This window comes from Paenibacillus pabuli NBRC 13638 (assembly GCF_001514495.1).
Lineage (GTDB): Bacteria > Bacillota > Bacilli > Paenibacillales > Paenibacillaceae > Paenibacillus > Paenibacillus pabuli.
Genome location: NZ_BCNM01000003.1, coordinates 230,687 through 346,029 on the forward strand (window position 1 = coordinate 230,687; position 115,343 = coordinate 346,029).

The 115,343-nt window shown below is 45.7% G+C and carries 105 protein-coding genes and 2 pseudogenes (1 of these 107 cut by a window edge); 38 read left to right on the plus strand and 69 right to left on the minus strand.

Features of this window, described 5'->3' with window-relative positions:
- Together PPA03S_RS06445 and PPA03S_RS06450 are read left to right on the plus strand one after the other, a co-directional pair.
- Positions 1–1,155, plus strand: partial view of an arsenic transporter gene (locus PPA03S_RS06445; RefSeq protein ID WP_062321014.1) — the 3' portion only. Its footprint begins 213 nt before the window's first position; the window shows 1,155 of its 1,368 coding nt (coding positions 214–1,368); the start codon falls outside the window, past its left edge; it ends in the stop codon at positions 1,153–1,155.
- 13 nt (positions 1,156–1,168) lie between these two features.
- Positions 1,169–1,837, plus strand: coding sequence for a YwrJ family protein (locus tag PPA03S_RS06450; protein WP_062321016.1), 669 nt, complete (start codon positions 1,169–1,171; stop codon positions 1,835–1,837).
- A gap of 107 nt (positions 1,838–1,944) precedes the next feature.
- Here the strand turns inward: PPA03S_RS06450 and PPA03S_RS06455 are convergent, their stop codons facing one another.
- From PPA03S_RS06455 to PPA03S_RS06465, 3 genes are all read right to left on the minus strand, one after another.
- Positions 1,945–2,811 (minus strand): hypothetical protein, encoded by an 867-nt coding sequence (locus PPA03S_RS06455; protein WP_217998925.1) that lies wholly within the window; start codon positions 2,809–2,811, stop codon positions 1,945–1,947.
- 357 nt (positions 2,812–3,168) lie between these two features.
- On the minus strand, positions 3,169–3,906 hold the full coding sequence (locus PPA03S_RS06460) for a nuclease-related domain-containing protein (RefSeq protein WP_062321020.1): 738 nt from the start codon (positions 3,904–3,906) through the stop codon (positions 3,169–3,171).
- 248 nt (positions 3,907–4,154) lie between these two features.
- Positions 4,155–5,066 carry an NAD(P)-dependent oxidoreductase gene (locus PPA03S_RS06465; protein ID WP_281189021.1) on the minus strand — a complete coding sequence of 304 codons (912 nt, stop codon included), beginning with the start codon at positions 5,064–5,066 and terminating at the stop codon, positions 4,155–4,157.
- 179 nt (positions 5,067–5,245) lie between these two features.
- On the opposite strand from PPA03S_RS06465, the gene PPA03S_RS06470 reads away from it, so the two are divergent.
- Genes PPA03S_RS06470 through PPA03S_RS06480 form a run of 3 tightly spaced genes read left to right on the plus strand, consistent with a single transcriptional unit; the run spans position 5,246 to position 9,004 of the window.
- Complete coding sequence (locus PPA03S_RS06470) at positions 5,246–6,382, plus strand: GerAB/ArcD/ProY family transporter (protein WP_062321024.1); 1,137 nt, start codon at positions 5,246–5,248, stop codon at positions 6,380–6,382.
- Entirely contained in the window at positions 6,339–7,844 is a 1,506-nt protein-coding gene (locus PPA03S_RS06475) for a spore germination protein (RefSeq protein ID WP_062321026.1), read from the plus strand. The genes PPA03S_RS06470 and PPA03S_RS06475 overlap by 44 nt, the downstream gene beginning before the upstream one ends.
- Positions 7,841–9,004, plus strand: coding sequence for a Ger(x)C family spore germination protein (locus PPA03S_RS06480; RefSeq protein WP_062321029.1), 1,164 nt, complete (start codon positions 7,841–7,843; stop codon positions 9,002–9,004). Before PPA03S_RS06475 ends, PPA03S_RS06480 begins: the two co-directional genes overlap by 4 nt.
- A gap of 115 nt (positions 9,005–9,119) precedes the next feature.
- On the opposite strand, the gene PPA03S_RS06485 is transcribed toward PPA03S_RS06480, so the two are convergent.
- The 3 genes from PPA03S_RS06485 to PPA03S_RS06495 all read right to left on the minus strand — a co-directional run bounded on the left by PPA03S_RS06485 (position 9,120) and on the right by PPA03S_RS06495 (position 10,599).
- Positions 9,120–9,686 (minus strand): hypothetical protein, encoded by a 567-nt coding sequence (locus PPA03S_RS06485; protein ID WP_062321030.1) that lies wholly within the window; start codon positions 9,684–9,686, stop codon positions 9,120–9,122.
- Positions 9,687–9,701: 15 nt separating this feature from the next.
- Positions 9,702–10,031: a hypothetical protein gene (locus tag PPA03S_RS06490; RefSeq protein ID WP_062321032.1), complete on the minus strand. Its 330-nt coding sequence runs from the start codon at positions 10,029–10,031 to the stop codon at positions 9,702–9,704.
- A 196-nt stretch (positions 10,032–10,227) separates the two neighbouring features.
- Positions 10,228–10,599, minus strand: coding sequence for a hypothetical protein (locus PPA03S_RS06495; RefSeq protein WP_062321034.1), 372 nt, complete (start codon positions 10,597–10,599; stop codon positions 10,228–10,230).
- A gap of 426 nt (positions 10,600–11,025) precedes the next feature.
- Between PPA03S_RS06495 and PPA03S_RS06500 the strand changes: the two genes are divergently transcribed.
- Positions 11,026–11,370 (plus strand): hypothetical protein, encoded by a 345-nt coding sequence (locus tag PPA03S_RS06500; RefSeq protein ID WP_062321036.1) that lies wholly within the window; start codon positions 11,026–11,028, stop codon positions 11,368–11,370.
- A gap of 196 nt (positions 11,371–11,566) precedes the next feature.
- Complete coding sequence (locus tag PPA03S_RS06505; RefSeq protein ID WP_062321038.1) at positions 11,567–12,100, plus strand: hypothetical protein; 534 nt, start codon at positions 11,567–11,569, stop codon at positions 12,098–12,100.
- 204 nt (positions 12,101–12,304) lie between these two features.
- On the opposite strand, the gene PPA03S_RS06510 is transcribed toward PPA03S_RS06505, so the two are convergent.
- Entirely contained in the window at positions 12,305–12,772 is a 468-nt protein-coding gene (locus tag PPA03S_RS06510) for a hypothetical protein (RefSeq protein ID WP_062321040.1), read from the minus strand.
- 211 nt (positions 12,773–12,983) lie between these two features.
- Between PPA03S_RS06510 and PPA03S_RS06515 the strand changes: the two genes are divergently transcribed.
- On the plus strand, positions 12,984–13,343 hold the full coding sequence (locus tag PPA03S_RS06515) for a hypothetical protein (protein ID WP_157283981.1): 360 nt from the start codon (positions 12,984–12,986) through the stop codon (positions 13,341–13,343).
- A 107-nt stretch (positions 13,344–13,450) separates the two neighbouring features.
- Here the strand turns inward: PPA03S_RS06515 and PPA03S_RS06520 are convergent, their stop codons facing one another.
- The 5 genes from PPA03S_RS06520 to PPA03S_RS06540 all read right to left on the minus strand — a co-directional run bounded on the left by PPA03S_RS06520 (position 13,451) and on the right by PPA03S_RS06540 (position 17,658).
- Positions 13,451–13,702 (minus strand): hypothetical protein, encoded by a 252-nt coding sequence (locus tag PPA03S_RS06520; RefSeq protein ID WP_062321043.1) that lies wholly within the window; start codon positions 13,700–13,702, stop codon positions 13,451–13,453.
- A gap of 398 nt (positions 13,703–14,100) precedes the next feature.
- Complete coding sequence (locus PPA03S_RS06525) at positions 14,101–14,382, minus strand: hypothetical protein (protein WP_062321044.1); 282 nt, start codon at positions 14,380–14,382, stop codon at positions 14,101–14,103.
- A 286-nt stretch (positions 14,383–14,668) separates the two neighbouring features.
- On the minus strand, positions 14,669–15,967 hold the full coding sequence (locus PPA03S_RS06530; RefSeq protein ID WP_062321045.1) for a galactokinase: 1,299 nt from the start codon (positions 15,965–15,967) through the stop codon (positions 14,669–14,671).
- A gap of 204 nt (positions 15,968–16,171) precedes the next feature.
- Positions 16,172–16,990, minus strand: a complete 819-nt coding sequence (locus PPA03S_RS06535) for an NmrA family NAD(P)-binding protein (protein ID WP_062321046.1) — start codon at positions 16,988–16,990, stop codon at positions 16,172–16,174.
- A gap of 176 nt (positions 16,991–17,166) precedes the next feature.
- Positions 17,167–17,658: a MarR family winged helix-turn-helix transcriptional regulator gene (locus PPA03S_RS06540; RefSeq protein WP_062321047.1), complete on the minus strand. Its 492-nt coding sequence runs from the start codon at positions 17,656–17,658 to the stop codon at positions 17,167–17,169.
- A 206-nt stretch (positions 17,659–17,864) separates the two neighbouring features.
- Here PPA03S_RS06540 and PPA03S_RS06545 point away from each other — a divergent pair, with 206 nt between their 5' ends.
- Positions 17,865–19,121 carry an MFS transporter gene (locus tag PPA03S_RS06545; RefSeq protein WP_062321048.1) on the plus strand — a complete coding sequence of 419 codons (1,257 nt, stop codon included), beginning with the start codon at positions 17,865–17,867 and terminating at the stop codon, positions 19,119–19,121.
- Between the two features lie 137 nt (positions 19,122–19,258).
- On the opposite strand, the gene PPA03S_RS06550 is transcribed toward PPA03S_RS06545, so the two are convergent.
- The 4 genes from PPA03S_RS06550 to PPA03S_RS06565 all read right to left on the minus strand — a co-directional run bounded on the left by PPA03S_RS06550 (position 19,259) and on the right by PPA03S_RS06565 (position 21,307).
- A complete protein-coding gene (locus tag PPA03S_RS06550) occupies positions 19,259–19,510 on the minus strand; it encodes a helix-turn-helix domain-containing protein (protein ID WP_062321049.1) in 252 nt (83 codons plus the stop codon).
- The gene (locus PPA03S_RS06555) at positions 19,491–19,670 is read right to left on the minus strand and encodes a YvrJ family protein (RefSeq protein WP_062321050.1); all 180 of its coding nucleotides are present in this window, start codon (positions 19,668–19,670) and stop codon (positions 19,491–19,493) included. Before PPA03S_RS06555 ends, PPA03S_RS06550 begins: the two co-directional genes overlap by 20 nt.
- Positions 19,663–20,295 (minus strand): sigma-70 family RNA polymerase sigma factor, encoded by a 633-nt coding sequence (locus PPA03S_RS06560; RefSeq protein WP_062321051.1) that lies wholly within the window; start codon positions 20,293–20,295, stop codon positions 19,663–19,665. Before PPA03S_RS06560 ends, PPA03S_RS06555 begins: the two co-directional genes overlap by 8 nt.
- 235 nt (positions 20,296–20,530) lie before the next feature.
- Complete coding sequence (locus PPA03S_RS06565; RefSeq protein ID WP_062321052.1) at positions 20,531–21,307, minus strand: hypothetical protein; 777 nt, start codon at positions 21,305–21,307, stop codon at positions 20,531–20,533.
- Between the two features lie 82 nt (positions 21,308–21,389).
- On the opposite strand from PPA03S_RS06565, the gene PPA03S_RS06570 reads away from it, so the two are divergent.
- From PPA03S_RS06570 to PPA03S_RS06580, 3 genes are all read left to right on the plus strand, one after another.
- The gene (locus tag PPA03S_RS06570; protein WP_062321054.1) at positions 21,390–22,109 is read left to right on the plus strand and encodes a hypothetical protein; all 720 of its coding nucleotides are present in this window, start codon (positions 21,390–21,392) and stop codon (positions 22,107–22,109) included.
- A 265-nt stretch (positions 22,110–22,374) separates the two neighbouring features.
- A complete protein-coding gene (locus PPA03S_RS06575; RefSeq protein WP_062321056.1) occupies positions 22,375–23,301 on the plus strand; it encodes a DUF2268 domain-containing putative Zn-dependent protease in 927 nt (308 codons plus the stop codon).
- The gene (locus PPA03S_RS06580; protein ID WP_062321057.1) at positions 23,276–24,034 is read left to right on the plus strand and encodes a MerR family transcriptional regulator; all 759 of its coding nucleotides are present in this window, start codon (positions 23,276–23,278) and stop codon (positions 24,032–24,034) included. Before PPA03S_RS06575 ends, PPA03S_RS06580 begins: the two co-directional genes overlap by 26 nt.
- Before the next feature lie 287 nt (positions 24,035–24,321).
- On the opposite strand, the gene PPA03S_RS06585 is transcribed toward PPA03S_RS06580, so the two are convergent.
- The 4 genes and pseudogenes from PPA03S_RS06585 to PPA03S_RS06600 form a co-directional block, all read right to left on the minus strand.
- On the minus strand, positions 24,322–24,921 hold the full coding sequence (locus PPA03S_RS06585) for a hypothetical protein (RefSeq protein WP_062321059.1): 600 nt from the start codon (positions 24,919–24,921) through the stop codon (positions 24,322–24,324).
- A gap of 451 nt (positions 24,922–25,372) precedes the next feature.
- Positions 25,373–27,840, minus strand: a pseudogene (locus tag PPA03S_RS34490) (DEAD/DEAH box helicase family protein).
- Positions 27,824–28,150, minus strand: coding sequence for a nucleoside triphosphate pyrophosphohydrolase (locus PPA03S_RS06595; protein WP_062321061.1), 327 nt, complete (start codon positions 28,148–28,150; stop codon positions 27,824–27,826). The pseudogene PPA03S_RS34490 and the gene PPA03S_RS06595 overlap by 17 nt, the downstream one beginning before the upstream one ends.
- Positions 28,151–28,665: 515 nt before the next feature.
- Positions 28,666–29,181 (minus strand): HEPN domain-containing protein, encoded by a 516-nt coding sequence (locus PPA03S_RS06600; RefSeq protein ID WP_062321064.1) that lies wholly within the window; start codon positions 29,179–29,181, stop codon positions 28,666–28,668.
- A 141-nt stretch (positions 29,182–29,322) separates the two neighbouring features.
- Here PPA03S_RS06600 and PPA03S_RS06605 point away from each other — a divergent pair, with 141 nt between their 5' ends.
- Complete coding sequence (locus PPA03S_RS06605) at positions 29,323–29,664, plus strand: helix-turn-helix domain-containing protein (RefSeq protein ID WP_036606225.1); 342 nt, start codon at positions 29,323–29,325, stop codon at positions 29,662–29,664.
- 73 nt (positions 29,665–29,737) lie between these two features.
- Here PPA03S_RS06605 and PPA03S_RS06610 read toward each other — a convergent pair whose 3' ends face one another.
- A complete protein-coding gene (locus PPA03S_RS06610) occupies positions 29,738–30,106 on the minus strand; it encodes a DNA/RNA helicase domain-containing protein (RefSeq protein ID WP_062321066.1) in 369 nt (122 codons plus the stop codon).
- 537 nt (positions 30,107–30,643) lie between these two features.
- Between PPA03S_RS06610 and PPA03S_RS06615 the strand changes: the two genes are divergently transcribed.
- Positions 30,644–31,504: a hypothetical protein gene (locus PPA03S_RS06615; RefSeq protein WP_062321068.1), complete on the plus strand. Its 861-nt coding sequence runs from the start codon at positions 30,644–30,646 to the stop codon at positions 31,502–31,504.
- 155 nt (positions 31,505–31,659) lie between these two features.
- Here the strand turns inward: PPA03S_RS06615 and PPA03S_RS06620 are convergent, their stop codons facing one another.
- From PPA03S_RS06620 to PPA03S_RS32200, 6 genes are all read right to left on the minus strand, one after another.
- Complete coding sequence (locus tag PPA03S_RS06620) at positions 31,660–34,797, minus strand: DUF3427 domain-containing protein (RefSeq protein WP_062321069.1); 3,138 nt, start codon at positions 34,795–34,797, stop codon at positions 31,660–31,662.
- Between the two features lie 202 nt (positions 34,798–34,999).
- Entirely contained in the window at positions 35,000–35,563 is a 564-nt protein-coding gene (locus PPA03S_RS06625; protein WP_217998926.1) for a hypothetical protein, read from the minus strand.
- 585 nt (positions 35,564–36,148) lie between these two features.
- Entirely contained in the window at positions 36,149–36,619 is a 471-nt protein-coding gene (locus PPA03S_RS06630; protein ID WP_062321073.1) for a hypothetical protein, read from the minus strand.
- Between the two features lie 389 nt (positions 36,620–37,008).
- Complete coding sequence (locus PPA03S_RS06635) at positions 37,009–37,677, minus strand: hypothetical protein (protein ID WP_062321075.1); 669 nt, start codon at positions 37,675–37,677, stop codon at positions 37,009–37,011.
- Between the two features lie 361 nt (positions 37,678–38,038).
- The gene (locus tag PPA03S_RS06640) at positions 38,039–38,521 is read right to left on the minus strand and encodes a hypothetical protein (RefSeq protein ID WP_062321077.1); all 483 of its coding nucleotides are present in this window, start codon (positions 38,519–38,521) and stop codon (positions 38,039–38,041) included.
- A complete protein-coding gene (locus PPA03S_RS32200; RefSeq protein WP_062321079.1) occupies positions 38,521–39,702 on the minus strand; it encodes a WXG100 family type VII secretion target in 1,182 nt (393 codons plus the stop codon). The genes PPA03S_RS06640 and PPA03S_RS32200 overlap by 1 nt, the downstream gene beginning before the upstream one ends.
- 536 nt (positions 39,703–40,238) lie before the next feature.
- Here PPA03S_RS32200 and PPA03S_RS06650 point away from each other — a divergent pair.
- Positions 40,239–40,649: a hypothetical protein gene (locus PPA03S_RS06650; protein WP_062321080.1), complete on the plus strand. Its 411-nt coding sequence runs from the start codon at positions 40,239–40,241 to the stop codon at positions 40,647–40,649.
- A 150-nt stretch (positions 40,650–40,799) separates the two neighbouring features.
- Here PPA03S_RS06650 and PPA03S_RS06655 read toward each other — a convergent pair whose 3' ends face one another.
- From PPA03S_RS06655 to PPA03S_RS06675, 5 genes are all read right to left on the minus strand, one after another.
- Positions 40,800–41,687, minus strand: coding sequence for a permease prefix domain 1-containing protein (locus PPA03S_RS06655; RefSeq protein WP_062321082.1), 888 nt, complete (start codon positions 41,685–41,687; stop codon positions 40,800–40,802).
- Positions 41,674–42,000 (minus strand): PadR family transcriptional regulator, encoded by a 327-nt coding sequence (locus PPA03S_RS06660; protein WP_068963973.1) that lies wholly within the window; start codon positions 41,998–42,000, stop codon positions 41,674–41,676. Before PPA03S_RS06660 ends, PPA03S_RS06655 begins: the two co-directional genes overlap by 14 nt.
- Before the next feature lie 283 nt (positions 42,001–42,283).
- Entirely contained in the window at positions 42,284–42,568 is a 285-nt protein-coding gene (locus tag PPA03S_RS06665; RefSeq protein WP_062321086.1) for a DUF4183 domain-containing protein, read from the minus strand.
- Positions 42,569–42,650: 82 nt separating this feature from the next.
- Positions 42,651–43,517, minus strand: coding sequence for a DUF4183 domain-containing protein (locus PPA03S_RS06670; protein WP_167665990.1), 867 nt, complete (start codon positions 43,515–43,517; stop codon positions 42,651–42,653).
- A gap of 560 nt (positions 43,518–44,077) precedes the next feature.
- The gene (locus PPA03S_RS06675) at positions 44,078–44,434 is read right to left on the minus strand and encodes a hypothetical protein (RefSeq protein ID WP_157283985.1); all 357 of its coding nucleotides are present in this window, start codon (positions 44,432–44,434) and stop codon (positions 44,078–44,080) included.
- Between the two features lie 108 nt (positions 44,435–44,542).
- Between PPA03S_RS06675 and PPA03S_RS06680 the strand changes: the two genes are divergently transcribed.
- Positions 44,543–44,728 carry a hypothetical protein gene (locus PPA03S_RS06680; protein ID WP_062321091.1) on the plus strand — a complete coding sequence of 62 codons (186 nt, stop codon included), beginning with the start codon at positions 44,543–44,545 and terminating at the stop codon, positions 44,726–44,728.
- A 342-nt stretch (positions 44,729–45,070) separates the two neighbouring features.
- Positions 45,071–46,639 (plus strand): stalk domain-containing protein, encoded by a 1,569-nt coding sequence (locus PPA03S_RS06685; protein WP_062321092.1) that lies wholly within the window; start codon positions 45,071–45,073, stop codon positions 46,637–46,639.
- Between the two features lie 137 nt (positions 46,640–46,776).
- On the opposite strand, the gene PPA03S_RS06690 is transcribed toward PPA03S_RS06685, so the two are convergent.
- Both PPA03S_RS06690 and PPA03S_RS06695 read right to left on the minus strand, forming a co-directional pair.
- The gene (locus PPA03S_RS06690) at positions 46,777–50,286 is read right to left on the minus strand and encodes a glycoside hydrolase family 2 TIM barrel-domain containing protein (RefSeq protein WP_062321094.1); all 3,510 of its coding nucleotides are present in this window, start codon (positions 50,284–50,286) and stop codon (positions 46,777–46,779) included.
- 228 nt (positions 50,287–50,514) lie between these two features.
- Positions 50,515–51,672 (minus strand): epoxide hydrolase family protein, encoded by a 1,158-nt coding sequence (locus PPA03S_RS06695; protein WP_062321096.1) that lies wholly within the window; start codon positions 51,670–51,672, stop codon positions 50,515–50,517.
- 202 nt (positions 51,673–51,874) lie between these two features.
- On the opposite strand from PPA03S_RS06695, the gene PPA03S_RS06700 reads away from it, so the two are divergent.
- Together PPA03S_RS06700 and PPA03S_RS06705 are read left to right on the plus strand one after the other, a co-directional pair.
- Positions 51,875–52,453: a hypothetical protein gene (locus tag PPA03S_RS06700; protein ID WP_062321098.1), complete on the plus strand. Its 579-nt coding sequence runs from the start codon at positions 51,875–51,877 to the stop codon at positions 52,451–52,453.
- Positions 52,454–52,708: 255 nt separating this feature from the next.
- Positions 52,709–54,478: a glycoside hydrolase family 13 protein gene (locus PPA03S_RS06705; protein ID WP_062321100.1), complete on the plus strand. Its 1,770-nt coding sequence runs from the start codon at positions 52,709–52,711 to the stop codon at positions 54,476–54,478.
- Between the two features lie 207 nt (positions 54,479–54,685).
- Here the strand turns inward: PPA03S_RS06705 and PPA03S_RS06710 are convergent, their stop codons facing one another.
- Genes PPA03S_RS06710 through PPA03S_RS06720 form a run of 3 tightly spaced genes read right to left on the minus strand, consistent with a single transcriptional unit; the run spans position 54,686 to position 58,883 of the window.
- The gene (locus tag PPA03S_RS06710; protein WP_062321102.1) at positions 54,686–56,095 is read right to left on the minus strand and encodes an ANL family adenylate-forming protein; all 1,410 of its coding nucleotides are present in this window, start codon (positions 56,093–56,095) and stop codon (positions 54,686–54,688) included.
- Complete coding sequence (locus tag PPA03S_RS06715) at positions 56,092–57,507, minus strand: cysteine peptidase family C39 domain-containing protein (RefSeq protein ID WP_062321104.1); 1,416 nt, start codon at positions 57,505–57,507, stop codon at positions 56,092–56,094. Before PPA03S_RS06715 ends, PPA03S_RS06710 begins: the two co-directional genes overlap by 4 nt.
- 2 nt (positions 57,508–57,509) lie before the next feature.
- The gene (locus PPA03S_RS06720; protein WP_062321106.1) at positions 57,510–58,883 is read right to left on the minus strand and encodes an alpha/beta hydrolase; all 1,374 of its coding nucleotides are present in this window, start codon (positions 58,881–58,883) and stop codon (positions 57,510–57,512) included.
- A 479-nt stretch (positions 58,884–59,362) separates the two neighbouring features.
- Between PPA03S_RS06720 and PPA03S_RS06725 the strand changes: the two genes are divergently transcribed.
- On the plus strand, positions 59,363–61,522 hold the full coding sequence (locus tag PPA03S_RS06725) for an alpha-amylase family glycosyl hydrolase (protein WP_062321108.1): 2,160 nt from the start codon (positions 59,363–59,365) through the stop codon (positions 61,520–61,522).
- Positions 61,523–61,646: 124 nt separating this feature from the next.
- On the opposite strand, the gene PPA03S_RS06730 is transcribed toward PPA03S_RS06725, so the two are convergent.
- The 4 genes from PPA03S_RS06730 to PPA03S_RS06745 form a co-directional block, all read right to left on the minus strand.
- Positions 61,647–62,933, minus strand: a complete 1,287-nt coding sequence (locus PPA03S_RS06730) for an MFS transporter (protein ID WP_082704028.1) — start codon at positions 62,931–62,933, stop codon at positions 61,647–61,649.
- Between the two features lie 159 nt (positions 62,934–63,092).
- Positions 63,093–63,929, minus strand: coding sequence for a sugar ABC transporter permease (locus PPA03S_RS06735; RefSeq protein WP_062321111.1), 837 nt, complete (start codon positions 63,927–63,929; stop codon positions 63,093–63,095).
- The gene (locus PPA03S_RS06740; protein ID WP_062321113.1) at positions 63,926–65,281 is read right to left on the minus strand and encodes a carbohydrate ABC transporter permease; all 1,356 of its coding nucleotides are present in this window, start codon (positions 65,279–65,281) and stop codon (positions 63,926–63,928) included. The genes PPA03S_RS06735 and PPA03S_RS06740 overlap by 4 nt, the downstream gene beginning before the upstream one ends.
- Positions 65,282–65,377: 96 nt before the next feature.
- Positions 65,378–66,667, minus strand: a complete 1,290-nt coding sequence (locus PPA03S_RS06745) for a sugar ABC transporter substrate-binding protein (protein ID WP_062321115.1) — start codon at positions 66,665–66,667, stop codon at positions 65,378–65,380.
- 458 nt (positions 66,668–67,125) lie between these two features.
- Here PPA03S_RS06745 and PPA03S_RS06750 point away from each other — a divergent pair.
- The 4 genes and pseudogenes from PPA03S_RS06750 (at position 67,126) to PPA03S_RS06765 (ending at position 70,295) form a co-directional block, all read left to right on the plus strand.
- Positions 67,126–68,155, plus strand: a pseudogene (locus PPA03S_RS06750) (LacI family DNA-binding transcriptional regulator).
- Between the two features lie 531 nt (positions 68,156–68,686).
- Entirely contained in the window at positions 68,687–68,947 is a 261-nt protein-coding gene (locus tag PPA03S_RS06755) for a hypothetical protein (protein WP_167665991.1), read from the plus strand.
- Between the two features lie 56 nt (positions 68,948–69,003).
- Entirely contained in the window at positions 69,004–69,318 is a 315-nt protein-coding gene (locus PPA03S_RS06760) for a hypothetical protein (protein WP_062321119.1), read from the plus strand.
- A 467-nt stretch (positions 69,319–69,785) separates the two neighbouring features.
- A complete protein-coding gene (locus tag PPA03S_RS06765; protein ID WP_062321121.1) occupies positions 69,786–70,295 on the plus strand; it encodes an SMI1/KNR4 family protein in 510 nt (169 codons plus the stop codon).
- A 323-nt stretch (positions 70,296–70,618) separates the two neighbouring features.
- Here the strand turns inward: PPA03S_RS06765 and PPA03S_RS06770 are convergent, their stop codons facing one another.
- The gene (locus PPA03S_RS06770; RefSeq protein WP_062321277.1) at positions 70,619–71,377 is read right to left on the minus strand and encodes an SDR family oxidoreductase; all 759 of its coding nucleotides are present in this window, start codon (positions 71,375–71,377) and stop codon (positions 70,619–70,621) included.
- 190 nt (positions 71,378–71,567) lie between these two features.
- Here PPA03S_RS06770 and PPA03S_RS06775 point away from each other — a divergent pair, with 190 nt between their 5' ends.
- On the plus strand, positions 71,568–72,170 hold the full coding sequence (locus PPA03S_RS06775) for a TetR/AcrR family transcriptional regulator (RefSeq protein ID WP_062321122.1): 603 nt from the start codon (positions 71,568–71,570) through the stop codon (positions 72,168–72,170).
- 106 nt (positions 72,171–72,276) lie between these two features.
- Here PPA03S_RS06775 and PPA03S_RS06780 read toward each other — a convergent pair whose 3' ends face one another.
- From PPA03S_RS06780 to PPA03S_RS06800, 5 genes are all read right to left on the minus strand, one after another.
- On the minus strand, positions 72,277–73,416 hold the full coding sequence (locus PPA03S_RS06780) for a toxic anion resistance protein (protein WP_062321124.1): 1,140 nt from the start codon (positions 73,414–73,416) through the stop codon (positions 72,277–72,279).
- Positions 73,417–73,492: 76 nt separating this feature from the next.
- Complete coding sequence (locus PPA03S_RS06785; protein WP_062321126.1) at positions 73,493–75,181, minus strand: vWA domain-containing protein; 1,689 nt, start codon at positions 75,179–75,181, stop codon at positions 73,493–73,495.
- A 12-nt stretch (positions 75,182–75,193) separates the two neighbouring features.
- Positions 75,194–75,925: a hypothetical protein gene (locus PPA03S_RS06790; RefSeq protein ID WP_062321279.1), complete on the minus strand. Its 732-nt coding sequence runs from the start codon at positions 75,923–75,925 to the stop codon at positions 75,194–75,196.
- Positions 75,926–76,310: 385 nt separating this feature from the next.
- Entirely contained in the window at positions 76,311–76,883 is a 573-nt protein-coding gene (locus PPA03S_RS06795) for a Uma2 family endonuclease (protein WP_245683532.1), read from the minus strand.
- Between the two features lie 86 nt (positions 76,884–76,969).
- Positions 76,970–79,291, minus strand: coding sequence for a beta-L-arabinofuranosidase domain-containing protein (locus PPA03S_RS06800; RefSeq protein WP_062321128.1), 2,322 nt, complete (start codon positions 79,289–79,291; stop codon positions 76,970–76,972).
- Between the two features lie 194 nt (positions 79,292–79,485).
- Between PPA03S_RS06800 and PPA03S_RS06805 the strand changes: the two genes are divergently transcribed.
- Together PPA03S_RS06805 and PPA03S_RS06810 are read left to right on the plus strand one after the other, a co-directional pair.
- The gene (locus tag PPA03S_RS06805; RefSeq protein WP_157283987.1) at positions 79,486–80,253 is read left to right on the plus strand and encodes an AraC family transcriptional regulator; all 768 of its coding nucleotides are present in this window, start codon (positions 79,486–79,488) and stop codon (positions 80,251–80,253) included.
- Between the two features lie 165 nt (positions 80,254–80,418).
- The gene (locus PPA03S_RS06810) at positions 80,419–80,928 is read left to right on the plus strand and encodes a GNAT family N-acetyltransferase (protein WP_062321131.1); all 510 of its coding nucleotides are present in this window, start codon (positions 80,419–80,421) and stop codon (positions 80,926–80,928) included.
- Between the two features lie 250 nt (positions 80,929–81,178).
- Here PPA03S_RS06810 and PPA03S_RS06815 read toward each other — a convergent pair whose 3' ends face one another.
- Positions 81,179–82,222: a 2,3-butanediol dehydrogenase gene (locus PPA03S_RS06815; RefSeq protein WP_062321133.1), complete on the minus strand. Its 1,044-nt coding sequence runs from the start codon at positions 82,220–82,222 to the stop codon at positions 81,179–81,181.
- Positions 82,223–82,363: 141 nt separating this feature from the next.
- Here PPA03S_RS06815 and PPA03S_RS06820 point away from each other — a divergent pair, with 141 nt between their 5' ends.
- The gene (locus tag PPA03S_RS06820) at positions 82,364–83,269 is read left to right on the plus strand and encodes a LysR family transcriptional regulator (RefSeq protein WP_062321135.1); all 906 of its coding nucleotides are present in this window, start codon (positions 82,364–82,366) and stop codon (positions 83,267–83,269) included.
- A 215-nt stretch (positions 83,270–83,484) separates the two neighbouring features.
- Here the strand turns inward: PPA03S_RS06820 and PPA03S_RS06825 are convergent, their stop codons facing one another.
- The 8 genes from PPA03S_RS06825 to PPA03S_RS06865 form a co-directional block, all read right to left on the minus strand.
- Positions 83,485–84,495, minus strand: a complete 1,011-nt coding sequence (locus PPA03S_RS06825) for an anti sigma factor C-terminal domain-containing protein (RefSeq protein WP_062321137.1) — start codon at positions 84,493–84,495, stop codon at positions 83,485–83,487.
- Entirely contained in the window at positions 84,492–84,983 is a 492-nt protein-coding gene (locus PPA03S_RS06830; RefSeq protein WP_062321139.1) for an RNA polymerase sigma factor, read from the minus strand. Before PPA03S_RS06830 ends, PPA03S_RS06825 begins: the two co-directional genes overlap by 4 nt.
- A 953-nt stretch (positions 84,984–85,936) precedes the next feature.
- Entirely contained in the window at positions 85,937–86,314 is a 378-nt protein-coding gene (gene cdiI / locus PPA03S_RS06840; RefSeq protein WP_245683533.1) for a ribonuclease toxin immunity protein CdiI, read from the minus strand.
- An 11-nt stretch (positions 86,315–86,325) separates the two neighbouring features.
- A complete protein-coding gene (locus PPA03S_RS06845) occupies positions 86,326–86,922 on the minus strand; it encodes a CdiA family toxin C-terminal domain-containing protein (RefSeq protein WP_062321143.1) in 597 nt (198 codons plus the stop codon).
- A 298-nt stretch (positions 86,923–87,220) separates the two neighbouring features.
- Complete coding sequence (locus tag PPA03S_RS06850) at positions 87,221–87,766, minus strand: hypothetical protein (protein ID WP_062321144.1); 546 nt, start codon at positions 87,764–87,766, stop codon at positions 87,221–87,223.
- Complete coding sequence (locus PPA03S_RS33650) at positions 87,763–88,911, minus strand: WXG100 family type VII secretion target (RefSeq protein ID WP_068963975.1); 1,149 nt, start codon at positions 88,909–88,911, stop codon at positions 87,763–87,765. The genes PPA03S_RS06850 and PPA03S_RS33650 overlap by 4 nt, the downstream gene beginning before the upstream one ends.
- Positions 88,912–89,199: 288 nt before the next feature.
- Positions 89,200–90,552: an amino acid permease gene (locus PPA03S_RS06860; protein WP_157283989.1), complete on the minus strand. Its 1,353-nt coding sequence runs from the start codon at positions 90,550–90,552 to the stop codon at positions 89,200–89,202.
- Between the two features lie 358 nt (positions 90,553–90,910).
- On the minus strand, positions 90,911–91,366 hold the full coding sequence (locus PPA03S_RS06865; RefSeq protein ID WP_062321146.1) for a GNAT family N-acetyltransferase: 456 nt from the start codon (positions 91,364–91,366) through the stop codon (positions 90,911–90,913).
- Positions 91,367–91,622: 256 nt separating this feature from the next.
- On the opposite strand from PPA03S_RS06865, the gene PPA03S_RS06870 reads away from it, so the two are divergent.
- Both PPA03S_RS06870 and PPA03S_RS06875 read left to right on the plus strand, forming a co-directional pair.
- On the plus strand, positions 91,623–92,198 hold the full coding sequence (locus PPA03S_RS06870) for a GNAT family N-acetyltransferase (RefSeq protein ID WP_082704030.1): 576 nt from the start codon (positions 91,623–91,625) through the stop codon (positions 92,196–92,198).
- 2 nt (positions 92,199–92,200) lie between these two features.
- Complete coding sequence (locus tag PPA03S_RS06875) at positions 92,201–92,542, plus strand: DUF1801 domain-containing protein (protein ID WP_062321289.1); 342 nt, start codon at positions 92,201–92,203, stop codon at positions 92,540–92,542.
- 206 nt (positions 92,543–92,748) lie between these two features.
- Here the strand turns inward: PPA03S_RS06875 and PPA03S_RS06880 are convergent, their stop codons facing one another.
- The 4 genes from PPA03S_RS06880 to PPA03S_RS06895 all read right to left on the minus strand — a co-directional run bounded on the left by PPA03S_RS06880 (position 92,749) and on the right by PPA03S_RS06895 (position 98,577).
- On the minus strand, positions 92,749–94,053 hold the full coding sequence (locus PPA03S_RS06880) for a hypothetical protein (protein ID WP_062321148.1): 1,305 nt from the start codon (positions 94,051–94,053) through the stop codon (positions 92,749–92,751).
- Positions 94,054–94,130: 77 nt separating this feature from the next.
- Positions 94,131–95,309 carry an alanyl-tRNA editing protein gene (locus PPA03S_RS06885; protein WP_062321150.1) on the minus strand — a complete coding sequence of 393 codons (1,179 nt, stop codon included), beginning with the start codon at positions 95,307–95,309 and terminating at the stop codon, positions 94,131–94,133.
- A 356-nt stretch (positions 95,310–95,665) separates the two neighbouring features.
- Positions 95,666–97,435 carry a dihydroxyacetone kinase subunit DhaK gene (dhaK, locus tag PPA03S_RS32030; protein WP_068963977.1) on the minus strand — a complete coding sequence of 590 codons (1,770 nt, stop codon included), beginning with the start codon at positions 97,433–97,435 and terminating at the stop codon, positions 95,666–95,668.
- On the minus strand, positions 97,432–98,577 hold the full coding sequence (locus PPA03S_RS06895; protein WP_062321151.1) for a glycerol dehydrogenase: 1,146 nt from the start codon (positions 98,575–98,577) through the stop codon (positions 97,432–97,434). The genes dhaK and PPA03S_RS06895 overlap by 4 nt, the downstream gene beginning before the upstream one ends.
- 363 nt (positions 98,578–98,940) lie before the next feature.
- Between PPA03S_RS06895 and PPA03S_RS06900 the strand changes: the two genes are divergently transcribed.
- Both PPA03S_RS06900 and PPA03S_RS06905 read left to right on the plus strand, forming a co-directional pair.
- Positions 98,941–99,972 carry a PocR ligand-binding domain-containing protein gene (locus tag PPA03S_RS06900; protein ID WP_062321154.1) on the plus strand — a complete coding sequence of 344 codons (1,032 nt, stop codon included), beginning with the start codon at positions 98,941–98,943 and terminating at the stop codon, positions 99,970–99,972.
- A 140-nt stretch (positions 99,973–100,112) separates the two neighbouring features.
- The gene (locus PPA03S_RS06905; protein ID WP_062321156.1) at positions 100,113–101,102 is read left to right on the plus strand and encodes an aldo/keto reductase family protein; all 990 of its coding nucleotides are present in this window, start codon (positions 100,113–100,115) and stop codon (positions 101,100–101,102) included.
- 43 nt (positions 101,103–101,145) lie between these two features.
- On the opposite strand, the gene PPA03S_RS06910 is transcribed toward PPA03S_RS06905, so the two are convergent.
- The 5 genes from PPA03S_RS06910 to PPA03S_RS06930 form a co-directional block, all read right to left on the minus strand.
- Complete coding sequence (locus tag PPA03S_RS06910) at positions 101,146–102,048, minus strand: LysR substrate-binding domain-containing protein (protein WP_062321158.1); 903 nt, start codon at positions 102,046–102,048, stop codon at positions 101,146–101,148.
- Positions 102,049–102,080: 32 nt separating this feature from the next.
- On the minus strand, positions 102,081–102,434 hold the full coding sequence (locus PPA03S_RS06915; RefSeq protein WP_082704031.1) for an SMI1/KNR4 family protein: 354 nt from the start codon (positions 102,432–102,434) through the stop codon (positions 102,081–102,083).
- Positions 102,435–102,461: 27 nt separating this feature from the next.
- Positions 102,462–103,145: a hypothetical protein gene (locus tag PPA03S_RS06920; RefSeq protein ID WP_157283991.1), complete on the minus strand. Its 684-nt coding sequence runs from the start codon at positions 103,143–103,145 to the stop codon at positions 102,462–102,464.
- 89 nt (positions 103,146–103,234) lie between these two features.
- Entirely contained in the window at positions 103,235–104,347 is a 1,113-nt protein-coding gene (locus PPA03S_RS06925; RefSeq protein ID WP_062321163.1) for a threonine aldolase family protein, read from the minus strand.
- A gap of 6 nt (positions 104,348–104,353) precedes the next feature.
- Positions 104,354–105,229, minus strand: coding sequence for a LysR family transcriptional regulator (locus PPA03S_RS06930; protein WP_062321165.1), 876 nt, complete (start codon positions 105,227–105,229; stop codon positions 104,354–104,356).
- Between the two features lie 136 nt (positions 105,230–105,365).
- Between PPA03S_RS06930 and PPA03S_RS06935 the strand changes: the two genes are divergently transcribed.
- The 6 genes from PPA03S_RS06935 to PPA03S_RS06960 all read left to right on the plus strand — a co-directional run bounded on the left by PPA03S_RS06935 (position 105,366) and on the right by PPA03S_RS06960 (position 108,787).
- Positions 105,366–106,355 (plus strand): zinc-binding dehydrogenase, encoded by a 990-nt coding sequence (locus PPA03S_RS06935; protein WP_062321166.1) that lies wholly within the window; start codon positions 105,366–105,368, stop codon positions 106,353–106,355.
- A gap of 391 nt (positions 106,356–106,746) precedes the next feature.
- A complete protein-coding gene (locus PPA03S_RS06945; RefSeq protein WP_068963980.1) occupies positions 106,747–106,965 on the plus strand; it encodes a bacteriocin immunity protein in 219 nt (72 codons plus the stop codon).
- A 27-nt stretch (positions 106,966–106,992) separates the two neighbouring features.
- Positions 106,993–107,493: a hypothetical protein gene (locus PPA03S_RS06950; RefSeq protein ID WP_062321173.1), complete on the plus strand. Its 501-nt coding sequence runs from the start codon at positions 106,993–106,995 to the stop codon at positions 107,491–107,493.
- A 14-nt stretch (positions 107,494–107,507) separates the two neighbouring features.
- A complete protein-coding gene (locus PPA03S_RS06955) occupies positions 107,508–107,708 on the plus strand; it encodes a hypothetical protein (protein WP_062321175.1) in 201 nt (66 codons plus the stop codon).
- Between the two features lie 8 nt (positions 107,709–107,716).
- The gene (locus PPA03S_RS33235; RefSeq protein WP_167665992.1) at positions 107,717–107,863 is read left to right on the plus strand and encodes a hypothetical protein; all 147 of its coding nucleotides are present in this window, start codon (positions 107,717–107,719) and stop codon (positions 107,861–107,863) included.
- Between the two features lie 135 nt (positions 107,864–107,998).
- Positions 107,999–108,787, plus strand: a complete 789-nt coding sequence (locus PPA03S_RS06960; protein ID WP_062321177.1) for a formate/nitrite transporter family protein — start codon at positions 107,999–108,001, stop codon at positions 108,785–108,787.
- A 74-nt stretch (positions 108,788–108,861) separates the two neighbouring features.
- On the opposite strand, the gene PPA03S_RS06965 is transcribed toward PPA03S_RS06960, so the two are convergent.
- The 4 genes from PPA03S_RS06965 to PPA03S_RS06980 form a co-directional block, all read right to left on the minus strand.
- Entirely contained in the window at positions 108,862–109,848 is a 987-nt protein-coding gene (locus PPA03S_RS06965; RefSeq protein WP_062321180.1) for a WXG100 family type VII secretion target, read from the minus strand.
- Positions 109,849–109,870: 22 nt separating this feature from the next.
- Positions 109,871–110,359: an acetyltransferase gene (locus PPA03S_RS06970; RefSeq protein ID WP_062321183.1), complete on the minus strand. Its 489-nt coding sequence runs from the start codon at positions 110,357–110,359 to the stop codon at positions 109,871–109,873.
- A gap of 135 nt (positions 110,360–110,494) precedes the next feature.
- Positions 110,495–112,033 carry a glycoside hydrolase family 30 protein gene (locus PPA03S_RS06975; RefSeq protein WP_411835401.1) on the minus strand — a complete coding sequence of 513 codons (1,539 nt, stop codon included), beginning with the start codon at positions 112,031–112,033 and terminating at the stop codon, positions 110,495–110,497.
- A 112-nt stretch (positions 112,034–112,145) separates the two neighbouring features.
- On the minus strand, positions 112,146–114,845 hold the full coding sequence (locus tag PPA03S_RS06980; RefSeq protein ID WP_062321185.1) for a beta-glucosidase: 2,700 nt from the start codon (positions 114,843–114,845) through the stop codon (positions 112,146–112,148).
- Positions 114,846–115,343: the final 498 nt, after the last annotated feature.

The following is a 115,343-nucleotide window of genomic DNA, read 5'->3' on the forward strand; positions in this document are numbered from 1 at the left end:
TCCATTATCCTTGATAGCATCGGTTTTTTTCGCTGGATTGCCCTGAATATGATTGAAAAAGCGAGAGGTTCCGGCTTTCGATTGTATTGGTTAATTCTACTACTTTGTTTTCTCATGACCATCTTCTTCAACAACGACGGCAGCATCCTGATCACAACACCGATTATTATTCGAATCTGTTCCATGCTTCGTCTGAAAATGCATCAGCAGCTGCCCTACCTGATCTCCGGTGCGCTCATTGCTACGGCCTCAAGTGCGCCAATTGGACTTAGTAATCTCGCGAATCTGATTGCCTTGCAGATGGTCGGCTTGAATCTTAACACCTATACCCAGATGATGTTTGTACCTTCCATGTTAGGTATTATCGTGATGACAGTGCTATTATTCTATTATTTCCGTAAAAATATCCCCAGGGTCATTCATTATTTCCCTGTCCCCCTGCAAACCCCATCCGGTTCGAGATATCATCCGCTGTTAGAGGCCGATAGGGAGTCAAGAACAACCGATAGCGATAGAAACGTAGACTGGTGGCTGTTCCGAGTCTGTATTGGGATTGTTGTATTTATTCGTGCAGGATATTTTCTCGCTGAGCAATTCGGTATCCGGATGGAAATTGTCGCGATCACAGGTGTTGTTCTCATGCTCGCTGTGCGTTGGTATCGCACACGGACTGGACTTAAAGATGTGGTAACGCAGACCCCCTGGCATATTCTGATCTTTGCCTTCAGCATTTATATTATTGTGGATAGTCTTCACCGGGCAGGAATGACCTCATGGATCATTCAATGGATGAAACCTATGGTAGAAGGGGGAAACGCTAGCCTAATTGCTATATCGGGGTTAATGCTTACCCTACTATCCAATCTATTCAATAACCTGCCTTCAGTCATGATCGGGACATTTGCTGTAACAGATCTTCAACTAAGTGATTCTCAGCTGCATCTGGCGTATCTTGCCAACATCCTGGGTAGCGACATTGGAGCGTTACTGACACCTATAGGGACACTGGCAACGCTGATCTGGATGTATATATTAAAGACCAACCATATTCGTGTCTCCTGGAAACAGTATATGAAAGTGACCTTCATTGTGATACCAATCAGTCTAATTGTCAGCCTAGTTTCACTATATATTTGGGCTTCTATTCTATACTGAGAGGAGGTATACTGTGAAATTCCCAACAATATGGCTCGGAAAGTCCATTGAATTGGAACTGTCCGGGTGTAAACTACCGATTCAGGGTGAAATTATTGATATGGGTCAGGATTTGATAGTGGTTTACGGAGATCAACGATTCATCTATGTACCCCTTCATCATCTTCAGTCGATGCATATTACCAAAGCGGATGATCCCAATTCCACTTCCAACTTACCTGCGCCTGATCCAGAGTTGGACCATAACAATATATCCTACCGCAAAATCCTAATGAATGCCCGTGGAAGATTCAGTGAAATTTCGATAGGCGGACGAACGTTGCATGGTTATATTACCAACATTATGAACGATTACTTCATATTCTTCTCACCATTTCATCGTTCAGTCTACGTCTCGATCAATCACCTCAAATATATTATTCCTTCTCCCACGAATAGCACGCCGTACTCTCTAAGTCAGCAGCATTTCCCTATGCAACCTGTGTCCATGCCACTATCCCGTACACTTGATCAGCAGCTTCAGAAAATGGTTGGCGAACTCGTCAGCATGAATCTGGGTGATAAGCCTTACCGTGCTGGATTGCTGAAGAGCGTGGACAACAATTTACTTGAACTGGTAGAGGCAGAAGGTAATACCTTAATAATGCATACCGATCATGTTCAAACCATTCATCTTCCTTGAATATTGATAATGAGAATTTACTAGAAAAGGTCCATCTGCTTGTCACAGATGGACCTTTCTTTATGTTGGAAGAATACTTGTGCAAGTCTACTATTGCAACGGTTTCCCTATTTTCCGTATGTCTGCTCCATGCGTTCTTCTTCATTCGTAGACAGCAAAATGTTCAGGAGCCCCATTGCGTTATTTGCGTCTGTTCGAGCCGTCTTGTACATCTCTGCAAATGCCACCTCGTCTTGAGAAGGGTCTATTGCAGCCAGCCTGCCCCACGAATCCCGCGCTTTGTCGTAGAGTTGGCTTAATGTGATGTCATATGGATGCTGCGCCACAGGTGCCATGGATTCAAATTTGGCTGTTACTTCAAAGAAGTTCATGGAATCCTGAAATGATTTACTGCTGTAATCCTTATTATTCATTGCATCTTCGGTGATGAGCAGACCTTCACGAGAGATAAACAACGTTTTGACCATGGCACGCTCCAGATTAGTTGCTTCTTCCCATGGTACATAGGAGACGTCTGGCGCCTGAACAGTTGTGAAAAACGGAAAGGCATCATCGATCAAACGCTGTGAATCAGAGTGAATCGGAATGCCTGTGTTCATACCCACTACCGCATCACTGTAATTGGCAATATTAATATTTTTGGAGCCAGCTTCACTTACCCTGCGCACCGGATGATCATTAAGCGGGACACGGATATATCCAAGCTTGTCTGCATACTTCTGCTTCAATTCCTCCAGTGTAGAATCCAGACCAATCTTGCCTTTTTCACTTGCAGTGTCACTAACTCCCGTTGTCGAGGTCGTTTCCGCGGATCCCTTTTCGCTTGCTTCTGCTACCTTTGTTTCGGTTGCGGATGTGTCCGAAGTGCTGGTCGGTGTGACAGCCTCCTGGGCAGGTTGATTCGTCGTCGTATCCTTGGCACCACCGCCACATGCGGTTAGAACGACAGCCAAGCTGAAAATGGCTGTGATCATCTTGATTCTATGATTCCATCTCATCGTATACATGACCCTCTCTTTCAATCAGTGAATAGCTAATCCAACCATGCCCTTTCGGGTAACATAGATTTATCATGATGAAATCTGGTCTTTATTTTATCATAAGTTAAATACTGGGTGTATACGACAATATGCCTGCATCCGCATGTATTACTGCCTACCCTTTTCTTGCAAAAACAGAAACAAAAACACGGTTATCCATAGAAGGACAACCGTGTTGCTATGCATGCCTGTGCTCTTGATTTCATCCACACATCAGGTGATGGACCGAAATGAAGCGCACAATTTATTCAATTTCAATTCGTAGCACATGGATGATGCAGCAGGTTCTTATTATTTGATGCCTTTAGCCTTCTCCATATGGTCAGCCCGAATCTGGGAATCCGTGGAATTGACTGCGTTCAACAAATTGTAAATGGCCTGAGTATCCTTCTCTTTATACAACGTTTCGGGGACTTCAGCCTCAAGTCTTTCCGTTTTACGCAGAATGGTCTCCACCAATTCATGATCATAAATAATCAGTTCATCCGAATTGACATACCGCACAGCGGGATCAACGCTGATCCGGCAGCGATTGGTGAACGTCACCATGGAGATCAGCCGAACTCGTTTATAATCACCCAGATGGGCCTGAATGGCCTCTACATGCCCTCGGTGCTGCATCAGCGGGTTATACATCTTGATTCGACTGCTGCTGACGGTCCAGTTAGCCTCTCTTCGGCCGCCACGAATCTCACCTGTTGTCAGGTTCCGTGTCTCAATCACGAAGATTCCCCGCGGACCAATGACCACATGATCAATCGATGAATAACCCGAACGGGACTTGGGATTGGCAACAAGCAAATCGTTCAGCACTTTATATTCACCCGGGAGACCATGCAGCTGTTGGGCAATGCTTGGTTCCTCTGGCTGACGGGTCCAGTCTGCATCCGATTTTGATTTGCGCCGACTGCGGACCATGCGTGTGGGAATGGGGGCCGTTGACGATAAAGATGAAGGAGAAGCAGAAGCTGTTATCTGGTTCGCGAGCTCTGGCTGTGACTTGAACAGAGACAGGATTTTTTTGAACATGGGCAAGCTCCGTTCTATTGTAGTGTGGGTTTCGCACATCCATTATGTATACTTCTATTACTTATGTCGGATAAAGAGGGGCAAAAATAAAGGGAGGAGCACCAAAATTCCATGGTTCAACTATAGTATATACGGTTCTTTAACCAATACTGTGACTTTAGACGCATACGAGAGGAAATAATTTAAAAAAAACAGCGTATTCCTTTCTATTGAAGAAAAAGAACACGCTGTTTGCTTAGATGAGATCATTAAGCCTGTAAATAATATGTGTAAAGCACCTGTGTACCCTTTTCATCCAGACCGTTCTTGGATATTTCCTGATACAAGGATTCAGCCAGCGCCAGGCCTGGCGTCTTCATACCCATGGCCTGGGCAGATTCGAGAGCGATACCCATGTCTTTGATAAAATGTTTCACATAGAATCCGGGCTCATAATCGCCTGCGATCATGCGCGGGCCGAGATTGCTAAGCGACCAGCTTCCGGCTGCACCCGTAGCGATGCTCTTCAGCACATTCTCCGCGTCCAGACCGGATGTCTTGGCATAAGCAAGTGCCTCGCATACACCCATCATGCCTGAAGCAATGGCGATTTGGTTGCACATTTTGGTGTGCTGTCCTGCTCCCGCCTTGCCTTGCAGCACAATATTGGTACCCATCTGCTCGAACAACGGACGAACCGCTTCAAAAGCCTCCGAACTACCGCCAACCATAATGGACAGTTTGGCATCCCGCGCTCCAATATCTCCACCGGAAACGGGTGCATCCAATGCATGCAGTCCTTTCGCTTCTGCGGCTTCATAGATCCGTGCAGCCAGCAGCGGGCTGGATGTGGTCATATCAATCAGATACGAGCCCGGTTTGGCGTTCGCCACAAGACCCTCTTCACCAAGATAAATCTCCTCAACATCCTTCGGATACCCCACCATCGTGATGATGACATCACACTCGGCTGCCAGTTTGCCTGGTGTGTCATGCCATACAGCACCTTCCTTCACGAGCGCTTCCGCTTTGGCTGCCGTGCGCGTGTAGACATGCAGCGGATAGCCTGCCTGCTGGATGTGCCCTGCCATGCTTTTGCCCATCACACCTGTACCAATAAAGCCAACTTTCGTCTCTCCAGGTGCCTTCGTCGTATTTGTCATCGTAGGTTTCCTCCTTATTTCTCTCTGTTTCGTATGGAGCTTGTCTTCTAAACTTGCTATATCTGTATGTTAATGCTTTCTGTCTCTTCCGTCTATCTTGATTCATCTTCTATTGTTCAAAAAGATAAAAGAGGAATCGAAAATCCATTTCCTGTACAACCTAACGGAAACTTCCTCGTTCGGAAAGGAGGATTCCCATGGGTCGTGAAAAGGGTGAAATCACGATTTGGCTTTCCTTTTCCATTATTTTATTGAGTGCCGGGCTCGTATGTCATGTTCTGTCCATTCCGGCAATTCTGGATCAGGCAGGCAGAGACGGCTGGTTATCTGTACTGGCTGCTGCACCTTTATTTATGTTATTTCTTTGTATGATGTTCATTATCATCAGGCGGGTACAGGGACAGCGGATAACCGATTGGATTACCCGCGAATTCGGCATAGTGCCTTCGTGGATTTTTCGGATTACTGCATCGCTGCTGCTGCTCAGTCTGGGAACACATACGTTATATGAAACAACCAATTGGACGGTGTCCACCTATCTGCAATTCACCCCACCCTATGTGCTCGCAGGAGCCGGTGCATTGGTTGCTGCCTGGGCTGCCGCCAAAGGCATACGTTCCATTGCCATGACTTCAAGCATTCTGCTTCCCTTCGTCATCCTGCTCGGATATTTTGTTATGTCAGCCAACATGAAATACAAGGACTACGGACAACTTTTCCCGATAATGGAATATGGTGTGGGTCCTGTCCTGAAAGGCATGATCTATTCCCTTGCCGGACTGATGGAGATATGGATATTGATGCTGTTCCAACATGATGTCAAAAGCAAAATTCGCTGGTGGCATCTCCTTTTGCTGGGACTCTTCATGTTCAGTATGGCAGTCGGGCCTACGCTCGGAGCCATTGTTGAGTTTGGTCCGGAGGAAGCCGCAAAACAACGAAATAGCCCCTACGAGCAATGGAAGCTGGTCAACATTGGGAAGCTGCTTCAGCACGTGGATTTCCTTTCCATATATCAATGGCTAAGCGGTTCTTTTGCCAGAGTGGCTATCTCCATTTATCTGATCGTGGATCTGCTTGATTTTCGCAGGCCCAAAAAGAGGTATATTGCCATTTTAACGGTCACCTTTATCATGTGCTTCGTAGCTGTTCAGTGGTGGAGGATTGATTACGTTGATTATTATGTAAGCCATATTCAGTTTCCCGTCATGCTGGCTTATGTATCCATAATCACCATCCTGTTGACCCTGGCTGCACTCATTCACAAAAAAGACAAGGAGGCTCCAACCCATGCCGATCAAAACAGCACCCAGGAAGAACCCTCATCCGGCTGAGCCATTCCGAATCAATGAGCATAATTTGACGACGTTTTTCGCAGGTTCAGACGATGTTATTATCAGCAGTCACATGATCGGGGATTCTTCCCAACAGATTGTTGTTCTATATTGCAGTGGCATGATAGATAGCAAATCCATATATGATATTATTCTTCCCGAATTGACGCGAACCTACGAGAGTACCCACTTTGTTCGGACATCTGATATCGAAAAGTCCGTTACGCTTCAATGGACCCGTATGGATCTGGAGAATGAAGCAATGGGGACGGAGCTCATGGCATTGCGGGTATTTGAAGGACATATGCTCATCTGCATCCCTTCTCTTCAGACGATGTGGAGCATGGATATATCCAACATTCCGACCCGGACACCGGAAGAATCCACTACGGAGGTATCCATCCGTGGAGCGCGAGATGGATTTATCGAACGGTTGTCCGTCAATATTGCCTTGATTCGTACACGTCTGCGTACAGCCGAATTAGCCTGTAATATTGAATTAATCGGCTCTCGCTCCATGACCAAAGTCGCCCTGATGTACATCAAGAACATAGCCAATCCCGAGTTAATTGATGATGTCAAGAATCGACTGCGCAAAATCGATATAGAGCGAATCATGACAGCCAATGAATTGGAAGAATTGCTGTCCCCTTCGAAAATTACACTGTTTCCGGTAACCCATTATACCGGCAGACCCGATTTTGCCTCCGAATGTCTTCTGAACGGCCGGTTCATTCTCATCGTGGATGGCAACCCCAGCGTTATCATTGGTCCCGTGAATCTGTTTCTGCTCCTCAAGTCCCCTGAGGATGCCAGCTTCCCGTTCCTTCCGGTGAATGTCGGTCGCATGCTGCGCTTTATTGGATTAATGGTGACCGTATTTCTGCCTGGATTCTATATCGCGCTGACTTCGTTTCACATGGATCAGCTGCCTTTCCCGCTTGTAGCCACCATCTCGGTCGGACGTATGGGGCTGCCGATGGAATCGGGTGTGGAGATGTTTCTTATCATGCTTCTCATGGAGCTGTTCAGGGAAGCCGGTGTGCGACTTCCCAGTGCCATTGGTCAGACACTGACCGTCGTTGGCGGTTTAATTATCGGGGATTCAGCCATCCGGGCGGGTATGGTTTCCCCGCTCATGATTGTTGTCATTGCCGTCACCGTCGTTGCCGGCGCAACCATCGTGAATCAGGTCATGACCAGTTCTGTTCTGATCCTGCGCTTTTTCTGTTTTGTACTGGGGGCATCCCTCGGCATATACGGTTTCATTCTGTCCATTATTCTGTTCCTGATCTATCTGACCGACCTGAAATCGTTCGGGATTCCTTATCTGACACCGCTCAGTCCGCTTCATTTCAAACAGGCTCTGGCCTCCTTGTTCAAGCTGCCGAAAGGCGGGATGAAACGCAGACCCGTCTATCTTGAAACGCAGAAGCCACGCAAAGAAGGTAATGAGCGATGAAGCGGCTCATGCGCCGATGGTTAGTAGGCATGCTGAGCCTCTCTCTTGGTTTGGTGACCAGCGGGTGTTGGAGTGCCTATGAGATTCAACAGGTGGACTATGCCAAAGCGATCGGGATTGATTACAAAGACGGGATATATCACATGTATGTTCAGACTATGGACTTTGCCAGTGTAGCCAAGAGTGACAGTTCAACCAAAACTGCAGATACCCCGCCGGTATGGGTTGGACATGCAACAGGAAAAACATTGAATCTGGCGGTAAACGAACTGTTTCGAAGTTCCCAGCTCCATATCGCCTGGGGTCATGTAACGGCCATTGTCATGGCGGAAAGTGTGCTGACCAGCAATCACATCAAGGATGTGTTCGATATGCTGGGTCGCTTCCCTGAATCGCGTTATACAACCTGGGTGTACGGCACGCGTGAACCGCTGGAAAATATTCTGAGTGCCACGTCCATATACAATATGTCTCCACTGGACAGCATTCTTCATAATCCACTACCTTCGTTTTTGGAGGAGTCCCTGTTTCCTCCTGTGCTCAGTTTCAAGCTCATTTCCACCCATAACAACGCGTCCACGACAACCTATCTGCCTTGTATTACCCTGAACAAGGAGCATTGGTCGCAGAACAAAAAGAATCATGAACTGTTTATGATTGACGGCGCATTTTTTGAAAGGACCGGGGTTAATTTTGAATATTTGCCCCACAGCAAGATTCCAGGATACCACTGGTTACTCAAGGATATGCGGCGTGCTCCATTAATTATTGAGGATGAAGGAACCACCTATGGGGTGCTGAGTGTAGGCCTGCCTAATATCAAGATTGAACCTGTCGTTCAAGGGAATGAGGTCCGTTTCAACATTGATGCCAAGTACCTCACAGCCTTGTATGAGTATCTCACTCCTATTTCCTATGATGAGATGGTCCAATTTAGCGAGAAGACGTTAAAGGATCAAATCATGCAAACGTATCGCGAAGGTCTGCAACGTGGGGTCGATATTTATGGGCTTCAGGAAAAGCTCTATCGTAAAAATCCAAAGCTTTGGCGCAAGCTGTCCAACAACGGCTCAAAGATGATCCTAACGGAGGATTCCATTCAGAAGCTGAATATTCATATTACGATTCCATATACGGGTAAATTCCGTAGGAAAGTGTAGTCATAACACATCCCCTGCCGTATGAAACGGACAAGGGGATGGTTTGGTTGGAACTGTGATTATTTTCCACGGGGGGTTGAGACGTTACAGAGTATACATAGCATTCATATGATTTCTAATCTTCGTTGTCCAGTGTTGAGTATATCGTGTTGCCAGCGTTATCGAGTCCTCGGATGTTCATCTGCATTTCCGTTATTGGCTGCTGAATTACGGCGTACCACAATCTCCCTTGATCAGAGGGTTCAAGGATCCCTGCCTCCACTTCCGCAGACGAAGGGTTCGGCTCATAGCGGATAAGTAATTGAACTATGTCCGGATTGTGGATATATCCGTATACAATATAACTCGTGTTGTCATTAGAATACGGGTATCCTGCCAGATGATAAGATATTGGCCCATCCTTATTGTCCTGAAGGACACTTCCTGATTTAATTACTTCAGACGACCACTTCCTAATCTGGATCAAGGCAGAAGCAATACCCTCACTTTGAGCGTTCTGATATAAAACCAGGTGAGTTCTTGAATCGACGGGTGCTACCACCATCACCTGTTCAGGTTGAATGTTATTTCTGGTTAGTAGGGGGGCGAGCTCTTCTGTCTTGCATGATCGAATCAAGAAGAGAATCCCTGTAAGCACTATAATAAATACCACATAAGCTCCCCGTTTTTGATTACGCGTCATATAATCCTCTTTTCTTTAAAAACCAAATCTTAATCCCAAGTATTCGACGATGATCCACGAAGCTGGCCAAAGTAATGGCACATGAACAACCCAGTAAGGGGCTTTGTATCGCCCGTTCTCATAACTGATGCCACAATAAAAAATTGCAAATAATACACCCAAAGGATAGGAAAAAAGAATTTTCCCCATTAAATCACGGGAAGTATCATATGTATGTGGAGACGGTGCAGCTAAAGACATACCAAGTCCAAAAAGGGCCATAGGCCAAATGAACAACGTAACTCCATATAAAACCAAAAATAATAATAAATAATTGTATAGCTTCTCATTCTTCCTCTTGCTCATATGGCCTCCTGATTGCCTGAACGGAATTGCCTAACGTAAATAACCTCTTATCAGAAGATTTTACAGGATGGATATGGAAATATAAATAGTTTGTTCCTTATTGTTTATTATAATGACCTCCAACACATAGGTTAGGAGGTTCATATAAGATATTAAATTATCCGTATTCACCACTAGGTAGCGGCCGCCTATAAGACTATTTTCTATTCTGCCTATAGTACTCCATAATTCGCATGCGTGTGATCAGTATCAGGGTCTGTGGCAGCAGCACCACAAATATAAATAGCGGCACGATCAGCACCAGATGAGCAGCAAAATTCTCTGCACCAAACGATGGTTTGGGGAGCTCAATGAAGTACCACCAGCACGGGATGGCAACAAGCCAGGTCAGTCCGGTAGAGATGAACATCTCCTTTACTCCGCTCCATAGAAAACAGAACAACGTGACAACTACAATTGGAACAGCCCAGGAATCAAATATGGGCCCCCAGCTCTGGAAAACAAAGATAATGGCAGGATACAAAAGATTGATGGTCCAGCGCCAGATCGGATTGTGGTAGATAAACATAATACCTCCTTGTTCGGCAAAAATTTAATAAGGGGACTGAGCTTTGCGTCGTTCTTCGCGGTCTGTCTCTTCCATTTTCCTTATATATCGTTTTAATTGCTCTTTGTGTGCTTCTAGCTCTGCTAATTTGGATGTAGTCCCTTCAATAATATTTTGATACCTGGATTCAGATTCGATAAAAGGCATTTTGTTTATGCAGAGATAGCCATTACCCACAACATCATTTAAATCGGTCTCCCAGTCGGTTAGTACACTCCATTGGGACGATCAGGCGGTTCAGTTCCCCTATAACCAATAATTACTTGATTGTGGTCCTACTTGTAAAAAACTGTAGCATCAAATCCCGCCCCCCCACCTAGTCTATTACAATAATTTGTATTAAAGTATCTTTAGAGTTTATTTCCATAAAAGGAGAATTAATGCCCTATGAAAATAAAACCAGCAGCTCTGATTTCACTTATTTTTTTATTTTTAATAGGAGGATGTTCAAGTATGTCTACCTCAGATAAGCAAAACATTGTAGAAACAGCTACACCAATAAGTGTTCAGTACATAAAAAAATACTATAATGCGGACTTTATTATAACGAGTCATGATATAGATGCCCCTTCCATCCATTCACGTCTTTATCTCTACGGTCATATAACAGGACATGAGGATGAACGTATAACTGTATCCTATAATTACGATACACAGGAGGTTCTCAGTGTAGAAGGACCTGGTTGGTTTATCGATAGCCGAAATCCAAAAAAGGACATTCCTTCTTCCTGAAAAGCTCTGCAAAGAGACACACCGATAAATCAATATCAACATATTCGAAAACTATGCTTTATGGATTCCATATAGGCCGTTTTTTCCAATCTGATTATAGAGGTGCTTAATTCTGGGGAAGAAATGAAGAGAATAAGCATGATTCTGGATTTTATAGCTCATACTACCTTCAGGAAATGACTGAAGGAGTGACAACATGAGGTTAAATAGTATCATGGCCGTTGGAGCCGTGTTAGCTTGCTCAACACTGTTATGGGGCTGTGGTAATGGGACTGCGAATAATGCATCTCCGCAGCAGAATAACTCGGTCCAATCCGAGAGCTGGAACGATCCCAAACGACTGGAGGCTTCTCACCTGGAGGCACTGGAGCGGATGGAGAAGGATCACATCCATCGCATGGTTTCGCTGAATGCAAGCATGGATGGAGACAAAGTGATGACCACCCTTGAACGGTCGAGCCAGAAGCTCGAGGAAATGAGACCGCTCGCTGAAATGCTGCAACATGAAGGTCACCCAGCCTTGTTACAGCGAATTCAGGATATGTCAGGAGATATTCAGGGCTCCAAACAAGTGGTTGCCGAGATGAAAAACCTACCGCAGGACGGGAAAATCAAGATCCAATCTGAAAACTCCGACTCCCTGCACCACATTAGCAGCTTTCGCGATTACCACCAGTACATTCAGGAGAAAATTCAGACTTTTAACAGAGCTAACTCAGACACACATTAATCTGCATCCAGCTAATCGTATAACAGCGCTCCATACCGATGTATAAACAAAACAATCCGTAGTTAGATGGGAAGGTTATTCCTGTCTAACTATTTTTTTGGTGAAGGGGTTTATTGTAACCTGCTGAGATGCCTGCGATCTTCTCTGTCCGCTTCCTCCATTTTACGGATATATCGCTTTAGTTCCTCTTTATGAGCTTCGAGTTCAGTTAACTTTGGAGATGCCCCTCCATAAAAGACTGCATCTTGCTGCCCATTTCTTATTCCTCCTGTTTAGTCTTTCTATGTAGATGGATTCCTGATACCAACGATTGATTCCTTGTAGTGTTGCTGTCGCGTTATAGGCGATGGGCGTAAAGGACTGACTTTCGCTGGTAGCTATATGTGTCTGAAACATCTGAATCGAAACCTGGACATCATTGGAGAAGCCACTTAAACTTAGCCTCATCTCCCAAGCAGCTTGCGCTAATGCTTCCTGATGAGCGGTCCATCTTGGAGAAATATCGACGGTTTCCCCTGTTCTCCAATCAATTAGCGGGCCTTTCAGATTTCCATTCTCATCAAACTCATATTGATCCATTCTTACGTCGTGAACTAACATCGGTGAGCCTGCGCCCAGAGGCTGAAAAGTACCTTTAACTGCAGCTGAAATGGCATCTGTCTCAATAGTCATTTTGGTAAGCAATTATCGATATTTTATGATATAGCTCATCACTGATGTAATCCTGCATAACCAGCCTCCTAATTCAATGCATTTTTATTCTTATATGTAATCTGGTTTAAATTAAGTGTCTATAGTATATTTATACCATCATATGAAAACCGAGGTGCTATTGATTTGACAAAAAGATTACTTTTCTTTTTAGCCTTGGGATGCATCACATTTGATTGGTACGGCAAGGAGTAATGAAGTGAATATTCCTAATAGAAAATATCTTACATTAGCGTTCTTGTTTATGTGGTTCAGTTTTGCTTTGATCGTATTAAGCGGATGTATGTCGAACGAACAAAAAGAAATTGTAAAAAAAGCGGAAGAAGCCAGTCTTGCTTATTTTAAAGAAAACTACGGGATTGATGTAGATTTTACAAATCATAAATTCATTCCGGCTGACTTATCTCATACGGTATCATTGACGGGATATGTGAAAGGCAACAAAGATCAAGAAATATTCGCTATGGTGGATTATGATACCTATGAAGTCAAAACAGGCTCAGTGCCTGATCATATCAAGCCTCTTAAATAAATCGATCCATCTCTCACTTGGAAGTAAGATATTAGAAGTATTAAATGGAGAGCCTTATGTTGACATAGGCTCTTTAATTATGTAGTAGGTCCATATTCGTTTAGCATTCAATTTTTCTTTTGTTTCAGCATTTCTTTGGGAACAATTGCTGTTTGGACTTCAAACGTATCATAATCAATAAGAATAGAGATTTCCGTTTCTTTGTCCTCTTGGATATGCCCGCTTAGACTAACATTGTGACTAAGATCTTTTGGCATGAACTTATGATCTGTAAACTCAACTTTCGTATTGTATTGATCTATAAAATACTGTTGACCAATTTCTGTGGCCTGGTCAATGATTTTGTCTTGATTGGGCATAGAATTGCATCCTCCAAGGATAAATAATAGAAGTATAGATATCATAGATACACATTTAAGCTTTTTAAAAATATTATTCAGCCCCCTATATATGTGAATTTATTCCAAAGAAGCAGAATCATTATAGTGTATCTTTGGTGTAACGTGTATACAACATCTGAAAAACGAGCAAAAAGTCTTTATCCCTTTTAGGCAGTAGAAGCAGGCTCATTCAAGTACCTAGGCAGTTGTTACCAGAAATAACATCACACTTTTGCGTGTATACGTTAGGAAACAAATTTCGCCTTATCCTAATGAAGTTATGAGGCAGTAACTGTACACATGATTCCTACATACACCACTGCCTTCACTTTACAGTGCTATTCATTCATAGGGATTTACCTCTATTCATTCATGTCTCATTCCACCCACAAGGATACCCATATAAAAATGCTGAATAACACAACTGGCATAAGCGCACCAGTGGCTAACATGATCCAAAGTGCTGCTGGCCTTCTATCTTGGCGGTATGGATCGAGTCTGCGCAGTTGTTCTTTCCGCCATTTCGCAAACTTGAGTTGTCTGATCATATGATTCAACATTTTTTGCCGCTGTTCCCCTTCTTCTACATCCTCCAGTACACGTCGCAACTCATCATATAAGCGCGCCTCTTCCTGCTCATCCACTGTGGTTGTCGTCATCCTAATCCCCTCCCTAACCTAATTAACACGGAAACGCGTCCAAAGTTTGGAATTTTATTGAGAAATGAACGTAAGACTGCTCATGTTCTATAATCATCTTCGCCAACTCCTGATCTGAAGTTATTTCTTAGAGCAGGGCTCTCCTCCGGAGTTCAGGTCAAGCCACATGAGAACAGCAAAAAAGCGGTCCTCTTCCATGACCAGCGTCAAGTCGGAGAACCGCATGTAATGTACCTTTAATACCATTCGTACGTTTAAACATCGCAGGTGTGTTACACCGACTACATTAGCCCACGTTTTCGATCAATTCATTCAGGCATACCGCACCCTGTTCCCGCACATTAACCACAATAATTGGTGTATCCAGCATACCATGCATCCAGGACATATACTCTTCAACCTTACCATTCGGAAGGATCGTCAGAATGACGCCCGCGAATCCCCCACCATGGATGCGACATGCGCCATCACCCAAGTTTCGCAAATAATTCTCTGTCAGCGCCAGCGCGATCCCAATCTCCTGTTCTTTCACCGAACCGCTCTGATACACATTTTGGAGCCACTTCCAGGAAGAGTTCCCGGATGCCGTAATCAGATTCAGGAAATCATCAAAACGCCCTTCACGCAAGGCCTTCACCTGACCGTCTACCCGATTGTTTTCCTCCAAGAAATGCAGCGCACGCAGTACCGCGCGATCCCCTCCAGCCTCACGGACCTGCTTAAGATTGGCATAGATTGCCTCAGCCGTAATTTTCCGAACATACTCACTGCCCAGCGCCTGAGCAACAGCTCTCATCTCATAAGGAACAGCAGCATAATCCTCTGTCAGATCCGCGTGGTTCCCACCTGTGTTCACAATAACGAGAGAGTATCCGTTCTCCTGGAAGTCCCACTTTACAGGCTCAATCACCGGCTGTGCCGAATTTTCAAAATCAATTGCAATCAACCCGCCATAGGCACAAGCCATTTGGTCCAGCAAACCGGACGGTTTGTTCCAATAATGATTCTCCGCGTATTGACCAATCTTCGCCAGGGTTACGACATCCAGCGTACTCTCGTTGTAGAAATGATTCAGAATCGTACAGATCAGCATCTCGAACGATGCCGATGAACTCAGCCCCGACGCCGAGAATACGTTACTGGAGATGTATGCCTGGAAGCCGCCCACCTTATATCCGAACTCCCCGAATCCAGCAGCCATACCCCGAATCAAAGCCGTAGTGCCATCGTCTCCCGCCTTCGGTGCCAAATCCGTGAGATCGATTACATATTTCTGGTCATAACCTTCCGAATAAAAGGTAATTACCGAATTCGTCGTGGGCGCAGCCACCGCAATCGTATCCAGCGTAATACTGCCCGCCAGCACCTTGCCATGATTATGATCCGTATGGTTGCCCCCAATTTCGCTGCGTCCAGCCGCGCTGAACAACTTGCTGCCCTTTTGTACACCAAAGTGCTGTTCAAATGATTCGTTCAACTTCGTGTAACGTGCTGTCTGTTCTTCTAGTTGCTGCTGACCATACATTTGGGCAAGCAGCGCTTGGCCTGAAGTGGATTGGATCAGTTCCAGTGGTTGTGTAATCATTAATAATCCTCCTATGAGTGCGCAGCATTTATTTTTCCATCGTAGTTGATGAACGACTCGTATCGATTCATTTCCGGATTCCTCTCCCATTATCTCAGCTTCGTTTCGGAAAAGGTAGGGTAGAATTGAAAGTTTGTAAGCGTTTTTTAAATCAATTTTTCATTTCATCATTATGGGCTTAACTTCAGTCCACTGCACGTTCGCTTAATTCAGAAAAGGTACAATGCTCTCCTTCAACGAAGCTACCGGCTGTCCCATTAATAGTTCAAGATCTTGAGATGTAGATACGGTATCTATACTGCTTAAAAAAGGGTAGATCCAGTGCTGCACTGACACATCCTCGCTGTGGATGATGGGCTTGCCAGCAAATTCCGTAAGCACCTCTGCCAGATCAGCAAAGGTCCAAATCCTTGGCGCAGCCAGCTCATATATCCTCTGCTCATGGCCTTTCTCTGCAAGCACGTTCGCAATGGCCCGTGCAAGATCGCTGCGTGTAACCGCATTAAACCGCCAATCTCCGGCTGGAGTTTTTAGCACGCCACTTTGTATCGCCTCGTGTAGTCCAAGTACATTCACAAAATCAATATACAGCCCGCTGCACAAAATCGTATACTTCATCCCCGAATCAAATATAACCTTCTCGGTAAGTCTATGCACGCTGCTCGAATCCTTAAGATCAGTCTGCGGAAAAGCAAAGCTAGTATAGAGGATATGTTCAACTCCGGCTTCCCTCGCCGCATGGATTACATTAGTATGTTGAGTTAGCCGTACCGAATCATCGGTATGTGAGCTGGAGATCAGCAGCAGTTTATTCACACCGGTACAAGCTTTCTGGCATGTTTCCGGATTATCATAGTCCATGCTGCGAACCTCTCCACCCTGATCCTTTAAAGCTTTTAAGGTTGAGGACATCCCCAAATTACGGACACCTGCAATAATTTCTGTTGTCGGGATCTTGGTCAGCAGATTTTCAATAATCAGATTGCCTAATTGTCCTGTGGCTCCGGTAATCAGGATCGACATCCTTCTTTTCCCTCCTGTGAATGAATTGCATCAAGTAGTTAAGCTATTAACTAAATGGACAGAGTGATTCATTGGACTACAACACATTCCTCGCTGAACCAATCCTATCCCTTCCCCACATATATTCCGACTCAGAATCGTCTGATCTTAGCTCCGCTTTTGAACTGCATTACGGATTAAGACCTGTTCAGCTTCTGTAATAAAACGATCAACTGATGCTGCTCCTGTTCATCCAATTTGTCCATCTGTCTTGCTACAGCTTCACGGTTTCCCGGCAGATGCCCACTCAATAATGTCCGTCCAGCATCGGTAATGGAAATCAATGTCTTGCGACCATCTCGGGCATGTTCGGCCCTTACAATATAGCCATCACGCTCCAGTGGGGTTAGCAGTAAGCTAATGTTGGCCTTGGTGACACCAATTTTTTCGGCAAGTACTGAAGGAAGCATCGTCCCCCCATCTTTGGCAATCTCTACGAGTATGCGAATCCTTGCTCCATTCAGCCCCTTTGACTGCCAGTATTTTTCCGATACGGCAACCAGATTGGCAGTCGCCTCAACCATTGTGAAAAAGGCTTCATTGGGCCGCGGCGGATGAAGCAAATATTCTTGCAACGCATCTTGTTTAGGATCAATTGGCAGTAAGTTCTCTCCTTGCAGATTATCCATGTGTTTTGTCCTCTCCATTTAGTTAATAGCTTAACTATATAGACGAAGATAACTTACCCCATAGAAAATGTCAAATCATTATTTCTTTATAGTAAGATTAGGATTGCAGTCCATTATATAATAACTTAAATTTATATTGAAAAGGATAAATATGGTTTTATACATGGCGATGTGGAACTACTTTGAATCTGATGGTGGAGGAAACGATGAAGATCAAGTCGAACTATACTAAACTCTTTGGTGCGTTCTCTCTTACTTTCTTGGGTGATGGACTTACGCTCGCTGCGGTTCCATGGCTCATTTCCAATCTTACGAGCGATACTTTATATGCCTCCATAACCATGACGGCACTCCGTTTGCCCTGGCTTCTCTTCAGTCTGCCCGTGGGCGTTCTAATCGACCGATACTCACGCAAACATATGCTGATCGGAGCAGGCTTTACTCGAATGATTCTTCTCCTTGTGCTGACTTTATGTATATGGGGAGGCTGGGTGAGCATTCCTATTCTGGCTCTGTTCATGTTTGGTATCGGACTGAGTAGAGTCGTATTCGACAGCACTGTGCAGACGATCATTCCTCAACTTGTAGATGAAAAACAATTAGAAAAAGCCAATGGGCAGTTCACCGCAGGACAGTTAATCACGAGTGATATTCTGGGCGTTGCTCTGGGAGGGTTCATCATAACCCTGCATATTGTCTTTCCTTTTGCCATAGACGCCGTGACGGCTGTCATTGCTTTGCTTTTTTTAATCAGTTTGAAGGGAAACTTCTATCCAGGGGATACGGAAGCAACCAAGAAGGAAGCTCGCCCAATGAAGAATTGGAAACGGGAGATGTGGTCCGGGATTCAATATGTCTATCATGATCGTTTTCTCCGTGGTTTGGCGATTCTGTCCGTCACGATTACGCTGATGTATTCGATCATTCTCGCCACTCAAATATTTTTTGTACGAGATGTCCTCCAGTTGGCTGCTTTTGCATTCGGCATATTAATCTCCATTGCAACAATCGGCAGCATCGTGGGGAGCCAGGCTGTTGCTTATATGCGTAAGAAATGGAGTACGAAACAATTAATTATTTCATCCATTTTATGTATGGGCATCATCTACGGCGTGGTGGGTTTAACCACGAATGCGTATGTGGTAGGCGCCCTGTATTTCTGTGCTGCATTTTTCATTATCGTCTACAATGTTACACGTTCTTCAATCCTGCAACGTTCCGTACCTAATGAGCTGCTCGGCAGGGTTGGAAGCGTGTTTCGCTTTTTGTCTTTTGGGATTAGTGCCGTTGGTACCTTGCTTGGCGGATTACTGGTGCGAATCAGCGAAACAACATTCGATAGAGTATTTTCGTTACAACTGCCTTACCTTTTGTTAAGCCTGGTCTATATCCTGTCTGGTCTGTTATTCACCTTTAAAATGCAGAATCATTCAGAGAATCAGCGTAACACCCACCATGTGTAGTATTTTATGTCGATAACCCGGAAGACCTGTGAGGGGCTTCCGGAAAATACCCTGCTTATATTTCACAGTGACTCAGTGACACCATGGAATATAACAGGGCTTCTGATTTCGGTTATTCAGGTATGCATCTTCGTCTTTCATTCGGCATCAAACAGTTGTTTGCAGAACTCCGAGTATGTAGGTACATGCTCCAATTTATAATTCATGATCTTAATGATCAACCCTTCAACAATGGTCTGTGACAGATCGTCACGCTCTTGGGGTCTGACCTGATATCGCATCCGCTGAATGATAGGTTGGAATGCACTGATAATTTGAAGCAAGCTCTCCCGATCTCCATTCTGTGCCCTCTGCACTGCATCATAGAATTCAACCTTGTTTGGATTCATCTTTAATCACCGCTTTAATTACTTCAATAAGGGTACTAATATTTACTGAGAGCTGATCCAGCTTCTTCTCAAATCGGGTAAATAAATATAATGTAATCATGATGGGAAAACCGACTTGACTGATTCCTCCTATAAAAGTTGCAAATGCGCTATTATCCATTGCTTACTCCTTTCTCCAGTAAGGTTTTCATTTTTTTCAGAGCTGTATTTCTTGTCTTCGCTATGGCCTGCTGGCTGACCTGAAGCCTGTTCGCTATTTCATGATCATGGTAGCCTTGTCCATAATATAACGTGGTGACATGCTTCTGCTTATCCGTTAAGCTCTCAAAGGCCACTTCCACCTGCTCATCCACAAAGCCTTCTTGGAAATTCATATATCGTTCATCCGACTGTAAAATATCCCCTGAAGTTTGATAGGCACTCATCGTCTCACCGATACACACACTGGACTCGTCCGAGGATGGCCTGTCATAGATTAGTACATTTCGAGCTGCATAACGTTGATTACGCCGCATCTGATCGATACTCATGAATTTTAGCGATGATGTGACGTAGGTGACAAACCGAAATTGAAAGAAATACTTACGGAACGCCTCATTTAGCTCCTCTTCCTTACCTGCCTCCCCTCTCATAGACTCCAACAATAACTTCTGGTGCTTCTCTTGCTCAAAAAAGTGTAGAACAACCCGATTATGGAATAACGCGGGATTTTGGTGCTTGTACTCCTCAAACTGTGCAGCAACCGCATGTTTTGTGTAGTCACCAATCTTCTCTAGGGTACTCATCTGGCTCCCCCTCCTTTAATCTTTATATATAAGAAGGCGTTCTTACCAATAGAAAAAACAACCATTAACCAGAACATTTGTTCCCCTTATTATACTATATTTTTTTCCATATCGTACAAAATAACTAAAAGATCATCCTTTAGGAGTACTTATCCCCATGTTCCATAGATATAAAAAAATAAGACACCAGCACAATTAGGCCGATGTCTCATTATCATATTTAGGGTGATCTAGCTTACCTGAGTATTGATGTGGCTTTTGGGTATTCATCGAGACGTTTGATCGAATCCAGCCGGATCGTGATCTTCTTGGTTTTGCGATTTTCGGAAGAAAACCAGTCTTTCAATGCTGAATACTCGCTTGTCTCTAACGCTGCCGTTTCAATAGTGAATTGGTTATTATCTATCCAATCATATGAGATGATGGGCCAAGTCGGCTTCAACATAAATGGCTCTTCAAGAGCAGCTGATGTATACGGAATGATTTTTAATTTTTCGAGATCCACGGCAACAAGAATTTGTCTTTTGACCAGACTACCTTCATCATAAGCGTAACGAATCAACACCTTTTCTTGATTTGGAGAAATTTTATAATCCTGGAATATGCCGACAGGCATGGTTAGACTTTCGCTCTTATTTCCATCTGTTTTAACTAAAATGGTGGAACAATCCTTGGTCCCACAACCATATTTAAGTATCGCATACGTTTCGGAAGAAGGTACATCCAGCGACGTAAATTGAGTACGCGCAATCTCCGATTGGAAATCTGCTTCATTCAATAAATAATTCTTATATTGAGGAATGTCGTTAAGGGATAATTTTATGGATTTCCCCTCACTTTTGATTTCAACTAAATCAGGTAAAGTCGATAATTCGTTTTGCGGGAGTACCGTCTCTGTGGAGGCTGTTTCAGTTGCCCCACTCGCGGATGAGTTGTATAAATACAACCAAACCATACTCCCCGAACCGACAACGAACAAGAGCAAGAAGAAGAAGATCGCATATTTTTTCATAACCGTTTCCTCATTTCAGGTTGTTTTAGGGTCGACTTCGTTCGCTTTATGAGTATTCCCAAACATAAGGAGATGAAGTTATATGGCACTTACAGACAGCTTGAAAGACAAATTGTTGAGAAATACCGGATTCTTTGAAGGCAACAATGGTTATTCGAACGTTACAGGTAATTTTGATGGACAAGGACTTTCGTTTGGCATTATCCAGTACAACTTTGGTCAAGGTACCCTGCAACCTTTACTGAAGGAGTACATTCAGAACAACGAAACCGAGTTCAAAGCCGTTTTCGGTACTTCCAAAGCAGCGACCCTGAAAGATGTGGTCAACAACAAAACAAAATCACAGCAAATTGCTTGGGGTGAAAGTATCTCTACAAGTGGCGGTAATGTAGTATCCGAATGGAAGACACTGTTTGAGTCCATGGGGGCAAAGTCTGCGAACCAGGCACTACAACGTAAATACGCCGAAAGTTATTTTAATCGCGCCATCACCTTTGCTGGCAAATTCGGCATTATTAGCACCCAGGGGCTTGCCTTCTTATTCGATCATTCCGTGCAGTCCTGGAGCCTTTCCGGAGAAAGCTCCATTATTTCCGAAATTACATCTCTCGAAAAAGCATGGAGAGATATGGGCGAGACGGGTCGTTATCCCGACAAAGAACGATTGTATTCTGTCTTGAAAGGAGTTAGCGGCTCAGATCCGATTGCCCGCAGAACCGCCATCCGTAATGGGTCAGGTACCGTACACGGAAAAAGTTATAACATTGCAGCATTTGGCTTGTCATACTCGACCAACTTTTAATATGGTATAAGCGGAACACCCCTTTGTGGGGTGTTTTTCCAGTTTAAAAGCATTATATAATAAGAAATTTTGATGCGGGTTTCAGTTCTGTCTCAAAGCTCCAAGGAACGGAACCAAAATTGTAACAATTAGTAAATCATTCGTTGGGTTAATTATTGCCAATCACCTGTTGAAATCAAGGTTCCACAAGGCAAAATCCTCCTTGACTGTTACGTAAGGTCATACTTGATAATGAACTCAAGCTTATCTAAAGGAGAGATTTATAATGAAGATTACCGCGTTACGCTCGGATAAAATCTATGAAGAGATCATCCAGGCTGCACCCGATGAGAAATTGGAGCTATATCGCGAGTATATGATGGGTCCATTCATGAACAAATGGAACATTCAGCAGATTCCGTTTCGATCTCATGAGCCTTACGGCTTCGATGTGATCATGATGAATAACTTTATGAATATTGCTCCAGCAGATATAACTCCTGAGATCAGCGAGCCGCTGGCAGCGATTTCGTCTGAAGTATTTTGGCAGCAGTGTCATGAAGCTGTTACGTCAAGTCTATCCACCTTTTCAGAGGATGGGATTGAGCTGTCCGTTTCCGAATATCTGTACACCATTTTGTTAGGGGACAAGAACAGCCCAACGTTACAGATAAATGAAGGCATATGTGGAGATGGCGGTATTCCCGGTTATATTATTGCGAACCTGATCCCGGATGCTTATACTCTACCTCGTATCCAATCCGTGTTGGCCCATGAATGCAATCATAATGTGAGGTATCAATATATCCAGTGGAATCAGCATATTACGCTTGGGGAAATGGTTGTTAGCGAGGGGTTGGCAGAGAACTTTGCGACATCTTTATATGGAGAAGAGTTACTAGGACCCTGGGTATCCAAAACGAATATGGAAACATTGAATACCTTGATCAAACCGAAAATAAAGGACCAGCTGCATATCACCGGTTTTGACCAGATTAATCCGTTTCTGTACGGCGATGAACTTGCGAAAATACAAAACTTCACGCCCGTAGGTATGCCCTATGCGGCTGGCTATGCCTGCGGTTATCACTTAATCCAATATTATTTGAACCAAACAGGCAAATCGATTACCGAAGCAACCATCACTCCGGCAAGTGTTATCCTTGCGGAAACAAAGGACTTTTGGAATGAAGACGCCCTATTTCACCGTTAAAGATATCATTCAGATTACAGGCATCACCAAACGCGCATTACATTATTACGATAAAACGGATCTATTGAAACCGAGCAAAGTCGAGGACAATGGCTATCGGTATTACGATCAAGAGGCACTGGGGAATCTGCAGATGATTCTTTTGTTCAAAGAAATGAATTTCTCATTGAAAGACATTGCAGCCATGATGCAGCTCTCCAAAGAAGAACAGAAAGATATCCTAAGAGAGCATCGCAGTACGCTCGTTCAACGAAAACAAAAGCTCGAAACCATCATCGATCAGTTGGACGAGTTTGTGGATGGGACAGATATCTCTCATCTCAATCTGTTTGACAACTCTCCCATTCTGTCCATTCAAGAGCAATATGAGTCTGAGGCAAAGTTTGTATATGGAGATACCGAGAAATATCAGGAATTCGAAGCCAATGTGAACCGACTGTCTATGGAAGAGCAACAAAAAGCCTACCAGCAGTTCTCGGTAAACATGGAGCAGGTATTTCGTGAATTAGCGAAACATCAGGAGCGGTCTCCTGCTTCTGGTGAGGTACAAGCGTTAGTGCGTGAATGGAAGAGCTGCCTGGAACAGTTCATGGTCTGTGACGCTGAGATTCTGAGATGTATTGCAGAAGTCTATACGACCGATCGTCGCTATGCGGGTTATTTCGGTCAGTTTGGCGATGAGGATTTTTTGAGGTTTTTGTATCAAGCGGTTATGGTTTTTGTGGAGGGTTAAGATGTGTTAGCTTTGAAAGGTGTTGGATTTCCTTCGAAAAAACACACAGTAAAAATACGAATCTCCATCAAAAAATGAATGGAGAAACGATTTATTCAAAGGTTGATCGTAGATAGTTCAGACTTTGTTCAAGCCAGTAGCTGTTACACTCTTCTTAAAGCCGAACACAGATCAATGGTCAAATCAATTAAATGCCCCTATTTGTAACTGATGTACCTAACAAACCCATGGCTAGAGCTTCTAAGCCATGGGTCTGGTAATGGTTATTTTAAATTCTAGAAATGCTTTTATCTAAACTCACCAGCTAAATCAACTCCGTCAAATGTAGCCTTTGGATAATAATAAATAAACATAGGTAGGCCTGTGAAGGAATCAGACTTATTTAAGGTAAGGAAATCCACTTTACTAGATGATGTCTGGCTTACTGTGTTGTTATAAATTTTACCTAATGCTCCAGTTTCAAAATTCACAATACCTACACAATCAATCTTAATTTCAGCCCGGATGTTTCTTTTTATGCCAGATGTGTCCCATGCGTCCATATACAAATTCCAGCTATTTTTACCGAATCCATTGTCATATTCTACATAACCAGTCAAGGCTAATGTTTTATTATTACCTGTGAAAAATTTCTTAGTGACCGAAAGGGTTGACACTTCCCCTTTATTTTGAATATATGTTATATTATTGTTTAAAGATGAGTTTTCTTTTAAATATTGTGTATCTTCGTCAGAAAATGGTTCGTTCACTTCATACTTTTCTAGTATATTTTGTATTTTTAAGACTACATCTTCCTCACTTGCACTTGCGTGGGCTGAATTTGTAAAAAGAACGGAAATGGATAATGAAACCAAGAGTAAAGTCAATAACATACTGATCTTCTTCATTTTAAATACCTCCTAAAAATTATTATGAAAGGGGTTTCGACTATGCAAATTGTGTGGAATAATATACTTATTTTCGTTGTTAGCCTTATTGTCTTAGCCGGACTAGTTTCTGGTACAATCTACTTTTTCATAAAAAATAGATCTAAATAGTTCACCTCCTTATGACGATACCGTTTCCATATAATATATATTATTCAATAAAATAACATAAAATCCTCTTTTAAAATTTAATAATATCTAATCTTTTTATATTGATTAGCTGTTATACTTATATAATGGTGTTCGATCTCTCTACAATTATTAGACAGTTCCCCTATTGAATAATATAAGTGAACTACAAAAAGTTAATTTCAAGAAAGCAAAAAGCGTACCGCTATTCCACTGGTACGCTTTTTGCTTTTTCTTCTTGGTAAATTTTTATTTGCCAAGTATAATTTCAGTTCGACTGATTTTACAACAGCTTCTTCTCGCTACTTATCAATAACTTCCTCCGCTCAAAATACGCATGCAACCGATACAGACAAATCTCCTTCGTCCAGCGATATAGTAGCGCCTGTTCCTCCGCATCCTCCACCTGTGCATTCAGCGAGAACACCCCATCCTCGAAACGAGTCATGCTGCCCTTCGCCCCACTCCACTTGGACATTGGCATATCATCAATCAACTTCTCGACTTCAGCTGCCGTCTTCTCGTTCCATTCCCAGAGCGCAAGCTTGTCCTTTTCCGAAAAGTCTTTTCGTTTCCGGTATTCCTTCTCTGTCAGATACGTATGGAAAAATCTCGCCATCTCACCCGGCGTAATCGGGTCCATCCAATGTGCTTCGCCTCGCTCCAGCATGTACAGCAGCACGATCATCTTGTAGCTTTTGTTCATGATCGTCTTCTCCACATCGCGCAGCCAAGCCTCCTGCCGGACGCACACCTCTCCCTCAGCCGGAGACAGCAGCTCTGCCCAATACAGAAACCCAATATATGAGCCAAATTCGCTCCGATACCCGCTTCTCTTGGAACGCCCCATCAGGTGCAGCTCCAGATAGGTTGGAATGCGCCCCAGCTCTCGCTTCACATCCAGAAAATCCTGATGCAGCTTCTCGCGGCGCGGCAGCCGTTTTCGGCTTAGCTCCTGAAGCAGGTTCACCACTTGCGTCTCCAGATGAATCCCACAGTTAGCCGGAACCTCAGGCACAGCCGAATCTATTTCTCTCCGCTTCGTTCCTCATCTCCACGCACATCCAGCAGACTCAGCTTCACATCCGCATTCCGGTAATTCCCGATCAGGTCGATGATGACACAATGCGATTTTCCCTCCGCCAGCCGCAGACCGCGCCCCACCTGCTGTGTAAACACCGTGAGCGACTCGGTTGGACGCACGAACAATAGCGTATCCACGCGTGGAATATCCGTACCTTCGTTGAACAGATCCACCGTCAGCACAACCTCCAGCTCACCCGCATCAAGCTGCCGAATGGCTTCCTCCCGCGACATCTCCGTTGTGCGCGAATGCAGACTTAGTACCTTCACGCCCTGACTTCGGAGATACGCAGCCAAATAATCCGCCTGCCGGATCGAAGAGCAAAAGCTAATCGTTCTCGTCTGTTTGTGCCGGACCCAGGCTGCATAGATCGTCTCTACATGCTCCTCTTGCAATTGAACGGCCATGAGCTGTTCTTCATCATACTTTGTCCCGATCCAGCGAATCTGCGAATAATCCGTATCGTCGAATACCCCGTAATATTGAAATGGAGCCAGCCAACCTCGCCGGATCGCTTCAATAAAATGCATCTGGTACGCCACATTCCCATCACAGAGCGCATACACATCCTTGCCATCCAGTCGATCCGGGGTCGCCGTAATGCCCAGCAGGAACTTAGGCTGAAAATGCTCAATCACCGACATATACGTCTTCGCCGCCGCATGATGGAATTCGTCCACCACAATCAGATCAAAGGCATCCACTGCAAATCCATCCCGGTGCTTTTGCATACTCAGCGTAAAGATCGAAGCATACACACAATCCGCGGTTCCATCCTTGTACTGTCCGTTATATATCCCATGTGTGCGCTCCGGCATGATCCGCTGAAAAGACTTCTTCGCCTGGAACAAAATCTCTTCCCGGTGGGCCACAAACAACACCCGCTTGAACCGCTGCGCGAAGAAGCCCGCCAGATATGTTTTACCAAGCCCGGTCGCCATGACGACCATCGCTTTGTCGTACTGTTCCTCCATCGTGCCATGGAGCGCTTCGAGGGCATCCAACTGCGCCAAACGCGGTTGAATCGGCACCAGCGACAGCTCGGCGGTTTCTTCCTCTTTGTCCTCTGGCAGCCCTGTGCCGAATTCCGCCTCTTCCATCTCCGTGATCCGCTGGATCATCTCCGGGTTCTTCTGGTGATACTTTCGGTACTCTTCTTCGTACAGCGCAATCGAATCCGGATTCACTGGTAATGTCGTCTCATGGTAGAAGCTCTGCATGAACTTGTCCAATGCTGACTGAAACGTATACGGCTCCGCCTCGGCATTCATCGCCAGATTCCATTCATAACCCGTCTTCAGCGCCGTGAACGAAAAGTTCGACGAGCCGACAATCAGCAGTCCTTCCCCGTTGTCATGATCGAACAGTTAGGCTTTCGGATGAAAAGAAGTTCCCACACTTCGCCACAGTCGTGTCTCTATTCTTGGATCTACCTCACACAGCGCCCGCAGTCCTTCCGGCTGCGTGATATACAGATAATCTCCCGCGAGCATCCGTACCTCGGCTCCACGTTCTACCGCCCGTTTCAGATGCGGGGCCAGCAGCTTCACCCCAGACTGCATAATAAACGACGTCATAATATAAATCCCGGACGCATGCTGCATCCGGGTGATCAGTTCATCTGCCAGGTTGTCTGTAATGAGTTTAACGTTAAGCTTCGTCGACATCGATCAGATACACCCGCTCCTGGAATCCGCCACGCGCCTCGGCTTTGTCCGCCCGCAGTTTGTCGAGCTGTGCAGCATTCGCCCCGTGTACCTCCGCCAGCGCCCGGATCACTTCCAGCATGTCGGCCAATTCTTCCAGCGCTTCCTGATCGTTCGCTGCACTCATGTATTCTTCTGACTCTTCACGCAGCTTTGTTCTTAGTTCTTGCTTATACTCCTCCGGGTCCAGAATGCGCGTCTGGCATTCCTTACCGCTGGATGTGATAATATGCGGAATCTTGTCCCGCACCAATTTGTTGTATGTAGGCATATGGCATAACATCCTTTCTAAGTGGGAGTCTTCGATTCTCGCGCCAGAATCTCCCTTTTTGCCATTATACCATTTGCCATGGGGAGGGATGGGTTGATTTAATAGAAAATAGTCAACAAACACACCAATGGGCACGACGTCAACAATGCCGCTGTCAAACTGATCTGTCCCGCGACTCGTCCTCCGGTAAACTCTTGCCGTGAAAAGAACATCCAGATCGAGAGGTACGCAGCGTATAGTGGGAATGAAATCATCCCTCTAAACGTACTCGGTTCCATATACCCATTCATCATACTTTTACCGATTAGGATTAAAGTAACCAATTCCAATATAGATAATATAAAAAACGCGATAGCAATCACTCTTTTCAAAATGTACACCTACTTTCCAGATGCAAAGCAAGGAGCATCCTTTGTATTCCCTGCAAGATATCCTTTATTTGGATGATGTTATCTTGTAAGCGTAACATAGATTACTCAAGCGTTTAATCCTAAGAAGCCATTTAAAAATCAATCTTACTCTGATGAATTATTCATTATTCGTTTGGATAACTCGTACAATATCTCTTCTGTTCGTTGAAGAAGCTTTTCGATGTTGTTCAGTTCTAGTGGCTGGTCATGTGAGTAATCCGCTGGGGATGACATATGTTGCATCGTGCCGATGAACAAGGCAATATCCAATCCGGGTTCAGTGTCCGTATGTACGAGAGGCAAGATTTCGTTCATGGTGAGTTCCTTGGGTGGATGAACTGAATGATACTTATGGATATATAGCGCCTTGATCATAGAGGCTAGAGCCCAATCGCAGAGAATCAGGCAGACCTTGAACTGATTGTGATTGCGCATGATGGTAGCAAGTTTGATGTGATACTGAGCATGTTGGTGACAGTCCATGATTATAGTATGTAGCATGTGGTAAGCAGGAATATGTTTTAACCTAGGTTGTATGGAGATACCATGATCTTGCAAACGTGAGGTAAAATCTACTTGGTGATTACAATGTGCTTGGGCTACTGACCATTTTTTTGCCATTGTCATCCCTCCAAAGAGTTAATACCAGTATTATACAATAAATTGATACATATAGTAATCAAATAAATTATTTGTATTCTTCGTTTGGTGTTTACCTTGAGGAAACTTGTCTACACTTTTGAACATAGAGAGGTGAATACCATGAACGAGGACAGAGAAGTTCTGAAGCTGGTCGGAGCCAGAATTCGCGCACTACGCAAAGAAAGAGGGTATTCACAGGAATCCCTCGGAGAAAAAGGTGGATTTCATTTTTCATACATAGGACAGATCGAACGTGGTGAAAAGAATGTTTCTTTGGTGAACTTGGCAAAGATCGCTGAATCTTTGGATGTAAATCTGATTCAATTATTTGCTTATATAGAAGAAGAGTTTGAGGTAACTGAAGATGAGAAACAAATCAAAGAAATTGTACAACTGCTAAGAGATTCTTCTCCTGATAATATTCGTGTTGCCAAAAATGTTATTAAAGGAATATTGATGTGAAAACAGCAAACCCTATCCGTCCATTTATGGATTGATAGGGTTTCTCTCTACTTTGCACAGTCTATGGTGCACATTATTTTGAATTTGCTCTGCTACATAAATAATTCATCAATTCTTGATCCCGACAGTAAACATAACAACCTTTCATACCCCGAGACATCAAGATTTTATAAATATTTTTGATAAGTTTTGTTAGTTCCTCATTCTTAAATTTAAGCCCTCGTTTTCCCATTCTATCTTTGTACTCCTCATAATCTGAATACAGTTCCATTTTATTCGAATCATATTTTAGATCATTCCCTATGATTACGCCTACATAATCAAACTCAAGACCTTGAGACGTATGAACACATCCAATCTGATCTATACCACTTTCATCAATAGCCCAAGTGCTTGATATGGAACGAGCATTCCGTGGCATAACAAATTGATGTTTTTTCAATAGTTACATCGGGAATTTCTCCGTTCCGATTGCCTTCCTTATCAGCAGTCCAATTCCAAGCAAATCCAGCCTACATTCTTGTCTTATACCCTTGATCGTTTTTACTTTTGACTAGATCGTACACTTCGTTTGGTGTGTCATTAACTTAAATTCAAAAGAATCTCGATCCGTTCCATCGAAATTAGCGGTAGGACGAATCTGCAATGTTTGTTGGTGCCGATTCAAGGCCCGGAACTTATACTGAATGTTGTACTCCTGATGCGCTTGTCCAAGCGCGTTGGCGCATTCTTTGCCCTTTGTCCTTGGAATCTAGGTACGTATAACAATGTTCAGGCAAACGCAGAAAGTCATGCAACAAATACACAGAGGGGGCCGTTTAGATTTACAAGTGTATCTTATAAAAATTCAAGTGGAGTTTGGACTGTAAATGTCACAGCTCCAACCGCTGAAAGCCCTTATTCAGTCAGTAAGACCAGTAATGTAAATTTCAGAGTCTATGGGCCTTAAATTCAACCTTTTACAAGGAGGATAATTATAATGAGAAATAAAAAGTGGTTTCTTGTCGCAGCAGCAGTTATCGTCCTGAGTGGAGCGTTTTACATGAACTCTATTTCTGCTGAAAGTCCTACCCAACTAATCCAAGATCAGCTTGTTAAAGAAGGAGTGGCTATTTCAAAAATCGTCACCCAAGAGAGGAATTTAAAATTGGAAACAAAATCAACTTCTACTTCTGGAGAAGCAACCATAGAGGATATTAAAGCCATCCGAAAAATCCGGAATGAAGTAAGAAGTGGTGTTAATGGAACCTCTCAAATCCAAAATATTGATCTCACGATCACGGGCAAAAATGGTCAAAATATATACAATGGTGTTTCTAATGACATTACCCAAATACCAGACTCCTCATTTAAAATTGTAGGTAAGCTCGATTCTGAATCAGTCCAAAACGCTATATATAGTGAACTGAAGGCAAACGGTGTAAGTGTGGAATCGACAAAAGTTATGGATAACCAACTGGGTGGAAAGCTGGCCTCGATCGTGCTTACAACGGAAATCCCAGAGGTGAACAGTCTCGTTCCTAAAATTGAGCAATGGATCACAGCGCTTAATGATTCTGATGGTATTGGAGTTTCTCAATATGAACTGACCGTTAATGATAAAAGTAATCATTCAACGTTGTTATATTTGACAACAGATTTAGTGTATCGTGATTTTTATTGGTGGCAGTCCCCAGCTCTTGGCGATGAAGTTTGGACAAAAACTAAACCAGAAAGCAAAGAATCAGCTGCTAGCAAAGACAAAGTTCCGGCCACAATTGAAGAAGGAATACATGCTGGACCCTCTGGAGCAGATAACAATGGAGATGAAGGGCCTCAATTTAAAAAATATAAAAACTGAGTTTATCTAAACTCTCGTTTGAAAGACACAACAGAATCTCCTCAAATTCAGAGAGATTCTGTTGTGTTTTTTAGTATTTTAGAATCTAAATTTCATTCAGCCTTCGTTTATAATTTTTTGGGTTAATGCTCAATGGGCACTATAATGAAAAATAGTCAAACAATACACTTATTCGCCACCGCCACCATCTTCGCGGGCATTTCTTCCTGCAGTCGCCACACAAAGCTCATCGGTTTATTCCCCTCATGACTCACATAATCTGCTTCACCCAGGAAGACAAATGGAGATGTATAGTTATGCTCCTCCTTATACTCCCGCACGAACAGCACAATCCGGTTGCCTGTCTCCCGGTGATGAATATACCGCTGCGCGGTAACCGTATGCTCTGACACCCGGCTCTGGGTCTGCCAGTGGAACAAACGCTCATTGATCGCATAGTCCTCATACAGCGTGGAGGGTGAGAAGTCTTTGTCCGATTTGTTTAACGTAATGAAGAAGATATCGGTCTGTTCATCGGCAAAATACTTCACGCCTTCACGGAAGGCGGGTGATTGCTCAGCGTTCCAGTAGCCGAAGGCGGCGAGCACTTGGTCGATGGAGTACATACAGTGGATATCCAGTGGACAAGTGTACGGGAACGAATTACTTTTATCCACAAATCGCAGATGAGCCAGATTGTATTTGAAAATATCCACAAGCTCTGCCCGGAAAGCCTCGCATGACAGAATACGCTTTACACCCTCTTCGATGCTGCTCAGCCCCAGCTTGTCCGGGGCAGCCCGATGGAAGGTGTAATAGAACATGGTGAACATGCGCCGTTCATCGGCGGTCCTGGGTTCTTTGCCTTTTTCAATGTAGTCGTTCAAGAACGTCAGCCAGCTTCGAGAGTTGATCGTCAGCACAGACGGCAGTCTGCGGATATATTCCTCCTGCTCGCCCTCGATGGGCGATGTTAATCCGGCTTCGGCCAACAGGCCGTGGAAATACCTTTTCCCCGTGCGTCCACCATACAATTCAACCAGTGTCATCCCGTGATGCTCTACAAAATGAGCCAAGGTCAGCGGCAGTCCGGTATCTTGCTGGAACGTTTGCAGCTTCTGAATCAACGCTCTGCGATTACGACTCATCTGCTTCAGGTTGCGCATGATGTATTCCTTAGCTTGCTTTTCCAATTGAATGAAGGTGCCGCGTGGCAGGTTCGAAAAGCCGTTCTCAACGTAGTGCGAGATGGAATGTTTGGTAGCGCCGATCAAGGCGCGGAATTTATCCTGGAACCTGTACTCCTTATGCGCTTGTCCGATGAAGTCGAGCACGGTTAGGCACTCTTTGCCCTCCGCCATCCGTAGTCCACGGCCGAGCTGTTGCAGAAATACAGTCAGACTTTCGGTAGGACGCAGGAACAGAATGGTGTTCACCTCTGGGATATCCACGCCCTCATTATACAGATCCACTACAAAGATCATGCGCAGTGCCCCGTTTACCAGTTGTCCTTTCGCAGAATGACGTTCATGCTCGTTCGACCCGCCATGCAAGGCCATGGATGGAATGCCAGCTTCGTTGAAGATTTTCGCCATATACAGCGCATGATCTACACCAACACAGAACCCGAGTCCCTTCACGTCCTCCAGGTCGGTCACGTATTTGTTCAGACTGTGGATGATCTGGGTGGCACGGATTTTGTTATGGGTATAGAGCTTCTCCAGTTCGTTCAAGTCATAGCCTTTACGCGACCACTTCACCTGAGATAGATCGACAGTATCGGTGACGCCAAAATATTGAAACGGGCTGAGCAGCTTCCGATCAATGGCATCAGTCAGGCGAATCTCGGCGGCAATCGTATGATCGAAGTAGGCTGTAATGTCTTTGCCATCCATCCGTTCAGGTGTGGCAGTGAGGCCCAACAAAATCTTCGGTTCATAGTGGGACAACAGCTTCTGGTATGAAGGAGCAGCGGCATGGTGGAATTCATCCACAATGATGTAATCGTAATAGTCTGGGCTGGTGATCTCCGTCAGCTTCATGGAGTTAAGGCTCTGAATGCTAACAAACAGATGGTCCAGCGCCTCTGCTCGGTGATTCCCGACATGCAGCTCACCAAAGTTCATATCCTTCAGGATATACCGGAACGTATCCCGGCTTTGCTTCAAGATTTCTTCCCGATTTGCGTTAAAAAGCAGCTTTGCTCCCGCATGGCCTGCCTGGAACCGCTTGTAGTCGAAAGCAGAGATGACCGTTTTGCCAACACCTGTGGCGGCGACGATCAGATTGCGGGTTCGTCCATACAGCATACGCTCGGCGTCTAGCTGTTCCAGTACTTCTTTTTGATAATCGTAAGGCTGGATGTCGAGGTGAAAGTGGTTAGACTGATCTTTTTTGCGATTCAGAGCAGCCTTCAATTGTGCCTCATGGTCTTCATCTTCAGCCATATAACGCGTAAATTCACGGTCATTCCAGTAACTCTCGAAGGTTGCTTCAATCTTGCGCAGCACATCGAGTGAATCTTTCTCCGTCACCTTGAGGTTCCACTCCATGCCACTGGTCAGCGCCGGGTTGGATAGGTTGGAAGAGCCGACATAGGCTGTAGTGAATCCGGTATCGCGGTGGAAAATGTACGTTTTGGCGTGTAACCGGGTTACTTTGGTATCATAGGAAATCTGGATTTCAGTGTTGGGCAGTTTGCTAAGTTCAGTGATGGCCTTGAGGTCGGTTGCTTCCATATACGTAGTCGTGATAATTCGCAGCTTCCCGCCGCCTGCTGTAAATTGTTGAAGCTGTTCCAGCAGCAGACGAAGCCCACTGAATTTGATAAACGAAACAAGCCAATCGATCCGATCGGATGTCACGATCTCCTTTTGCAATTCGAGTAACATACTCGGCTCGGACTTCGCGCCTGTGAATAAAGAGCTTTGGGCGATGGGAGTATCTGGACGAACGATTTTGGTATCCCGGACCGCACGAATGCTGTTCAGCTTGGAATACACATGGGTCAATACTTCCCCCTGCTCATCCAGCTGCAATTCGTTGTATTCTTCTTCCCCAAGCGTACCTTTCAGGGTAGCAATAATCTCATTACACGTTTGGATTTGCGCCAACACAGCTGTCTTATCCTCCGTTTGTTCCCGTACAATCTTAAGCGCTCGCCGGGTCACCGCCGCCAAATACGTGGACAGCAGCTTACGCGCTTCCTCTGCATCCAACTTCTCGGTTCCAATGTTATACACATCCGGGTCCAGCGCCGAAATCTCCTGTCTGGTGATGGTGTTGATAAGCTGTTCATATATGCCTTGTTTCATGAATATACCTCGTGTGGGTGTAGGATGGTTGTGGATATGTAAGTGGTACAAATACTTGGTGAAACTACTGGCATAGCAAAAAATAACTTCTTCTATTATTATCGTCCAGCATGGGGAAAATTTCATTAGTTGTTTTGATACCAAAAAAGGAGTTCTCCCTATGACAGGAGCGCCCCTTTTTGAATATGCATCGTATTATGCCTTACAAACCATCTGAATACATCAACTTATCAATGTCTAAGTTATTTGTCCGATCTGAGTACAAGATGCGCAAACGTGGTTGTCCTTGGTATCGATCTAGATAAAGCGCAACTTCTGTTTTCTTATTATTGATTACCCACCGTGATTTAAACATAATGTTCCCCCTACTCAGGTCCAATGCGTCGTCGTTCGTTAGACTAGACTCTGCACCAACGATGTATATATCAGTCGAATTGGTAGGTTTACCGTATTTGTCTTCCAAGGCATCTTTGATGCCGTAGTATGTGTTCATTTTATCTTCAGAAGTCGCAAGCGTGTTACCCTTCACTTCGTAGATAGTACGAACCAGTTTGTTCTTGTAGAACAAGTAAGATAACTCTGCAGATGTTGAGGAGACCGACGAACTGTATGTAAGGTATGAAAAATGGTTAACACTTCCTGAATCAATCAGTTTGTCCTTTTCTAGTTTCTTGATTTGTTTAGTGTTCATGCCCCACTTTACATTGCGAAAGTCTGCTTTCGAAGCAGCAGATGCGGAAAGTGGTAAGATCGCGATCGCTACCATGAACAAAGCAATGAACATTAGAGAAATTTTCCTCATACGTCAACTCCTTATCGTATTTTTTATAATTATACCACGGAATTATTTGTTTGGATAAAACAGCAAATAGCACCTCTACTTACGATCTGGTAGAAGTGCCTGAATCTTAATTATTGTGCTTCATTTAAATGTTGTTTTTGGGATTGATATAGCACCAATTATTATTGTAGGATGCCTTTATCTTTTTCATATCTTCCAAATTGTAAAACCAATCTTCCTCAATCCATACTCTTGCATCGGGGATTCGCTCAGAAATGCAAAAGGAATTTAAATAATAAATCCTCATTATCATCAAATTCCTCAGAAACTACTGCTTTAAAATATTCATTTTGCGTTATCATCCCAGTCATAAGTAACGGTTGGAAATTCATAAGGTTCATCATATACACTATATGCTCCGAGCAGCACTCGATAAAAGATAAGTCCGCATGCTCTTTCCATGTCTAAATAGTATAAAAGATGATATCCCCATGAATTAAATCTCCCAACAATAAGATGATACAACTTTTCACTGCTTGCCAACCATGATTAGGAATGAGCTGACACCAGCTACTGTATAGATTCATTTTCTATACTCTCAACTTCTAACATCTTTTGTTCAACCCAATTCATAACCATTTCTGCCTCCTCTAAAGCAATCACTCCCCTTTTACTTTTAAATTTGTAAGTTTCGTAAGCCCATAGTAATATAATTTTCACAAATTCAACTGTCTCTAATTTACAGATCGGTTCAATTTCATCTTCTTCCTCATCATAAAATGGATCTTCAATTATTGTATAATCTTTATGTGATATAACGCTGGATGCATTTCCTCCATGTCTATATTCGGGTATACCCCCCCTTAATATTTCAAAATAATTCTCAATATCTTTTTTCAAATCTTCAAATCTCCAAGGTATATCAGATCCTAAGGGATCACTTATCATACTGGCGAACTCTAGTGATTTTTCCTCGTCAAAATCCAATACTACCATATTAAATTCATCCATATATTTCAATTTATATTTATATTTTATCATCACTAATTTACCCTCCAATTCAGTATATTGGGTATGCTGAGATTATCTTATCATTTCTCCTCCGCATCCAACTTCAAAGTCCCAATGTTATACACATCCGGGTCCAACGCCGAAATCTCCTGTCTGGTAATTGTGTTGATAAGCTGTTCATATATGCCTTGTTTCATGAATATACCTCGCACCAGTGTAGGATGGTTGTGGATATGTAAGTGGTTCAATTAAATACTTGGTAAAACGAAATGCATAGCAAAAAAAATTTGGCGACCTCTTCCCGGCTGAATTCCGAGAATAAGTCACCACTTAATAGAATTTTCTCATAATGATGCCTAATTGATGAAGGGTTATAACCAAATCACTTTCTTTTTTTAATAAATTTGTTGTTTGCTGCCTTACATTTCTTTTACTTCTTCTATTTCAGACTTGAATCGTTCTTCAATGTTTTGTTTGAGTTCATTGTGTTTTGCCATATCATTCTCATGACCGTGATCCATGGAATTTATGTTTAATTCTTCTGACTCCAAACTAAATCTGCCATTGTTCATATTAATAACGCTGTAATCCCCATAGGTATTCTGTTTAAGGTACAGCACATACTTTTCGCCCTCACTAATTTCATTGTAATTCTCAATAGAAATTTTCTTCGATTTAGCATCTTCTTCAATCAATGAAACAGGTTCGATTATAATCATTTCGTTATTCTTTGTGATTGTAGCGGATGCTGAACTTTTCAATACTTTGAGAACATTAATCGGGGTTTTCGTATAAAAATCTTCAATGGCTTGTGGTAAATTCGCACCAGCTGCATCAGGGTCTGCATATTTAACAACATGCTCACGATCCACAAATTTACTATCCGTTTTGGCTATTACAACCAAATCTGCATCATCGAATAATTTGTTTTCTTTATCAAATTCCTTATAATTCCCATGAGTAACAACCGTCTCTATATTATCTTTTTCACTTAAATCTGAACCACTTTTTTCTATAACACTATTACTGCACGCGAATGCAAATAAAGAGAATGACGAAACTAATAAAAACAGTTGAATTTCCCTCATACAAATCCTCCTAAAATTCATAATTTAAGTTGATCTGAAACAGAACAATCCACAATCTCATGGAAAAGAAGGCCATTTACTGTTAACTTCTCCAGAAACATTTTGCCTCACTGTCTTGTCATACATAAATACTGCATTAAAGTCCCGATATGTTGATAAAGAACTATCCTCTATAGTTCATAGACAGCGGAAACAGAAAAAATGTTTCATTTGACAGTGCCAACCTACTGTAGTCTCGCTGTTCACCAATAAGTCAGATTCACACAACTAATCTTGAACGAGAACTATACAAATAAGCCTGTTCCTACTTAGTAACCGAGTAGGAACAGGCTATCTAACTATCTATTGCCAATAACAATCTTTAGGGTCGTGGATTCTTATAACACCAATCTGGATCGTATGGTAAAGCCTTTAATTTTTTTATATCCTCCCAACTATAAACCCAGTCATAGTCTGCTACCCAAAAATAATCATCAGGGTTTAACTTAAGATAGTGGTAAATAAATTCAAAAACAAGTTCTTGCACACCGTATATTTCTTCTATGCAGCCCACCTGAAAAAGTTCTCTGTCTGCTTCTAGTCCAACATCATCATTATAGTAAAATTCCAATCCCGGATTATCTGTTGCATCCACGTAGAAGATAAACGAATAGTTATTTTCTTTCACTAATTTATGGCTTATGTTCATAGTGGTTGAGAGGAAAAGTCCATCGGTTGAATAATTTTTACTATTGTGAAAGTTAAGCATAACATCTGCATTAAAAGCAGCAACTATTGAATCTGACAGTAACTTTTCAGTTGTATATTTTTTTCGATCCTTTAATATAAACGCGGAAGTTCCCACTAATTTATTGCCCCCTTTAATTCTTCCAATGAATTCACAACAGTTACACCTTGCTTTTCAATGCGTTCTAACATTAGTACATGTTCTGATCTCAAGTTGGTTAACGGTTTATCAATATATAAAATTACCTGCTTCTGTTCAGGATTAAAAAAGAACTCGTGGTTTTTATCCATGAATTTATTGAATTGATCTTCTTTTACAGCTTTAATTGAAGCCTTCACCTCAATAATTGCACTTTTGGTAACTACGTCTAGATCACCTGCCGCTTCGCCATTCTCTTTCAAGATTTTTTGCCCAAATGCTGTGATTTGCTGCTCCTTATTAATAAAGTCGGCAACCTTGGCTTCAGTGGCTTTACCTACGTCTGGACTTTTCAAAAAGTTAACAACATCACGATTAATATTTTTAGGGTGTTGGTCAACAAACGTCAGTTCATTCCCAGCAGGATTCGTATATTTTATTTTGTTTCCATCCCTAACTATACTACCAACATTCCCTTCTTTCCCCTTACCTCCACCTGATCCTCCCAGATCGCTATGCTTATTCTCCACCGAACGAAACGCCTTACCAACGAAAGCATAGGCCAACACTTGACCCATCATGGAGCCGCCGTAATAACCCAGTCCATCCTGATCAATCTGTTTCTTCTGTTCTTCCACAAACTGCTCCACTTCAGATCTCGCCGTACCGTTTCCCCAGGCTGTGTCAAATGCGAACTTAATGCCTCGCCCAACATCGACCACCCTGCCCACCGTCATCGCATATGCCACACTGGCCACCGTGCCGAACGGATCATAAAAGAGTGCCTCCGCCGTCTGACCCATTCCAGTTACGGTCTCTCCAATCGACTTGTCGAGCAGCCCTACACCGAAATTCCGTTTCAGTTCCTCAGGAATATATAGAGCAACCTCACCCGAACCATCCGTTGTCCTGAAATTCTTCGCAATAAAAATAAATTCATTCTGAATTTTATCTAAAAGTCCCAATGTAGCAGGAAACACTTCTTTCACCTGCATAAAATCCCAAAAGAAACGCTCTCCCGTCACACCCGACCAATCCGATTGCAAAAAGTAGATGGATTTCTCCAGCTCACGGACCATTCGCTCCAGTTCCTGTTTCTTTTGCTGGACCAACCGGGCCTTTTCCTCCAACACATCAGGATGTACCTGAATACGTTGCATGTCGTTTCACCGCCAACCTGTTCGTAGTCATTATCCCTAAATTTTAACAAGTAAGAAGAGAGATTGGAATCAAACGGAGGATTCATTTTCTCATTGGTTATCCGGTAGTTGGGGAACATTCCTGAGCCAGCTCTTTTGCGCAATAGTGCATGTTCAGCATCGCTTGAATGCCACGTCTATGAATCCGAATTCAACTTCCTCCTTGTAATTTCCCCCTCATAACATCAATAACATAAGCACTAATGCACCATAATAGAGACTGAACATCATCATATGAAGCAATGTATACAAGGTAGAAAAGACAAACGGGAGATGGGTTGGTAACAATTTTTACTACCGGAGCGTTCCCGGCTTTGTTTCAATATTTCTTCCCGATGTTCGACAAATAGTAACTCCCCCCTTCATGACATTCACTACTCGTGTAGCGAGGAGATGAAGATACAGCAAAAGGCCATTTCTTCTTGTTTTCCTATGAACCCAATCAAAATGAATTTAATAACATACTATAAACTATCACTTATAGGAGGTTGATATTTATGACATTAGTAAAATATTCTACTGGTCCAGTTGAAAATGCTATTAATACTGCAACAGTTCCAGGAGAGTCCAGAACTTTTTTCGCGAAGGCAGTTAATAATGGAAGTAGCAATGCTACGGTACGTGTTCGATTATTCCGTTTGAATGGAGCAAAAGCTCTGGTTAGCACATTTACTTTCACTCTTGCACCAGGCTCTTCTAGCTTCCGGGTTCTGAATGTTGCTAATTTGGTTCAATTTGAAGTTGAGTATACTACAAACAGCAAACATGTCCTTGTGTCAGGATGGGGTAAAAACGCAACTGGCCGATTGGTTGCAGCTCATCGCTTTTCACCTACAGAATTGGCTAAGAAAAGTTTCGGCAAGCACTCTAAGCATCATAAACATTATAAGCATTATAAAAAGCACTAATAATAATCAGTAGATTGGAGATCCACCTGCTTCTACAGAGGTGGGTCTTTTGGGTTTATGTTTCAGATTTTGCCGACCTTCTATAATTTGTATTAAAGCTCTACTGTTTTATCGATACATAAATCAAAAAAACCGCCATTTAGGCGGCTATCAAGCTAAGTTCAACTTCCTTTTCTCACTCCATTTCCCCCAGAGCATCAATAATACAAGCACTAATGCACCCATAACCAAATTAAGCCCCATCTCGATCAAACGCTGCACATTACCATTCAGGAAAACGCCATACCCCTGAGTTACCGAGGAACTAAACTGCTCTGACGTAAAGAATGTGTAATAGAGACTGAACATCATCATATGAACCAATGTATACATGGTGGAAAAGATAAACGGGAGTATCGCTATGTACCGATTTTTACTTACAGCAAAAATGATGAGCGCCTGTGTAAACAGGAACAAATCGCCGATCAACATGAATTCAATCCGACCGGAAATATCATATGCGCCACTGAAAAATAACTTTTCAAACATGGTAAACGATAATCCTTCACCCCAATAATCAACCAAGATTTGAAAGTAGGCTTGCAGATATCCTAAGGCAAATAACAGTGGCAGAGATAGCAGACAAAGTCGATCCACTCGTTTACGCGTTAAACATATACAGATGCTTAATGCACTCACGGTAATCATAACAATCGGCATAATCTCGATATATCGGTTATGTACACCGTATTGATTGGCTACGAGTCCACCTACGAGTGTCACGATGAAAAGGATAAAACTTGCTAGAGCACAGCCAATGATCGTCCTCATATTGAATCCATATGTTTCTTTGGTTACCGTTCTGCGTAGTTCTGAAATAGAGCCAAATCGTTGGATGCTGCGTTCAATAGCCTGTTCTTCAGAATATCCCTGACTTCTATAGTGATCGGTAGACGAATGGAGATGAGCGGCCATTTCTTCTCTCCACTCGGACTTTTCCCGTTTGGTTAAAAACGTATTCCGGAGTACTTGATCTAAATATCGTTCAATGATTTCCATGAAGACTCCCTCCCAAGAAAATATTAATGATCTTTATGTTATCCGTCCAAGATGTTCTCAACTTGTCGAGCTGAGTCTGACCCTCAGAGGTCATTCGGTAATATCGTCGCCGTGGTCCTCCAAATTGATCCCCCCAGTAGCCCTCAATATACCCATTAGCCTCCATTCGTTTGAGGGCGGGATATAACGTGCCTTCTTTCAGATCATACTGACCGTTCGTCTCGTCATGCACCGTTTGGGATATTTCATACCCGTACGCATCCTGCTTACTCAGAACAGACAGTACAATACCATCAATGTAACCTTTCATCATTTCATTCTTCAGTTCTCACACCACCTACTGTGTAATTCTATGTAGTCAGCATAACAAACAAATATTGTAAAAGGCAATACATAAAATCATTCGAGATTAATGTTCTCCCTCCTCGAATTTAGGCATGTCTAAAAGGTTTATTTCTTCCTATTGCCGTGTTCGGCCGTTTGTTAAGTTCGATAATACCCTTTAGAGTCGACTGGTGCCTTGTACAAAAAAAGATCGGCTTCTATCACAGATAGAAGCCGAACAAGATAATGATGCAGCATGATTCAGGTAACCATTAAGACACTACAAATTGTACGACAACTGGAATTCCAGCATTCAGTGCGTCGCCTCCGGGGATCGTAATTGCGGTGGTTGTTACGGTAGATGTATCCGCTGTTTGCATAATGCCGTTAATATAAAGATTGTAATAATTGAACGTGCTTGGAAATGCCGTTGCAGCTGCACCGGCGTCGTTTGTAAAAGCAGTTGCAGCAATCGCAAACGTTGCTCCGGTACCCGTTCCGTCACCAATGGTTGCAGCAAATCTTACACCGTTCTGAAATGGGGTTACGAGTGGCATGGTTCTCACCTCCTACCTAACATAGTATATGTGGTAGATTCGAGAGTAGTGAAGGCAAAGTCACGAGGAGGTTTGACCAATTTTAACCATTTATTATATTTACTGTTAGTTGAATTATCTCCACAATGATCGGCGTTCCAGCAAAGAGCACACCGCTTTGCGACGGGAAGAACAATATATCGGCACTTACGTCGTAGGAGTTACCTGGCTGGACGATCCCGTTGATATAAAGATTGTAGTAACTGGTAAGTCCTATTCCTGCAAATTCAGATACACTCCCACCCTCGTCATTCACGAATTCCCCGGCGGGAATCGTAACCGAGTCCGACAAATTCAGATCGGTGTCTGGAAAATAGAAGTAACGGTTTACCGTAGGAATAATCTCAATTCCGGGTATGCTGCCCGGCGGACCCTGCTCACCTGGAGGGCCCGTTGGTCCTTGTACTCCGGGAATTCCAGGGGAACCCTGCTCGCCTTGGGGGCCAGCGGGGCCTTGCGCTCCGGCCAGACCCGGTTCGCCTTGCTCACCCTGTGGGCCGACAGGACCTTGCGCTCCGGGCAAACCCGGTTCGCCTTGCTCGCCCTGCGGGCCGACAGGACCCTGCGCTCCGAGCAAACCCGGTTCGCCTCGCTCGCCCTGGGGACCGACGGGACCTTGCGCTCCTGCAAGACCCGGTTCGCCTCGCTCGCCCTGAGGGCCGGCGGGGCCTTGCGCTCCGGGCAGACCCGGTTCGCCTCGCTCGCCGCGAAGGCCGGCAGGGCCTTGCGCTCCAAGCTGGCCCGGCTGGCCAGGCACACCGTGGGGGCCGACAGGGCCTTGGGCACCTTGCTCCCCTACCAGACCTTGCGTTCCATGAGGTCCGACAGTCTGCGTTTCATGTTGTCTCACCGGAGCCAGCCGGGGCCTGGGCTCCCGGCATGCCGGGTTGACGCCCATACCTCTCGGCAAAACAATGATTTTTTTATTACAGATCAATTTCTGTTGTTTTAATGGACACTTCAAGGAGCGCCGTTTTCTCCGACGGGTTTTACGGATACGAGAGCATGTTCTTAGTTCCCCTGAGGATTTTTTTCTACATTTCGGTGTTGAACGTCTGGATCTTAATCGTTTGGGCGCAGCTCTTCTCTTATTCAGATACTTCAAAACGTTCACTCTCCTTAGGCCAAAGCACACAGTGTATATGCCCTATTCTATGTCCTCAATACATTCGGAGAGTGTGCGAATAACTATGAAGGATGCCCAATAAAAAAAGACAACAGCTCCTGCTGCAGTCCTTTGTCTTAGCCATATGCTTTCATGAATATCCATCGGATCTTTCTCAACAAACTTTTCATACCAATGGTTTAGTGGGAAATGTGAGACCTATAGCTGTTTCGCTACATCTGTAAATGCAGGTGATAGGCTTCAGCTGCTCCGCTTTATAAAACTGAGCCGTTCTAAATCCTTACTAGGATCGTAACCTGGAAAAGATGAGGGATTGTGTAGTTTTTTTTAATGGACTCTTACCTCTACTCAAAATGCAGAACGATTTCTTCAGGTTTATGTGTCTCCAATGTAATCTGACCTTTCTCGAAGAGGATCATAGACGGGTATGTTTTTAGATCAAAAATCTTCTCATAATTAAACTTCTGTTCATCACGAATATTATAAAAAGTCACGTTGGTGATTGGGCCTTCCGCCCTCAGATTCTGGTTGTTCACTTCATTCAATTCTGTCTGTAAATCAACAATAAATGACCGCTCCGCAGGGCGGTCGGTAAATACAATTAGAGAAGCATCATTTCTCTGGTTTTGAGTCAAATGTTCAATGGCTTTCTCTCTATTGTTCTGACCACACCCTACCAATAAGAGTATCAACACACACACTATCCAGAACCTCTTCATTAAACACCACTCCAATATATGATATAATTGGGTATTAATTATAAATCAAATATTATCAGATAAGTTTTATCTCTGAAAGGAGCACGCATAATGAACAAAAAGAATATCATCTTGGCTATCATTCTGGGTCTTATCATTTTGGCGCTTCCACTCATACTCTATTTTTTTGTTACGGTGAATGAAGAATCCGCACCACATGAATCGAACATCCCAACTCAAACCAAAACCGTAGATGGGCTTACTATCACTTTGCGGAATGCTACCGATCCCATTTGAACTGGAACTTACGAGAGTTAATTCACGATCACAGTTTTTTGGTTCATAGCATTCATTAAGAGTTTGCATGTGGATACATCTCATTTAAAACTTCGGAATCGAAAAGGCATCCCCTTCTTTCTCACACCCGACTAAAACGTAAAACGCAGGCCCCTCTTCACATTCTTCACAAATGTTTTCCACTTATCCTTGTTTCGCATGACCCCTTGAAGCACAACCACATTCTGCATCCTTCGATCCAAAGGGAATTTTATCAATATATATGTAACTTCGACCCTCCATAAATTGTTTATATAGCAATGCACCATTTACGTCCATCTCATCCGAAAAAGAGGCGATACCATGCGTTCGATTAACCCATCCGATGACATAGCAAAAGAAAAACGACGCTCCACTTCACGCTTGAATCATAGACCCAAAGGTAAAGGTAAATCCTCCCGACGATTCGCTATTGCAATGGCTGCCGCATTAGTTACGTCAAGCCTGCTGTTGGAGCTGACAGCTGAGCCAAACGCTCATGCAGCCACTATCATGCAGCATTCCGTCAGTAACACTTCTGTTCGATCGACTGCAACAAACCCAGAGAAAAAACTCCACTATACCGCTGTAGAGGGAGCTTATTATTACACCGTCGCCTTGAGAAGTGATGGTTCGGTCTGGACCTGGGGCCGCAACCTGCTGGGAGAGCTGGGTGTGAGCGAAGACATTCGATATCGTCATACGTCTAGTCCAACCCGCATACCGGAACTATCCAATGTAATAGCTATTTCAGCCGCCGGCGGTGGAATCAACGCAGCCGTTCAGGCGGATGGAACGGTCTGGGAGTGGGGTGCTGGTAAACTACCCAGCAAAGTCGAAAGCATCCACGCTGCGAAGGATGTGGTAACGGGTTCTTTCACTGTCGCCCTTCTACAGGACGGGACAGTCTGGTCATGGCAGCGCCCGGCGGCACAAGGAAGCGATTCTGGTCTAGTACGTAAACCGCATGCGATTAGCGGACTGAAAGATATCATCCAGGTTGGAACCTCAGGTCTGCATGGATATGCGCTGAAGAAAGATGGTTCTGTATGGACGTGGAATGAGCCCGACGAACCCGGAAAAGTCCTTTCCAAACCTACCAGGATAAAAGGTCTGACCAACATATCTTCGATCACAAGTTCAGATTCATCCCTGCTTGCACTGGATAGGAACGGGAAAGTCTGGGGTTTGGACGAAAAAGGGAAAGCGTTCGCCTTTCATTACGACTTCAAAGTGAAGAAGATGGATGGAAATTCGCAATATATGTTGTTACTCACGACATCCGGTGAGGTCTACAGCTACGGAAGAAGCGTGAACGGCAAAGAAGGCAAAGTAAACCATCTATCCGGCATTACGGATATTTCAGCAGGATATTACCACAGTCTTGCCTTATCCTTGGATGGAACCGTCTGGGGCTGGGGAAGCGATAAGTACGAGGAAGCGGGTGCACCTGCAACGTCATCTGGAGGCATGGTCTACAAACCCGTTCAAGCCAAAATTGGTACAGATGTATATCTGAACGGTGAGCTGTTCCAGTCAATGTATGCCGCTGTTGAAACGGCCAAGACCGTGCAGCTGCCCATCAAAGCCATCGCCACAGCACTCGGAGCAGAATTTGAGATTCATCAGGTGGAAGGTAGCCTGAACCACTACACGCTAAAATATGACAATCGGACAATCACAATCCGTCCTGACGAAACACAGTATGTTATTACTTCCGCAGATTCGCCTGAGGAGAAAGTCATGCAGCTACCTGAACCCCTAAACAATTACTCTGGAGCAACCACAGTGCCTTTTGAGGTACTACGAGGTTTGGGGTTGAACGTGTCCTGGGATCCTGAGAAAGCTATGCTGACCATTGACGATGCTGATCAGAAAGATTCAGGAAACTAAACGAGTCGCTTCGCACAAAAATATCCCCTTCAGGTAAACATCCTGTCCTTGATGAACAAGGTTTATCTGAAGAGGATTGATATAAATCATCATCTCTATCCCTGAACTACGATATCTGAACTACTATATCTGGACTCTTATTTCTCGAACCGGAACCAGCCAAAGTCAAACTGACTGCCCGGCAGGAAGATAAAGGTCACCTTCTGCACACCTTTAACCTGCTCAAGCTCAAATACCCGTTCCTCATATCCTTCGGACTGTGTAAATTCGACCAGCTGATTGCTCTGCCCAGCCTCACCTGCAAAGCGGATATGAATCGTGTTTTTATCAATTGGTGAACGGCCACAGATCACAAGCTTGGAAGTGCCTTCTGCCGTGAAGTCCATATTTTCAAACTCCAGCGACACATTGTTTCCAATCCCCTCAACATGATCGCCCTCAATCTTGAACGTATCCCCGTAGAGATGATCACATGATGCAGCTGTATTCTGCTCAAATGCGCGGCTTTGGCGCTCAAACGAGAACCCTTTGATATGAATCTTCTGCTTCAGTACAAAGCAGATCGACGTAATCCCGCTCAGTCGCTTGGACAGTTGATATGTCTCTTCCTGATATACATTCCATCTGGATTCTTTGTCATACACCACATCTGCCAGAAGTGTACTTCCCTCTTCATCCGGCATACCTTCCCAGATCTGAATGAAGTACTCTTCACTGGACAGCGCAAAGATCGGAATCGTAATGGTATCGGAGCCGTACGGCCCGAAGTCGATATTGCGGAAGCCCACATGCGTTTCCCCATCCCGGCTTGTCGCTACCCCGCGTTCATTGCCGTTACCGACATCCCCTTTGGTGTAATCGTACAGTCCGCCTGTAATGAAGCCGTACGGATCTTTGTAAGCCGTGCCCAGACCCGTTGCTTTGAACTCCAGCTGGGAGATCAGTTTGGTTTGATCCGTACCGTTGGTACTGGTTGCACGAAGCCGGAACTCTCCGTCTCCTATAGCCGATACCTTCACCACATGCTGCTGCTCGCTGTTGTTGCCCGTTTCTGCCTGAACAACTTCCACTTTGGCAATATTGGATTCGATCCCTGCATCGTTCACCACGGCCCACACGATATCCCGATAGGAGGTGTTCTCCGGATACAGCTTGGCGCTAACCGTCATCTGCTGTTTCGATGGATCGAATAGCTGTCCACCTTCGCTGATGATCTCGATTTTCCGCAAAGGAATCTCCTGTGCGCGTCCCGTCAGAACCGGACGTTCCGTATTACTCATGAGTACGGTTTGCTCCTGACTTGCAGCGGCCTCGGAATCACCTAAGGTACGATCTCCTGCGCCTTCAACAGCTCGTGATTCAAACTCGGCAGCCGCACTCTCCAATCCTTCCGAAGTTACCTCGATCCGTACCGTTCCCGGTTCGTTCGTTGCCCCGATGATTGCCATCAGTTTGCCGCTGAACAATCTTCTGCTAAGACCTTTGTATGGATCATAGTCCGTACTGTCCCCGTTATCCAGACCCAACAGACGGCCTGCACCTGTCACCTGGACCTGCACACGGTTGTTTGCATTTTGCACGGGATTGCCTGCTTCGTCTTCTACATAAATTTCCACGAAAATAAGATCTGTACCATCCGCTTGCAGCTGCTCCCGATCCGCTTGCAGCCGAACCTGCTTCGCATCGGTATATGATCTTTGCACATCGGTTGCAATCACGTTACCGTTCTCATCATACGCGATGGCTTTCAGCTCGCCCTCTTCATATGGGACTTTCCACCAGCCTGCCAGCTGGGTTCCCTTTGCATGATCGATATCATACGTGCCGATCGTCTTGCCATTCAGCTGCAATTCAATCTTTGGCGCATTACTGCACACGCGTACATCAATCAGCTGACCCGGGCTGAAATCCCAGTATGGGAACAGGTGAACCATCGGAGTTTTCTTATAATCGGTCCAGGCTGCCTGGTAGATATAGTAGGAATCTTTCGGGAACGTTGCTGTATCCAGCTGCCCAAAATATGAATTCTTCGTATGATACGGTGTCGGCTCTCCAATATAATCGAATCCGGTCCACAGGAACTGCCCCAATGAATACGGCGTATCCCGTTCTGCCAAAATGCAATATTCTGCCGACTTCGCGCCCCAGCTTGTCGTGCTGTTCCCAAGTGCAGAACACTGCTCGTCATCGTCTGCCAGTATGGATTGCTCGAACGGGAAGTGATAAATCCCGCGGCTCTGCACCACAGACGATGTTTCACTACCATAGATAATCCAGTCCGGATGTTCTTCGTGATGTTTGTCGTAGTATTTTTCCGCGTAGTTATAGCCTGCGAGCTTCACGATATCGGCGCATTTTTGTGCGTTTTCCCAAGGCATATAGTTCGAACCGATCGTCACGCCTGCATTGCCTTTTGGATCGAATTCCAGTACATACTCCATCAGCATGCGAGTCACTTCCTGCCCACGCTCATCTGCATGGGTATCATAAATTTCGTTACCGATACTCCACATGATCAGACTTGTATGGTTACGGTCCCTCTTCACCCAGCTCTTCACATCGGTATGTGCCCATTCCGGGAAAAATCTCGCATAATCGTAAGGGGTCTTGGCTCTCTCCCACATATCGAACGCTTCCGAAACAATCAGCATACCCATCTCGTCCGCAAGTTCCATGAACTCTTTGGCAGGCATGTTATGAGCGGTCCGGATAGCGTTGACACCCATTTCCTTCAACAGTACAAATCTTCTGCGCAATGCCGTCAGGTTAAAAGCAGCCCCAAGCGCCCCGAGATCATGGTGTTCACACACACCGTTCAGCTTCATCTTGACCCCATTCAGGTGGAAGCCTTCGTTTGCATCCAGCTTGATATCCCTGAAGCCAATCCGTTGTGTGACAGACTCGATCGTCTCATAGCCCTGCTCACCCGCAACCACTTGCAGTTCTGTTACCAGATCATACAGATTCGGTTCATCCGGGCTCCATAACTTCGGATGATCCACCGTCAGCTGTTGGCTGTCAGACTGCATCTCTCCATGTCCAGCGTCTTTACCCGCTGTAGCTATGACGTCCGCTTTGCTGGATACAATCTGCTTCCCCTGATACCGAATCGTGTGCACAAGCTGTGCGTTCTGATCCAGATTCAGCTCCGTGTCCACTTCCACCCGCCAGCCTTCTGGCTGCTGCTGAATGGATACATAGATACCGTCTGTGACGATGTGATTCCGATCTCTCGTTTTGAGCCACACATTGCGGTAAATTCCAGCCCCGGAATACCATCTGCTGTTGGGGCTCTGATGTACCACTTTGACTACAATTTCATTGTCACCTTCCACCAAAGCATTCGTGATCTCATACTCAAAAGCCGAATAGCCGTACTTCCATTCCCCCACAAGCTGACCGTTCACATAGACAGAAGAATCCATGTATACCCCGTCAAAGCACAGCAGAAGCTGCTGCTCATTCTTCGTATACGGGAAGATTTTGCGGTACCAGCCAATGCTGTCTTCGTAAAGTTCAAGCGTATTATAGATCAGCCAATCATGAGGAAGCTCCACCGATTCAAACGTTAACCCCGCAGGCTCCGTAACCTCCAGCTTACTTTTCGCAAATTGCCAACCATCCGTAAAAAGCTTTTTCTGATTCATCTCAGCTCTCACTTTCTGTGTGTAATTATGATTGCGGTTACAAAATAAAAATGACTTTTTACCGAAAACCTTTTCGGAATCTATCTTGTAAGACCATAACACTTCTCCGATTATATCACCTGACCGCCCTCTGTACGTTCATTTTGGGAAGATTTAAGAAAAAAAGGCCCTCTTTCGATTAATCCAAATCGGGGCCTTGTGAAGTCTACCTTGAATTCATATCCGCATTTAATGATTCATTGCTCGAATAGGTCTGTAGAATGCCCGAATATCTTCAGCCATCAACTCTGGTTCCTCCAAAGCCGTAAAATGCCCGCCACTCGGCATGGAGGACCACCGCGTTACGTTTAGGTTTTGCATCGCCCAGGATTTAGGCGGCAGCACGATATCCGCAGGAAAAATGGCAATGCCTGTCGGAACGTCTATCCGGCCCAATGGTGGCAAGGAATGTGAATTTTCGTAGTACATCCGTGTGGATGATCCTATGGTGTTCGTAACCCAATAGATCATAATATGAGTCAGCAACTCATCCTTGCTAAATATTTGATTAAGGTCACCTTTACAGTCGCTCCATGCACGAAACTTCTCAATGATCCACGACGCCAAACCTACTGGCGAATCGGAAAGTCCATACGCAAGTGTCTGAGGTTTGGTGGATTGAATGGACATATAACCCCCCTCTTGCGAAATCCATGTTGAAGCATGCTTCTTGTACTCTCGCTCTTCCTCCGAGCGTCCTACCCCATCCTGTGAAGATAAGAGATCCCTTATGATCCCAATATCAGTTAAGTGGATTCCAACTAGAAGTTCAGGATGATTCGATGCCAGATAACGTGTAACGCCAGAGCCAATATCTCCACCTGCAGCAGCGAATTTGTTGTAGCCTAATTCTTTGGTCATTAGTTTGGCCCACATCTGGGAGACACGAGAATTGTTGATGCCAGGTTTGTCAGGGCGACTAGAGAATCCAAATCCAGGCAGTGAAGGCACAATGACATCAAAAGAGTCCTCCGGATTACCTCCATGACTCGCGGGATCGGTCAGGAGAGGGATAATCTTTTGATAACGAAGGTAGCTGTCAGGCCATCCATGGGTAAGAATAATCGGCAGAGGGTTAGGCCCTTTACCACGCTCATGTACGAAGTGCACATCCATCCCATCGATCTGGCAACGAAACTGGGAAAACCGATTCAACCTGGCTTCTTCCGCGCGCCAGTCATAATGATCTCTCCAATAGGAAACGAGAGACTTTAAATAACGGATATCTGTTCCTCGCTCCCAGCCCGAGTCTGCCAATTGATCAGGCCAACGGATGTGATGCAGCCGATATTGCAGATCGTCCAGTATGTCATCGGAGACATGAATATGAAAACGTTCGACAGTCATCCTGATTCCCTCCTCGTTTGTTGATGTACCACGCTATTATATCTTTTCAAACTCGCACCTGCACAGTATTCGTGAAACCAACAGCTTCAATTTGACATCCACAGATTCCATCTCTGTAAATCAAATCCTGTAATTTCTTGTCGTCCTATGTTAGATTATCCATTGGAATAATATCACATATATAGATAGGGGAAATTAGAACGTGAAGAAATCATGGGTACTATCCATCATTATGAGTTTTGTTTTGCTCGGCGGGGTATTTGCACCTGCAGGGTCCTATGCCGCTGCTGCGGATGACTCAACAACTACATATTCGGAAGACGGATACGAAGAAGTTGACACGACACAAGAAGAGCCGGAACTTACAGCCGACGAAGCGGATTTCTTGAATTACCTGGATCAACTGGATATCGCATCTGTGTATGAGGAGAAAGCCTTCAACGCTTTGGCTGGCAGCTCATACATTACGTCTTCCAATCGCAAATCGGTTTTCCTGAAATTGACCAACACAGCGATTCCTAACTACACCAAATATGTATCCATGCTGAAGCTGATCAAGCCACAGAATGCAGAACTGCAAAAAATTCATGCCAACTTGATCAAAGGAAGCTACACACAGCTGGAAGGATTCCAACTGGCTAAAAAGGCTGTATCCAAAACAACGGTAAACAGCGCTGTCCTGAAACAAGGTAACACCAAAATCGATACCGGCAAGAAAAATATCGAGAAGTATCACAAAGAATTGTCCGCTTATGCCGATAAACTTGGGTATGAATTTTAAAAAATAAAACCCAAATGGAATGGTGACTCCAAATCATCCTTATCTCATATATGAAGTGAAAACGCATCTTGCGTTCTGATTTCGATAATTTGAGAATGAAGGAAAAAAAAGTGTTTTCTTTTTCCAGGTTACTTCGTATAATAGCACTATAATCAAAAGGCTATGCTGCCGAAAGGTACAACCTCGTAAACATTGGGGTTGTGCCTTTTTTGCGTTTATAGCCGCATGATTCATCCCAAACAAGGAGTGAATACTATGTTACTTGAAGCCATTTATCATCGTCCTAAAATGAATTGGTCCTATGTGTATGACCGTTCGACCATGCATCTGAGACTCCGTTCCAAACGGGGCGACCTGGATGCCGTTATTGCCATCATCGGGGATAAATATGCCTGGGACCGTACGGTCCTCCACCTTCCGATGCGGATCTTTGCCCGTGATGCCCTGTTCGACTATTGGGAAGTGGAAGCGCAACCACCCTACCGCAGATTGCGCTACGGCTTCCAACTGATTGAGGGAGAAGATTCGGTCTGGATGACGGAACGGGGATTCGAACAGGCTCTGCCTGATCATCCGCTGGAGTTTTTCGATTTTCCATTTATGAATCCGGCAGATATCTTCGAAGCGCCAGCTTGGGTTAAGGATGCTGTGTTCTATCAGATTTTCCCTGAACGTTTTGCCAATGGTGATCCGTCGATCAGTCCGAAGAATGCTGAACCTTGGGGCGGTGAGCCGACGCCTGTCAATTTTTTTGGAGGTGATTTACAAGGAGTTCTGGACCACCTCGACCATCTGAGCGCGCTTGGCATTAACGCCATTTATTTCTGCCCGGTGTTCCAAGCTACTACTAACCATAAGTATAATACCGCAGATTATATGAGGGTTGATCCCCACTTTGGCACCAATGAGAAATTGAAGGAACTTGTGGATGCATGCCATGCACGCGGCATACGGGTTGTTCTGGACGCGGTGTTTAACCACTCCGGGAGAGAGTTTCTTCCATTTGCAGATGTACTTGAAAAAGGGGCAGCTTCCCGTTATGCGGACTGGTTCCATGTCAGAGAGTGGCCGGCGCGCATCGAGGATGGTATCCCCACGTATGATACCTTTGCCTTTGAACCCTTGATGCCCAAACTGAACACGGAGCATCCCGAGGTCAAAGAATATTTGCTGGAGGTGGCCCGCTACTGGATTCAGGATATGGGTATCGACGGTTGGAGGCTGGATGTTGCCAATGAGGTAGACCATCAATTCTGGCGTGAATTCCGGCAAACGGTCAAATCACTTAACCCGGATGCCTATCTGCTCGGCGAGATCTGGCATGATTCCATCATGTGGCTGCAGGGGGACCAATTCGATGCCGTCATGAACTATCCGTTCACGAATTCAGTGATGGACTTTGCCGTGCTCGGCAAGCTGGACGGTCTCGGATTCGCCAACGAGATTGGCAAACTGCTCGCTGCTTATTCACAGCCTGTAACGGAAGCTGCCTTCAACCTGCTCGGCAGCCATGACACGCCGCGACTCCTCACCTTATGTGAAGGAGATATACGCAAAATGAAGCTGGCCGTCCTCTTGCTGCTTACGTATCCAGGTGCTCCTTGTATTTATTATGGTGACGAGGTGGGCCTTGACGGAGGTTATGATCCGGGTTGCCGCAAATGTATGGAGTGGGATGAACGGAAGCAGAACAAGGAACTGCTCGACTTCTTCACCCAAACCATTGCCCTGCGCAAACAACACCCTGCATTGCGCAGTGCGGACATCACGATGATTTACGCTGAAGCTGGAGATCCGTTCATTGCCATGGGACGCAAGGATCCGGATACCGGGGAACAATTCGTGCTCGTTCTGAATGCAAGCGAAGAAGACCGCAGCATGGAGCTGCCGCTGCACCAAGGGACTTGGCGTGATGTATTCTCAGCCACCTCCAAGGAGACGCAGCATAACAAGCTGAAGCTGGACCTGGATGCGTACAGTTTCTCCCTGCTCCAGCTGGATGTCAAATCACATGTGAACGCATAACTTTCCATTTAAATTATGTCGTTTTCTCGTTGCTATTTGCGGTCAGGAGTATGATCATGCATAAGTTTTGGTTAAACACATGACGATGGGGAATGTTCATCACTCCAAGTCAAAAAAGGGAACCCTTGGCGCCTAATGCAGCCTCCGGTTCCCCTCTTCTATTTGTAATATGCTGTGTCCGTCCTACGTTGGCATTCAGTCGCCACTTCATTCATTCGTCCCTTCCGAATCCTCCTTACTCGCCGCAACCTCATCCTGAACGGAGAAGTTTGGAACGGGATTTCTTATTTTCTTCATTCTTGGGCTTGTTAAATTGTCCCGGGTAACGACGATCTTTTGCGGGATTTTGTACGGAGGCATCTTGTCTTGGCAAAAGTTCCAGACGTCTCTTCGCAGTTCTGTAAGAGACTGCTCCCTTGTAAGTCTGACCGTCGCTTTGACCATCTGCCCCGTAATTCCACTCGGCTCCCCGCTCACGACAGCCGTCTCAATCACTTCCATTTGCTCCAGAACGCTCTCTACTTCCGCGGGGTAAACCTTACGCCCACCTACATTAATGATCTCGGAGCGGCGGCCCAAAATGCGAATGTAACCATCCACCATCTCCGCTTCATCCCCGGTCTGGAGCCAGCCATCTTCCGTGAATGGAGACGGGGCGTTCAGATACCCGATCATGGCCGTTTCCGTAAGGATCTCCAGCAACCCGTCCATAATCCGATAACGGACTCCCTCGCCACGAACCGCAAATAGCAATGACCCTGACTCCTTGGAACGTGTCGGCAGAATGCCAAGCTCCGACATGCCGTATGCCTGCACGGTGCGTACACTCGGAAACTGGCGATTCCATGCGGCAAGCAGCGCTTCTGGCATCACCTCCGAACCATAGGAGACCACTTCCAGACCGGATAAGTCGAACTCCCGATAAATTTCACTTAGGAGCATGAGATTCATGAACGTGGGTGAGACTGGCAATGCCTGAACACGGTACCTTTCAATGGTTCGGCATACTTCCACAGGCGAGCGATCCGGTATGACGCATAAACACCCGCCGCTGGACAAGGATTGCAGCATCGTATTTAACCCGCCTATATGATCAAACATCATGAACGGAATGGTACAGAGCGGCCGGACTTGCCGCCTGAAACCATCCAGGAGTCGATCCGCGCAGTGAACAGCAGCTTTGCTTCGTCCGGTCGATCCGGATGAGAAGATCACCAGGCCTGCTTTCTTTTCCTGACCCAGCCTTGTCAATATCGGGGAACGGCTGCCCTGGACGGAACAGCGTCTGGCCCCTACTTCCCCGTTCCCAACACTCATGCGCCATTCTGCCTGAGCGAGCGCTGTATATTCATTCCGCTTGGCCTCAACCAGATGACGATCCAGCGGAACCACAATACAATTCCGTTCCAGAAGAGCCATTAATGCCGCTGCCGCATAAGGCGAATAGTCCTCTTCAAGCGCAACGATTGTCCCTTCCAGCCCTTCTCTGGCTATCCACTGGCTAAGGGTGCGTATCTGATCCAATAACCAGTTATAGCTATATTGCTCATCCTTCCATATCATCGCATTGCGATTACCATACTCGGCGAACCGTTCCAGAAGGAAGTGAATACTCATTCTTGATCCCCCTTCGAGCAGCGTTCCAATTGCGCTTCCAGGTAATCAACCAGTGATTCCACGGTCCGATAAGGGCTTTCCGGTATGGTAGCAGCCGCCATCTCTGCGAGAGTTATTCCTAAACCGAACGCATCCTCAACCCCTTGCTCGACCACCGCAAGTAACGTTACCAGTTCAAGAGAGTCCAGTCTTCCCCGGCTTCCGTACAGGGGCGATTGCATGCCATGCTCCAGAGAAATGGGTGCATTATGGTATCGATTAAGCTCTTCACAGCTCTCCAGTACGATCCGCTCAATGACTTTCCGGTGTGAAGGCGCCGAAACCCCTTCGTTCAAAGAGACCTGTCTGAACCTCTCGGCGTGCTGATGTGTGGTCATCAACTCCTCGTACCAGCGTAATTCATCCGCCGCCAATGGTTGAATGATATCCGTTAACTGTTCCCGCCAATCTGCACTTCGCTTCATTCTGGCGATCTGAAGCAGCTTGTGCGCCTGTTCCCAGCGAGCTATAATCGCGCGATACTCCTCCACATATCGCTCATGGGGAGCACCCAGCCATTTACCTGCCTCTTCAAGCAAATCACGGAAAAAGTAGCGGCTCCAGCGCATATCGAACAGGAACGCGGAGATCGCCTTCTCTTGTTCCCGATCCGCATCGGCATCCGGATGCAGACGTTGTAACAATTGCAGCGTCACCGCTTGTCCAAAATAGTAGCTTCGCTTACCCTGCCAGACCGTTCTGCCTGTGATGAATTCATGGGCCTGCGTTGCCAGTGCAGAGCACAACATGTCCCGATATCCAGCGGAGTCCAGTGTCTTCGCAGCACGAATCTCCATCGTGCCATAGGTCCGCAGCGTTTCTTTCCGGCGGGCTACCTCCAGCTCGGGAATGTTTTGGTTTCCTTTCCAGAACTCCTGAAAGTCAGCAGACGAGACAGCTCCCATGTATTTGGACGGGACGGGATCATAGACATAGAACTGCTTCTCATCCATTCCGTACACGGCCAGCCAATGGTCAACCAGATGCAGGCGCGAGCCTTGTTTAACGAGTTTATGGATATACTCAGGATTACGGTAATCCTCCCCATAAGGCAGGCAATAACTTGTGCCTGTGACGACCAAAAGTCCCTCATTTTCAAGGCGCTCCCGCATATATGCCTTTCCGTGCTCGAAACTGTCAAACTCCCGTTCTCCAAACACTTCCCACATGGGCTCCTCATAATCCAGCTTATGAAAATAAGGCTTGATCAGGCCACGATCCGAACAGGAAGGCAGGCTATACAAGCGGCTGGAAGCCAACAGGCCCAAACTGCTTATTGAGCCCTGGCGCTGAAGGATTTCGTGAATCAAAGGAAAATTGCAGGGATAATAATACGGAATATCCATCGTTGGTTGAAATGGTTGACTGATCATGGCTACCTCCTGTTTCCGGCTTTGGCAGCCATGCTGCCCCAAGACTGGATTTTGTAATGAAGAGACAGGTTATCATGGGCACGAAACACCCGATTGGGCAACGCTGTTCCGTCGGCATCCGTTTCAAACTGGCGGAATCCTCGGGTGAACCTGAACCGAAATCCGCTGTCGCGCGGTACCTCGAAGCAGCCTTCATACCGCCCACCTCCTGTATGCAGAAGCTTCATGCCCATGCCTCCGTAGATCGAGTCATCATACATGTCCTGAAACGGTACCTCCGCACTCATGCAGACTGTCACGTGACCCGATAATTCTTCCACAACTGTGTACATACGTGATGCAGTCAACTTCCCCACCGTCAGGGTAACCACTACATGACCGGTCTTGACAGGAACCAGCTCCCCATTGGGTCGTACCTCAAGAACTTCGGGTTGATCGGATTTAAATTCCCCTTCAAGCACACTCATGGTGAACCCGCTGTCGTAATGAAGCAGCGCATTGATGTGACTGCTCATTCCGCCCTTCAATCCAATAACGTCCCTTCCCGTCAGCTCCAGAGAGACTGGATTACCGATTCGGCCAAACATGTACAGCAGCGGAAGATGAACCCGCTCTCCCCAATCCGCTTCCTGATGACCGGCATCCGGTTGTTCCAGAAATGCGATATCCTTGCCCGGCTTGTATCCCAGTTCGAGCATCTGATGGACCATATCCCTTACCTGGGAAGGCAGAAACAATCCTTCTGCGTCTCCAATATCCATCCACATTTGAACCGGAGCATTACTCTCCGGCATGAGAACCATGTTCTCTACCTGCAGCCTGCTCTCTGACGTTTCGTCCAGCTGCACGTCCACGAAGAACGGGGAGAGCATCATCAGTTTGCCAAAAATATCAGGATGACGGGTTCCGATATGAAAGGTGCTAAGCGCCGCTGCGGAAGAACCCAGCAGTCCCGTATGGTCCTTGTCCGGAAGGGTGCGGTAATGCTTGTCAATGTAAGGTTTCAGTTCATGAATGATAAAGTGTTCATAATCCAGGCCTGAGCAGCCCACACTCACCGCTTCTCTTGCAGGCGCGATGAAATGATAGAATTCATTGTGGGTAACCGGGCGCACATGGGCAATTCCGACAATAATCAGACCGTCCATCAAGCCTTGAGCAATCAGTTGGTCAGCTGCCTGATCCACATTCCACGTTTCATTTCCCGCAGCCGAAGGACCAAAGGCCCTCTGACCCGCATGCATGTATAACACTGGATAGCGATGATTCACATGCTCCCTGTAGCCTGGTGGCAAATAGATCAATATCTTTCTCGTGTTACCCAGCCGGGATGCATGGAAACCTTCCACACATTCGATGACAGAATGAGTGTTCACTGAGCCATCAACCGCCTCTCCTATGGATTTTCCTCGGTACAATACCCGGTATTCGTCATGCCCGTCTGCGTTCTTCCCTCGGCTGAATCGACAAACAACCCCGCCTCAGAAGAGACGGGGTTGTTTTAAAACACCGAGATGTTCTAAAATGCATAGCCCTTATATTAGTGTGTCTGCGAATAGTTTAAATCGGTTGAGTCTGGTTTGTAAATATGGAAATAGAAAAAAAATGCTTAGGAAAAAGTTATTGACAACTCCGCCATTATTTAATTATCATAACGTTGTGATTATAACTAGAGGGCCATGCTTTTAAACCCATTCGGTTTAGGACAACCCCGGTAACTCCAGCAGGAGGTGCCGGGGTTGTTGGCATTCAAAAAGGAGGGAGCACGTCAAGGATAACCTGTTAACACCAAAATTGAAAGCGCTTTTCTGATCAAGAAGGTACCACAAACCAAGTACACGAAGGGTGGATTACCATGTTCAATTGGACCAAGCGAATTATCCTCAGTACCACGTTAACCCTCAGCTTGCTGGCTGGAAGCGCATTGCCCTTATTCCCGGCTGCCTCTGTATTCGCAGATGCCGATACGGCAGTAACTAACAAGCAGAATTTTAGCACCGATGTCATCTATCAAGTGTTTACCGATCGCTTTCTGGATGGCAATCCTTCGAATAACCCTACCGGGGCGGCCTATGATTCCTCCTGTACCAACCTGAAGCTCTATTGCGGCGGTGACTGGCAGGGTTTGGTCAACAAGATCAATGACAACTATTTTACAGATCTCGGCATTACAGCACTCTGGATTTCCCAGCCTGTCGAGAATATCTACTCGCTGATCAATTATTCCGGTGTCAACAACTCGGCCTATCACGGATACTGGGCACGGGACTTCAAGAAGACCAATCCCGCCTTTGGTACGATGACTGATTTTCAGAACCTGATCAACACGGCCCATGCCAAGGGCATCAAAGTCATTATCGATTTTGCTCCCAACCATACCTCTCCTGCCATGGAAACCGACACTTCGTTTGCAGAGAATGGAAAGTTATACAACAACGGCACTCTGCTTGGTGGTTACACCAATGATACGAACAAATTCTTCCACCACAATGGCGGCTCCGACTTCTCCTCGCTGGAGAACGGAATCTACAAAAACCTCTATGATCTCGCTGACCTGAATCACAACAATAGCACCATTGATACCTACTTCAAGGATGCAATCAAGCTCTGGCTCGATATGGGCATTGACGGAATCCGCGTGGATGCGGTCAAGCACATGCCGATGGGATGGCAAAAGAACTGGATGTCCTCCATTTATGGCTACAAACCGGTATTCACCTTCGGTGAATGGTTCCTGGGTTCCTCCGCTTCGGATGCGGATAACACCAACTTCGCTAACCAATCCGGTATGAGTCTGCTCGACTTCCGTTTCAACAACGAAGTACGTAACGTGTTCCGTGACAACACGTCCACGATGGTTGCCCTGGATTCCATGATCACCAGCACTGCGGCTGATTATGCCCAAGTGAATGACCAGGTGACCTTTATTGATAACCATGACATGGATCGCTTCAAAACCAGTGCCGTAAACAACCGTCGACTGGAGCAAGCTCTTGCATTTACACTCACCTCACGGGGCGTACCAGCCATCTATTATGGCACTGAGCAGTATTTGACAGGTAACGGTGACCCGGATAACCGTGCCAAAATGCCTTCGTTCTCCAAAACAACAACCGCTTTTAACGTCATCAGCAAACTGGCACCATTGCGCAAAACCAATCCAGCCATCGCCTATGGAACAACCCAGCAGCGCTGGATTAACAATGATGTGTATGTGTATGAACGTAAATTCGGCAACAATGTGGCCGTCGTAGCGGTTAACCGCAATCTTTCAACTCCCACTTCCATCAGTGGCCTGACCACTTCGCTCCCTTCCGGAACCTACAACGATGTACTTGCGGGTGCTCTAAGCGGTAATAACATTACCTCTACAGGAGGTAACGTCGCTAACTTTACTTTGGCAGCAGGAGCTACAGCGGTCTGGCAGTATACAGCCAATACCACTACACCAACCATCGGGCATGTGGGTCCTACCATGGGCAAAGCGGGTAATACCGTTACCATTGATGGTCGTGGATTCGGTACAACCAAGGGCACCGTTTATTTCGGAACAACAGCTGTTACCGGCTCAGCCATTACATCATGGGAAGATACTCAGATCAAAGTGACCATCCCTGCTGTTGCTGCCGGCAACTATGCCGTTAAAGTTGCAGCGGGCGGAGTCAACAGCAACACTTATAACAATTTCACGATTCTGAGTGGCAACCAGGTTTCCGTTCGCTTTGTCATCAACAATGCATCCACCACGCTCGGTCAGAACCTCTATCTGACGGGTAATGTTGCAGAGCTGGGGAACTGGTCCACAGGCCCTCTCGCCATTGGTCCAGCGTTCAATCAGGTGATCTATTCCTATCCAACCTGGTATTATGACGTCAGTGTGCCTGCAGGAACGAATCTGGAATTCAAGTTTTTCAAAAAGAACGGCTCAACCATTACGTGGGAAAATGGCAATAACCATACGTTCACCACACCAACCAGTGGAACAGCGACCGTTACGGTCGACTGGCAACCTTAATTCCTTTATGGCCTTATCAATCAACCCGGAGCCAGACGCAAGCAAGCGTCTGCTCCGGGTTCTTTGTATATGCTCGTCCCTTCCCTGCCTCTGACTTCCAATCAAGTGCTATTGATGGGTACGCTTATCGATAGGACCGAATGGATTTCAATCCGACTGCCGCAATCACCCCGACCACCAGCAGCAGCGAACCCAGACTCTCCAGTACAGTTTGAGCACCCCGTTGATCCGCTAAAACCGAAACGACCGTTAGTCCCAGAATCGGGGCTGTACTTGTTATCGTGCCAAGCACCCCATAGATTCTTCCCTGCAGCTCATCGGGAACCTCGGCACGCATCATGATTTGAGTTAACATGGTACAGCACGCAAACATAGCTCCCCCGGCAATGATCAGCGGCAAGGCCACCAAAGGGGAAGATACATTGGCTAACAGCATATACAGCGGCCCAAGGACCAGCAGACCGATAAATACCCATCGCCCTCTTCGTTTCAGCCGGTTGCCTGAGGCAATCAGGATCCCGGAACCCAGCATGTAGCCCAATGGAATACATGTCTCGATCAGACCAAACTGGACAGGGTTCGCCTGCCATACGTTGACGGCCATGACTTGAACAAGCATGATGGCTGACATGAAGAATAGAATCAGCAGCGGATTAAGGATTACAATTGAGCGAATCAGAGGATGTGCAAAGATGTAGGAAAACGAACCGCCCCATTCCTTTACGAACGATCCTCTATGCATGGATGAGCGCTGCACCTTCGGAAACCGCCCGGCCAACAAGACACACATCGCAGACAGCAGAAAGGTCACACCCGTAATCATAATCGCCGTAAATCCTCCAAATGAAGAAACTGCAATCCCCGCTGCGGCCAGTCCGCTGATCCGGGCTATATTATCGACCAGATGGATGGTTCCTGTGGCTTGCTGCAGATGCTCCCTCCTCACCAGACTGGTTACCGAAGCATGAAATGCAGGTGCCTGAAACAGGCTCGAGAACATGGAGAGGGAAAGCATGAGCAGCACGAGTGGAAACGGAGCATGCAGCACAAACAGACTCACCGCAATGATAAACGCCATGGCCCCACGAAACAAATCCGACGACAGCATCAATGTTCTGCGATCCAGCCTGTCGGCAAACGTACCTGCGAATGATCCGAACAGAAAACTGACGACCATATTACATACTTGTACCGCTGCCATACTCTTCGCACTTCCCGTGGTTTGTAACACCCACAGGCTGATGGCAATGCCGTTGAAGCAATCCCCAAATACGGAGATGCCGTAGCCGCACAAAATTCTACGGTAAGCCACATTGCGCCAAAGCGCCCTGTTGGCCATTTTTTGACTCTCCGCAGCAGTATAAGCCCCATTTGCTCCCAGATCAGGTTCCGGGGGCTGTAACGTTCCCATCGATCTTTTCCTCCTCTTGTCATTCGGATCTCAAACAGCAGGCAGGCGCTTCCGAAGCAGTTCCAGCGATGAATGGAACCCCTCAGAAGCGCCTGATTGGTGGCCTGGGTATGTTCTACAGGCTGTCTATGCGGTTAATTGTTTATCCCTTTTATCCTTTTATCCTTTGGAGGCGCCAGAAGTCAGCCCCTGCACAAGAAAACGCTGCAGGAATACGAACAACAACGTAATCGGAATGGCGATCAGTACGGCCCCGGCAGCAAACATCGTAAAGTTGCTGTCCTGGTAACGGCTAACCAGATCCCACATGCCAACGGCAAGTGTCCAATTCTCTTTCGTCCGCAGCACCAACCGGGCAAAAATAAAGTCCATCCACGCACCCGTGAAGCTGGTTAAGGCAACATAGGTCAGCATCGGCCGGGACAACGGCAAAATGATGCTGGTGAACACGCGTAGATGACTGGCTCCATCAATCCGTGCGGCTTCATCCAAACTGCGCGGGATGGTATCAAAGAACCCTTTGACAATAAATCCACCCAGCACAGCCCCGGACGAATAGACCAGAATCAGCGCGGCATGAGTGTCCAGCAATTTGATCTGAAGCAAAATAATATAAATGGCAATCATGCTCATGAAGCTGGGGAACATTCCCAGGATCAGCATCGTGGATAGAATGGTCTTACGTCCGCGAAAACGGAAACGGGATAAAGCATACATGCCCAACGTGACCATTAGCGTTGAGAAAATCATGGTGAAGAAGGCGATCTTCAACGTATTCAGATACCATGTTCCATACATGAACGACGGGTTGGTAAACAGTTCCCCGTAATGGGCCAGTGTGAACGCTTCAGGCCATAAACGTTCACTGTACAGCGCAGCCCCTGGGCGCAGCGACGAGAGAAAGATCCACAAGACGGGATACACCGATACGATTGCAATGATGACCAGCAGCACATAACTGATCGCCAGACGCATGGGATTGTTGCGTTTTCTCATTGAATCATGTCCTCCTCCTTGAACGATTTGGAACGACGGAAATTCCAGATGGAGAACGACGCGATAATCAGGAAAATAATGATGCCGACCGCCGAAGCCATATTGAATTTGTTGTTATCCAACGTCAGTTTGTACAGCCAGGTGACGAGCAGATCGGTTGATCCCGCATACTGATAATCTCCGCGCAATGGATTGCCGTTCGTCAGCAGGAATATGACATTGAAATTGTTGAAATTCCCGGCAAACTGCATAATGAGCACCGGTGTCGTAGCGAACATAATAAAAGGAAGCGTAATGATACGAAACTTCTGAAATCCGGATGCACCATCTACCTCAGCCGCTTCATACAAATCCCGTGGAATCGCCGTCAACACGCCGAGTATAAGCACCATGCTGACCGGAATTCCGATCCACATGTTGACGATGACGACCGTAACTTTCGCCCAGAACGGGTCGGTTAGCCATGGCAGTCCTTCGAGGCCAAAAGCCTTCATGTACGTATTAATCGGCCCGAACTGGCCGTTGAACAGGTTGCGCATCAGAAGCAGTGAGATAATCTGCGGAATCGCATAAGGGAGGATGAAGATCGTCCGCCACACCTTTTTGAAGCGAATACCCTTCTGCTCGATGAGAAGCGCCACCAGTACGCCTCCAAAATAGGTCGTAACCGTTGCCAGAATGGCCCAAATGACCGTCCACGTTAATACACCGAAGAAGGTATGGCTCCATGATTTAAGCTGGACTAGGTCCGTGAACGTCTTGAAACCTACCCAATCCACCAGTTTGGCGGGCGGAATATGATCGGGTGCCGAGTAATTGGTAAAGGCCAGAGTAATCGTAAACAAAATCGGCATAATCGTGAAAAACAGGATGCCGAGCGCAGGGATGGACAAGAAAAGATACGGGAATTGTTTATCGAGCAGATATCTCAAAGAAGCTGAGGCTCTGGTGGCCTGCTTCCCTTCCTCTCTTAATTTTCCCGTGAGATACGCATCCCGGATATTGAAGAGATATAGAAGAAGAAAAACGAAAAACACCAAAAGCACAATAATTCCGTTGAGCAGTAAAAAGATGGAGTGGTCGCCCTGTTGCAGCACCGTTGATCCATTGACTTTGACGAAACGCTGCGTCTGCTCGCCCAGCGTCCATACACCCCATACAGCCTGATTGAGACGTGGAATCAGATACGCGAGTCCCACTGCCTCCAGGATCAGAAAACAGATGCCCTTGATCCATTGACGGTTATACAGTTGCCCAAGTCCTTGCAGGACAACGGACAACACAGCCGCTGTCATGCGATGCTGTCTTTCTCGATTCGGCTGAACAGTGACTGGAACATGCTGTTGTTTCATTCCTTCCTTCTCCTTCCCGGCAAGCAACGTTGCTGCCGATCGGTTATAGCAGAGTGCAGAGGAAGGCTCGCTCCTCTGCACCTGCTCTTCCTTTTTCTATTGAACCGTTGCAAGGCTTTCCTTGACTTGGTTGACTGCATTATCTAAAGATGTTTTTACATCCTTGCCTCCATCCCAAATGTCGGTGATTGCCGCGCTGATGGGACCCCATACGCTATCCATGGCAGGGAGCGAAGGCATTGGGGTGGAGTTGTTGAACTGCTCCAGGAATGCCTTCGTGATTTCATCCCCCTGAATCTTCGGATCTGCGGCCACGTCTTTATTCGCCGGGAGTGTTCCGTTCATCTCAAAGTTAACCATCTGGGATTCCGGACTGGAGAGATACGCCGCAAACAGCTTGGCTGCATTCGGATAGGTAGTAAATGCATTGACGTAATATGCCTTAACTCCAGAGAAGGAGGTCATCGGTTTGCCTTCAATGGCCGGGAGTGGAGCTACACCGAAGTCAATCCCAGCATTGCGATAATCAGCGATGGACCAAGGTCCGTTAATATCCATGGCCAGTTTCCCGCTGGAAAAGAGACCTTTCTTGATGTCATAGTTCACATCACCCATCTTCACAGGCAGCACTTCCGATTTCAGCGTTTGCAAGAACTGACCGCCCTTGATCGCTCCCTCATTGTTGAGTCCGATATCCTTGCTGTCCATGCCTTCATCACCAAAGATATATCCTCCCTGGGAAGCGAGATATGCGAAGTTGTAATAGAACTGCTGGAGTTCCCACATCAGGGTGTACTTGTTGTTTTTGGTGTCATTAAAGGTTTTGGCAAAGCTGATGATGTCGTCAAATGACTTCGGTGCTTCGGGATACAGCTTTTTGTTATAGAACAACGCATAGGTTTCCACACTGTAGGGATAGCCGTACAAGATGTCTTTAAAGGTTACGGCTTTAACGGCGTTGTCACTGGTGGATTGCGTGGTCTGTTGCTCAAAAATATCGTTCGGCAATATGAGGCCGGCTTCTGAAGCACTGCCAATCTTGTCATGCGGGAAAACGACTACATCCGCAGCCAATCCCGCGGGCCCGTCTGTCGTCAGCTTAGTCACCTGATCGGTTGGCGGCAATTCCTCGATCTTTACAGAAACGCCGTACTCCTCTTCAAATTTCTTCGCTCGCTCCTCGATAAAGCTTCGCTGATTTTTATCCTCCCATATGACAAGGCTTGCGCCCTCTTCCGGCTGAATATTTTCCGCGGTTACTGTTGTCTCCCCAGTTTCCCCGCTGTCTGTTGTGGTTGGCGCAGCGCCGCCTCCACCTCCGCTTGAACATGCGGCAAGTGTTAGTGCCATGAATCCTGCAAGTGCTGCTTGCTGCCATTTTCTCATTGAATTTCCCCCTTTTCGTAATCATGCTCCATGTTGTACTCGCGCTTTCACCCGTTTTTCTGTGTACTGTTCCTGCGTTCTGAAGTTCTGTGTATCATCTGCTTGAACATTGTACAAACGTTTGCCCAGATGAACTTCTGACGGGTCCAATATGTATGTAATCGGGATGAATTTTCTAAGAAGTAGGTTCAATCCAGATATGTAAGCGCTACATTGACAATCACATCATACAATAGCCAACTTTATTTGCACAAACGTTTGCACAAGTCATTTTCGCGCATTTTTCTTCACTTTTATGGCGTATGTTCCTGTAATTTCCCATTTGCTTGATCTCCCGCCATCTTCCTTTATTTTACTCTCGTCCTTTTTCCCATGATGCAGTTAGCAATTGATTTATCCAAACCTTTCAATTAACATAGGAGACATGTTGAAATGCTTGTACAGAAGGGATTTTTCACATGATTACAATCAAAGATATTGCCAAATTGGCGGGTGTATCCCCTTCTACGGTCTCACGGGTTATTTCCAACCATCCCAGAATCAGTTCGGAAACGTCGGTCAAAGTGAAGCAAATTATGAAAGAACTGAATTATCATCCAAATATGATGGCCAAGAGCCTCGTTTCCAAAACGACTCAAACTCTGGGGATCATGCTGCCCCGGCCTGCTGAAGAGCTGTTTCAGAACTATTTTTTCGGAGAGCTGCTTCGGGGGGATCATTACGCATGCAACACGCATGAATTATGAACTTCTTCTCTCCACCGAAACGTCTTCCAGCGATGAATTGAATGCCATATCCCGGCTGGTACACGGGCGACGAGTCGATGGAATTTTGCTGCTTGGCTCCAAGCGGGAAGACCCGATCATTTCTTTTTTGGAAGCGGAAAAGTTTCCTTTTGTGCTGATTGGCCGCAGCGAAACACATCCAGAGGCACCCATGGTGGACAATAACAATGTCCAGACAGCGTTCGATGCAACTACACATTTGATAGCCCAAGGGCATAAACGTATTGGATTTGTCAGTGGGCCGCCGGATTTGACGTTGTCCCATGATCGCATGCTAGGATACAAAAATGCGCTCGAAGAAGCCGGTCTGGATGCTAACAATGATTGGATCGTGGAAGGAGAATTCCTGCAGGAGAGCGGCTTCCGGGCGATGTCCCTGTTCATGTCACTACCGGATAGGCCAACGGCCCTCGTTGTTATTGATGACAATGTTGCCTTTGGCGTACTTCGCGCTTTGGCCGAATTGGGATATAATGTCCCTGAAGATATAAGTGTTGTGAGCTTCAACAATATAGCCTTGTCGGAACTCGCATCGCCTCCGCTCAGTTCGATTGATATCGGAACCTATCAGCTTGGCTATACCGCGGTTCAGGTACTGCTGAAAATTCTGAATGGGGAGCAGCTGCCTCAGAATCCGGTCATTATCCCACACCGCTTAATTGTTCGGGATTCGTCCTTGTTTACGCTGTCCGGGAATGTCTAGACATGTTTGTGCAAACGTTTGTCCTATTGTTTTCGCCCTTGTAAGATCACAAAAAGAATCGACACTCTATAAGAAGAGAGTCGATTCTTTTTTTTAGGGTATGATATCAATAGCCAAACCCGTGATTATTTGTAGTAAAGGTTGTCGTTGTACTCGTGCCTACAAAGGAGATAAATGCAAAGCTACACATGACAGCTAATATAAGCATAGTTTTTTTCATTAGAAATGGCTCCTTTTAATATATTTTTGTATTGAGCAACCTGTTTCTCACTAGCAGATTCCCTAAGTGTTTCAAACAGGGCACAAGACTTGCGAAAACCCGCTCAAAGTCTTACATTTCAGTCTCCAATTATCACGGTAGACGATAGTGGTCAAACATCTACGATTACAGCCGCGCCCGGAAATGACAGCGTAGAAATCCAAGCAACAGGCCCTTATAATCTTGATATCTCTGAACCAAAAAATGGAACAGTTAGGGGTTCGTAGAATTATGACAATCCCGGCAAAATTACCAATAAATTTGCTCTAACCATGCAACTACAATACAGAACAAGCTTTCTTGACCTCACTTGGGAAAATATCGATTCCTACGCTTTTGTATACGGAGGTGGTATGGGTGACCATGAGGGGAATGAACATACCTTCCGAATTTCTGAAAAAGGTCAATATCGCGTTAAGCTTTTAGGTCAAGTCTCATATATAGGCGGACACTATGATGCCTTGCTCTACTCAGGAGCAAGAAGTTATGATGGTGGGGAAGTTATTATTTCAGACGAACCAGAAGCAAAATAGTAGATTTGAAAGGAGCCTTATAAGGCTCCTTATTCCATTAAGGAGGAAAACTATTTATGGAAAGAGAAATTCAAATAAAACAACGTATACAAGAAAGATACGATATAGTAGAAGCACTGTATTCATCGTGGTTTACTGAAAACCCTACTTTAGTATTTCCGAAGGAAAAGTTTTATCAACGAGAACACATCGAGAAGCATAGAGCAATAACTTACCTATTAAATAAAGGCTACATAGTCGCAAATCCAGTAGAAAATGAGCCTGAGATGGTTGAAATAAGCATAACTTCTGATGGCATAGATTTCTATGAGCAAGGGTTTTTGAGTGGCAAGGGTAACGGATGGTCAATCGTTACAGAACACAGTGAATAAAGAGTAGTTGAAAAGAAGGAAAATGTCGAGGGACAAGAACATATTCCCAATGAAGTCGCTATTTTAGCGGCTTTTTTATGTTCAGGAGAAAGGAAAATAGTTATGCAAAAGAGAGTCCTGATAAAACAAAACACACCGTGGAAAGAGGCAGTAGGTAGGACTGGAGAGTTAAGGGTTCGCCCATCCGACTGGCCTATGTTATATGGGGTAAAACTGAACGCGGTGTATACATAAAAAATACAGCGAATTGTATCCGAATAATGGATGGAACTGGGATGGAGCCGTGACCCATATACACCATGTTAGACCACGTGAATATGGCGGAACTAATGCTTTTGACAATTTAATACCTATCCCTGCTAGAGTGCATGAGTCGCTTGTAAGTCCTTGGTTCACAGGGTATTAATATGATAAACTGACTTCACAGATTTTTTGTGAAGTCAGTTTTTTAAGAAGGAGCAATGTAAATGAATGTTTTCAAAGACTTTAAAAAATGGTCTGACCAAAATGAAGGTCACATTGAAATACTTACTCCTGCTGGGAAAACAACTGCTATCAATAAATTCAAGCCAAGTGCGTCAGAAGATAAAATCAAAGAACTTTCCGATTATTTTTCTACTTCCTTACCTCCAGACTACATAAACTTTTTACAATTATGTAATGGAGCGTCCTTGTTTGGAGATCCTGAATATGGCGGGGAAAATTTCTTATACTCAGCCCAGGATGTCATACATTACAATGAAGCATCAGATAGTAAGATTGCGGTGGCCAATATCCTTGATGATCGAGTCTTAATCGACTTAGATCGTTGGCGATCCCATGATGAGCATTATCTGTTGCTTTGCGAGAGTTTATATTCAAGAGAGCATACAGGACGATTCTACAGTAACTTTGAGACCTGGCTGGAACACTTCATTATTTCTCAGGGCTCAAAGTTCTGGTATTGGCAAACAGAACGCAGTTTTGAAGAGAAATAACTCCTTTAAAAATCAATCTATTTCTCTTTATTCTCGCCTATTAATGCAGAATCCTCTTCAGTAATCTTCTATTTTATCACCGGGATTCTTTCTATTCCAGAAACCTTGCTCAATTATCCAAGATTCTTTAATTAGCTCTGGCCAGACTTTAAAATGTATTTATCCATGACGAAGTTCTTTTATGAACGTTCAAAAGAAGCCCATACACTGGTATGAGCTTCTTTCATATTTCAGTTATTTAATTTTTCGTGCTAACAGAACAGAAAAAAGAAGGCCTCATTATGACATCTTCCCATTCCTGATAGCCCTGCACTAAAGACGGATTAGTAGGAGCTCCAACCTGCATCTGCCGTAATCACGGTTCCGTTCACAAAGCTGGACTCGTCTGATCCTAGGAACAGAGCCACCTTGGCAATCTCTTCACTTGTTCCTATACGTGGGTTAGTCGCCATACCTAACTGCTGTCTTCCCGCACCAAACTGACTTAACCCCGCCATGGATGAACTAATATTGGTTGCTACCGCCCCAGGAGCAATGGCGTTACAGCGAATGCCTTGCTCAGCGTACATGTAGCCTGTATTTTTGGTGAATCCAACCACAGCGTGTTTGGAAGCTGTGTAGGCTGCACCGGCCCGTCCACCGTTCAAGCCACCTGCTGATGCAATATTGACGATGACACCTTTTTGTTTCTCCAGGAAGATTGGCAGCACTTTACGAGTGGCACGCATAACACTGGTCGTGTTGATTGCAAATACTCTCTCCCATTTGTCATCGGACACATCAGCAGCCGGCTCCATGCCATCCATAATGCCAGCATTGTTCACCAGAACATCCACTGTTCCGTATGTGCTCACCGCAGTATCAATCAGGTTCTGGATATCTTCTTCTTTTGCCACATTGGCAAGCACCACAATGGCTTCGCCGCCCTGCGCCTTAATCTCATCCACGACCGTCTGTGCTGTCTCCGCATTGATATCCGATACGATTACCTTCGCTCCCTCCTGTGCGTACAATGTTGCAATCGCTCTACCCATACCGGAACCCGCACCTGTCACCACAGCCACTTTATCTTGAAGTTTCATCATGTATCATCCTCCATGTATTCGTTTACAATAAGTTAACAAACAAATGTTCATTAACTCGTATCCTTAGTATAATAAGTCATAGCATTCCTGTTCAATCAGTAAAAGCATGCCCAAATGTACGTTAATCAACAATTTCCATGATGTATGTACTTTAACTTATAACTCGCTCTTCCAAGGAGGCTGTAGTATGACTGAACTTCCGAACTCCATAGACCGAAGAATCAAGAAATCCAAAGCCGCGCTGAAGGATGCCCTCATCCAGTTAATGCAGAAGCAGCCGTTTAAGGAAATATCCATAACCGAGATCGTGCAGCTTGCGGATCTGAATCGAGGTACCTTTTACAGACACTATCAATACAAAGAAGACCTGTTCAATGAAATGATCGATGATGTGATCAAGGATCTGGTGGCTTCTTTTCGTGAACCCTATCAGGATATGGAACTTTTCCGAGTAAGTCATATGCCTTCTTCCGCAATCAAAATATTTGAACATGTGCATCAACATGCACCATTCTACACGCTTGTGGTGAAGTCCGAGGCCGCGTCCAACTTTCAACAAATGATCTGTGAGGTTCTTCGTAACCTTGCCTTGCAGGATCTCACTGAGGTTTTTCCTTCTCACATCAACCAGGAACTGCTAGCCAGCTACCAGTCCCATGCGATCTTTGGCATGATCCTGGAGTGGATTCGGCAGGAATTCAAACACACCCCCGCCTATATGGCAGAGGAGTTATTCAAAATCATTAATTTCAAGCCAGCCAATGCGGTGGTCCAGTCCAACCTCAAATAATCCATCCAGACGTATTAATCCATGAAATCTGAATGAAAGTCAAAAAGCGACCGTTCCCAAATGCTTAACAAGGGACGGTCGCTTTGTTTATTTATGAAAGTTAAAATTATAGCCCCAGCTTCTGCCCTTTCTCCAACCGCTGAATCTGCTGCTCCCCGGTATCCGCCAATTCACGGAACTGATTGATGGTTTCCCGCATCCGTGGCAGCGCCTCCTGCTTATAAGCGCTGATCGAGTCAAGCGCGGATAACACATCCGTGAATGCCTGCTTCATCGTATCCACCGAGATGCTGGCTTCATACGCCTGCTTTTGGATGGCAATCCCCTGATCCTTCAGCATTTTGGAAGTACCGGAGATCAGATCATTGGTCGTCCGGTTGAGCAGTTCAATTTTCTGCAATACAATCTTCTGATTATACAAAGCACTCGCTACAGTAACGGCAATTTTCAGTGCCGAGATCGTTACATTCTTCGCCCGGTCAACCCCTCGAATCAGCTCCTTGTTGTTGCGGATGACAACTTCAATTGCCATGATGCCCTGCTGGTTCACCACCAGCATTTGCTGCAAATCCATGACCCGCTGACGCAGCGGGAATAGCACTTCTTCCGTGATAAAGCGGACTTTTTCCGGGTCCTCGTTACGCACTTTGGCGGCTTCGATCTGTGCGTCAATCGACTCATCCATCAGCACGCCGAGCTGAATTTCCTTTTGCAGTCGTTTGGTGAGTTCCCGCAGATTCTGCTGTTCTATCTCCAGTGTGGTGTTGTCGTTTCTCAAGGTTGCTCTGCCTTTATCCAAAGAGGTCACAATGTCGGCGATGACCGCGTCGGCCTTCTGGTATTTAAGAAAGTAGGCCCGCAGCGGATTGAACAATTTGCCGAGGAATCCGGTCTTGGCGAAATCGACCACGCTCGGGTCGAGATCCTTCAATTGCATATGCAGCTCGGTCAAGCCTTTGGCAACCTGACCGCCCTCGTCTCCCGTCTTGGACAGATGTCCAACGGAGACTTGAAGCAGTGCGTTTTTCTCGGAAGAGGATCTCATGGTGTTCATGCCAAAACCGTCAATGGATTGCAGAATCTCTTTGCGTTTCTCCAAAGATTCGAGATCCAGGGTCATGATCATCTCCACGTTGGCATTGGCGACTTGCTGCAGCTCCGCTACCTCGGCGGGTACAGGTTTTACTTCTTCCTCTATCACCTTCTGTATTTCCTTCTGGCTAGGTATCTCCATCGAAAACGACATCCAAGTTCCCCCTTCAATTACGTGCTATATACAATAATGAACTTTACACTTGATTACTTTGAGCGCACTACCCGTGCTACATCTGTACGTTGAACAGGTTTCCTATTTTGTACACCACATCGTCGGTATCCGCGTTAATGCTCGCCGCTTCGTTAATGCTGGAGATGCTCTCCAAAGCTTTGATGTCCGCGTTGTAACCAATCGTATAGATCGGTACTTTGTACGTCTCGACCAGATCACGAATATCTTTCAGTGTATGACCTTCGTTGGTCTCTCCATCACTTAGGACAAAGATCAGTGGCTTCACATTCGGATTCGCAGCCATATAATCTTCCAGCATCTTCATCGCCACAACGATTCCATCAAAGGTTGCCGTACCTCCACTCGCTTGCAGGCTATCCACCGTACCCACAAACATGGACTGTTGGTTCGTATCATACTTGGCAATCGGCAGGTTCACGGTTACTCCACTGGAGTAGGAAACGAGACCGATACTATTGTCTGTGCCCAGAAACTTCTGTCCTTTGCGCAGGGATTCCTTGAGACGGTTCAGCGGTTCCCCGGCCATACTGCCGGATACGTCGGTTACAAATACGGCTGCAATGGGTTTACTGCCGTTCTTTTTCTCTTTCCATACTTTCTGCGCAGACAGCAGGGTACCGCCATCCACGGTGTTCAATTCGGACTTGTAATCCTGCAAGCCGTTGAAGCCGAATTCCTCAGCCGATTGCTGATACTTCGCCTGGGTTACGAATTCCGCATACTTCTTAATGATTTCTTGCTTGTTCTGCGGCAGCTGCCCCAGTGCATACAGCGGGCTGTCATGTCTTACGCCAAAAGGGGTAAAGACGTATCCGCTTTTCAGATCTGCGGTGTTTACGTAAGTCTGGTATTCCAGTACAAATGCGTCCAGCCGCCCTGACTTGGCTGCCTCACGCATCTGAATCGTTGTGGAGGCCGTAAACGGTACATTCGCCTGGAACTTCTCAAAACCCTGGATCGCCTTCTCTCCAAGCGGATTAGAGCTGTCATATGTGTTGAGTGCAGTCACAAGAAAGTTCAATCCTGTGGAACTGGCAAACGGATCGGTGTACCCCATCGCAAGCTCATTGTTGGCAATCGCTTCGGTCACGGTTTTTACATTCACCGAGCCGTACGTGTCGACCAGCGCATCATATTTGGCTTTGGAGATGACGATCCCTGGAACGTTCCCCACCAGTCTTTTGGATACCAGATCTGTCTTCACACCGCTTGCGGCGACCATCTCGCCCCATAACTCATTCGAGGGGGTAAACGCATCAGGCACATATTTGCCGGACTTGATATAATCGGCCGCTGTACCGGATGCGATATTGCGTAATTTCACGGAGACCTGCTTACCGCCAACGGTAATGTTAGCCTTGTTGAACTCTTCGCTCACCTCAGTCAACCAGCCATCTGCTCCGGTTCCCGCCTTTTCAATCGAAGAAAAGATCTCTACATAATCATTCGTTGTATTCTCGACCGTGATCGGAAATTTGGAGATGTCCGGCAGGGATTCTGCCACATCCACCGGATCGAGATCAATCTGCCCCTTCACGGGTTCGGCCGTTGCTGGTGCAATATCTGCATACAGCTTGCCTAACTCTTTGCCTGCGTTCTCTGTCGTCACCTGTGTACTGGATTTACCAACGTTTGACGTCAGTGTAATCCCTGCATATACGAGACCAAATACGAGTACCAGCATCATGATTGATATGAAAAAAAACTTCCCTTTCTTCGCCATACGTACAACCCCTCACTGTCTGTATAATTTGGTGTGCTTGATCAATTGGTCAATTTCCTGCATACAAGGCATCTGTTCGATATCTCCCGCTTCAAAGCTGTCCAGGCGGGAGATCTCCAGCATCAACTGGTCGAGCTTCAACAGAATTTCCTCATTGGTATGAAGCGAGTTTTTCACATAGCTCAGGTAATCGTTATATACTTTGGTTTTCTCTTGAAATAACTTTTGGGGAAGTGTTGCGGATTTGGACTTCATCAGGCTGGCGTACTCCGCTTCATCGAACACATGGAGTCGGTTAAGTACACTTCGGATGTTGAGATATAACAGCTTCTCCACTTCAAGAGTGACCGAAGCAAATTTCTTGTAGCTCAGTTCTCCCGGGTCAAAGCGCTGATTCAGCACGTTCAGGAGGGTTTCTTTCTTTTTCTTCATGCGGCTCAATTGGGATAATCCCAGTGTGATATCTTCCTCAAGCACTTTAATGCGTTGATAAAAGGATAACGCTTCCACATAATCTTCATGGGATTCGATCTGCTTCACAGGCAAGACTACTGGCTGTCTGAACAACAAGGTGTAGCTTCCATAGAAGAGAGCCAGTACGCTGCCAAACAGAAAGGTCACCGAGAGTGCTGTTGTAAATGCTCCCCCACTAAATCCCAGTCCGATGAATCCTGGTGAGAACAATAGAACATTCATGACCACAACGCCGAAGATCAGCCCCAGCAGTTTTATGTACTTTATCATGTAAATCATCCGACCTCCTTTAGCGCTATGTGCTGGACCTTTATGTCGATATTTACCATTGGAACTTTATTTCATTGTACATGATGTGGCTGCATTCGGGTGGATTAATATGGATAATCATAATATACGTGGCTTGGGCTTATCCCATTTCATCTTTAAAGGGACAACGTGGATAAGATTTTGTAACCTCTGTAAACAAGTCGGGTGCCCTCGAACAATCGTGGCGGAAAAAGAAATGTTATCAGGTAATACGTGGAAATACGGCGTGCGTGTCATTTTTTATATAGGGCTTGTTCGATAAAAAGCAAAAACACCCCGACGCCAGCGCCGGAGTGAATAATATTGTGTTCTTCTTATAAATACCTTAGAGCAGATCTGTTCGGATCTATTCAGCATTCAGCTTGAATAAATTCCGAAGCGGAATCTCCAGTTCCGGATATAACACCGATTGAATCGTTTCTTGCTCTGTGTACAGATGACGGTTCTGGTAACTGCCTTCTTCCAATGTGTACACATGAACGGTCTGATTGCCAGGGTCAACAATCCAGTATTCATTCACACCATATTTCTGATACAGATTAAACTTCTCATTAAAATCCTTCAGCGCAGTTGAAGGAGACAGCACTTCTATAATGAGAGACGGCGCACCCTGACAGCCATTTTTGGAAATTTGGTCTTTGGAACAAACCACCGACAGATCCGGTTGTACCACATGGTCAGGTACGTCATATTGTTCATTCTCGCTGAAATACACATCAAAGGGTGCAACAAATACGAAACATTTTCGATTCTGAAAAAAAGTACGCAGGGAGAAGTGCAGCTCACCCACAATAAACTGGTGTACTGAGGTGGGTGCTGGAGACGTGCTGTAAGCTTTCCCGTTAATTAACTCCCAAGTTCCCTCCCAGGTCAGCCAATCCTGAAAGCTATACATTCCTGTACCGTCCGGGCTTGCCACACGTCCAACCTCCTTTGATCCCTGATCAGCATTTTGCTCTCACTATATCATTGCATTGCTGACTTTGTGGTCAACTCTTCCTTTTTTTACGATATCATAAACTCCGGTTTGCTTCGTGTTGTGCGCACATCCACCACTTTCCCGGCACAGCCGTTGTCACCCAGCGCCTGAAATGCAACCCGCACGCTGTCTTTACCTGATGTAACCGTCTCAGGGATGTCATAGGTAACGTAGAATACTTCGCCAATCTTGTTCATATGAATCCGCTGTTCACCCACCATAGTTCCATCTACAGCGATACTAAATGTTCTCTCATACTTCGTACCCTCTCGTTCAAATGAAGACCAATCCCCACCCCAGTACGCCACGCATAGAACATTCGGTGCAGAACCGTCCACCGCCAGCTGGTAGCTGAAATAGGCCCCGCTGACACCAAAGGCTTCCCGCCACATATGCAGCTTGTTGCGGCTGTCTGTGTACGAACCGTTATGATGTTCGGCACGGCAATTGCTATCCAATTGATGTCCAATCTCATCCTGCTGACCGTCAGGTTGTACCCTGTCGATGGTAATATCATTTAACTCCTTCTCCAAAGCATCTCCTGCATCGTTAAACGGCCAATATACGGTATAGAACTCATGATGTATATCATAGAACGGGATCAGCTTCACCGGGTTGCCGTCGGAGGTGACATCCTTGCTGATCTCAAACGTCAATGTCCCAGCATCCACCACCTTGATCCACTCCCTCACATCCTCCTGTTCTGTCCAGATTACAGGCACAGGTGCAGTTTTGGGATTCAGTGCCGTCTCGTCCACAATGGTATCCTCAGGCAGCCCTTCGCTTCCGAGTGCTCCTGCCAGTACAATCGGGCCGTACAGGAATGCCACCTTATGTGCATCATCCCGGGACGTGTATTGGTGGAGCGACATCGGCAGCGTGATGGTGATGACATCGCCGGCAGTCCATGTGCGGTCGATGGAGAGGTATCCGGCTTCCATCCGGGTATACGGATGGGTCATATCCCCGTTGAGCGTTGCCGTCATGGGCTCTTGCAGCCATGAGGGCACGCGTAGTCTAAGATTGGCCGAGGCGCTGCCTTCGGTGATCGTCAGGGTTACCTTTTCCGAATAAGGAAAGTCAGTTTCGAGCTTCAGGGATATCCCCTGTGAAGTCCAGTCCAATTGGGAAGCGATATACAGATTGATGTACAGATCCTGTTCATCCTCGAAATAGATTGCCTCGGCGTATTTGCCCGGGTTCTCCATACCAGACCCTGTGCAGCACCACCAGGCGGTGTCGTGCGTTCCATAGATTTTATAGTGCCCTTGCAGGGTTGATGCAAAATACGTTTTGTTCCCTGTGTCCGGGTCCTGCGTGCCCAGGATGTGGTTGTAGATGGCGTTTTCATAATAGTCCATATAGGCACTGTCGTGGTTCCAGACGTAGAGTTGTTTGGTCAATTGCAACATGTTGTGGGTACAGCAGCTCTCTCCGGTTTTGATGCCCAGACTCTCCATGCCTTTGGCTTCATAATGCTCTGAAATACTCGTCGCACCAAATACGTAAGAACGATGATGAACCGTGGTGTCCCAGAAGAACTCCGCCGCTGTCCGGTAACTCTCATGGGTATGGTCCTGGTTGTAAATTTCGGCTGCACCGATGACTTTCGGAATTTGTGTATTGGCATGTCTGCCCTGAAGATCGTCCCGCTTCTGTTCCAATGGTCTGAGGATCAATTGATGGGTGAACTTGTTAGCAATCTCAAGATATAAGGCCTTGCCCGTAATTCCATACAAATGTGCAAAGACTTCATTCATGCCCCCGTGCTCACTTTGAAGCATCGACTGCATCTGTTCTTCGGTCATCGGCAGCAGGCCCTCTACAGCCCAGTCAGCAAAACGTGTGACCACCCCAAGTGCCTGCTGATTCCCCGTTAATTTATAAGCGTCAATGAGACCGCGGTAGATTTTGTGTACGCTGTACCAGGGCACCCAGTAATCCCCGATGTTAAAGCCACCAATATTTTCTGCTCGAAAAGCCATGCGGAAAGCTTCTTCCGACAAGCCACCAATGTACCCGCTTCCCGTGGTCTGTTGAATGGATGCAAGCTCGCTGACGGCATAATCCAGTGTTTGTTTTAGCGTTTCATTGCGTGTCGCCTGATAGGTCACAGCCAGGGCAGACAGATAATGACCAAGGGAATGTCCGCTGATGGAGCGCGCCTCCCAACCGGCGTAGCGTTCCTTTTTGGCAGGTAATCCGTGAACCTCAAAGCATGGTGCCAAAAATCGGTCAATGTCCAGCGATAACAAATACCGTTCTCCCACCTGTTGTGACGTTTGGAAAACACCATTTAACAGATCCACATGCTCAGGTCCCAAAAACCCCTTCTTCGTTTCAATCATTATGCTCGCTCCTCCTTGGTATGTAGTCGATATGTCGTTATACTCTAATGAATGTATAAAGGGTAAAATCCGTGTTACGACTTATATATTCCATGCGACCTTTCACAACCCAATCCTTGAACATCCTCATATTATCAAATAAAATACAAGTACATCAGACTCATAATCCAAGAAAAGGTGGAGAAATCCGTCCTATGCCAAAGCGATTGGAACATTATCTATGTGGCAAATTCATAACCGAAGGCAATTGGAGCCACATGAAGCGCAGCATGCCGGTTCACGAGATTATTTTGATGCTGGAGGGTGAGATGTACATTGCGGAGGAGGAAGAACAGTTCGTCGTTCGTGCAAACGATCTGCTGTTTCTGAGGGCTGGGTGCACCCATTATGGCTATCAGGTCAGCGATGCTCCCGTCAGCTTTTATTGGGTGCATTATGATTCACTTGACGAAGAGTTCGACCACTATCCTACCCATGCCACCATTCAGGTTCCATCCACAGCGAATCAGCTGTTCAAGCAGCTGCTTCATAGTTCATCGTTCTCAAAGGAAGAAGCGGATGCGGCATTGCTGCTGCTGCTCAAAGAACTGGAACGCAACACACAGGCGGGTTATCGACCGCATAATGCGATCGTTGACCATATCTGCAAGTGGGTGGATATTCATCTCCATATGGACATTACGGTAAGCAAGATTGCCGAGACTTTTAATTTTAACAAGGACTATATCTCCAAAATGGTGAAGCGCGAGAAAGGCATTGGCCTCAAAACCTATATCCTCACCGAACGAATTCGTCGGGCCAAACAGTTGCTGCTAAATACCAATGCCAGTGTCAAAGAAATTGCAGGACAATGCGGTTTTTCGGACTATAAACTCTTCCTGCGCATGTTCAAACAATACGAAGGCAATACTCCCACCGAATATCGCAATAATCTGTATTCCACACAGCTCAACCGCTTATAATGTATTGGGTACACGTGAACCTTGCATCGCTTGTGTGCACATACCAACTCATAGAAATTTATGAGTCATATATAGAACATTTGAATTAATTCGGTTACACGAGGTGTGATACAATTCAAGTCAACTATATCTTTTATTAAACCAAGAACAGAAGGAGAACTTGAGATGACAACGGCAGTAACAATTCATCCCGCTACGGAAGCTGACCATGAAGAGATTGTACATATTCTCATTGAAAGTTACTCCGAGTATCGGGACACGTTCCAACAAGAGGAACAATGGGAACATTATTTGAAGGATATTCGAGAATCGCCAAGCAATCCTTATATCAAGCAATTATGGGTTGCCAAAATAGATAATCAGATCGTCGGAACGGTCCAATTGTTTGAGACTGCGCATAAGGCTTACCCGAACTTCGAGTTGCCTATTGATTATCCGTTTATTCGACTGTTGGGCGTTGATCCCAAGTGGAGAGGTCACGGTATTGCCAGAGAACTGCTTCAACAATGTGTTGAATCTGCCAAAGACATGGGCAAAAATACAGTGTATTTATATACAGGTGGCCAAATGGTCAACGCGATCCGATTATACGAACGTTTCGGTTTTGTAGAAGACCCGGAATTCAGTTCCGAGAGCAGCGGGGGCAAAGCGATCTGCTACCGTTATGATTCATAACTCGTACAAACGGTAAAGAGCGAGAACGGCAGAGGACAAAAGGAACCGGAACCGGGACAGGTGTCGCAGTACGGCGATATTACAGGTAAGGCAGTATTAAGGAAAAAGTTAGGGTTAGGGTATATCTACAGTACAACGTCATTAACACAAAAAGGGGAAGTCCCACACGTCATGAGCATGACGGGGACACCCCTTTTTGCGTATTCTGGTCTAACGAACTGAGGACACGTTATTCGCTCCAATTTCTAATTTAACCGCCGATTTCCACCAGAATTTTCGCATGGCTCTTGTCGGTCATCAACAGTTCAAGCCCTTCCTGAACGATGTCATCCAGCTTAATTTTTTTGGTAATCACCTGTTTCACATCAAGTGCTCCCTCAGCAATCAAAGAGATGACTTCAGGGAAGATATGGCGATAGGCCAGCGTTGCTGTCAGGTTCGCTTCTTTCACCAGAAGGTCGAAGAAATTCACCTGAAGCGGATTTGGAATTGCTGCGATAACAACAACTTCTCCTCCTTTTTTGATCACGGCTACGGCGCTGTCCATGGTTGGCTGCACACCCGCTGCTTCATACGCCACGTCAATTCCACCAGATTGCTGCATGATCACTTCAGTTGCATTGACCTTGGCACTATTCACCGGAATGGCACCCAGCTTGGCTGCCAGATTCAGGCGTTCTTCAAACACGTCTACCGCATAGATTTCGGAAGCACCTGCAGCTTTGGCTGACAGGATCGTTAGCAGTCCAATTGGACCCGCGCCATACACAGCAACCTTCTGGCCCACTTTCAGCTTGCTGTGGCGAACCGCATGAAAAGCTACCGCTGTAGGCTCGACCAGTGCACCCTCTTCGAAGGATACATTATCCGGCAGCTTGTGCACCATATACGCCTCAACCACAACGTATTCAGCAAAGCCACCATCGCCGTTCAATCCAATAAATCCGAATTGGGAACATTGGTTATAGCGCCCCTGGATACAGTACTCACATTGTCCGCAATGATACAACGGTTCAACAACGACACGATCTCCTACACTGATACTGCTTACATCACTTCCCAATTCACTGACGGTTCCTGCAAATTCATGCCCAAGTGTCAGCGGCGCTTTTTGTCCTGAGAGCGGGTGGTTCTGCCCTTCCTGAATGCCTACGCCATGATGGTAAGCGTGCAAGTCACTGCCACAGATGCCTGCGTACTCTACTTTGATTTTCACTTGTCCCGATTGGGCTACCGGTATTTCCCGTTCCTCAACCCGGACGTCTTTTTTGGCATACCATACGGCTGCTTTCATGTGATACATCCCCTTATATTGATTCTATAAATTTGAAATTCAATGATTGTCTATACATTATATCGCTGCATACGTATTATTCATATTTATAGATACTAATGTTAATATTATCTGTACTAATGCTAAAACGGAGATGAAACCATGAATCTGGAACAGCTTGAATATGTCGTTGAAATTGCCAAAACTCAATCGTTCTCGGCTGCCTCAGAGCACCTGCATGTCACTCAGTCGGCGATCAGCCAATCGATCCACCGTCTGGAAAATGAGCTCGGCATGATTCTGTTCCAACGCTCCCGGCAGGGGACATTTCCCACTCCTGAAGGCAAACAATTTATTGCCAAGGCACTCGATATTTTGCAGCGAATTGATGAATTGAAATCACTGAATGCCGAGACGTCCTCTTTAACCGGAGAACTGCATGTCGCCACCTTTCCAAGTGTGATGCCTTACCTTGTGCAAACGGCGGCAGATATGAAACGTGAGCATCCTCAATTGAATATTGCCATTGAAGAGAAAGGTTCCATGGAAATCATCGAGGATATCCGCAACAACAAAACCCATCTGGGCTTCATCGCCATCTACGCCAGACAATTGAGGGAATTCGATGGGCTGCATTTCACTCCCATGTATTCAGGCAAACTGGTTGTGTGCACTCATCACCAATCCGAGTTAGCCAAGCTTAGCCGAGTCACTCCCGAACAATTAAAAGAACATAAGCTGGCTCTGTATCGCGATGGATTTATTGAAGATTTCCTTCAGGAGTTCACGTATGATTATGGCCCTCTGTCTATCCTGTTCAAAACGAACAACTCGGAAGCAATCAGCACCGTCCTAAGAAACAATATTGCCGCTACCATTGGTCATGATTTCTCCTTCCACCAACATCCGCTATGGAAAGAAGGCATTGCGAAAATGGTAGAAATCGCCTCGATCGACCAGCCCAAAATGCAAATCGGGTTTGTACAGACTGAATCCAAAGAGGTTGCTGCAGCCGCAGAACGCTTTGCCCAACGCTTCAGACAGGCGATTGAGCTGGATCAGTTATGATGGCAGAGTCTGAGGCATAATTTGGGTATAAAAAAACACTCCGGGGCTTGTACCAGAGTGTTCTTTATTCGATATGGGTTCAGCTTGCTTCACTGTATGTAAGCCTTTTCGACTATTCCCTACCCAAAAACTAAGCAAAATACAAAAACACCGACAGTTCCTGACTGACGATGTTTTAAACTACAACTTACCGTTAACTCAAGCGAAGTTTGAGCTTAAAATTTGTCTACCACAGCCCCCAAAGTTATACCTCTAACATAAAACTGTCCGTTTAGGACTTGGAGTTCTTTTGCTGTACCTGTAACCACTGCTCCCAAAATGCGAATATCACTCTCATCAGGTTTGGCCTTGTCTTTTTTTAAATAATTGTATATCCGGTTGAACTCATACTGATAATGTCCTTTCAGTTGAACTCCCTGTTCCAATGCTTCCAAGAATGTTTTCTCGCTCACTTCACTTGAATCGGAATGTGAGATCCCAAAGCCTTTCACCCAATCTTCTACATCCGGTGTTGCATAACTCTTATTCCCATTTCCATCAATGTAAGGATCATAAAATGCTTTGTTGTCATACGTATCCACCCAATACCAGGATTGGGTTACCCCGGGAGGAATCATCTGTTTGACTTCACTTAAAGAATAATCTTTGTCGAACGATATTGCCATTTCTACCAACTTGTCTTGATCCATCTCCTGAAGTAATGGGAGATCATTCAGAATTTTACCATTATAATCGACTTTGGGAATGTAAAATAACATTTCTCTTTGTCCATTTAATCCATTGTAGCTACGTGTATACTCATAACCTTGTTTTTTCATGTTCTCATCCTGTAACGAAACCGATTGTGACGTATCCCCCCCAAAGGTGACAAAATTAATAAAGGGGAACACTTTATAACTGATTTTTCTATCCGCCCACGGGATAGGCACGCCCTCTATAACTTTAGCTGTATAATACTGAAAGGTTCCATTCAGGAAACCGCTGTAATTGACCTGTCCTGTCTGCTTTTCATCAGGTCCGCTAATGAGGTTCATGATCTGCTCGCTATTGTTTGCACGATTGTAACTCCAGCTTGTCAAATATTGATTGCCCAGCATTACTCCAAAAAACGCAATTAAAGATACCAAGAGGGAGATCGCAACGGTTCGAATCGTCGTAGCTCTCTTCGCTTTCCTGACCATTTTGCTTACATTCACTGAATCATTCTCTTTATGTTGTCCGTTCATTTTATCTCACTCCTATATCTCTTTTTAAACTGCTGTCTCGCCTGATATAACGACGATTTGACGTGTTCGATCCGTATCCCGAGTAAATTCGCTATTTCTTGGTATGAAAGCTCCATCTCATATTTCATGATTAAAAGCTGCCTATGCAGTGGAGCAAGCTTACTGAGAACAGCCTCCACTTCCTCTTTCTTTTCCTGTTGCAACAGAGCATCTTCAGGCACTTTAGAATCCGGTATTTCCATGTCGTCTATCGGTAGGGTATTCCATTTTTTGCGACGACAAAGATCATAATAGCGGTTAATAGCCACTTTATAGAGCCATGCACTTAACTTGTCATTTTCGATTGAGTCTATATATAGAAAAGCTTTATAGACAGTCTCCTGCAAGATATCCTCTGCATCGGCTGGACAAGCGCCAAGTCTAATTAGATAATGCCGGATTTCAGTTAGCTTTGGCTGTAACAGTTCATTGATTTGTCCGGCGTCCATGCTTCACCACCTTTCACAGGTATAACGGACAGACATCTGAAATGTTAGAAGTTCCGAGAAAATTTTCTTAATCCGGTATTTTCTTTATTGCGTTTCGATGAAACGGTTATAAGGTTATAATAATCAAGCATTTCTGTGTGTATAAACGATAGGGAGAAACCTTCATACGGATCTTACGTGGGTTAAATGTTCTTAGCGTGTTCTTTCGAGTTTTCGGAGCATAAACCAACTTATAGGAGAGGTGTAGGAAGTGTTCCCCTGTGTTGATTCTGATACGATATTGAAATCCTCTATCCCCCACCGTCATCCTGACCCCGTAATAGTGGCAGTTTCGTTTATGGAACTCATTGAAGAAGTCCCAGTACACGTCTGTAAAGTCAATGACAATACGGTCTATGGATACCGTTGCCCCTTTCATATGCCACCCCCTCCCGAATTTTTTTCATGAATTCCGGGCTTAATTAGAGGGCCGGTGGCTAGCCTTTAAACGTTACCCTGCCTGTTGTATGTCAACTGGTCGTCACCAGATTATCCTTACACAATAAAGATCGTTACTACTGTCAAATTCGTTGCATACTTCCTTGTAAAAATGGTTCAGATACAGCCTCCAATATAGTGGTCGAACTATCCTGCAATTTAGGTGCAATGTTTCTAGCACTACATCCATCAGGAAACGTAATTTACAGTTGTATAGAATTTTGAAAATCCTGTGAGAAAGCGAACATAACAAAAAACAGATCAATTATGGTGGTATCTGACCATAATCGACCTGTTCAATGTAACGAAATAGCGTTATTTAGGTTGTGAAATTAAAGCATTTGATGTGCGTACAACCGAAATGAAGAAATCTTTATACGGGTATTACATGGGTTATTTGTGTTATTGGTGAATGATGGGTTAATTCGGTACTGGGTAGCCCCACCATTCCTCTTCGACTTTAAGTCATCAGCAAGTTAGCTTGAAACAAATTCTTTTTCAATCCTTGACATATAATTCTCTACAGTAGCAAGCTGATCGGGATGACGAGTAAGGTACTCGGTCGATGCTTCTTTCAAATACTTAATAAAAACTTCATTATCTAAAATAACTGACTCTTCTTCTGGCACAATAGGATAATCAAAATAATAGATAACTCCCGTATCACCGAAGTAATCTTCTTCCCATGATTTGAACTCATGAGCAAATACACACCATACTGCTTCTACTCCATATCCTTCTCCTTTTGAGTAACTGTCTAAAATCGTTAAAAACCTATCATCCCCTAAGACTTTATAATAATTTAATACCATTTTTCTATTTTTTTCATTATCATATCCCATTTCCTGATCCATCACTATCACCTCTACTCATTTCTTGGGACTATAGGAAATACATTCGTTACTTTTCCTGTCGTTTCATCAATATATCCTTCAAACTCTAAACCATTAGATGAACTTCCCCTAACAACACGCCCATCTACTTTACCATTTTCCATAGCCTCTTTCCCCCACTTAATAATATCTGCATCCGATATCTTTTGGGGATCATAAACAGTTTTCGGTTTTGGAATACTTTTCAGCTCACCCACTATAATATTACCTTCCCTATCTAATGCTGGAATTCCATATTTTAATTCTGTTATTCCATCAATATAAGGATGCTTTCTTTCATAAATTATACAATCTTCAAGATTCCATCCTTCATCAGTAAATGCCTTCTCGAAGTTTTCCCTGTTATGTCCCCCAACAACTCCTTTATTTTTCTTTCTCACAATACCCTGCACATTAATTATATGATCCTCAAAGTCTGCAGTATAAGAGAAAACATTTTTACCCGTCCCCTTAGTCTCCTTCTCCACATATTCAGAAAATTTTGAGGATTCTCTAGCCTTTCTACTTTCGGCAATGTTTTCAGTGATTCGCAAGCGTTGGTCCTGAAAACCATTAAAACCACCCGTCATCTACCCTGAACCGGACCACTTGGAATACCGAATCTCTGGTAATCCAGAGATCCCCCTACACTATCATAGCGCTTTGGATATCAATCGTCCGCAGGCTACCATCCCACTGTCTTTCGATTTCGAATAAATGTTGTTTCAAGGCGTTTGATGTGTGTAAAAATTAAATGGTAATATCTCATACGGGGAACTATGGGTTGTATGTGTTATTGATTGAATAATGAGTTCATTGATTAGCCCCAACAAAAAAGAACCTTGAAAGGCATAAAGCCAATCAAGGTTCAATCACATTAACAACAAATTATTTGTCCATTTCTGAAAGGATGATTGATCTATCACTTAGAGAAGAACCTAACGATAGTTCATTTTCTAATAGAGCTACTAAAACCTTGGTTACTTTAGAAAACACAGCTTCGCTAGAACCAATTAAACTATGAGCGCCTAAAGTAAATGTAATGCTTCCTGAATGTTGCCAACTAGACTCAAGCAAGACTTCCTTTGCAGAATTAATTATTGAATTGGCATATTCGGAGGGAATACCTAAATATATCTCTTCGTTTAGTTCTAACTCTGAATCGTATAAGTCATCGGAACTATTTTTTATTTTAATTTTTATTCTTAGTTCTGAAGTTTGATTCGGAGTAAATTCTAAACCCAGTAACGCATAGTATGAACTATTCCTAGGCAGTTTCAATTCCACCGCCAATTCTTTGTTCTCAGAAACTATTGGCTTAGTTAATTGCAATGATATTTCCAGCTCATGGTCTGCTTCTTTAGGATGTGAGGGTAATTCATTTTTCCATAATACCACTTTTCTGAATTTACCCAAATCATTAATAACTTTCACTTTTCTAACCCCCAAAATTTAAACCAAGAAGAATTAAATTCTCCAGGCATGGATTTAATAACATCAGGATGATAAACGCTAAATGGAGAAACTTCATATTTCTGTATTGCAGATGCATGAGCAGCATCATAGCCCATACCTTTCCCCATTTTTGTAAACTCAGAGACTTCATGCATATAAAAGCTAGCATCTGCTCCTGTCAATGGTTTACCAGTTTGCAGAGCACTTTCTATTCGTTGTATCATCGCTTGATTAGGAGCATAAGAATCAAATGTAGAAATATGGGTTTTTACGATATCAAGCCCTTTTTGTGATACGTTTATTTCCATCCCTTCAAGTTTTCCTAATCCTTGTCCAGTCGCCCCTGTGAAATTAGGATTATATGCTCCAGTATTCCCTGTTCCAGGATGGGAAAAGGAATTGATTCTCGCTCCACCTCCTTTAGAGGTTAATAGATTATGTGGCTTAATCATTGAAGAGGCATATCCGCCACCCAGCATCAATCCACCTACGCCAAATATATTCGCCCAGTGCTCACTAGACCAGGCATTCGTTGGAAACGTCGCTTCACGGATCGTACCATGAATACCAAATGTAAGCCAATTGGCCGTATCATTGGGGGAATTGAATGCTTTATCTGCCCGATCCACATAACCTTGAACCAGACCACTCGGAATACCGAATGTCCAGTAATCCAAAAAACCACCTATACTATCATATCGCTTCTGATATCGATCATCCGCAGATTGCATAAAGGCTTGTCCCAATTCGACCAAACTGTCGGCAGACTTCTGAAAAGCATTACGTGTATCAGCTGCTGGTGCCCTGCATTCATCCGGCGGTGGTGCTGCACAGCTTGGATCATAGGATTGCAGAACTTGCTGATCTGCAAGTCTGAATTTCTCCGCATGCCCTTGTAGCTCTTTGGCAATGGACAGAGATAATGAAACAAAGTCATCCATCACCCGCTGCGCAACCATAAAATCAACATAAAACCTTTCCTTTGTGCTACCATCCCACTGTCTTTCGATTTCGAATAAATGTTGTTTCAAGATGCTGTTCATCTGAAAAACCTGATTCTGAGCTGCTGCAAATTGTTTCGAAACAGATATCAACTGTTCAGGAGTTACTTTTATCGTCGTCATGTGATACCTCGTTCTAAATATATTTCGTTGTTATACGAATATTTGTTGTTTAGAGTACTATAAGCTTCATATGTACATGGGCTTTTATTATAAAGTGAACACAGATCATTTCGTAGAGACTGTCGGTTTATTTATCTAGTTCGTATTACCCCTAATTCGTCCCAGATATAACAAAAACAGATCTTCCAGTTCCGAAATAAGATCGTTCCCTTAGTGCATACAAAAAAACACCCCGGCGCAAGCGCCGAGATGTCATGTTGTTCTACATTTGCATACTCCCCCCCCATACTAAACTGTTCGTCCATTCCTCTTCCTGAATCGAATCAGAGACCAGATAATCAGCACAGCAAGGACAGACAAACAGATGCTAATGCTGAAACGATTGCCTTCATCAAACACAAACATCACTGCAATCACACTAAGACATAGCACCACAGCTCCAGTAATATAAGGAAATCCCCAGACTTTAAATGTCGGTTGTACCGGATATTTTTTCCTTAGCTTCAGCTGTGAAGTGGCAATACAGATCCACACGAGCATCACGACAAACCCCGGAACCGCCAGCAGCACGCGGAAGAGCTGATCCTGTGCGAACAGTCCCAACATGGAGCCTCCAAGCAAGACTACGGCACATACTAACAGTGTGTTAATCGGGCTACCATTACCATTCGTTTGTGATAATGCCTTGGGAGCCTCACCACCTACCGCCATGGAGTGCATCATCCTGGAGGCACCATAAATACCGGAATTCGCAGCAGACAAAACCGCTGTCACCAGAATAAAGTTCATAATATGCGCTGCACCCGGGAGTCCCGTAGAGCTAAGTACTTGCACAAACGGACTGCTCTCCGGCCCCAGCTCATTCCACGGAATCAAGCCACAGATGATCAGAATCGGTAACGTGAAGAACAAGATAATTCTCAACATAAAGTTCCCCACAATTTTGGGCATCACCTTGTCCGCATTTTCCGTCTCCGTTAAGGTCAAGCCAATAAGCTCAGATCCTCCATACGAGAACATGACGACCAATAGTGCCGAGAAGATCGATGACCATCCATTGGGGAAGAAGCCACCTGCTTGCGTGTAATTTTGCAGATAAGGCGTGTTGTCACTTGGAATGATCCCGAAGATCAGACCCGCACCAAGGATAATAAAAATAATAATCATGGCGATTTTGATGCCAGCCAGCCAAAATTCAAATTCCCCAAATACACCTACACTCAGCAGATTGATCAGTATAATAAACACCGCACATGCCAGGCTTAGCATCCATAATGGCACTTCAGTGAACCAATACTGCAAAAAGCTCCCTGCTGCGATCACCTCAATTACACATACCGATAACCAGAGGAAACAATACATCCATCCCATGATAAAGGAGACTCTGCTGCCGAATGCTTCCTGCACAAAGTCTTTCATATTTTTGTTCTTATACACCGTAGCCATCTCCGCCATCGCAGCCATGACAACCAGTAACAATAATCCTGCAAAAATGTACGTTACAATGACTCCCGGACCTGCGAGTCCAATCGTTTCGGCGCTTCCTTTGAAAATTCCGGTTCCAATGACACCGCCCATAGCCATAAAGCTAATATGCCTTGGTTTAAGTTTCTTCTGCAATGTTCCTTCTGTCTGAGCCAAATTCCAATCCTCCTGATGTAAAAAACGTCTGCAATCCTGTTTTATGCTTATATACACATAATGTCCAGTATACCCTATTGTCCATGCCTCAGCCCAGCAGTTCCGTATGGCCAATTCATCCCAAAGCGATGCTGACATGACCTATGTTTTATACCCCACAATGATACAAGGCAATCTGTATGCAATTCAATCCGTTCATCTGAATACATTCTACTCTTCTTGCAATCTCCAATATGTATGATTTGTTGCAGTCCACCACTTCGCACAACAATCATTAAACACAAAAAACCAGCGGTCTGTATGCAACAGAATACTGGTTCCCTGTGTCCCTGCTGTGCTTTTCTGCTTCTTATTTAAACTATAATTCCTTCGTCATAAAAGCGCTGTTCGGGTCCAAATTATAATCTGCAAATGGCTCACAGTATACAAACCCAAAATCCTCATACAACTTCCGCGCCGGGATAAAAGAATCCATCGAACCCGTCTCCAGACTGATCCGTTTGTATCCCCGATTCTGGGCAACCCCGATAATATGGGCAAGGATTTGTCTCGCTACGCCTTTTCTCAGGTGAGCTGACGCTGTTCGCATGGACTTCAATTCTGCATGCTCTGAATTCAATTCTTTCATGGCACCGCAGCCCAGCAGCTCTTCCGCTTCCCATGCACACCAGAATGTAATCTCAGGTTTCTTCAATCCATCCAGATCCAGAGCGTGAATGCTTTCCGGTGGCGAATCTGCTGCCATGCCCTGCAAATGTTCTGCAATCAATCCAATGACTTGGTGGCCGTTCAAATCGTCTACTTTGATCTCCATATCTACCACTCCTGCCGACAATTTTGTTGTGTGTTGTATCACTGAATACATGTCTATGGTTTATATAGTACTACCATGACAGGTTTTCTGACAACAACTTCAAAATTCCGAATGAAATGTCTATTGTGATGCCCTTAAATTTCCATTATAGTGAGGCTATCTGATCATAAAAGGGGCGAAGAATATTGCGTAGCAGCCATATAACACATTGTCGTATTGAGGTGAAGCAAACTTAACTTATTCAAAGGAGACCATCATGACACTATCTACTGAAAATCTGTTTTATAGCAAACGATTGAAAATAACTCCGCCCCGTGCTGAAGACGTGCAGACGATGCTGCAATGGAATGAAGATCCCGAATATTTGCGAAATGTGGATACGGATATTGCCATTCCTTATTCGGAAAAGCAGCTTGAGGACGAAGGCGAGACAAAGGACAAGGAAGTTTACTTCCGGCTTCGAACACGTGAGGATGAACAACTCATTGGATTCGTTGTCATTCACAGCATTGAATGGAACAACCGCTGCGGACAGCTTGCCATTGGCATTGGACTCGCAGAGAATCGCAACAAGGGATATGGAACGGAAGCGTTGAATCTTATTTTGCGGTATGCCTTCCATGAGTTGAATCTGGACCGGGTAGGTCTGGATGTCATCGCCTATAATGCAAAGGGCATCCGTGCGTATGAGAAGGTCGGCTTTCAGTTGGAGGGTCGTGCCAGATCAGCCGTGTATCGTGACGGCAAGCGCTACGATCGCTTATGGATGGGAATTCTACGACCGGAATGGGAAGCACAAAATCAAATCCATGTGGAGGGCGGACAAGCATGAATATGAATACGGAAGTCACTGAATTTATCGAACAAATCCCCGTTCCCTGGCAAGCCCAGATTGCAGGTAAACTGCGGGAGTTGGTACATCACTCCATCCCTGACGTACAGGAACGTGTGCAATACAAGAAACCTCATTTCCTGAAAAACGGTAAATATGCAGCGGTCATCTCCCCTTCCAAACCGGCGGTTTCCTTCACGATCTTCAATGCAACCGGACTTGAACTGCCAGATGGGATATTTGAAGGCCCGGCGGAACGCAAAACTATTAAGATCAAGGAAAAAGATACCCCCGACTATGAGTGGCTGGCTTCCCTTCTGACACAGGCATCGGCAGAACTCTAAGCTGGAATTGAGGATATAAGGTTTCTCAGATTCTTTCAACCGGCTCTAGCGACCATCAAAAAGGTCAACCAGCATATCTGGTTGACCTAATCATACGAAGGGGCTCCCCATAATGTTCTAGACATATGGGATAGCCCCTTTTAGGTATGCAGCTGTCATTACAATTTAAATCGCATCTATGAAATAACAGATCATCGTTTCCTTCATCAGGACTGTTGATAAGATACCGCGGTCATCTGACACGGCTCGCATATGAACATGTAATACATGCCATCCCCGTATTCCTCAACCTCGCCCCAGTCCAGTTGTCCAACAGCCTTCATTCTCGTGGAACAGCATGGGCAGATCGGATACTCCGCGTCCTGAACCCATCCGGGATGGCCCCCAATCTGGGATGTAGAAGGCTCCATCGCCCACTCACTGGCATGGAACGCATGACGTGGTTGAGTCGCAATCTGAAACTGCCGGCCTGCATCCGGTGCAAGCTGAACATAGTCATCGGGGTCAAGATCATCCGAATCCATTGGCATCACATTATGCGAACTCCAGCACGGTACACCTGCTGAATCCATCTCCATATACACTACGCCGTAACAGCTGCATATAACGCAAGTCTGCACTTGAAGTCGCTCACTGTTCCACGCAACGTCCTGCAGTGCCGGATGCCGTACATCCAGATCAATTAGGGTTGTTAACGGACTGCCACACCACTCACAGTTATCTCCACTTCCCAATAGCATGGAGATCGGATCGCCAGTTGACGTGCCGTCAGCCCCTTCATTTTCTATTACTTTATAGAGTGAATAACTTGGGGAGATAAATAAATCCCTGCGCTGGCCATCATTCGTTAACTCCCAACCGGCTTCGGTTGTATAGTACTCTGGTGCAACATGCAGCTGATCTGCCCAACGAGGTGGCGACTGCCTCCATTGCTGGAACTGACGTACGACCACTTCATCTCCAATATAGGCGAGTATGAGCAATAGATTATTCCGATACTCGTCATCAGTATTCACCTGCTGCAAGAGTTGATCACGCACTTCGGCCGAGGCACTCTTATATATAACGGCAGGGTAGTAGATTTCATGCTCCAGCAGCTCAGGAATCTGTGCAGACAACGAGGTATCATGGTAACAGACCAGATATACCAAAATATCTTTACCTGTATCGTCATCCCCTGTACGAATCAGCTGCATCGCATACTCGATCATGAGGGCTTGCTGCTCCGTAGACAAGGACAGATATACCTGTTCTTTGGAATGCTCGTATGCCACATAACGGATTAGCGGATCATGAACCTGGCTTGTATGCATGATTTTCAAAATCTCCACAGGGTCCGTCATTCCCTCATACAAGTTTACATCGCGCCGATTGGCTTCAATGTATCTTTGATGTGCCTCACGTTCCATCTCCTGCCTGCAAGGCATGCAGTACCCACCTGTTCGGGCAGCCGTTGCTGGCAAAATCGTATTTGGGCACCCCTCTCGTATGCACGGAATGCGTTCTGTCATCGATGGGTACCTCCTCTGCATTGATCTCGCTTCACGATCCATCGAGTCCAATCCATATGGATCAGCGAGATGGTAGATTAGTGATGTCCCAATTGGTCCTTCGTAAATTCATAAAATGCAAGCGCATCTTCACTGCTGGCAAAGCCCGCCTGAGCCATCTTGTCGCTGCCGCCACCTTTGCCCTGGTAGGCTCCAAGATTGCCCTTGAAGAAAGGTCCACAAGCCCACTCTGGCGGCTGCCCGTTCTGTGCCAGAACGACCTTGGCCTCCGAGATGCTCGCAAAGAGGACAAGTCCCTCATGTTCTGATGTCAGCTTGGTGGCCAGACTTTGCATATCCTTGAGCGATTTGTCCTCAAAGATTTGAGCAATGACAAGCCCTTCCCGTGCAGATAAAAGCTCCTGCGCATAATAAGCGTCATGGGAAGCTTTCACAGCATTCAGCTCTGCTTGCAGCTGTTTTTGTTCTGCTTCCATTTTGTCGATTCGATCCGCAAGCTCTTCACGGCTCGTTTTCAATTTGGCCGAAATTCCGGTCAGCACGTTATACACAGCGTTGAACTCATTCAATGCACGGTATCCACACTTAAAATAAATCCGGGTGCCGCCCTTCACTTTCTCGGTTTTCAACAGTTTAATGATTCCGATCTCACCTGTGGCTGAGACATGTGTTCCACCGCAAGCGTTATATTCCACACCCTCGATCTCTACGATGCGAATATCTTCAATGACGGAAGGCTGCTTCACTAGCGGCAGTCGTGCCGCTTCTTCCGCAGTGACCCAGGAACTGCTGATTCTGGCATTTCGGTATATCTGCTGATTGGCCTCCATTTCAATTGCAGATAGTTGGTTCGCACCAAGTTCAGCTGCGGCTACATCAATCGTGATATAATCCGTCCCCAAATGAAAACTGAACGTCATCGCATCAGCCAGCTTCAGCGTAATGGCCGACAGCAAATGCTGCCCGGTATGCTGCTGCATATGATCGAATCTGCGCTGCCAATCGATGTGGCAATCCACCTCATTCTGCTCGGGCGCACGCTCCAGCTTATGCAAGACCTCACCGTCCTCACTAATCACATCCAGTACATCAATGCCGCCGATCTGCCCCAGATCACAAGGCTGTCCGCCCCCATGTGGGTAAAAAGCTGTTTCTGCCAGCGTCACATATATGCCATCTTCCTTGTCCACTCTACCTGTAATTTGTGTATGCCACTCCCGTGTGTACGCGGAGTCATAATAGATTTTTTGCGTCATCGAATCATCCCGATCCCTTCTCGTTCAAATGGCTATTCATACTCTCCAGATTACACTATCTGGAACCTGCAAGCCAAATTCCCACCTCACATCACTGCTTTTCCATATCAAAAAGACCGCTCTGTAAGCCAAGCTACAGAGCGGTCTCCTTACTTATATCCACTATCCACGTTAAATGAAACGTTGGATATGGATTGTACCTATGATTACACCAAAACGGAGATTGCAGTCATATTAATTTTGGTATAGACACAAGAGCGAAACAGACAGATTTCTATCTGTGTAGTTCCTGAGTGTCTAAATCAAGTATGGTCTGCAATCGGAGTGGCCAAGTTTAATCTCGTTGCACTCCATTTTTATTTCATGGACTCGGATAGCTCTGTGAAAATAACACCCAGCGCATACGCGCCGGCATCCGGGTAGCCTAGACTGCGGTCACCAACAGCACCCGCACGGCCCATACGTGCCACGATGTCTTCGGTTTTCTTCGCACCTTCTACTGCAGCTTCAGCACCTTTGGCAAACGCCGTTTGGAAGTCATCTCCGGACTTCGCACTTTGCGTCCATGAGTCTGCACAAGGGACAAGTGCGTCAATTAATGTCTTGTCACCTACAACGGCACCACGTCCGAAGGAACGTTCGCCTGTAGATTGAATCCCTTGCACCGCCGCCTGCATCATGTCAGCGAATTCGGCAACGTTCAATTGCTGCTTGTCACCAACGGCTTTGCCTGCTGCCCGGAACGCCGAACCCCAGATTGGGCCGGATGCTCCGCCGCAGTATTCCATAATGACCAGAGAGCATGCATCGAGGAATGAACCGATATTTTTTTTCTCTTCGTTCACAATATGGTTCCATTCGCGCTTGAGTTGTCTGAAGCCTTTCGCTACGCTCATGCCGAAGTCGCCGTCACCCGCATGGGAATCCAGTTCACAGAACGGCACTTCGTTCTTGATGATGATCTCACTCATCTTATCGATCAGGTAGACGATATTATCCAGGGAGAATTGATTGTTGATGATTACCGCGGACGCTGCAGGTGTCTCCACTTCATAGGATACTGGCGCATCTTCAGTCACGACGGCTTCCAGTGCTTCAGAATATGCCACTTGCGCTGCTGGAGGACCGGATACTTTAAATGCAGGTGTATCACTTTCCTTAAACAACAACGTTTTCAGTTCATCGTCCAGTTTCAGGATGGTTACCGATGCGCCTGCCATATCGATGCTAGTCATGTAATTGCCAACAAACGTAGTGGCTACACCAAGTCCTGATCGGTGTGCCAGCTCACGCTGAACCGAGTTGTTAAGCAGATAAAGCTCCTGTAAAGGTGTAGCGCCAAAGCCGTTAACCAGCACAGCAATGTCAGCCGATACATCGTTGTCCAGCTTCATGTCTGCAAGCAGCGCTTCGACCATGCGTCCTGCAAGTTCATCCGCAGATACTAATTTCTCACGGCGAATGCCTGGCTCACCATGAATCCCTACCCCGAATTCCATCTCATCCTCAGCGATTTCAAACGTTGGTGTGCCTTTAGCAGGCACAGTACAGGAGGTGAATCCAAATCCGATACTGCGTACGTTCTGAGCTGCTTTCTCGGCAACGGCTTTCACCTCTGCCAGACTGCGGCCTTCTTCGGCTGCGGCTCCAGCGATTTTGTGCACCAATACAGTTCCGGCAACACCGCGGCGTCCTACCGTATACAGGCTGTCCTGCACTGCAATGTCATCCTCAACCCGTACATATTGCACATCAATGCCATCTTCCTCTGCAAGATGCGCCGCGTTCTTGAAGTTCATCATGTCGCCGCTGTAGTTCTTGATAATTAGAAGCGTACCCTTCTTGCTGGCTGTAGCCTTAATCGCCTGATATACCTGAATCTGGGAAGGAGATGCAAATACATCTCCACAGACCGCAGCATCCAGCATGCCTTTGCCGACGTAACCTGCATGAGCAGGTTCATGACCACTGCCGCCGCCGCTGATGAGGCTGACTTTATCCCCATTAATCTCTCTGCGTTTAATGACCTTATATTTTTTCAAAAATTCAAGTTCCGGGTGTGCCAGCGCAATCCCGTTGCACATTTCCATGACAACATGTTCTGCTTGGTTAATGATTTTCTTCATGATTTCTCCCCCTGGCGAGCTGCTTTGTAGTCCCGTCCCATACGGTCAGCCGCCGCAATGGCAGCTGCCACTTCAGGAACAGTAATCGGGAACGGCATGGCGTGAATGGATTCTTCCGGAATACATGCGATCTCGGCCACCTTCAACAACTCTTCCTGACTAATGGTATCTACACCGATATCCGCCAAGCTTACAGGCAGTCCCACAGCAAGACAGAAGTCCATGACTTCATGCAGCTCTTCGGTTGGTGCATTTTCAAGGACGAGCTGTGCAATCGTTCCGAAGGATACTTTTTCACCGTGGAAGAAGTGATGTGTACCCTCCAGAACCGTCAAACCGTTGTGGATCGCATGTGCTGCGGCCAGTCCGCCACTCTCAAAGCCAAGACCAGACAACAGAATGTTGGTCTCAACGATGTTTTCCAGCGCTTGAGTCACGACGTTGCTGTCACTGGCTACTTTTGCTTTCAATCCGTCAGTCCGCAGCATTTCATAACACAACTTCGCCAGCGCGAGTGCTGCATTCGTACCTACTGCGGATGGCGTGTATCCTTCACGGGAACCCATCGGCAAACTTGCGTTCACGCGAGAGTACGATTTCGCTGTAGCTCTTGCTTCGAAGTACGTTGACAACGCGTCACCCATACCCGAAACGAGGAAACGTGTTGGTGCGTTGGCGATAACGGTTGTATCCACAAGAACAACACTCGGGCTTTGCTTGAAATAAGCGTAGTCATCAAAAGCACCTTCCGGGGTGTACAATACAGCCGAGTGACTTGTTGGCGCATCCGTTGCCGCGATGGTTGGACAGATGATCAGCGCGTCGCCTTCTGCCACACATTTGGCTGCGTCGATCGCTTTACCGCCACCAAGACCGATCGTACAAGTGCATCCTTTTTCTTTTGCAATTTCCTGAAGACGAGCGACTTCCTCCCGGGAACATTCTCCTCTAAAACCGCTTTCAACAAACGTAATATTGAATTTCTGTGCCGTTGCATCGAGCTTCGCCTTTACACGCTGTACATCATCCGGATGTGCGATCAGCAGTGCAGATTCACCAAAGGATTTCACAAAGTAACCGAGGTTCAACAATTCGTCTTCACCTTGCACATATTTCGTTGGACTAATAAATGCTTTTCTCATAATGATATAAACCTCCTATGGATGATATAAGTTCGTTTACTGCATAAATTACCTGTATGCCTTCAACAAGGCTATCTGATGTAATTCTTGGATGAACTTAAAGATTAAATTTTAAATGCTCACAATCAACCTAAATATATACCATGCATGTGAGGTTTACAGTGGACTTTGAGTACAAATTATTATAATTTACAATCGTAATTTTTTGCTTTTCAACAGAATCATGGTATCTTATTGTCATGCGATGGGTTAATTTTGACATCATCTATACATTACCCGTCATTAACTCATCTTAATATGTACAACTTGCTAACTTTTAACGAACGAAATCATTTATCAGGTTAGCTTTGGAGGGTTCCACCCATGATTAAAGAATATCTTCATATCAATAAAATCCTTGACCTGAACAAATGGAAGCGTCTACAGGATTCTCTTGCCACCGTAACCAAGCTGGCTATTCTAACAGTCGACTATAAAGGCATACCCGTAACCAGCCATAGCAGCTGTCAGGCCTTTTGCCAAAAGGTTCGCAAAGATCCCGAACTGCTCCCCTACTGTCAGAAATGTGACTCTCGCGGGGGGCTGGAAGCCGTTCGACTGAATGAGCCTTATGTTTACCTGTGTCATTTCAATATCGTGGACATTGCAATTCCAATTACGATTGATGGGAAATATATCGGTGCTGTAATGGCAGGACAAGTGAAGCTGGCTGACCCGGGGAAAGGGACGGAGCTGGAACAGATCGTCACATCCAAGAATGTGTCTATGCATGCTGCAAAGCTGGAGGAATTACAGGAGGATTATGACCAGCTTCCTGTTATGACCTATGAAGAGGTGGTGAAAATCTCCAACATGCTCTCTTTACTCTGTAACTACATCGTAGAGGAAGCATTGAACAAAAATTTGCTGGTGGAGATGTTCGAGAAAGCTTCGGGACATCAGGAGTCTCTGAATCTGTCCACCATTCTGCCCGGATACTCCATCCGTAATATTGAGTCGATCAAAAAAGAAATGACCAATGCGATTGCAGATGCCTATCTCAAAAACAGTCCAAGCGATACAGAGAGCTCCAGCCCGGTGCTCCAACCTGCTTTTGAATATATTCACAGTCACAAGAGTGAGCAAGTCTCGCTTAAACAAATGGCCGATCTGTGCCACCTGAGTCCAAGTTACTTCAGCAGGCTGTTTGCCAAGGAAACGGGTGAGAACTTTACGACTTATATTGCACGACTCAAAATCAAATGGGCCAAGCAATTGCTGGAAGTTACGGACATGCCCGTATCACAGATCAGTGATGAACTGGGGTTCAATGAATCGGGTTATTTTATCAAAATATTCAAAAAATTCGAGGAGATTACGCCCGCCCTTTATCGCAAATACATGCAGGAACAATGATAAAGCCTAACTATAGGCTTTGGTTACAGGAGAACATGCATTGATATCTTTTTCGTATCAAAAATGAGGTTAAAAGATATTTCACCTATTAATCTGCCATTGCTACAATGGAGTCCAGATTACTTAGGGAGGCGTCACGAATGGAATATCGCAAATTGGGAAATAGCGGTTTAACCGTCAGTGAGATTTCACTGGGCAACTGGATTACACATGGAGCACAAGTGGATGATGGAACAGCAAAAGCCTGTGTTGAGGCTGCTTTGGAGGTAGGCATCACGACATTTGATACGGCAGACGTCTATTCCAACACCAAGGCAGAAACTGTGTTAGGACACGCTTTAAAGGAGATTCGAAGAGAAAGTATTGAACTGTGCACCAAAGTCTGTCATCCAACCGGTTCAGGTCGCAATGACAGAGGACTTTCCCGCAAACATATCATGGAGGCCTGCAACGCTTCCTTGCAAAGATTGCAAACCGATTATATCGATGTCTATTACGCTCACCGTTATGATCCAAATACGCCACTGGAGGAGACATTCCTTGCATTTGCGGATCTGGTTCGTCAGGGCAAGGTTCACTATATTGGCGTTAGCGAATGGACTGCGGCTCAGATTGAAGAAGGTGCCGCATTAGCTAAGGAGCTTCGCATGCCCTTTATTGCAAGCCAACCACAGTATTCGATGTTATGGCGTGTGATTGAGAAGGAAGTGGTGCCAGCAAGTACACAAGCAGGTCTGGGCCACATTACATGGTCTCCTCTGGCTCAGGGCATACTATCCGGTAAATATATTCCTTACGAAGCGCTGCCGGCCGGATCACGTGCAGCGGCCGAGGCTGGAGCACCCTTTTTCAACAACCTCGCTGGTCGGTGGCTACATGACGATGTTCTATCTGCTGTGCAGCAGCTTGTTCCAGTCGCGAAAGAGATCGGGCTGACACTCCCACAACTCGCCGTTGCCTGGGTTCTCCAGCATCCATATGTGTCATCCGTCATTATTGGGGCATCCCGTCCAGAGCAAGTCCTTGAGAATGTGAAAGCCTCTGGTGTTCAACTGGATCGGGACATCTTGTCTCGCATTGATGAAATATTGAATCAGTGGATTGAACGTGATCCAGCCAAGACGGGTTAGTCGCTCTTCTTTCAACTACTATAAACATACTATATAAGTTGAACTACTCATTTACACGACTATTCCCTTCAACACATTCATCTACAATTTTCATAAAACGAGAGATTACTTCCTGATTCAAGTCCGTCCGCCATGCCGTGTACAACGGTACAGAGGGCGGACTTTCTGCTAATGGCAGGAACACCACACCTCTCCGCTCGAACACATCTACTGAAGAAGGAACGATGGAGATGCCCATGCCCGCTGCCACGAGATTGACAATGGTGTACATCTGAATGGCTTCCTGTGTAATACGAGGATCTACACCATGCTCCCTGCAATAATCCAGAACGAGACGATGGAACGGAAAGCCCAGATGCCGCGGGAATAAAATAAAATCCTCGTCCGCCAGCTCGGTTATTGACACCTGAGTCTGTGAAGCTAAAGGGTGATGGTCTGGCAGCACTGCGATTAATGTTTCCGTCTGACAGACCCGGAATGACAAATGTCCGTCATGATCCTGATACCGCAAGAATCCAATATGGATCTGTCCATCTTCCAGTGCCTGCAATTGTTCGGACGAGGTCATCTCGCGCAGCGTGAGTTCAATCTGCGGGTACGCCGCTCGGAATTTTCTCAGCACATCGACCATCATACTTCCCGAAGCCGAATCCACAAAGGCAACCGTTAAATGTCCAATGATCCCCTGGTCAGCCTTCTGCGTAAGCTGGATGGACCGTTCAAGTTGGGCCATGATCAGTCTCGCCTGTTCCAGAAAGACGGCACCAGCCGCCGTGAGACGAACCATTTTTTTCGTGCGTTCCAACAGCTTCACACCAAGCTCTTCTTCCAGATTCTGAATCTGTTGGCTCAGCGGTGGCTGCGTCATATTTAATTTCTCTGCCGCACGGTGGAAATGAAGCTCTTCCGCCACGGTGATAAAATATCGTAATTTTCGGATATCCATACGCCTTGTGTACTTCCCTTCCGACTAGCCTGTTACTTCATCTGTTCCTGAACCCAAATGGCTGATTCAGCGAGCATCGTCATTAATTCATTAAAGTCCACGGCAATCTCCCGGAGAGGCCGTTCTCCCGCATCGTGGATCAACATCAGGACCTTGCCGGAAGTTTGATCCAGTATAGCGATGCTTCCTTCGCCAAATCCACCAATCGGAAATGGTTCAAGATCAGCTGACAGCTCATACTCCTTCTCAACTTCACGGTATACATCCTGGAACTCGGGATATGCACAATTCAATTCTTTCACCGAATACAAGGCAGGATCACCGAAGTTGCATGAACCAAATTCAAGCAAAAGATCACGAATGGGTTCCAGTTCCGTAAGCTTCATATGAATTCCTCCTTGGATTGACTACACTTATCTGTCTTCAACATAACTCACTTGGAATGGAACCAATGTCCCCTGTTTTTCCTTGTACTCCACTTCAATTGAACCTGTAAAGATGCCTGGAGAAACTTGCACCGGTATTTCAGCAATCAGCTTGTTGTCCTGTACCCGGTATCTCAGAATATGGCCCACTACTGCCTGCTCAAACCATAATTCTGCATCTCCTATTGGAAAAGAGTAGCCATACTTCTTCCCTTTGATATCCAAGGTATACTCTACTGAAGTTACGGATTCCTTCCGTACAGAAGACAACAGGTTTCTGGCTTCAGCAACCGCATTCCTTACTGGAATCTCATTCCAATCATCCTTTAATACATGAACTTCTGAAGTTCGTATCCCGGTGCCTTTACCCGTCGTAAGAATGATGATTGTTTCATCCGGACCTATGCCATCTACATTGCTCATGACGATTTCTGGATAAAAAGCAGGCTCGCTAATATTTCCCCATGGAAATGTCCTCTTTTGATCATTCAATAAAACTGTCATGCCAGAGTAGGTTCCATCTACAGGTTTCGATGCTGCAACTAACGTAATATGTGTTTGGTTCTCTTTCACCTCAGCCAATATCGTGCGATCTGGGGCTGGAGCTGGAAAAGAAACAGATAGACCAATCATTCCTGCAAACACCAGTTTGGGTACTAACCACATTGCCATAACAGCTCCTCGCTTCAATCGTAATAGGAAGATAAGATCCGGTATCCTACCTCATCTATAACAACAATGCCAAAGGTCGCCTGGTTAGATCATTCCGCTCTTTCATCCATATATTTTCGCAGCTCTCCATCCAGCCATTCCAGCGCTGAACGCAGCTTGTCCTGTGGCACATTCGGATAACGATCTCCCGTTGAGAGTTCAAAAGCACAGCTCTGTTCACTGGTCTGTTGCAAATATGAAGTCATTCCTATGCCGAATTGCTGAGTCATGGTTGCCAGAATAGGCTCCACCTCGGCTTGGGCTAATGGAATATGTACGTGGAACATATTGGAGACGGGCACTTCTGGCAGCGTACGTATTCCATGACACCCATTCAACAAGGAGGCCAGTTCCTGGGCCTGCTCATAATAAAGCCCCATTTTGCCAATTCGTTCATTGAAATAATACTGGGAACTGAGGATGTACGGATACAGACCGATCAGATCGCCGCCGTGACGACGTTTCCATATTTTCGATTCTTGCATGACATCCGTATCCCCTGCCAATATAGCCCCCGCAATCCCACCAATCCCTTTGTAAAAAGACACGTAGATACTATCAAACAGACTGCAAATCTCGGCGGGTGTCTTCTGATAGAAAGGCGTGATTTCGAACAGGCGTGCCCCGTCCAGATGCAGCTTGATTCCGCGCACCCGGCAATACGCCGAGATTGCCTCCAGTTCTTCATATGCGGGCAATTGTCCACCAATCTCACGTTGTGGCAGTTCAAGCAGCAGGCAGGAAATCTCTTCATTCATCCCCTCCACATCTTCCAATCGAATCAATCGGTCCTTATCCGCCAGCAAAATGGATTCAATGTGATGTAGTTTCTTCAGTCCATCTTCCTCATGAATTTCCAGATGAGATAAAGGATGATAGGCTACCCGCTTGATGCCAATGCGGTCACACCAGATACGCAGGGCAATTTGCTGTGCCATCGTACCACTAGGGAAAAATACAGCCGCTTCCTTACCCAGAACGTCAGCCATCTGCTGCTGAAATTGATCAATGATTTTGCCGTTGCCATAATGATCACTATACTGTTCCCCATCCATCTGCTCCAGCGCTTCCTGAAGCACTTTGACTTTACGACTGCCGTGACCGCCTATAATAAACTCCGCTTGATTAAAAGCTTCCGCTAATGTTAACTCTGTATTCTTCAAGGTTATTTACTCCTTTATTGTTCTGGTTTTTTGGTTCGTCATCATCTGCACCAGCGCACCCAGCGCTCCGTATTGATGCTCACTCCGGGAATGCACAAATCCCACTTCCAACCTGCGGTACGGATCAGGCAAAGATAACACTGCAACCTCACCTCTGTGTTCTGCCCTGGTAACCGAAGAGCGTGGGAGTAATGACACACCCAACCCGGCAGATACGCCATTCAGAATAGTGTCCAGTGTTCCGTATTCCATGACTTTGAGGATATGGACGCCTTGATCTTGCAAAAAGGCTTCTGCCTGTTCACGATGAGTACAGCCTACTTCAAAGAACAACATGGGTTTACGCAATAAATCATGCATTTTATGGGTCCCGGGTTCCGCAATCAGTACCAATTCATCGTCATACACTTTCATATAGTTCAACTCAGGGTGATCCACCGGCCCATATATTACAGCCCCATTGAGCTCATGTTTAATGACCTTCTGATTGAGTTCATGTGTACCCCCTGTCGTTAGGGAGTGCTGCACCTCGGGGTAACATAAACGGTATTCAGCAAGCAGCGGCGTCAGAAAACGGGAGGCCGCCGTCTCAATCGCGCCAAGACGAAGCATCCCTGCAGGTGGATTTCCAATCTGCGTTGCCTGCTCCGCTTCAGATAACAATTGTAATATTCTATCCGCATATCCAAGCAAATTCTCACCCGCTGGTGTGAGCGACATTCCCCGGTTGGAGCGATAAAACAGTAGCACTTGCAGCTGATCTTCCAACTGTTTAATCCGTGTTGTTACATTGGATTGTACATAATTCAGCGCTAACGCTGCTTTGCTGATACTGCCTTCGCGGGCAACCGCCTGAAATATTTTTAAATCTCCTGCATCCATGCCCTGATCACCTGCTTGTTATCTATTATCTGAATTGATACTGACATTCATTTTTGTTCATTTTACGTGAATCTGCCCCATCTGTACAATGAGGCTCAGTAGTGAAGTTTTATATACACAAGGAGGAATTTTGAAAATGAAAGCCATTATTCATTCCGGCCAAAGCGGCCTTGAAGGTCTTCAATATACCGATTCAACATCTCGCGCACCAGAAGCCGGGGAAGTTCGAATCCAACTGAAATCTGCTGGAATTAACCATCGTGATCTGTTCATCATGGCAGGACGTACCTCACAAGACGCATCACTCATTCTTGGTTCCGATGGGGCAGGTGTAATCGTAGAGATTGGAGAGGGAATAGACGGCTTATCTGTAGGTGATGAGGTCATCATCCACCCTACTCTCGGTTGGGATCGCGCCGTTGACGTACCCATTGTGCCCGATATTGTAGGGGGTCCTACGGATGGTACTCTCGCACAATATATTACGCTGCCTGCCAGAAATGCCTTGCCCAAACCCGCTCATCTATCATGGGCGGAAGCAGGGGTGTTATCCCTTTCGGCTTTGACAGCATACCGCGCCCTATTCACTCGCGGCGGACTTAAGCAGGGGGAACACATCCTCATTCCTGGCATTGGCGGCGGTGTAGCAACCTATGCCTTGTTAATGGCCGTAGCCGCTGGTGCGACGGTAACCGTTACGTCCAGAAGTGAAACCAAAAGAAAAGAGGCCCTGCGCCTGGGTGCTTTCCAAGCTCTGGACAGTCATGCAGACTGGAGTTTGCAGAACGATCTCGGTTCTGCTGACTTCATCTTGGATAGCATCGGACAATCCATGTTCCCGAAATATTTTGATATAATCAGACCAGGTGGACGTATCGTGATGTACGGTGCAAGCTCGGGAGATGATCTGACTGTTCCAATTCGCTCGATCTTTTTCCCTCAAGTTAGTCTGATGGGTACCTCCATGGGCAGCCGTGAAGAGTTTGTCCAGATGCTGCAATGGGTGGAGCAACATGATATACATCCTGTAATCGATGGCCTATACCCGCTGCAGGAAACAGCGAAAGCATTCGAACGCATGGAAAAGGCAGAGCAGTTTGGCAATCTCGCTATACTTGTGGAGTGACATCTGTTTTAGATGGACCTTCATTAATTAGTAAAAATATTCTTACGATAATGGGGGAATCCATCTGACCCGTCTCGCTAAACGCACAGCATTTGTTCTTGTCGCAATTATACTTTTGGCCCAAATTCCTATGTTGAAAGCAACCTTTGCCCGAGGGGTAACTACGCTATATGTGAACATAAAGCACCCCGAACGCTCTTTACAATACAGGGATTTCATCTATGAATCTCATTTCGGGAGCTATTTCATTTCTTATGCTGATCAAGACGAAAAACTCATTAGCCTGATCCTTGAACCGAAATGGTTGCCGGTTATCGTTACGTATGATCCGTTGGATCAGCCCATGAAAAACTAAATTGTTCACTCTATGAATCACTCAGGAGGTACTAATATGTCCAATCATTCGCATTTGGTCGAAATGGTACGCAAGCTGATGAATGCCGAAGGAACCGGTAATGAACTGGATGACATGCTAACCGAATTAGAGCAAGAGCTGCCTTATGCGGAGATTAGCAATCTGATTTTCTGGGACGATCGAGAACTGACACCTGAACAGATTGTGGAAGAGGCGCTGGCTGCTCGTCCCATTCTGCTCCCACCCCAGTCCTAATTTCATTCAGGAGGTGAACGATCGGATATGTCTGATTTGAATCATAATAATAACAATGAACAGCCTGATTTTAACGCAGTCCACGGAGAAGAAAAACTACAGGCACTTCGTGATCTGATCGACCTGACGGATAACCATCTTACACAGCAAGTTCTCGCTATTGGCATGGATTCACACGAAGAAGATCTCATACGAATCGAAGCATGGCGTGCTCTGGGTATGGCAGGCTCCTCTGCTCTTCTGGGTGAAATCCTGCATGCTGCCGCGCAACTTGTTCGTGATCCAGAAGAAGATGAGGATGTGCAGAATTACGTCTTGCAAACACTCGCTCTTCTGCCCATTACAGAAGTCGAAATCCAGTTAGCTCAGGAGGTTCTGGAAGGGAGTGCCTACATATTGGTCAAAGGTGCGGCCTTTGCTATTCTGGTTGCACATCAACATGTCTATGGAGCCACGTCTGCGTTGGAATCCCTTCAATCCGATCCTGATTTTGGAGCTTCTGCGAGACGGGAACTTCATCCGAATTAAGGAAATGATATTCAATGAACGAACGTGACAACCGTTCTCGTAAACATGAACCTTATGAGAACCCTGATCAGTGCAATAAAGAATCAGGAATAGACGCTACGAAGCCTGTATACCTTACCCAAGGGGAGATTAATGCATTACAGAAGGCTCTTCTTTTCTCAAGTTTGAATGTGAAGAAAACGATTCCCTGCTCTACACGGGTAGCCCGCTACTAAACAGTGTGATGGAAAAAATACAGGAGGTCCATGTTTTCGGAGCGCACCCCAAAGACCTCTACTCCAGGCCAAATGAACGTGCAGAGACATTTATGCGCGACAAGCTGGAGCGTTCCTACGCAGAAGAACTTGCCCCGCGTGAGCGTACAGAATAGCAGAAGGCAGAAATACTCAGGTGCTGCATGTATCCTTATCCCGTTAAATAAACATCACAAATCCAGTCTCCCCTCCCCAACTTCCATATTTTCGTTATAATGTAAACAAGACATCAGGAAAACAGGAGGATAATTATGGAGACAGAGGGTTTACGCAACGTCGAGAAGCTGGCGCTGAAGAAACACAAGATTTACAAACAAAGCTTGATCAGGTACCTTGCACGCTCCATGCTTGCCAGCATGTTTATCGGGTTCGGCGTCATTGTGGCGTTCAAGACGGGAAACTTCTTTTATATGGAAGACTCCCCTTTTACATACCCTATGGCTGCCCTCACGTTCGGCGCGGCTATTATTCTGATCGCTTATGGCGGCGGTGACCTGTTCACCGGGAATACGTTCTATTACACGTATGCCGCATTACGCAAGAAACTGAAATGGTTCGAAGTGGTGAAGCTGTGGATTGCCAGTTACAGCGGTAATCTGATGGGTGCGGCGGTATTTGCCCTGTTAATTTATCTCACGGGACTGTTCGATTCATCTCAAGTGAACGGCTTTCTGCTGAGTGTTGTAGAGCACAAGATGGAGGCTCCGGCCATGCAGCTCTTTTTCCGGGGAATTTTGTGTAACTGGCTCGTATGTCTGGCGTTCTTTGTGCCGATGTTCATGAAGGAGAATGGAGCCAAAATGTTCGCTATGATGCTCTTTGTCTTCTGCTTTTTCATCTCGGGCTATGAGCACAGCGTCGCCAATATGTGTACATTCGCGATTGCGCTCGTCCTAAACCATCCGGGGACCATCTCATTCGGCGGGGTGATCCACAATCTGGTTCCGGTGACGCTCGGCAATCTGGTGGGCGGCGTACTGCTGATGGGCTTTATGTATTATGCGGTGAACAAACCGTTTCTGGACGAAGAGACACACTAATTTGTTGCAAAACAACCCCGTAGCCTTCCATTTCGTAATGAAGGTTGCGGGGGAGCTTGTCTATGGGTGCGGGCTTAGTAGTAATCCCGCCACGGGGTATATTCAATATCGTTGTTGCCACGCGTGACCACGATCATGTTCTGCATTTGGCCCGTCTCCTTGTTGGTCCGATAGATCATCGTACGGGTCTCCCCTTCCTCTGGAACGGAGAACAGGAACTTGTCCGCAACGAGGGACGAACCGATACCTGTCGCATGTTCTGTAAAGGCAGAGCCCGTCTTGCTTGTGAGCAGCAGACCGATGCCGTAGGCTGTAGCCGTTTGTGCCACTTTGCCAAAGAGATGCTCTCCTTGACTGGTCGTGTGCGTTTGCTCCGAATACTTATACTTTTCCGTATCCTTGCTATAGTCCACCACATTGCCCTGTTTATCCAGACTGATGGTGGTCGTTTCACCCTTGTCGCTTTTCACCTGATACGTGCCTACGATCGAATCCTCGGTAATCTTCACCGTATTGCCCGTGTTTGGATCGGTCTGATAAATCACATCTTCATACTGAAGCCGAATAATGTTCATGCTGGCCTGAATCTGTTGTGCCAATTTTTCATCACCCATCTCTTCGGCTTTCTTCAGCATTTCCTCATAGTTCTGATAAGCCTCGGCATCCTTCTCGTCCCATTCATCCATATTCTTCGGAGGGCCAGACGTTTTATCGAAGTTTTTGCCTTTATTCTTGCCCAGGGTTGTAAGGGACTGTGCTGCTGTCAGGGTGGCCAGGAGCGCCTGGTTTATCGCCTCTTCATCCGTTGTGCGGAAACGCTCGGCAATCTTTCTGAGTTCCGACTGAATGGACAAAACCAATTCCAGTACGGACTTCATCGTCCCCTGTGCAGTTGAATAATCGTTATAGAAACGTTCCCGTTCCATGCCGTCCCAGTTGCTGCGCATGACGCTGATCTGGCTGTCCAATGTGGACATGAATCCCGACAATTGCTGATGTGCCTGGGCGAATTGTCCGCTGACCGTATCCAGTTGCTCTGGTGTCACCTTGATCTGGGTCATCCTACACACTCCGTTCCTGTTATTAGTTGATTTGCGTGGTCAATCTTTCTCTTGGATCCTTCATGCCCTTGAGCTTCAACTCCAGGTGCAGCAGCGGGAACGGTTTACCCGAACCATCCAGCTCGGATCTGCCTGTCTGAACAAATCCCATTCGGGTATAAAACCGGGTTGCCCCCTCATTTTGTTCATTTACGTCAACCTTGAGGTGTTTACCTTTGATGTCTATCGCTTGTGAAATCAGTAGACGTCCCAGGCCCTGTCCATGCCTGTCTGCATCCACAAATAACATTTCAATGTGGTTCCCATCCAAAGCCATAAAACCAGCGGGCTCTCCCTCTGAATCCAATACTTCCCATACCTCTACCTCTGGCAAGGCTTCGCTCACCATACGTTTATAAAAGGTGATGTCATGTTCGGCGAGAAACGTATGTGTTGCCCTTACGGCACGCTCCCAGATCGAGACCAGTTGGTCATGATCCTGTTCCCGATAAGGTACAATTTCCAATTTCAACGTTTCTTCCCTCCCATTAGGACTGATTATGTAAAAAGCCGATCTTTGGATCGGCTCTATATTTATATCTATTTACATCACATTCATTTTACCATGTCCAACATTCAATCTGTACCCATAATTGCCAATCTCGGGTCAATTTTTCTCGGTTATTTGTGGTTTCCAGCGGAACGTTGCGGCCGATTGGGGCGGCAGCGTGTATCGAAAAGCCTTCCCCTCCATGACCACATCGAAGGCAACTTCTCCCTCTCCCGTGTTAGCTGCAACCAAAACCATCGTTCCATCCGGATTGCGGAAAGCCACGTTCTCGATCTTGCCCTTTTCTTGATTGGACTCGACCCTTACGGCTCCCGGACGAACATAACGGCTGATATGACCCAAAGCATAATACTCCACATTTCGGGTAATATCACCGCTCTTCGGGTCAATCGTCACCACACCACGGCAGTTCTCACATCCACCGTTGGTTGGCCCCCCACTTGGATCAAGTGCGATGTTCCAGAACAAGACGTTTCTCGCCCAATTACGCGGACCGCCAACAATCAGATTGGACATCTGCCAGCTCAGATTATTGCCAAAATCAGGACTCCATTCCCCGCCACTGCACTCGGTAAAATAAATATGTTTATCAGGGAAGCGGTCGTGCACTTCCGACATGGCGGAGGGATCACCTGCATAACAATGGAATGCGGAGCCGTCAATATAGGCAGCAGCTTGTTCATCGCCGAGCACGTTGTCCGTATATTCCACCGATTGATCCCAATTATGGTCATACGCGATGATTCGTGTGTCCAGCCCCGCATCTTTCATCGCCGGACCGAGATAATCACGGATAAACATGGCCTGCTCTTCGGCTCCCATACTCATGCTCGGATAGTCAGGTGAGGTAAACTCCGGTTCATTTTGCAGAGTCATGCCATATACGGGAATGCCTTCGGCCTGGTATGCTTGAATGTATTTCACAAAATATTGCGCGTATGCTTCATAAACCTGTGGGTCGTTGTAATCCAGATACCACCCGTTGGTTGTCTTCTCTCCATATTTCATCCAGGCCGGAGCGGTCCACGGTGTACCCATAACCTTAAGATCCGGCTTCAATCCGACCACATGCTCCAGCAAGCCCACGACTTCCTGATCCTTCTCGATCGAAAAGTGCTCCATATCGTAATCCGTCCTGGACTCCATATCATCATAGGTATAACTTGAAGGCTCGCCCAATTCGTCCACCGAATAATCGGAAGCGCCAATCGTATGCCTCAACATATCCATATTCAATCCTTCTGCGGTAAACAGCTCCTTCAGCAGTTGTTCTCGCTGTTCTTGCCTAAGCTGGTTGATCAGATGTGCGGAAGATCCAGTCATGGCAGCCCCGAACCCATCCATCGTCTGATAAGTCTTGGCCGGATCAATCCTTATGGTGAACTCTGGATCGAAATCCCCCTGATCAGATGTCCAAGGGATTGCTTTCTGTGGTGCCAGCAAATTTTTCTGATCCCCGGTCGTTAACCACACTTCAGCCTTCGCCTGTGTTTTCTCTATAGGTGGCGGGATCGGTTCTTGCTCGCTCCGGTTGGTCATGAGCCATACCACCAGGCCGGCACAGCATGCAACAAGTAATACAACAAGCAACAGGATCATCCATCGTATTTTGTTCTTTCTCCATCGAATATTCAACTCTTTTTACACTCCTCTCCCGGTTGGTTATCCCGCGGCTTCAGACGTCAGAATCTGGGCCAGGTAAGGAAAAAGCCGCGGCCATTCGGCCACGACTTTTTGCTTTTTCCTTTTATTTCCCGGATGGAGTTCCGATATTCACACTGCCTGTCAGGCGGATATCATCGGATGCACTGCCGACATAAACCTGTACTTTACCCTTAGGCATTACCCATTTATGCGATGTTTCATCCCAATAAGACAGCGCCGTACGATCAAGTTGAACTTTGACGCGTTGTTGCTTGCCTGCCTTAAGATCGACCTTAGCCCATCCTGCTAGTTGCTTCTTCGGTGTCTCCACCTTGGTTGGCAAGCTGCCGACGTAGACCTGTACAACTTCTGCACCGGAGCGTTTGCCCGTATTACGCAAGTTGAGAGACACTTCTACCGTCGCTTGATCACCTTTGCCTGTATTTTTCACATGCAGGTTGCGATAGTTGAAATTGGTATAAGACAATCCATGTCCAAAAGCAAATGCTGGTGTCATATTTTCTTTGTCATACCCTTTGTACCCTACAAAGATACCTTCAGAATAACTTCCCACGCCGTTTACACCCGGGAATTGATCCGCTGTAGATACCGGAGTCTGTGAATCGTCTGACGGGAACGTCACTGGCAGTTTACCAGATGGATTTACATCACCGAACAGAACACGTGCCACCGCGTTACCTTGTTCCTGACCTGCATACCAGGCTTGAACAATGGCTGGCACTTCCTTCTGCCAAGAATCCATTTCAACCGCACGACCGCTCATTTGTACCACAATCGTTTTCGGATTCGCTGCCGCTACCTTGCGGATCAGCTGCTCCTGGTTGTTCGGCAGTTCCAGATCGGAACGGTCAACATATCCTTCGCTGTCATACGTACGTGTGACCACGACAGCGACATCGGATTTTTTAGCCAGCTCAACCGCTTTTTGCATCTTGGCATCCACTGCATCTTCTGGAGCTTCCCAGCCAAAACGAACCTGGGCTCCCATATCATGATTGGTTTGTACCGGGAAATCTGTACGATATTCAATCCGAATATTATGGGACTCGCCTTCTTTGAACGTGATTGCTTTCTCGGTTGTACTCAATGTTTCACCTTGATTGTTTACGAGCAGTTGGTCATCCACATACAATTTTGCAGAACCCAGACTGGTCAGAGACAGTTTGTAATCACCCGTTTTCGGTGCCGTAATGGAACCTGTCCAACGAGCGGACATTTTGCTATTAAACTTCGTTGGCGTCACCGGAAGCTTGGACGATTGTGCATTGAAACCTTCATAGTTGTAAAATCCAAGATTCATGTTCACCTGGTTATCCGTGCGAACCAGTTCAGGATTACCCTCCATGTCCTTGTTCGTCCAATATTCGGCATGCAGGCCGAATTCCGCATTGTCTTTACCACTTTCGTTAGCATTCGCTGGAGACAAGAGCGTGGATGGAACCGCGGACGGTCCGTTAAACGCATCTCCTGCCGAGATTGGATCGGTACCGGCTGCATATTGCACATCTACACCATTTCCTGCGCGGTTACGAATCCCTTCAAGCGGGCTCACCGTATAGGTCGGATTAACGAGACTGCTACCGCCACCGGCTGCGGATGCGGTATCCGCATCGGGTCCGATCACTGCAATGGACTTCAGGTTTTTGCTCGACAGTGGCAGCATGTTATCGTTATTTTGCAAGAGAACCATGCTCTCTTCCGCAAACTCACGTGCTTTAGCGCCATCTGCCTTCGCATTGATTTGTGTATTGGTTACTGGGTTATCGAACAGCCCTTTTTCGAACATTTGAAGCAAAATCCGTCTGACCTTCTCATCAATGGTTTGTTCGCTGACTTCACCTTTGTTCACGGCTTCAAGCAGCTTGCTTCCCCATTTGCCATAAGGTTCACCCGGTGTTTCCAGATCGAGCCCAGCATTCGCGGATTCCGCTGTACTGAAGTTGGCACCGTAGTCACTCATGACGAACCCTTCAAAGCCAAACTGGTCCTTGAGGACGTCCGTCAGCATCTCCTTGTTCTCACAAGCATATGTACCGTTCACCTGGTTAAACGAACACATCGCCGAACCCAGATTCGCTTTTTCGACCATTGCCTGGAACGGACGTGCATAGACTTCCTGAATGGCACGCTCACTGGCTGTTGCATTGGTGGTGAAACGCTCCGTCTCCTGGTTATTCAGGATATAGTGCTTCGCAGTAGCAATAACCGGATTGCTTTGAATCCCATTCACATACGCTGCACCCATGCCGGAAGCCAGCAATGGATCTTCACCCAGGGACTCGAAGTTACGGGACCCCCATGGCGTACGCGCAATATCCAGCCCAGGGCCGAGGACTACGTTATGTGTTGTATCATGTGCCTCCTGCCCAATCAGATCACCATATTTCTTGGCAAGATTGGTATCCCACGATGCCGCGAGGGCAATCGGTGCAGGCAGTGCTGTGGACTTTTTGTCCTGAACATCCGGGTTCGCAACCCGCACCCCTGCCGGTCCATCTGCCATCTGTAATGCCGGAATGCCAAGGCGCTCCAGTCCATCATTATAGAAACCATAGTAGTTATTTACTTTACCGGTAACGAATCCGACTTTCTCCTCCAGCGTCATCGCTTTGAGCAGCAGTTCGGTACGTTCCTCCGCAGACAGTGACTTGTTCATCCATGGGCGTTCAGCCCCGGAATCCCCTTCTGCGGCGAAGGCGTTTAACGGCATGGCCGTTACCGCCACGATGATTAACAGCATAAACCATCGTTTGAGGAAAATCAGGTTAAGTCTTTTGTTCATGTTGTAAGCTCTCCTTCTCTCTTGATCATTTTTCTTGTACACACGTTGTATACATGTACACAAGGGAATGCACACTGGCTTGTTCCCAGCCTTTCAAGCATTCAGGTAGTCCTGCACATGGCTTCCGAGACTGCAGCCCGTAACGAGGGCAGCAATTTCGCTTCCTAACGATAGCCGACCTGCTTACTAATTACATCCCTCTAAATTTGGAAAAACGGCAAAATACACTGGCATAGTTCTTGAGAATCACTTCAATCACAGTTCCGGTAACAATACAAGAAAACGAATTAATTACATTTTCGTAATATGAATCAAACAAAAAATTCACTTTTAAAAACAGTCGCATTGACCCAATCCTGATCAACCAATTTATGCAATTAATTATCAGATTTAGAGAGGCCCAAGATTCATCTGGGTCCAAAGTCTATTTGAAACCGGATGCATGCCAATGTGAATTCAATTAGAAAAAATGAAAGCAACCGAAGTCCCTATTAACAG

Coding starts and splice junctions, on each gene's coding strand:
- PPA03S_RS06455 (WP_217998925.1), bottom strand. CDS start 2,811: ATGATCACAGCCATTTTCAGCTTGGCTGTCGTTCTAACCGCATGTGGC.
- PPA03S_RS06460 (WP_062321020.1), bottom strand. CDS start 3,906: ATGTTCAAAAAAATCCTGTCTCTGTTCAAGTCACAGCCAGAGCTCGCG.
- PPA03S_RS06470 (WP_062321024.1), top strand. CDS start 5,246: ATGGGTCGTGAAAAGGGTGAAATCACGATTTGGCTTTCCTTTTCCATT.
- PPA03S_RS06475 (WP_062321026.1), top strand. CDS start 6,339: ATGCCGATCAAAACAGCACCCAGGAAGAACCCTCATCCGGCTGAGCCA.
- PPA03S_RS06480 (WP_062321029.1), top strand. CDS start 7,841: ATGAAGCGGCTCATGCGCCGATGGTTAGTAGGCATGCTGAGCCTCTCT.
- PPA03S_RS06485 (WP_062321030.1), bottom strand. CDS start 9,686: ATGACGCGTAATCAAAAACGGGGAGCTTATGTGGTATTTATTATAGTG.
- PPA03S_RS06490 (WP_062321032.1), bottom strand. CDS start 10,031: ATGAGCAAGAGGAAGAATGAGAAGCTATACAATTATTTATTATTATTT.
- PPA03S_RS06495 (WP_062321034.1), bottom strand. CDS start 10,599: ATGTTTATCTACCACAATCCGATCTGGCGCTGGACCATCAATCTTTTG.
- PPA03S_RS06500 (WP_062321036.1), top strand. CDS start 11,026: ATGAAAATAAAACCAGCAGCTCTGATTTCACTTATTTTTTTATTTTTA.
- PPA03S_RS06505 (WP_062321038.1), top strand. CDS start 11,567: ATGAGGTTAAATAGTATCATGGCCGTTGGAGCCGTGTTAGCTTGCTCA.
- PPA03S_RS06510 (WP_062321040.1), bottom strand. CDS start 12,772: ATGACTATTGAGACAGATGCCATTTCAGCTGCAGTTAAAGGTACTTTT.
- PPA03S_RS06520 (WP_062321043.1), bottom strand. CDS start 13,702: ATGCCCAATCAAGACAAAATCATTGACCAGGCCACAGAAATTGGTCAA.
- PPA03S_RS06525 (WP_062321044.1), bottom strand. CDS start 14,382: ATGACGACAACCACAGTGGATGAGCAGGAAGAGGCGCGCTTATATGAT.
- PPA03S_RS06530 (WP_062321045.1), bottom strand. CDS start 15,967: ATGATTACACAACCACTGGAACTGATCCAATCCACTTCAGGCCAAGCG.
- PPA03S_RS06535 (WP_062321046.1), bottom strand. CDS start 16,990: ATGTCGATCCTGATTACCGGAGCCACAGGACAATTAGGCAATCTGATT.
- PPA03S_RS06540 (WP_062321047.1), bottom strand. CDS start 17,658: ATGGATAATCTGCAAGGAGAGAACTTACTGCCAATTGATCCTAAACAA.
- PPA03S_RS06545 (WP_062321048.1), top strand. CDS start 17,865: ATGAAGATCAAGTCGAACTATACTAAACTCTTTGGTGCGTTCTCTCTT.
- PPA03S_RS06550 (WP_062321049.1), bottom strand. CDS start 19,510: ATGAATCCAAACAAGGTTGAATTCTATGATGCAGTGCAGAGGGCACAG.
- PPA03S_RS06555 (WP_062321050.1), bottom strand. CDS start 19,670: ATGGATAATAGCGCATTTGCAACTTTTATAGGAGGAATCAGTCAAGTC.
- PPA03S_RS06560 (WP_062321051.1), bottom strand. CDS start 20,295: ATGAGTACCCTAGAGAAGATTGGTGACTACACAAAACATGCGGTTGCT.
- PPA03S_RS06565 (WP_062321052.1), bottom strand. CDS start 21,307: ATGAAAAAATATGCGATCTTCTTCTTCTTGCTCTTGTTCGTTGTCGGT.
- PPA03S_RS06570 (WP_062321054.1), top strand. CDS start 21,390: ATGGCACTTACAGACAGCTTGAAAGACAAATTGTTGAGAAATACCGGA.
- PPA03S_RS06575 (WP_062321056.1), top strand. CDS start 22,375: ATGAAGATTACCGCGTTACGCTCGGATAAAATCTATGAAGAGATCATC.
- PPA03S_RS06580 (WP_062321057.1), top strand. CDS start 23,276: ATGAAGACGCCCTATTTCACCGTTAAAGATATCATTCAGATTACAGGC.
- PPA03S_RS06585 (WP_062321059.1), bottom strand. CDS start 24,921: ATGAAGAAGATCAGTATGTTATTGACTTTACTCTTGGTTTCATTATCC.
- PPA03S_RS06595 (WP_062321061.1), bottom strand. CDS start 28,150: ATGCCTACATACAACAAATTGGTGCGGGACAAGATTCCGCATATTATC.
- PPA03S_RS06600 (WP_062321064.1), bottom strand. CDS start 29,181: ATGGCAAAAAAATGGTCAGTAGCCCAAGCACATTGTAATCACCAAGTA.
- PPA03S_RS06605 (WP_036606225.1), top strand. CDS start 29,323: ATGAACGAGGACAGAGAAGTTCTGAAGCTGGTCGGAGCCAGAATTCGC.
- PPA03S_RS06615 (WP_062321068.1), top strand. CDS start 30,644: ATGAGAAATAAAAAGTGGTTTCTTGTCGCAGCAGCAGTTATCGTCCTG.
- PPA03S_RS06620 (WP_062321069.1), bottom strand. CDS start 34,797: ATGAAACAAGGCATATATGAACAGCTTATCAACACCATCACCAGACAG.
- PPA03S_RS06625 (WP_217998926.1), bottom strand. CDS start 35,563: ATGGTAGCGATCGCGATCTTACCACTTTCCGCATCTGCTGCTTCGAAA.
- PPA03S_RS06630 (WP_062321073.1), bottom strand. CDS start 36,619: ATGATAAAATATAAATATAAATTGAAATATATGGATGAATTTAATATG.
- PPA03S_RS06635 (WP_062321075.1), bottom strand. CDS start 37,677: ATGAGGGAAATTCAACTGTTTTTATTAGTTTCGTCATTCTCTTTATTT.
- PPA03S_RS32200 (WP_062321079.1), bottom strand. CDS start 39,702: ATGCAACGTATTCAGGTACATCCTGATGTGTTGGAGGAAAAGGCCCGG.
- PPA03S_RS06650 (WP_062321080.1), top strand. CDS start 40,239: ATGACATTAGTAAAATATTCTACTGGTCCAGTTGAAAATGCTATTAAT.
- PPA03S_RS06655 (WP_062321082.1), bottom strand. CDS start 41,687: ATGGAAATCATTGAACGATATTTAGATCAAGTACTCCGGAATACGTTT.
- PPA03S_RS06660 (WP_068963973.1), bottom strand. CDS start 42,000: ATGATGAAAGGTTACATTGATGGTATTGTACTGTCTGTTCTGAGTAAG.
- PPA03S_RS06665 (WP_062321086.1), bottom strand. CDS start 42,568: ATGCCACTCGTAACCCCATTTCAGAACGGTGTAAGATTTGCTGCAACC.
- PPA03S_RS06680 (WP_062321091.1), top strand. CDS start 44,543: ATGAACAAAAAGAATATCATCTTGGCTATCATTCTGGGTCTTATCATT.
- PPA03S_RS06685 (WP_062321092.1), top strand. CDS start 45,071: ATGCGTTCGATTAACCCATCCGATGACATAGCAAAAGAAAAACGACGC.
- PPA03S_RS06690 (WP_062321094.1), bottom strand. CDS start 50,286: ATGAATCAGAAAAAGCTTTTTACGGATGGTTGGCAATTTGCGAAAAGT.
- PPA03S_RS06695 (WP_062321096.1), bottom strand. CDS start 51,672: ATGACTGTCGAACGTTTTCATATTCATGTCTCCGATGACATACTGGAC.
- PPA03S_RS06705 (WP_062321100.1), top strand. CDS start 52,709: ATGTTACTTGAAGCCATTTATCATCGTCCTAAAATGAATTGGTCCTAT.
- PPA03S_RS06710 (WP_062321102.1), bottom strand. CDS start 56,095: ATGAGTATTCACTTCCTTCTGGAACGGTTCGCCGAGTATGGTAATCGC.
- PPA03S_RS06715 (WP_062321104.1), bottom strand. CDS start 57,507: ATGATCAGTCAACCATTTCAACCAACGATGGATATTCCGTATTATTAT.
- PPA03S_RS06725 (WP_062321108.1), top strand. CDS start 59,363: ATGTTCAATTGGACCAAGCGAATTATCCTCAGTACCACGTTAACCCTC.
- PPA03S_RS06730 (WP_082704028.1), bottom strand. CDS start 62,933: ATGGGAACGTTACAGCCCCCGGAACCTGATCTGGGAGCAAATGGGGCT.
- PPA03S_RS06735 (WP_062321111.1), bottom strand. CDS start 63,929: ATGAGAAAACGCAACAATCCCATGCGTCTGGCGATCAGTTATGTGCTG.
- PPA03S_RS06740 (WP_062321113.1), bottom strand. CDS start 65,281: ATGAAACAACAGCATGTTCCAGTCACTGTTCAGCCGAATCGAGAAAGA.
- PPA03S_RS06745 (WP_062321115.1), bottom strand. CDS start 66,667: ATGAGAAAATGGCAGCAAGCAGCACTTGCAGGATTCATGGCACTAACA.
- PPA03S_RS06755 (WP_167665991.1), top strand. CDS start 68,687: ATGCAACTACAATACAGAACAAGCTTTCTTGACCTCACTTGGGAAAAT.
- PPA03S_RS06760 (WP_062321119.1), top strand. CDS start 69,004: ATGGAAAGAGAAATTCAAATAAAACAACGTATACAAGAAAGATACGAT.
- PPA03S_RS06765 (WP_062321121.1), top strand. CDS start 69,786: ATGAATGTTTTCAAAGACTTTAAAAAATGGTCTGACCAAAATGAAGGT.
- PPA03S_RS06770 (WP_062321277.1), bottom strand. CDS start 71,377: ATGAAACTTCAAGATAAAGTGGCTGTGGTGACAGGTGCGGGTTCCGGT.
- PPA03S_RS06775 (WP_062321122.1), top strand. CDS start 71,568: ATGACTGAACTTCCGAACTCCATAGACCGAAGAATCAAGAAATCCAAA.
- PPA03S_RS06780 (WP_062321124.1), bottom strand. CDS start 73,416: ATGTCGTTTTCGATGGAGATACCTAGCCAGAAGGAAATACAGAAGGTG.
- PPA03S_RS06785 (WP_062321126.1), bottom strand. CDS start 75,181: ATGGCGAAGAAAGGGAAGTTTTTTTTCATATCAATCATGATGCTGGTA.
- PPA03S_RS06790 (WP_062321279.1), bottom strand. CDS start 75,925: ATGATAAAGTACATAAAACTGCTGGGGCTGATCTTCGGCGTTGTGGTC.
- PPA03S_RS06800 (WP_062321128.1), bottom strand. CDS start 79,291: ATGATTGAAACGAAGAAGGGGTTTTTGGGACCTGAGCATGTGGATCTG.
- PPA03S_RS06805 (WP_157283987.1), top strand. CDS start 79,486: ATGCCAAAGCGATTGGAACATTATCTATGTGGCAAATTCATAACCGAA.
- PPA03S_RS06810 (WP_062321131.1), top strand. CDS start 80,419: ATGACAACGGCAGTAACAATTCATCCCGCTACGGAAGCTGACCATGAA.
- PPA03S_RS06815 (WP_062321133.1), bottom strand. CDS start 82,222: ATGAAAGCAGCCGTATGGTATGCCAAAAAAGACGTCCGGGTTGAGGAA.
- PPA03S_RS06820 (WP_062321135.1), top strand. CDS start 82,364: ATGAATCTGGAACAGCTTGAATATGTCGTTGAAATTGCCAAAACTCAA.
- PPA03S_RS06825 (WP_062321137.1), bottom strand. CDS start 84,495: ATGAACGGACAACATAAAGAGAATGATTCAGTGAATGTAAGCAAAATG.
- PPA03S_RS06830 (WP_062321139.1), bottom strand. CDS start 84,983: ATGGACGCCGGACAAATCAATGAACTGTTACAGCCAAAGCTAACTGAA.
- cdiI (WP_245683533.1), bottom strand. CDS start 86,314: ATGGATCAGGAAATGGGATATGATAATGAAAAAAATAGAAAAATGGTA.
- PPA03S_RS06845 (WP_062321143.1), bottom strand. CDS start 86,922: ATGACGGGTGGTTTTAATGGTTTTCAGGACCAACGCTTGCGAATCACT.
- PPA03S_RS33650 (WP_068963975.1), bottom strand. CDS start 88,911: ATGACGACGATAAAAGTAACTCCTGAACAGTTGATATCTGTTTCGAAA.
- PPA03S_RS06865 (WP_062321146.1), bottom strand. CDS start 91,366: ATGGAGATCAAAGTAGACGATTTGAACGGCCACCAAGTCATTGGATTG.
- PPA03S_RS06870 (WP_082704030.1), top strand. CDS start 91,623: ATGACACTATCTACTGAAAATCTGTTTTATAGCAAACGATTGAAAATA.
- PPA03S_RS06875 (WP_062321289.1), top strand. CDS start 92,201: ATGAATACGGAAGTCACTGAATTTATCGAACAAATCCCCGTTCCCTGG.
- PPA03S_RS06880 (WP_062321148.1), bottom strand. CDS start 94,053: ATGACAGAACGCATTCCGTGCATACGAGAGGGGTGCCCAAATACGATT.
- PPA03S_RS06885 (WP_062321150.1), bottom strand. CDS start 95,309: ATGACGCAAAAAATCTATTATGACTCCGCGTACACACGGGAGTGGCAT.
- dhaK (WP_068963977.1), bottom strand. CDS start 97,435: ATGAAGAAAATCATTAACCAAGCAGAACATGTTGTCATGGAAATGTGC.
- PPA03S_RS06895 (WP_062321151.1), bottom strand. CDS start 98,577: ATGAGAAAAGCATTTATTAGTCCAACGAAATATGTGCAAGGTGAAGAC.
- PPA03S_RS06900 (WP_062321154.1), top strand. CDS start 98,941: ATGATTAAAGAATATCTTCATATCAATAAAATCCTTGACCTGAACAAA.
- PPA03S_RS06905 (WP_062321156.1), top strand. CDS start 100,113: ATGGAATATCGCAAATTGGGAAATAGCGGTTTAACCGTCAGTGAGATT.
- PPA03S_RS06910 (WP_062321158.1), bottom strand. CDS start 102,048: ATGGATATCCGAAAATTACGATATTTTATCACCGTGGCGGAAGAGCTT.
- PPA03S_RS06915 (WP_082704031.1), bottom strand. CDS start 102,434: ATGAAGCTTACGGAACTGGAACCCATTCGTGATCTTTTGCTTGAATTT.
- PPA03S_RS06920 (WP_157283991.1), bottom strand. CDS start 103,145: ATGGCAATGTGGTTAGTACCCAAACTGGTGTTTGCAGGAATGATTGGT.
- PPA03S_RS06930 (WP_062321165.1), bottom strand. CDS start 105,229: ATGGATGCAGGAGATTTAAAAATATTTCAGGCGGTTGCCCGCGAAGGC.
- PPA03S_RS06935 (WP_062321166.1), top strand. CDS start 105,366: ATGAAAGCCATTATTCATTCCGGCCAAAGCGGCCTTGAAGGTCTTCAA.
- PPA03S_RS06945 (WP_068963980.1), top strand. CDS start 106,747: ATGTCCAATCATTCGCATTTGGTCGAAATGGTACGCAAGCTGATGAAT.
- PPA03S_RS06950 (WP_062321173.1), top strand. CDS start 106,993: ATGTCTGATTTGAATCATAATAATAACAATGAACAGCCTGATTTTAAC.
- PPA03S_RS06955 (WP_062321175.1), top strand. CDS start 107,508: ATGAACGAACGTGACAACCGTTCTCGTAAACATGAACCTTATGAGAAC.
- PPA03S_RS33235 (WP_167665992.1), top strand. CDS start 107,717: ATGGAAAAAATACAGGAGGTCCATGTTTTCGGAGCGCACCCCAAAGAC.
- PPA03S_RS06960 (WP_062321177.1), top strand. CDS start 107,999: ATGGAGACAGAGGGTTTACGCAACGTCGAGAAGCTGGCGCTGAAGAAA.
- PPA03S_RS06965 (WP_062321180.1), bottom strand. CDS start 109,848: ATGACCCAGATCAAGGTGACACCAGAGCAACTGGATACGGTCAGCGGA.
- PPA03S_RS06980 (WP_062321185.1), bottom strand. CDS start 114,845: ATGAACAAAAGACTTAACCTGATTTTCCTCAAACGATGGTTTATGCTG.